The organism is Saccharopolyspora sp. NPDC045839 (genome assembly GCF_056431645.1).
Genome location: NZ_JBWKKH010000013.1, coordinates 67,666 through 181,542, shown reverse-complemented (window position 1 = coordinate 181,542; position 113,877 = coordinate 67,666). Strand labels below are relative to the sequence as shown.

Sequence of the window (113,877 nt, the reverse complement as noted above, 5' to 3'; positions counted from 1 at the left end):
CCTTCCACGAGGCCGCGGTCTCGTTGGCGTCCGCCGGGCGGACCAGCGAGAAGCCGGGGATCGCGCGCAGCGAGGCGACGTGCTCGATCGGCTGGTGCGTCGGGCCGTCCTCGCCGAGGCCGATCGAGTCGTGCGTCCACACGAAGATGACCGGGGTCTTCATCAGCGCGGCCAGCCGGACCGCCGGGCGCATGTAGTCGCTGAACACCAGGAAGGTGCCGCCGTAGGGGCGGGTTCCGCCGTGCAGCGCGATGCCGTTGAGGATCGCGCCCATGGCGTGCTCGCGGATGCCGAAGTGCAGCGTCCGGCCGTACGGGTTGGCGTTCCAGGTGCTGGTGGAGATCGACTCCGGGCCGAACGAGGCGGCGCCCTTCATCGTGGTGTTGTTGCTCTCCGCCAGGTCGGCCGAGCCGCCCCACAGCTCCGGCAGCACGTCGGCCAGCGCGTTGAGGACCTCACCGGAGGCCTTGCGGGTGGCGACGCCCTTGCCGTCGGCCTCCCAGGTCGGCAGCTTCTCCTGCCAGCCGGCGGGCAGCTCGCGGGTGCTCAGCCGGTCCAGCAGCGCCTTGCGCTCCGGGTTGGCCGAGGCCCACTTGTCGAACGCGACCTGCCACTCGGCGCGGGCGGCCTCGCCGCGGGCCACGACCTCGCGGGCGTGGGTCAGCACCTCGGCGTCGACCTGGAACGACTGCTCCGGGTCGAAGCCCAGCGCCTGCTTGACCCCGGCGACCTCGTCGGCACCCAGCGCGGCGCCGTGCGCCTTGCCGGTGTTCATCTTGGTCGGGGCCGGGTAGCCGATCACCGTGCGCAGCACGATCAGCGTCGGGCGGGAGGTCTCGGCCTTGGCCGACTCGATGGCCTCCAGCAGGCCCTTGACGTCCTCGCCGCCGTGCACCACCAGGACCTGCCAGCCGTAGGACTCGTACCGCTTGGCGGTGTCCTCGGACAGCGCGATGCGGGTGTCGTCCTCGATGGAGATCTCGTTGGCGTCGTAGATCACCGTGAGGTTGCCCAGCTGCTGGGTACCGGCCAGCGACGACGCCTCGGAGGTGATGCCTTCCTCGATGTCGCCGTCGGAGGCGATCACGTAGACGTGGTGGTCGAACGGGCTCTCACCCGCGGCGGCCTCCGGGTCGTACAGGCCGCGCTCGCGGCGGGCGGCCATCGCCATGCCGACCGCGGTGGCCAGGCCCTGGCCCAGCGGACCGGTGGTGGTCTCGACGCCGTCGGTGTGCCCGTACTCGGGGTGGCCCGGGGTCTTCGAACCCCACTTGCGCAGCGCCTTCAGGTCGTCCAGCTCCAGGCCGTAGCCGGCCAGGAACAGCTGCACGTACAGCGTCAGGCTCGAGTGTCCGGCCGACAGCACGAACCGGTCGCGGCCGATCCAGTTCGGGTCGGTGGGGTCGTGGCGCATGACGCGCTGGAACAGCGCGTAGGCGGCGGGCGCCAGGCTCATCGCGGTGCCCGGGTGGCCGCTGCCGCAGTTCTCCACCGCGTCGGCGGCCAGCACGCGGGCGGTGTCCACCGCGCGCTGGTCCAGCTCGGTCCAGTCTTCGGGCAGGTGCTTGGTGGTCAAGCGGGCAAGGTCGTCGGTGACGGACACGGACGCAGCTCCAAGTTTCCTTCGGCGGTTTTCGTATGTAACGGCGAATGCGGTGCTGGACCGATTCGAACCGCGGTTATCCCTCGTCCGACGGGCAGCCTAGTCGTGTCCGATCAGCCACGTGCCGACCCGTCTGGATTGATGTCAGCCGCTCGCGGGGAGCGGCGGCGGTCGGCGCCCGGCACTGCGCCTGGGAGACCACGGTTGCGCCATCCGGGTGATGTCGGAGACTCGGCTGCCGCCTGCCCGTGCCCTGCGGTTTTGCGCTGAGGGGCGACCCGTTCCCGATCGCGGCGGGAACACGGCCAGGATACCGGGGAAGGGGCGTGACCAGGGCCACCGGTCCGTTCGCGGCGCCTCGGGCGCGACCCGCGCGAGGGCGGCTTCAGTAGCGCGCCTACTATTCGTGGTCGGTCCATTTCCGGGGTGCCCGGGTTGGTCCAGGTCGTCCGAATCGCCTTAGGAGTGCCATGCCGTCGGTGAGCGCAGCGTCGTGACCACCGTCGTCGACGCCCCCCGGACGCAGCGCGCTCGGCGGCCCGCTGAGCTGCTGAAAGCCTATGCCGGGCTGATCAAGCCGCGGGTCATCGAGCTGCTGCTGGTGACCACCATCCCTGCGATGCTGCTGGCCGAGCGGGGCATCCCGTCGCCCTGGCTGGTGATCGCCACGCTGATCGGCGGCACCATGGCGGCGGGCAGCGCGAACGCGCTGAACTGCGTCGCCGACGCCGATATCGACCAGGTGATGAAGCGCACGCGGGCACGCCCGCTGGTGCGGCACACGGTGTCCAACCGGCACGCGCTGATCTTCGGGATCGTGCTCGGCGTCGCGTCCTTCGGCTGGCTGTGGGCGACGACGAACCTGCTGGCCGCGTCGCTGGCTGTCGGCACCATCCTGTTCTACGTCTTCGTCTACACGCTGGTGCTCAAGCGGCGCACCGCGCAGAACATCGTCTGGGGCGGCGCCGCGGGCTGCATGCCGGTGGTGATCGGCTGGGCCGGGGTGACCGGCCGGGTGGACTGGCCGGCGCTGGTGATGTTCGGCGTGATCTTCTTCTGGACGCCGCCGCACACCTGGTCGCTGGCGATGAAGTACAAGGACGACTACGAGCGCGCCGGCGTCCCGATGCTGCCGGTGGTGGCCGAGCCGACGTACGTGTCGCGGCAGATCGTGATCTACACCTGGCTGATGGTGGTCTGGACGCTGCTGCTGGTCCCGGCGACCGGCTGGCTCTACGCGGCGTTCGCGGCCCTGGCGGGCGCGTGGTTCATCTTCCTGGCGCACCGGCTGCACGCCGCGACCAAGCGCGGCGAGAAGACCAAGCCGATGACGCTGTTCCACATGTCGAACACGTACCTGATGATCGTGTGCGTGGCCCTCGCGGTGGACTCGGCGCTGAGCCTCCCGGTCCTCGGCTGGCCCTTCTGATCCCCTTGGTCCGCAATTTCAATGGAAATCAGACCTTCGATTTCCATTGAAATTGCGTGAGTTGTCCACAACCTCCGGCATGTCGGGGTGCGACACGCCGGAGGCGGGTCAGACGTGCGTCTGGATCCCGGAGTCGGGCAGGCCGCCGCAGCTCCCGCAGGGCGGCTGGCCGTGCTGCTGCTGGCCGTGCTGCTGGCCGCGCCGCTGTGCAGGGCGAGGCCGGAAGGCGCTCATCGGAATTGTGGACATTCGTGGTGGTCAGGGCAGGAGGAGGAGCTTTCCGGTGGTCCGGCGGCCTTCCAGGTCTTCGTGCGCCCGGCGGGCTTCCGGCAGCGGGTAGGTGCCGCCGATGCGGATCTTCAGGGTGCCGGCGGCGATCCAGGCGAACAGCTCCTCGGCCCGCCAGTCCAGCTCCTCGCGGGTCAGGATGTGGTGCGCCAGGCTCGGGCGGGTCAGGAACACCGAGCCCGCCGCGTTCAGCCGCTGCGGGTCCACCGGCGGCACCGGGCCGCTGGACGCGCCGAACAGCGCCAGCATGCCGCGCGGCCGCAGGCTGGCCAGGCTCGCGTCGAAGGTGGTCTTGCCGACGCCGTCGTAGACCACGTCCACGCCGCGCCCGTCGGTGAGGTCCGCGACCTCCTCGGCCACGTCCTCCTCGGTGTAGCGGATGATCTCGTCGGCGCCGGCGTCCCGCGCCAGCTCCTCCTTCTCCGCCGTGGACACGGTGCCGATCACGTTGGCGCCGCGCGACTTGATCAGCTGGGTCAGCAGCAGGCCCATGCCGCCTGCCGCGGCGTGCACCAGGGCGGTCTCACCGGTGCCCACCGGGTAGGTGGAGGTGATCAGGTAGTGCGCGGTCAGTCCCTGCAGGAGGGCCGCGGCCGCGGTCCGGTCGTCCACCCCGTCCGGCACCCGCACCGCCTTGTCGGCGGGCACCAGCGCCCGCTCGGCGTAGCTGCCCGGCGCCATCGCCCAGGCGACCCGGTCGCCGACGCCGAAGCCGGTCACGTCGGGGCCCACCGCGACGACCTTGCCCGCGCCCTCCGAGCCGGGCGTGAACGGCAGCTGCATCGAGTAGATCCCGCTGCGCTGGTAGGTGTCGATGAAGTTGACCCCGGCCGCGGCCACCTCGACCAGCAGCTGGCCGGACTGCGGGTCGGGCAGCTCGGTTTCGCTGTACTCCAGGACCTCCGGCCCGCCGTTGGCCGCCACCCGAATCGCACGCATGCTCGCTCCTTCGCCTGTTGTCGTTCGAGGGGTGCAACTCCGCACGCCGACCCGATCTTCCCCGCTGAGGATTTTCCATCCTGGTCGGCCCGCAACTGCGGGTCGCAAAGCCGCACGTCGATGGGGTGTCGCATGCGCCGCAGGCGCATAACCCACCTACGACACCGGCACCGCCGCGGGTTCACCGTGCCCACCCCTCCGGGGTTCTCCCGGCGAGGACGGCCCTGACGCCGTGTATTGGGCATACATAAGTCAGGGCACCCACAGTCCAGGGAGCCTCTGAGGTTCCGCCACCCGCACCGCCACGCAAAGCGAGATTGGGAAACCTCGCTGGAAGTTGTTTCCGAACTCATCTTGCACGGTGGTGCTGGCTGCGTAGGTGGGCGCCGGCAGTCGAAATCATCCCCGGTGGGCCCGTTGAACGCGCGGGTGTCGTGCGCAACGTGGCGGCCTCCAAGGGGTGAAACGTGTTTAGGATTCCCGGCATGACGGCTGCTGAGAAGGACACCGAACAGAGCACCGCACCGTCGCCGAAGGCGATCGCCGCGGCCAAGGCGTTCGTCGCCGCGCACGGCGGATCCGCGCGCGCGGTGGTGGAGAACCTCGGGCGGGCCGGTGCCCGGGTCGTGCTGGTCGGCGAAGACGGGCTGCTCGGCGACGTGATGGTGCCCGACGTGGCGGCGGGGGAGGCCCTCGTCGAAGCCGTCGACGGGCTGTCGCCGCACGAGTGGGACGGCGAGACGGTCGCGGCGCTGAAGATCGGCCCCGCGCACCGGCGGAAGATGGCCGGTCCGCGCGCCCGGTGATGTTCGCCCGGCGCTGACGTCCCGCGACACACCGGTGGTCGATGCTGGCCGAAATCTTCGCTGTGGTCTATTTTTTCAGCGATGACTAAAGTCGATCACTTGGAGTCGTCGTGTCCGACTACTTGCAGCGCACCGACCGGCCAGCCATGTCGGAGTGGATCGAGCAGATGGCCGCGCACTTCGAGGCCAGCGAGGGCATGCCGCTGATCGCCGGCCGCATCCTGGCGTTCCTGCTGGTCTGCGACCCGCCGGAGCGCACCGCCGCGGAGCTGTCCCACGCGCTGGCCGCGAGCACGGGTTCGATCAGCACCAACGTCCGGCTGCTGATGCGGCTCGGCGTGATCTCCAAGACCACGCGGCAGGGCCGCGAAGCGGCGCTGTACCAGGTGGAGGAGGACCGCTGGCCGGCGCTGGTGCGGCAGCGCATGGAGCGGGTGACCGCGCTCGAAGCGCTCACCGCGGAGGGGCTGCGGATGTTCAGCGGCCAGGGCGAGCGGGCCCGCCGCCTGCGCACGGTGAACGAGTTCTACCAGTGGCTGTCCGGCGAGATGCCGGAGCTCTGGCGCCGCTGGGAGCGCGAGGGCAAGCCCAGGCTGCGCTTCTGATCGCCGCTCCGCCGGGGCGCGGGGGATGCCGGCATCGGCCGATCGGCTGATGCCGGTTCGAGCGAGCCGGGCGATGTCCGGCGGAGCGCCGTCCCGCGAGACTCGTGGCATGGCGATCATCGAAGTCGACGGGCTGTGCAAGTCCTACGGCGGAAGACCCGTCGTGGACGGCGTGGACTTCACCGTCGAAGCGGGCGAGATCTTCGGGATCCTCGGCCCCAACGGCGCGGGCAAGACGACCACCGTCGAATGCATCGAAGGCCTGCGCACGCCCGATGCCGGGAAGGTGCGGGTCGCCGGTCTCGACCCGGCGGCCGACCGCGACCGGCTCACCCGGATCCTGGGCGCCCAGCTGCAGGAATCCCAGCTGCAACCCAAGATCACCGTGCGCGAGGCGCTGGAGCTCTACGCCGCTTTCTACCCGCGACCCGCGGACTGGCGGGGCCTCGCGGAGCGGCTCGGGATCGCCGCGCAGCTGAAGACCCGCTTCGGCGCGCTCTCCGGCGGCCAGCAGCAGCGGCTGTTCATCGCGCTGGCCCTGATCGGCAATCCCGAGATCGTGGTGCTCGACGAGCTCACCACCGGCCTGGACCCGCGGGCCCGCCGGGACACCTGGCGGCTGATCGAGGAGGTGCGCGCGGGCGGCGTGACGGTCGTGCTGGTCACCCACTTCATGGAGGAGGCCCAGCGGCTGTGCGACCGGGTCGCGGTGATCGACCGCGGCAGGGTGGTCGCCCTCGACGCCCCGGCCCGGCTCGTCGGCCGGGCCGCCGCGTCGACCGTCATCTCCTTCGCGCCCTCGGCGCGGCTCGACGAGACCGAGCTGGCTTCGCTGCCGGACGTGGCGTCGGTGCGGCGCGAGGGCGATCGGCTGGTCATCAGCGGCACCGACGAGACGGTCAACGCGGTGCTCACGCTGCTGGCCCGGCAGGGCGTCACCGCCCGCGAGCTGCGCGTCACCGACACGACGCTGGACGAGGCCTTCCTCGACCTGACCGGGAAGGAGGCCTGACATGGCGGCATCGGCATCCGTCGCGGTGCTCAAGGCCGAGGCCCGGTTGTTCGCCCGCGAGCCGGGGAACCTGTTCTGGATCGTGCTGTCGCCCACCGTGCTGCTGACGATCCTCGGCCTGATCCCGGCGTTCCGGGAGGCCGATCCCGACCTCGGCGGCCGGCGCATCATCGACCTCTACGTTCCGGTGGTGGTGCTGGCGGCCATGATCATGGCCGGTGTCCAGGCCATGCCGCCGGTGCTCTCCGGCTACCGGGAGCGCGGCATCCTCCGGCGCATGTCGACCACGCCGGTGCGGCCGAACGCGCTGCTGGCGGCGCAGATCGGCCTGCACGGTGCCGCCGTGCTGTGCTCGGTGGTGCTGGCGATCACCGTCGGCCGCGTCGCCTTCGGCGTCGCGCTGCCCGACCGGTTCGCCGCGTACGCGTTGACCTTGTTCCTCGCCATGCTCAGCGCGCTCGCGCTGGGTGCGGCGCTGTCCGCCGTGGCACGGAGTTCGAAGGCCGCGGCGGCGCTCGGTTCGGTAGCGTTCTTCTCGATGATGTTCACCGCTGGGGTGTGGATTCCGGTTCCGGTCATGCCGGATCTCCTGCAGCGGATCGTCTCGTTCACGCCGCTGGGGGCGGCGTCGCTGGCGCTCGGCGAGGCGGCCGGGGGCAGCTGGCCGAACTGGCTGCACCTGGTGGTCCTGGTGGTGTGGATCAGGGTTCTCGTCGGTGTCGCCGTGCGCTGGTTCCGCTGGGAACAGCCGGGGAGGTGAAGCCGGGCATGACGATGGCCGAGCAGCGGGACTGGTCCGTCCGCTGGGGTCCGCACGCGCTGTTGGGCGTCGCAACGCTGGTTTCGGCGTTCGCGGCGGATGCGGTGATGACGCGCGCGGAGATGGAGGTCGCGGCCGCGCTGGTCCTGGTGTCGCTCGTCTGGCAGCTGTGCTGGGAGCGCATCCGGCCGGGCGTGCCCGAGCACGGGGTGCAGGGGCAGGTCTACTTCGCCGTGCGGTGGGCGCTCGCGTTCGTGCTCACCTGGCTCAACCCGTTCTTCGCGCTCTACGCGCTGCAGGGCTACTTCGACGCCAAGCAGTTGCTGTCGCCACGCACGGCGAACGCCGGGTTCGTGGGCACCGCGATCACGATGGCGGGTTCGCAGTCCGGCGGGCTGCCGCCGCAGAGCCCGGTGAACTGGTTCGCATTCGTCGCGTTGTTCGCGATCAACGCCGGGTTGGTGCTCTTGTTCGTGCGGCTGGAGGTGCAGCGGGACGAGAGCGCCAGGGGCAGGGCGCTCACGATCGACGAGCTCCAGCGGGCCAACGCCCAGCTGCGGCAGGCGCACGAGGAGAACGCGGGCCTGCATGCGCAGCTCCTGGTGCAGGCGAGGGAGGCCGGTATCAGCGACGAACGCCGGCGGCTGGCGGCTGAGATCCACGACACCATCGCGCAGAGCCTGGCCGGGATCGTCACGCAGTTGCAGGCGGCTGCGGACAGCGAGGACCAGGCGGTGGCCCGCGGTCATGTCGAGCGGGCGGCGGTCCTGGCCCGGCTCGGCCTCGGCGAGGCTCGCCGGTCGGTGCAGGATCTGGGGCCCATCGCGCTGGAGCACGATGCGCTGCCCGTGGCGCTGCACAAGACGGTCGAGGAGTGGTCGGCCGCGGCCGGTGTGCGGGCCGAGTTCACCGTGACCGGCGACGTCGAGGCCCTGCACGAGGAGATCGAGGCGACCTTGCTGCGCATCGCCCAGGAGGCGCTGGCCAACGCGGGGCGGCACGCCCGCGCGACCCGGGTCGGCGTGACCCTGTCGTACATGGACGACGAGGTGAGCGTCGACGTGCGCGACGACGGCCGCGGCTTCGATCCGCATCGCGTCGATGCCCGGGAGCGCGCGGGCGGCTTCGGGCTGGGCGGGATGCGCGCCCGCGCGGAGCGGGTGGCGGGGACCTTCGAGATCGAGTCCGAGCCCGGGTTCGGGACGGCGGTTTCGGCGCGCGTACCTTTGGTGCGCCATGCCTGACCGCGCCATCACGCTGCTGATCGTCGACGACCATCCGGTCGTGCGCGACGGGTTGCGCGGGATGTTCGATTCGGTGGCCGGCATCGAGGTTCTCGGCGAGGCGTCGGACGGGCCGTCGGCCGTCGCGCTGGCCGCGGAGCTGGATCCCGACGTGGTCCTGATGGATCTGCGGATGCCCGGTGGCGGCGGGGTGGCGGCGATCGCCGAGCTGGTCCGGCGCGGTCAGCGGTGCAAGGTGCTCGTGCTGACCACTTACGACACCGATTCCGACACCCTCGCGGCGATCGAGGCCGGCGCCACCGGCTACCTGCTCAAGGATGCGATGCGCGACGAGCTGTTCGCCGCGGTCCGGGCGGCGGCCGCGGGCCGGACGGTGCTCTCGCCGGCCGTGGCCTCGCGGCTGGTGTCCCGGGTGCGGTCGCCCGGCGAGCAGCCGTTGAGCGCGCGCGAGCGCGAGGTCCTGGGGCTGGTGGCGAAGGGGAGGTCGAATCGCGAGATCGCGGCGGACCTGTTCGTCAGCGAGGCGACGGTCAAGACCCACCTCACCCACCTCTACGGCAAGCTGGGGGTCAACGACCGGGCCGCCGCGGTAGCCGCGGGTTACGACCGCGGCATCCTCGGCTGACCGAGCCTGCGCGGCCGCGGCATCGCCATCGCGTTCATCGTTCTGTACGTGCTCAACATGGGCAGGAGGCCGTGGTCAGGCGGTGACGGCTTCCTTGGCGGTGGCCTCGGTCGCCGGCTGCGGCAGCGGACCGCGGTAGCGGGCCTCGCACCAGAGCATGGCGGTCACGATGATCACCAGGGTCGCCGCCAGCATGTGCAGCACGACCATCGCCTCGGGCACGCCGAGGTAGTACTGCAGGGAGCCGATTCCGCCCTGCACCAGGACGAGCACGCACGCGGTGCCGTAGGTCTTCAGCAGGGCCTTGGTCGGACGGGCGTTGCGCAGCCACACGCCGAAGATCGCGAGCAGCAGCACGTAAGCCATCACCAGCAGGCCGTGGGCCTGGACCAGCGTCGGCACCGGGATGTCGAGCCGCGGGGTGTCCGGGTCGCCGGCGTGCGGGCCGGCGGCGGTGACCAGGGTGCCGAGGACCAGCACCGCCGCGGTGACCACCACGAGGGCGGCCAGCAGCTTGCGCATCGGTGGCGGCACCACGCCGACCGGCGGGCGGTCGCCCTCGGTGGTCGCCTTGACCAGGATCGTGGCCAGCCAGATGAGCACCGCCGAGGCCATGAAGTGGATCGACACGCTCCACCAGGCCAGGTTGACGCGCACCGTGATGCCGCCGATGATCGCCTGCGCGACCACGCCCAGCGGCATGATCAGCGCGAGCCCGACCAGCCGCTTCCGGTACGGCAGGCAGCGCCACGCGGCCAGCAGGCAGGCCAGCGCGATGAACCCGATCACGCCGGTCAGCAGCCGGTTGCCGAACTCGATCACCTGGTGCAGGGTCGCGACCTCGGGGTGCTCGACGGGCACCATGCTGCCGGGGAAGCACTGCGGCCAGGTGGGGCAGCCGAGCCCGGAGCCGGTCACCCGGACGATCACGCCGGTCACCGAGATCAGCGCCTGCGTCACCAGCACGGCGACGGCCAGCGCGCGCACGACGCGCGGTGACGGGCGGGAGATCCGGGAAGTCAGAGAGGCCGTTGGCACGACCTCGATGGTATGACGCCGCCGGGATCCGCCCGCCCGCAGGGGCTTGACAACGCGGTGCCGATGATTTTCAGCGCGTGCGGCGGAGTCCCTGCGGCATCGCGCCCGCCTCCACCAGCGCCTTGCTGAGCCTTCCGCCGCCGGCGATCAGCTCGGTCGTCCGGGCTTCGCCGAGTGCGGACCAGGGGGCCATCGACATCGCGTCGGTCGCGGCTTCGATCTCCTCGCGCAGCGCGTGACCGGCCGCGGTGATCTCGCGGTCGGCGCTGACCAGGCCGCGCTCGCGCAGCTGCTGGAAGGCGCGGTCCCACTGCTCGTCGGACCAGGCGCGGAGCTTCTTGGCCGCGTCCCCGTTGAAGCCGCCCGGCACGGTGCTGTGCAGCGCGAGCGCCTGGATGCCGCTCAGGTCGCCCTGCTGCAGTGCGGCGATGTGCGCGTCGCCGCGGAACTCGCGCAGCAGGGTGATCGCGTGCCAGAGCTCGAGGTGCGGCTCGTCGGGCCAGTCGAGGTCGGCGTGCGCGGCGTACAGCGGTTTGCCGTCCGGGGTGCAGGCTTGCGCGGCCTCGCGGGCCAGTCCGGCGGTTTCGGCGACGGCGTCGGAGGCGATGGTGTCGTCGCCGAGCAGCCTGCGCAGCGCCGCGTCGGCGGCCTTGAGCCGGGCGGTGAGGACGGCTTCCGGCGCGGCGATCGACCAGGCCCGTGGGATCACGGGGGAGATGGATTCGGGGTTGAAGTTGTAGAACGTCGCCGCGACGACGCCGGGGCCGACGGGGCCCATCGCGGCGGACCGGCCGGCGTAGTAGGACATCAGGCCGCGTTCGAGGCCGAGCCCGGCGAAGCCGTCGGCGGCCTCGGGGGCGAAGTAGATCATGGCGTGGATGAGTTCCAGGGATTGCTTTGCTCGCCGCGCGATCTCCGTCATGCGCGCATCGTAGAACGCCGTTCCAGTATTTGTCTGCGGCCGGTGCGCACCGGAGGTTCCGGTTGGAACGGGAACGGGTCAGGTCAGGCGAGTGGTGCGGATCGCCAGGGCGCCGCACACCGCGCCCCACGCCGCGAGCACCGCGACCGGCTGGACGCCCGGCAGGGCGCCGTTGACCAGGGCCGCGTCGAGCGCTTCCGCGAGGGCGCCGGAGGGCAGGAACCCGGCGACGGCGGCGACCGGGCCCGGCAGGTCGCTCGCGGGCAGCGCCAGGCCGCCGGCGAGCAGCAGCACGAACCAGATCGCGTTGGCCAGCGCCAGCACGATCTCGGCCCGCAGCGCACCGCCGACCAGCACCCCGGCCGCGCCGAAGGCCAGCGTCCCCAGCACCAGCAGCGGGATCGCCGGCAGCAGCCCGGAAAGCGCCGGTGACCAGCCCAGCAGCACTGCGGCGACGCTCAGCACGACCGCCTGCAGCGCGACGACCAGCAGGGTCGCCAGGACGCGCCCGGACACCAGCGTCCATCGCGGCAGCGCCGTCGCGGACAGCCGCTTGAGCACGCCGTAGCGGCGGTCGAAACCGAGCGCGATGGCCTGGCCGGTGAACGCCGTGGACATCACCGCCAGCGCCAGGATCCGCGGCATCACCGAGTTCACCCGCGGCTCCGGCAGCGTGCCGATGTGCAGCGTGCTCAGCCCGATCAGCAGCGCCAGCGGGATGATCAGCGTCAGCAGGGCCTGCTCGCCGTGCCGGATGATCAGCAGTGCCTCGATCTTGGTCTGCGCGGCCAGCATCCGGCCCGCGCGACCCCGGCCCGGCCTCGGCGCGAACGTGCCCGCCGGGAACTGGGCGCCGAGCTGGGCCGGCGCGTTGGTCTCGGCGTTCACGATCGCAGCTCCCGTCCGGTCAGTTCGAGGAACACGTCCTCCAGGCTGCGGCGGCTGACCCGGAGTTCCTGCGCGAGCACGCCGTGCTGCGCGCACCACGCGGTCACCGTCGACACCACCTGCGGGTCGACGACGCCGCGCACCACGTAATCGCCGGGGCGCAGCTCGGTGGCCTCGCAGCCCTCCGGCAGCGCCGCCAGCAGCAGCTTCAGGTCGAGCCCGGTCTGCGAGCGGAAGCGCAGTTCCTGCCTGCCGTCGGCGGGCTCGGTGAGCTCCTCGGCGGTGCCCTCGGCGACCGCGCGACCGTGGTCGACGATCAGCACCCGGTCGGCCAGCGCCTCCGCCTCGTCCATCAGGTGGGTCGTCAGCAGCACGCTGACGCCGTCCCTGCGCAGCGCGCCGACCAGGTCCCAGACCAGCCGCCGTGCCTGCGGGTCCAGACCGGCGGTGGGTTCGTCGAGGAACACCAGCTCGGGGCGGCCGACCAGGGCGCACGCCAGCGACAGGCGCTGCTGCTGGCCGCCGGAGAGCCGCTTGTAGGGCGTGCGGCGTGCGGCGTCGAGACCGAGCACGTCCAGCAGCCACGCCGGGTCCAGCGGGTCGGCGGCGCAGGCGGCGACCAGGTGCAGCATCTCGTCGGCGCGCACGCCCGGGTAGGCACCGCCGCCCTGCGGCATCACGCCGATCCGCGGCCGCAGGGCCTCGGACTGGGTGTGCGGGTCGAGCCCGAGCACGCGCACTTCGCCGTCGTCCGGGCGCTGGAAGCCCTCGCAGATCTCGACGGTGGTGGTCTTGCCCGCGCCGTTGGGGCCGAGCAGCGCCAGGACGCTGCCGCGCGGCAAGCACAGGTCGAGTCCGGCAACGGCGACGGTGTCGCCGAAGCGCTTCTTCAGCCCCCGCAACCGGACGGCCGGGCTGTCGGCGTTGCTCACGACATCCAAGCCTATTGCGTGACCGGCCGAACACCGCCGCGGGTCGGCAGCAGGCCCGGCACCTTGCCGCGCACCAGCCAGAGGGTGATCGCGAAGGCGATCGCCGCGGCGATCACGGCGAACGGGATCTGGTAGGCGCGCAGCACGAATCCCGCGCCGGTCGGCGGCACCAGCAGCGACACCGCGGCGCAGATCGCGGTCGCGGTGATCCGGAACCGGTTGCTGTTGGTGGACAGCGCCAGCGGCACCACCGACCACAGCAGGTACCAGGGCCACAGCACCGGCACGGCCAGCGCGAGGGTGAGGAACGTGATGCCCATCGCCGTCAGCGGTTCGATGCGGCCGCGGAAGGACAGCCACAGCATCCGCAGGCACATCGCGGCGACGATCAGATACCCGATGATCTTGGTGATGACCAGCATCGCGTCGGTCTGGTTGCCCAGCCCGAGCAGCGTGCTCAGGCCGCCGCCGGTCATCCCGAACGCGGTCAGCGGCGCCATGAACGTCTTGACCCGGTTGGGCACGTCGAAGGTGTCGATCCAGCCGAGGCCCCAGCCGCTGGCCACCGTGATCACCGTCATGGTGGCCAGGAACACCGCGCTCAGCAGCGCCGCGACCCGCACCAGGTCGCGGAACCGGCCGCCGCGCCGCAGCACCAGGTAGATGCCGAAGAAGCCGAGCGCGATCCACCCCGGCGGCTTGATCGCCCCGGCGACGCTCAGCAGCACGCCGGCGGCGATGGTGCCCGGCACGGTCTGGTAGCGCAGGCCCAGCTCGATGGCGGCGAGCATGATGCCGACCATCAGCGCCTCGTTGTGCATGCCGCTGACCACGTGGAACAGCACGATCGGGTTGGCCGCGCCGAGCCACAGCGCGGCGGCCGGGTGCACCCCGCAGCGGCGGGCCAGCCGCGGGATCGCCCAGATCGCCAGCGCCAGCCCGCACAGCATCACCACGCGCCACACGAGCACCCCGAACACCACGTTGTCGCCGACGATCCGGGAGATCACCTGGCCGAACATCAGGAACAGCGGCCCGTACGGCGACGGGGTGTCGCGCCAGATGTTGGGCACGTTGGCGGTGAACGGGTGGTCGACGCCCAGCGCGGCGGCGGAGCCCAGCACGTACGGGTTGAAGCCGCGCGCGGCCACCTCGCTCTGCGCCAGGTAGCTGTACATGTCGGTGCTGAACAGCGGCGGGGCCAGGGCCAGCGGCAGCGCCCACATCGCCAGCGTGCGGGCCAGCTGGGTGACCGACAGCATCCGGGCGCGGCTCGGCCAGCAGAGCTTGCCCAGCCACAGCCAGGCGATGACGATCATCAGCATGCCCAGCCAGCAGGAGGCCATCGCCACGGTCGGGATGCGGACGGGCAGGCCGATCAGGCGGGCCCCGGACAACGGGTTGTCCACCGGGGCGGCGCCGGCGCCGATCGCGCCGACCGCGAGCACCAGCGACCCGGTGGTGCCGAACCGGCGCACGACGTCGAGCTGACGCCGCTCGGTGCGGTCCAGGGGCTGTTGCGCCGCGGGATCGACCGCCGCTGCGCCTTGGGATTCGACTGCCGCCACGACGACGAAGCGTAACCGCGTGAGTCAGCTCACGCGGCGACCCCGCACCCTGGTGCCTCGCGACGAAATAGGTAACATTCGTGTTGTGAAAAACGTCGGGACGCCTCCGCCTGCCCCAGCTGTGGGCACCGCGGCCGCCGCTGAGGCCCAGTCGGCCCAGCAGGGTGCGGCTGCGCACGGCGACGGGCGCACCCGGCACACGGTCGCGCGGTTGTTGCTGGAACGGGGGCCGATCACCGCTGCCGCGGTGGCCGACGAACTCGGGCTCAGCCCCACCGCCGTGCGCCGGCACCTCGACGTGCTGGTCGCCGAGGGCGAGGCCTACACCCGGGAAGCCTCCTCGCGGGGCCGCCGGGGTCGCGGCCGGCCCGCGAAGCTGTTCCTGCTCACCGAGGTGGGCCGGGCGCGGTTCGGGCACGCCTACGACGACCTGGCGGTGGCCGCGCTGCGGTTCATCGCCGAACACGAGGGGGAGCAGGCGGTCCGCGAGTTCGCCGACCGGCGGATGGCCGCGCTGGTGGCCAACCACCGGGAGGTGCTGGCGGCCGCGGCCAGCCCGGCCGAGCGCGCGGAGGTCCTTGCCGACGCGCTCACCAGGGAGGGCTACGCTGCCTCGACGCGAAGCGTCGCCAGCGGCGAGCAGCTCTGCCAGCACCATTGCCCGGTCGCGCACGTCGCTGCGGACTTCCCGCAGCTGTGCGAGGCCGAGACGGCGGCGTTCGCCGAGGTGCTCGGCACCCATGTGCAGCGGCTGGCCACCATCGCGAACGGTGATGCGGCCTGCACCACGCACGTCCCAACCGCGCGGTTCGCGGATCCGGGTGGCGACACCCGGGGCTCCGCCCAGACACCTGCCGGCCCGCTCCCGAAGGGCCAGCAGATCACCGCCCCGATTCCTGATGGAGGGGAGTCCGTATGACTGCCGCTGCCGAGCAGCGCACACCCACCACGCCGTCCGAAGGCAATGGCCAGCTCAGCCAGGACGAGATCCTGGCCAGCGTGGGCAGCTACGAGTACGGCTGGGCCGACTCGGACGCCGCCGGTGCCAGTGCCCGCCGTGGTCTCGACGAGGGCGTCGTCCGCGACATCTCGGCCAAGAAGGACGAGGCCGACTGGATGCTGGAGACCCGGCTCAAGGCGCTGCGGTTGTTCGACCGCAAGCCGATGCCGAACTGGGGCGCCGACCTCTCCGGGATCGACTTCGACAACATCAAGTACTTCGTCCGCTCCACCGAGCAGCAGGCCCAGACCTGGGACGACCTGCCGGAGGACATCAAGAACACCTACGACAAGCTGGGCATCCCGGAGGCGGAGAAGCAGCGCCTCGTCGCGGGTGTGGCCGCCCAGTACGAGTCGGAGGTCGTCTACCACAAGATCCGCGAGGACCTTGAGGAGCAGGGCGTCATCTTCCTGGACACCGACACCGGTCTCAAGGAACACCCGGAGCTGTTCAAGGAGTACTTCGGCTCGGTCATCCCGGCCGGTGACAACAAGTTCTCCGCGCTGAACACCGCGGTGTGGTCGGGCGGTTCGTTCATCTACGTGCCGCCGGGCGTGCACGTCGACATCCCGCTGCAGGCCTACTTCCGGATCAACACCGAGAACATGGGCCAGTTCGAGCGGACCCTGATCATCGTCGACGAGGGTGCCTACGTGCACTACGTCGAGGGCTGCACGGCGCCGATCTACTCCAGCGACTCGCTGCACTCCGCGGTCGTGGAGATCATCGTCAAGAAGGGCGGCCGCTGCCGCTACACGACGATCCAGAACTGGTCGACCAACGTCTACAACCTGGTCACCAAGCGCGCCAAGGCCGAAGAGGGCGCCACCATGGAGTGGGTCGACGGCAACCTCGGCTCCAAGGTGACCATGAAGTACCCGTCGGTGTTCCTGATGGGCGAGCACGCCAAGGGCGAGGTGCTCTCGGTGGCGTTCGCCGGCGAGGGCCAGCACCAGGACGCGGGCGCGAAGATGGAGCACCTGGCGCCGCACACCTCCTCGACGATCGTGTCGAAGTCGATCGCCCGGGGCGGCGGCCGCACCTCCTACCGCGGCCTGGTCAAGGTCGCGAAGCGGGCGCACCACTCGTCGTCCAACGTCAAGTGCGACGCGCTGCTGGTGGACACCATCAGCCGCTCCGACACCTACCCGTACGTGGACGTCCGGGTCGACGACGTGTCGATGGGCCACGAGGCGACCGTGTCCAAGGTCAGCGACGACCAGCTGTTCTACCTGATGCAGCGGGGCCTGACCGAGGACGAGGCGATGGCGGTGATCGTGCGCGGCTTCGTCGAGCCGATCGCCCGCGAGCTGCCGATGGAATACGCGCTGGAACTGAACCGCCTGATCGAGCTGCAGATGGAAGGGGCCGTCGGCTGAGATGAGCACCACCAAGACCGACGCCCAGCACGGCCTCACCGAGCACTCCCACGGCGGCGGCTCGGGTATCCCCCAGTCGTCCCGCGGGGCGCGCTTCACGTCCTACGACGTCGAGGCCTTCGAGGTCCCCGGCGGCCGCGAGGAGGACTGGCGCTTCACGCCGATGAAGCGGCTCAAGGGCCTGCACGACGGCACCGCCACCGCCACCGGCAACATCAAGGTCGAGGTCACCGGTGACGGCGCGACCGTGGAGACCGTGGGCCGCGACGACGCTCGGATCGGCAACGGCGGCATCCCGTCCGACCGCATCGCCGCGCAGGCCTGGAGCTCCTTCACCGAGGCCACCATCGTGACGGTCCCGAAGGACACCAAGCCCGAGGGCCCGATCACCATCACGGTGCACGGCCCGGGCGAGGGCCAGGTCGCCTTCGGGCACCTGCAGGTCCGCGCCGAGCAGTTCGCCGAGGCCGTCGTGGTGGTCGACTACCGCGGCTCCGGCACGCTGGGCGACAACGTCGAGTTCGTCGCCGGCGACGGCGCGCAGCTGCGCGTGGTGTCGGTGCACGACTGGGCCGACGACGCCACCCAGGTCAGCTCCGAGCACGCCTACCTGGGCCGCGACGCGGTGTTCCGGCACCTCGCCGTCACCCTCGGCGGCGACCTGGTGCGGGTCAACACGACCATCACCTACGGCGACAAGGGCGGCGACGCCGAGCTGCTCGGCCTGTACTTCGCCGACGCCGGCCAGCACCTGGAGCACCGGATGCTGGTGGACCACGCGGTGCCGAACTGCCGCAGCAACGTGCTCTACAAGGGCGCGCTGCAGGGCGACGCGGCGCACTCGGTGTGGATCGGCGACGTGCTGATCCGGGCCGCGGCCGAGGGCACGGACACCTACGAGCTCAACCGCAACCTGGTGCTGACCGAGGGTGCGCGGGCCGACTCGGTGCCGAACCTGGAGATCGAGACGGGCGAGATCGAGGGCGCTGGGCACGCCAGCGCCACCGGCCGCTTCGACGACGAGCAGCTGTTCTACCTGCAGGCCCGGGGCATCCCGCAGGACCAGGCCCGGCGCCTGGTGGTGCGCGGCTTCTTCGGCGAGCTGCTGCAGAAGATCACCGTGCCCGAGGTCCGGGAGCGGCTGGAAGCGGCCATCGAGGCCGAGCTCGCCGTCGTCGGCGCCTGACCCGCAAGCTTTCCGAACACACCAGGAGAACGAAGAAGAAATGGCCACCCTGGAGATCAAGGACCTGCACGGCTCGGTCCTCACCGAGGACGGCGCCAAGCCGATCCTCAACGGCGTCAACCTGACCGTTCGCTCGGGCGAGATCCACGCGATCATGGGCCCGAACGGCTCCGGCAAGTCGACGCTGGCCTACGCCATCGCCGGGCACCCGAAGTACCGGATCGACTCCGGCACGGTGCTGCTGGACGGCGAGGACGTGCTGGAGATGAGCGTCGACGAGCGGGCCCGCGCCGGCCTGTTCCTCGCGATGCAGTACCCGGTCGAGGTGCCGGGCGTGTCGATGTCGAACTTCCTGCGCACCGCCGCGACCGCGGTCCGCGGCGAGGCGCCGCAGATCCGCAAGTGGGTCAAGGAAGTCAAGCAGGCCATGTCCGACCTGGACATCGACCCGTCGTTCGCCGAGCGCAGCGTCAACGAGGGCTTCTCCGGTGGTGAGAAGAAGCGCCACGAGATCCTGCAGCTGGACCTGCTGGACCCGAAGTTCGCGATCCTCGACGAGACCGACTCCGGCCTCGACGTCGACGCGCTGCGGGTGGTTTCCGAGGGCGTCAACAAGTACCACGGCAAGGGCGGCAAGGGTGTTCTGCTGATCACCCACTACACCCGGATCCTCAAGCACATCACCCCGGACTACGTGCACGTGTTCGCCGAGGGCAAGGTCGTCGAGTCCGGTGGTGCCGAGCTCGCCGACGAGCTGGAGGAGAACGGCTACGTGCGCTTCACCGGCAAGAAGGAGGCGGCAGCCCAGTCATGACCGTTCAGCCTCCTCGCACGAGCACGCCGCTGGACGTGGCGGCGATCCGCGCGGACTTCCCGATCCTGGGTCGCACGATCCGCGACGGGCAGCGCCTGGTGTACCTCGACTCCGGGGCGACCTCGCAACGGCCGCGCCAGGTGCTCGACGCGGAGCGTTCCTTCCTGGAGCACTCCAACGCGGCAGTGCACCGCGGCGCGCACCAGCTCGCCGAGGAGGCCACGGACGCGTACGAGGGCGCCCGGGAGCGGATCGCCCGCTTCGTCGGCGTCGACGCCGACGAGGTGGTGTTCGCCAAGAACGCCACCGAGGGCGTCAACCTCGTCGCCTACGCCATGAGCAACGCCGCCACGTCCGGGGCGGAGGCCGAGCGCTTCCGCCTCGGGCCGGGCGACGAGGTCGTGGTGACCGAGATGGAGCACCACGCGAACCTGGTGCCGTGGCAGCAGCTGTGCGAGCGCACCGGCGCCACGCTGCGCTGGTTCGGGGTCACCGACGAGGGCCGCCTCGATCTGTCCGATGTGGACGGTGTGATCACCGAGCGCGCCAAGGTGGTCGCCTTCGCCCACCAGTCCAACGTGCTGGGCACGGTGAACCCGACCGAGCAGATCGTCTCGCGGGCGCACCAGGTCGGCGCGCTGGTGGTGCTGGACGCCTGCCAGTCGGTGCCGCACAAGCCGGTGGACTTCAAGGCGCTGGGCGTGGACTTCGCGGTGTTCTCCGGGCACAAGATGCTCGGCCCCTCCGGGGTCGGCGTGCTCTACGGGCGCCGCGAGCTGCTGGCCGCGATGCCGCCGTTCATCAGCGGCGGCTCGATGATCGAGCTGGTGCACATGGAGCGCTCCACGTTCGCCGCGCCGCCGCAGCGGTTCGAGGCGGGCGTGCCGATGACCTCGCAGGCCGTCGGCCTGGGCGCGGCCGTCGACTACCTCACGGCCATCGGCATGGACCGCATCGCCGAGCACGAGCAGCAGCTCACCGAGGTCGCGCTGCGGGAGCTGTCGGCGATCGACGGCGTGCGCATCATCGGGCCTACCAACACCGAGCACCGCGGCGGTACCGTGTCGTTCGTGATCGACGGCGTGCACCCGCACGACGCCGGTCAGGTGCTGGACGACAAGGGCGTCGAGGTCCGCGTCGGACACCACTGCGCATGGCCGCTGCACCGCCGGATGGGAATTCCGGCGACCGTGCGGGCGTCCTTCTACCTGTACAACGAACTGGACGAGGTCAAGGCGTTGGTGGACGCGGTGCGCGAGGCGCAGCGCTTCTTCGGGGTGGCTTGATCGGGGACTGCCGGAGAACTCTTCATGCAGCTTGAGCAGATGTACCAGGAGATAATCCTGGACCACTACCGCAAACCGCACCGGCACGGCCTGCGGGAACCGTTCGACGCCGAGTCGTTCCAGGTGAACCCCACCTGCGGCGACGAGGTCACCCTCCGGGTCCGGTTGACGGGCACGGACACCGACGCGATCGTCGACGACGTGTCCTACGCGGGGCAGGGCTGTTCGATCAGCCAGGCGTCCGTGTCGGTGCTCACCGACCTGGTCGTCGGCAGGCCGCTGCGGGAGGCGCTGACCACCGAGGCCGCGTTCAGCGAGCTGATGCACGGCCGCGGCAAGGTCGAGCCGGACGAGGACGTGCTGGAGGACGGCGTCGCGTTCGCGGGAGTGGCGAAGTACCCGATGCGCGTGAAGTGCGCGCTGCTGGGTTGGATGGCTTTCAAGGACGCGGTTTCGCGTGTTGTCGTGGAGGCGTCATGAGCAGCCCTGTTTCGCCCCGAGTCCTCCTCAGCCGCACCTCAGGGGAACGTGACGTGAACCAGCCACGAGAAACTGCGAAACGTGAGATTGAGCCGGGCGCAACCACAACTGTGAAACGCGGAGAGGCGGAACTGGCATGAGCGAGCAAGCCCCGGTGCAGGAGGAAACCGACGTGGCCCGCAGCGCCGAGGCGTTGCCCGAGCAGGCTGCGCCGGCCGCCGAGGTGGCCGCGCTGGAAGACGTCGAGGAGGCCCTGCGCGACGTCGTCGACCCCGAGCTGGGGATCAACGTCGTCGACCTCGGCCTGGTCTACGACATCCGGGTGGACCAGGACAACACGGCGACCGTCGACATGACGCTGACCTCGGCGGCCTGCCCGCTGACCGACGTCATCGAGGACCAGGCGCGCGCCGCGCTGACCACCGGCCCGGGTGGCGGCCTGGTCGACGACTTCCGCATCAACTGGGTGTGGATGCCGCCGTGGGGTCCGGAGAAGATCACCGAGGAAGGCCGCGAGCAGCTGCGCGCCCTCGGATTCACCGTCTAGGAAGCAATTCCGGACTCGTTCACCGAAAAGAGCAAGCGGCTCGCGCCGCTTATAGAAGCCTCCGGAAACTCTGAGGGGGCCTGCCGCAATGAGCAATGGCAGGCCCCCTCAGCGTTGTGCTGGGGTTGTTCAGGGCGTGACGTCGAGGGTTTTGTTCGCGTACGCGGTTGCGGCGGGGCCGAACTGGAGGACCACGTGCCCAGCGGCGGAGTGGACGTCGCGCCAGAAGCGTTGCAGCGGGCTGTGCACGCTGTGGCCGCCGGTGCCCGAGGCGCGGAACAGCCGATCCACCGCGCCGACGAGGAGATCCGCCACGAACGCGCAGTCGCGCTGGTTGCGGGCGGTTTCCGCAGGCGTGATCTCCGGGCCTAGATCCGCGGCCGCGGCGACGCGCTCCAGCAGTAGTTGCGCGGCGTCGATCTCGCCGGACGAACGAGCCAGCGTCTCCTCGTAGAACGACCGGCCCGGGCCCGGGCCGGGTGCTTTCGCCGCGGCGCGGATCTTCTCCTCGGCGTACTCGGACCAATGCCGCAACGCGCCGCGCGCGGCCCCGAGGATGGGCAGGGTGAAGAAGAGCCCGTTCACCGCCGTCAGCGGCACCGCGTGGCAGCGGGAATCCAGGCCGGGCGCGAGACCTTCGTGCAGATTCCTGGCCGGCACGCTCAGCGCCTCCGGCACGAAGACGTCCTCGGCGATGAGGGTGTTGCTCCCGGTCGCCCGCATCCCGATGTCCGACCAGGTGTGCTCGATGCGGTACGCGGCGCGGGGGAGCGCGAACAGCCGCGGCTCCGGGCCGGCGTCGCCGGGCACCAGGCCGAGCACGAGCGCCCAGTCGGAGTGGTCGACGGCGCTGATGTAGGACCACGTGCCGGACAGCCGCCACCCGTCGCCTTCCGGTTTTGCCTTGCCCCGCGGCGAAATCGCGCCGACCACCAGCGCATCGGGCCCGTGCTGCCAGATCTCCTTGCGGCCTTCGGCCGGCAGGTAGGCGGCCATCCTCGCCAGGCTCGCGGCGATCGAGGCGCACCAGGCCGTGGCCGGGCACTGCTCGCCGATGGTGCGGACCGCGGCGCCCAACTCCGCGAAAGTGCCGCTGTTCCCGCCGTGTTCGGCCGGCACGAAATGGCGGGCGAATCCGGCGTTCACGACCGACCGCAGTACTTGCGGTTCCAGCACGCGGTCCTGTTCCGCGCGGTCGGCGTGCCGGGCCGCGAGCCCCGCGACTTCCTGTGCGGCGCGGGCCATCCCGGCGTTCGACGGGAATTGGTCGGGCATCGAGTCGCCTCCTTCGCTTGCCGCCGATATTGGGGCGACTCGATCGCGCTCGGCTGGAACACCGCTAGAGTCGATGCCGTCGGATTCAACCTCCAGAACTGCATTACATACGAAAGTAGTAGAAAGCTGCGCCGAACGGCCGTCAACGGTCGTCGCCGGACCCGCTGAACCTCCTCTGACCTGGTCTTCCTGGCCCGGTGTTGGCTTCCGCTAGAGCGGGCCTTGAGGATCGCTTTGTCGTCGTCGGTGCACTTGTGGTTTCCCCCTGTAGTGTGAATTGCGATGATAGATTCCTGGAGTGACGGGCGTAACGAGCGAAAGGTCCAAGAGTATGCCGACCGAGGCCTTTTGGAGTAAACGATGGGCCGTTTGGGGTATGCCACACCGCCGGATGACGGCTCGCACTTGGACCGGGGGGCCAGGCGTGCCGTCGCACATGATCCCGTGAAAGCCGGGTAAAGAACGGTTCGAGTGCCGCGCCAAATCCGTTGGCGACTTCTCGACTGGTTGAATGCGGGAAAGGGGGGCTTCGCGCTGCGCTCCTCCGGTGCGGATAACGCCCGGAAGCGACGCGCGCGGAGCGCGGTCGGACAGGTCCGATTTCCGCCGATCAATGCGTGATCGACGGTAATGTCAGCCATTGCTGGGACGATGTCCGTAAGTTAAGTACTTTATTCAGCTCTAGTCGGATAGGCGACTGAGAATGCAGTCATTAGAAATCAACGTGCTGGGGCCGTTAACGGTTCGGCTGCGGAGTGCGTCGATCGTGCCAACGGCGGGAAAACCGAGGCAAATCCTCGCGCTCCTGGCATTGCGCTGCGGCCGGGTGGTGCCGGTGTCCACCCTGATGGAAGAGGTCTGGGGCGATGCCATCCCGCGCAGCGGGGCGACCACGCTGCAGACCTACGTCCTCCAGCTGCGACGGCTGATCGCCGAATCGCTGCCGCCGGATTCGTCGTGGACGGCGAAGGATCTGCTCGCCACCAGCTACAACGGTTATCAGCTCACCACGACGCCGTGTTCATTCGACCTCGTCGAATTCAACCGGCTCGCGATCAGCGGTGACGCGGCGCTGGAGAAGTGCGACCCGGAGGCGGCTTCGAAATTCCTCGCGCAGGCGATGGACCTGTGGCGCGGTCAGGCGCTGATGGACGTGCCGATGGGCCGGATGCTCGCGATGGAGGTCATCGGCATCGAGGAGGCCCGCGCGCGGGTGCACCAGCAGCGCATCATCGCCGACCTCTACCTCGGCAAGCACGCGATGCTCATCCCCGAATTGCGCAAGCTGGTGGCGGAGAACCCCACCGACGAGAACATCTCCGCGCTGCTGATGATCGCCTTCCAGCGCTCGGGGTCGGCGCCGCGCGCGCTGCAGGTGTTCCGGGATCTGCGCCAGGCGCTGATCCGGGAGCTGGGCGTCGAACCGTCCGCCCGCCTGCAGAAGCTGCACCAGGCCCTGCTGTCCAACGCCGCCGACATCCCGCTGCGGTCGATCTTCGCGTCCGAGCAGCGCCTGGCCGAGACGGTCTGAGATACCTAGAGACACCTGGGAGTGTGCCTTGTCAGCTTCAGCGACAACGACGGCCCGGCCCGAGCTGGTGGAGGTGGCCGACGGCGTCCTCGCCTACGTCCAGCCTGCCGGCGGCTGGTGCGTGAACAACGCCGGGGTCCTCGTCTCCGGTGGTTCGGCCGCGCTGGTGGACACCGTGGCGACCGAGGCCCGCGCGCGCCGGCTGCGCGAACAGGTCCTCGCCGTCGCCGAGCGGCCCCCGTTCGCGGTCATCAACACGCATTCGCACGGCGACCACACCTTCGGCAACTTCGTCTTCCCGGAGGCCGTGGTGTTCGCGCACCGGGAGACCCGCCGCGAGATGCACCTGGCGGGCCTGCACCTCACCGAGCTGTGGCCGGACGTGGAGTGGGGTGACATCGAACTGGCCCTGCCGACCGCGACCTACCAGGACGGCCTGGCGCTGCAGGTCGGCGAGCTCACCGCGGAGCTCGTGCACGTCGGCCTGGCGCACAGCACCAACGACACCGTGGTGTGGGTGCCGGAGCGGCGCGTGCTGTTCACCGGCGACATCGTGATGTCCGGCGTGACCCCGTTCTGCCCGCTGGGCTCGGTTTCCGGTTCGCTGCGGGCGATCGAGCGGCTGCGCGCCTTCGAGCCGGCCACCGTGGTGGCCGGGCACGGCCCGGTCGGCGGCCCGGAGGTGCTGGACGGCACCGAGAAGTACCTGCGGTGGGTCCAGGAGCTGGCCCGGGACGGCGTGGCCGCCGGGGCGACGCCGGCCGAGGTCGCGCGCGAAGCGGATCTGGGGGAGTTCGCCGGGTTCCTGGAGCCGGAGCGGCTGATCCCCAACCTGCACCGGGCGTTCGCCGAGGAGCGGCTGGCGACCCACGGCGAGGCGCTGGACATGGCCGCGGCCATCAAGGAGATGGGCGTCGTCTTCCAGGAGATGGTCGACTACCACGGCGGACCGCTGGTCTGCCACGCCTGATCTCCCCTTCCTGCGGGGTGTTCAGCATGCGGTGTGGGGCTCAGCTCGCACCGCCGCGGGTTCTCAGGCTGTGTCCGCCCTTCAGGGCTACTGGGCGACGCCAGTCCCCAGCGCCGCGTATTGGTCATGCACAAGTCGGGGCTCCCGGAGTCCAGGCGGCGGCAGTAACTCCCGCAGGGGGCCGCTACCCGCACCGCCACGCAAAGCTCATTTCCGAAATCAACTTCGAGAACGAAGAAGTCTTCCGGAGGTTCCTTCGATGACCAGCACGACCACCGTCACCGAGCTCTACGCAGCCGTCCAGCTGCACTACGCGCGCCAGGTCCAGCTGCTCGACAGCTGCCGGTTCGAGGAGTACGCCGCGACGTTCACCGCCGACGGAGAATTCCAGCACACGCCCGGGCAGCCCGCCGCCCACGGCCACGACGGGATCACGGCCGAACTGACGCGGTTCAACGAACGGTTCGACAACGACCCGGTGCAACGCAGGCACTGGTTCAACATGATCGACGTGCGGCCGCGGGAGGACGGCTTATTGGACACGACCTTCTACGCGCTGGTGCTCACCACGCGCCCGGGCGTCAAAGAACCCGTGGTCGGCCCCAGCTGCCTGGTGCGCGACGTGCTCGCGTTCGAGGACGGCGAGCTGCGCAACCGCTCCCGCCAGGTGCACCACGACCAGATGAGCTGATCCGCCGGTTCGCTGATGAAGCCCCGGAAACCGTTGCAGCGAAACGGTTTCCGGGGCTTCGTGCGGTCCGGGGGAAAGTGGTTTGCGGGGTGCGCCGCCTTGCGGGCGTGGTCGGCTCCTGCTAATCTTTCCGTGCGCCCCGGATGGGCCTACGCATGGAGGTAGCGGCTTCTAAGCCACCTTTTGAGTTGCGACACGATTCTGCGTGTCTCGCACTTGGTCTCGTCTTATTGCGGTAATTCGCCCGTGGTACGACGTTTCCCTCCAGCGTTCCTGGCCTGCGGGGCTCTTTTCGTGTCCGCTCCTGGTGGTGCTCTTCCTCCGATCAACCGATCCATTGGGAAGGACTGCATGACCGACGGACAGACCGACGACTACGCCGACTTCGACGCAGGTGCGTTCAACCGGCAGGTCGTCGAGGAATTCAGGCAGCACAACGGCAAGCTCAGCGGCTGGATGGAAGGCTGGTCGCTGGTCGTGCTGACCACGATCGGCGCCAAGTCCGGCCGGCGCCGCGAGGGCCCGGTGGGCTACTTCGAGGTCGACGGGCAGCCGCTGGTCGTCGCGTCGGCGATGGGCGCCCCGAAGAACCCCGCCTGGTACCACAACATCGCGAAGAACCCGCAGGTGACGGTCGAGACCGGCACCGAGACCTACGAGGCGATCGCGACCATCACCACCGGCGCCGAGCGCGATGCGCTGTTCGCCGGGGTCGTCGCGCAGGACTCGGGCATGGGCGAGTACCAGGAGAAGACCACCCGCGTGCTGCCGGTGATCACCCTGCGCCGGATCGACGCCGAGCCGATCGCCGGGGCGGAACCGGCGGCGGAGTCCACATCGGATTCCGGCGCCGACCGGGTGCGCGGCTTGGGCGATTTCCTGGTGGAGGGCCACGATTGGCTCCGCGAGGAGCTCACCGGGCTCCGCGCCCAGGTGGACGAGATCATCGCCGGCGGTGCCGACGGAGCCGCGCTGGAGCGGGCGAAGCCCGGGCTGGCGGAGCAGATGCGCGCGCACTGCCTGGAGTTCTGCGCGGCCGTGAAGGAGCACCACACGGGCGAGGACATGGGTGCCTTCCCGATGCTGGCCCAGCAGTACCCCGAACTCGCCCCGGAGCTGGAGAAGCTGGGCGAGGAGCACAAGGTGGTGGCGCGGCTGCAGGACGAGATCCGGCAGCTCGTGGAGGGCTACGCGCCGGGCAAGAGCGACCCGGTGCAGCTGCGGGAGCGACTGGAAGTCCTGGCGTCCGAACTCGAGGAGCACTTCGCCTACGAGGAGCGGACGGTCGTCGACGCCCTCAACAAGATGGGGCCGGCGCCGAACATCCCGTGAGCGCAACAGATCGCGGGTGGTTCCTGGCCTGGAACCACCCGCGATCGCCGTTCGTCAGCCGGCGATCCCGGCGGCGATGCGGTCGATGATCGCGGCCGGGCTCGGCTGGGCGGCCATCTCGGCGCGCACCTCCGCCGCTTCCTGGCGGAAGGATTCCTCGGCGAGCAGTCGCCCGGCGAGCTCCCGGATGACGGAAGCGTCCAGTGTGGATGGATCGGCGGCCAGGCCGACCTTGCGGTCCACCACCCGCTGCGCGCACAGCTCGTTGTCCGCGCCGCCCGGCACGATCAGCTGCGGCACGCCGTAGTGCAGCGCGGAGGCCGTGGTGCCCGATCCGCCGTGGTGCACGATCAGCGAGCAATCCCGCAGGATCCCGGAAAGCGGCACGAACCCCGCCGGGTGCACGTTCTCCGGCAGCGGCTCGAACTGCGACAGATCCGTTTCCGCGTCGGCGAGCACGACGTCGGCGTCCAGCTCGGCCAGCGCCTGGATCAGCGTGCCGAGCCCGCCGCCGCCCGGCAGCAGCGGCGCGACCGTGCCCAGGGTCAGGCAGATCCGCGGCCGCTGCGGGCGGCGCATCGCCCAGGACGGCAGCAGCGCGCCGCCGTTGAACGGGACGTACCGCATCGGCAGCCACGGCACGCCGTCGACGGCGTCCGGTTCCTCGCCGGCCAGGCCGCCGAGGCTGGGCGCGCGCGGATCGATGCGCGCCAGCAGGTGCGGTTGCCGGTCGCCCAGGCCCAGCTCGTCGCGCAAGGCCCGCACCACCGGGGCGTCGTCGGGCACGATCCCCATGCGCGCGTTGAGGTTCTTCGCGTCTCGGAACCCCTCGTCGCGCATCGACCAGGACACCCGGTTGCCGACCTCCAGCGAGGGGACGCCCAGCGCCGTCGCGGCCAGCTTGCCCGCCGCGTGGTCGGAGCAGAAGACGACCAGGCCGGCGTCGAACTCGCGGCCGGCGGCGATGGTGCCGCCCGTCATGGCCAGCGAGAACAGCTCGAACGGCCGCATCCCGCGGACCAGGTCCCAGTAGCCAGGCGGGACGGAGTCGTCATCGGCGCTGGTCTCGCCCGCCGCGCCGGCCACGAGGTCCTCCCCGACGTCCCGGGCGGGGAACACGTCGGTGACCGGCAGACCCGACTCCGCCGCCACCTTGGTCATGTAGGCGGTGGTGGCCAGCAGGACCTCGTGGCCCGCCGCCCGCGCCGCCCACGCCAGCGGAACCAGCGGCAGCATCAGCCCGTAGCCGGGTGCCGCCGGGAACAGGATTCGCATGTCCGTTTCCTTTCCGAAAGAGTGTGCGGATTGGCTTGCGTTGCGGTGCGGGTAGCGGCCCCCCTGCGGGAATTGCAGACGCCGCCTCGACTCCGGGATCCCCGACTTATGTATGTCCAATACACGGCGCTGGGGCTGTCCTCGCCGAGAGCCCCTTCGGGCGGGCACAGTCTGAGAACCCGCAGCGGTGCGAGTTGCGTAGGTGGTTGAAAGCGGCTTCGCCGCTTGTCCGACGCCAACCCGCAGACAGCCAAATCCGCGCAAGCCCCGCCCGGTCCGCTCAGCGGACCTTCTGGATGCTGCGGTAGGTGGCCTCGATGAGCCGGCGAATCCGCGCGTCCATGCTGCCCATCACCTCGGAACCGGCGTTCGGGATGTAGGCGAACGCGAGATCGTTCGCCGGATCGGCGAACGCGAACACGCCGTTCGCGCCGCTGAATCCGAACGCGGTGCCCAGCCCCGCCGACGCCGGGAACACCGGGCTGTCGGCCACCTGCACGCCCAGGCCCCAGGTGCACGGCGAGAGCATGACGAGGCAGTCGCCGGTGGAGTGCACCTCGCGCATCTGCTCGGTGATCTCCGGGCTGGTCAGCCGGAAGCAGTCGACCTCGCCGATGAACGAGGCGAAGTACCTGGCCAGCGACTGCGCGCTGGCCAGCCCGCCGTAGGACGGTTCCTCCACCGTCGGGTCGGCGGGGTCCTGCGACATGCTGGCCATCGTCGCGCGGTAGGTCAGCGTGGCCGCGTCGCGCAGCTCCTCGATCTCGCCCGGATCGGCGCCGGCCATCAGCTCCTCGGCCTTGCACTCGATCATGGTCGCCAGGTGCGCCGTGTCCGGGTTGGGCAGGCCGATGTAGCAGTCCAGCCCGAGCGGGTTGGCGATCTCCTTGGCGAAGAACTGCCCGACGGTCAGCCCGGTGCGGCGCCGGACCAGCTCGCTGATCAGGTGCCCGTAGGTGGTGGCGTGGTACCCGTGCGCGGTGTCGGGTTCCCACTCCGGCCGGGCGGACTCCAGCGCCGCCACGATCGGCTCGTGCGCCCGCAGCTTGTCGTTGGTGATCGGGTCGTGGTCCAGGCACACGACGCCGGACCGCTGGCTGAGCACCATGCGCAGCGTGATCCCGCCCTTGCCGTTGGCGGCGAACTCCGGCCAGTGCTCGGCGATCGGGGCGTCCAGGTCGAGCGCCCCGCGGTCGACCAGCAGCAGCGCCGCGCCCGTGACCAACGACTTCGTCGGCGAGGCGAGCACGCCCAAGGTGTCCGCCCGCCACGGATCGCCGCGGTCCGCATCGGCGTACCCGCCCCACAGGTCCACCACCGGACGGCCGCGGTGGTACACGCACACCGCGGCGCCCACTTCCGCGCCGGTGGCGAAATTGGCCCGGAAGGCCAGGTTCACCTCGGCGAAGGGATGGGTGGCCACCCCTCCCCGCGGGAATTCGTTCACTGCGCCATACCCCCATGCCCGATCTTGCCCATGCTGCGATGATCCGGTTTCGACTCGGGACTCGCTCAAATCTGGGTACTGCCGCGCTCGCGACGAAAAGTTATGTGGCGCAAGAGGGTTAACCAACGGGCCGGTCGTCTGGCAGTCTCCTCGGCATGCGATTCTGCGGAAAACCCTTGTTTCGCGGAGGATACGCCGCGTCCCCGCGCGGGTGGTGGCCGAATGTTCGCTGACACGGCCGAATTCCACGCCTGGTTTCAGGACCGGTGCCGCGCGCAGGACTACCGGGCGACGAAGGTGCCGCTGGACGGGCTCGACGGCTGGCACACCGATCCGGACGCCGGGAACATCGTGCACCGCACCGGGAAGTTCTTCACCATCGAAGGGCTGGACGTGAGCCGGTCCGGCCGCGAGGTCGAGGCCTGGCGGCAGCCGATCATCGTGCAGGCGGAGCAGGGCGTGCTCGGCATCCTGGTCAAGGAGTTCGGCGGCGTCGCGCACTGCCTGCTGCAGATCAAGATGGAGCCGGGCAACATCAACGGCTACCAGCTCTCGCCGACCGTGCAGGCCACGCGGAGCAACTTCACCGGCGTGCACGGCGGCAAGGCGGTGCCGTACCTGGAGTACTTCACCGCGCCGCGCCCCGGCCGGATCGTGTCCGACGTGCTGCAGTCGGAGCAGGCGTCCTGGTTCCTCGCCAAGCGCAACCGGAACATGATCGTGCAGGTCGAGGACGACGTCCCGGTGCTGGACGACTTCTGCTGGCTGAGCTTCGCGCAGATCGCCGAGCTGCTGCGGGTGCCGGACCTGGTCAACATGGACACCCGCACCGTGCTCTCCGGCGCGGTGGTGCAGCGCTCCCGCGGCACCGATCCGGCCGCCGGCACCTTTCACGGCGCGCTGACCCGTTCCTGGGACCGGGACGGCGCCTCGCTGCACGGCACGGTGGAGCTGCTCAGCTGGTTCACCGAGGCGAAGGGCCGCTGCACGCTCGCCCGGCAGCTCATTCCGCTGTCCAAAGTGGATGGCTGGGCGTGGCGGGACGGGACGATCTGCCACGACCGGGACCAGCACTTCGCGGTCGTCGGCGTGGACGTGCACGCCAGCAACCGCGAGGTGACCGGCTGGCAGCAGCCGATGTTCGAGCCGCGCAGCCGCGGCGTGATCGCCTTCCTCACCAGGCGCATCGACGGCGTGCTGCACCTGCTGGTGCAGGCGCGGACCGAGACCGGCGCGTTCGACGGCGTCGAAATGGCCCCGACGGTGCAGTGCCAGCCGGAGAACTACCGGTTCGTGCCCGCCGGCCGCAAGCCGCTGTTCCTCGACGAGGTCCTCGGCGCGCGACCCGAGCAGATCCGCTGGGACAGCATCCACTCCGAGGAGGGCGGGCGCTTCTACCACGCGCAGAACCGCTACCTGCTCGTGGAGGTCGACGACGACTTCCCGCTGGATGTCCCGGAGAACTACACGTGGATCACGCTGCGCCAGCTCACCGAGTTCGTGCGCTACGGCAACCACCTCAACGTGGAGGCCCGGAGCCTGCTGACGTTTTTCCGCTTCTACCAGGAGGACGACCGATGACCACCTTTGTCTGGGACTACCTGCCCGAGTACGAGGCGGAACGAGCCGACATCCTGGACGCGGTGCAGAAGGTGTTCGCCAGCGGTCGCCTCGTGCTCGGCGACAGCGTCCGCGGCTTCGAGGCCGAGTACGCCGCCTACCACGGCGTCGAGCACTGCGTCGGCGTCGACAACGGCACCAACGCGGTGAAGCTCGCGCTGGAAGCGGTGGGTGGCGGCCGCGGCGACGAGGTGATCACGGTCTCCAACACCGCCGCGCCCACGGTCGTCGCCATCGACGAGATCGGCGCGACACCGGTGTTCGTCGACGTGCGCGCCGAGGACTACCTGATGGACACCGCCCTGGTCGAGGCGGCCATCACCTCGCGCACCAAGGCGATCGTGCCGGTGCACCTGTACGGGCAGTGCGTGGACATGGCGCCGCTGCGGCGCCTGGCCGACGAGCACGGCCTGAAGATCGTGGAGGACTGCGCGCAGGCGCACGGCGCGCGGCACAACGGCGAGCTCGCGGGCACGATGAGCGACGCCGCGGCCTTCTCCTTCTACCCGACCAAGGTGCTGGGCGCCTACGGCGACGGCGGCGCGGTCATCACCGCCGACGCCGAGGTGGATCGCGCGCTGCGCAGGTTGCGCTACTACGGCATGGAACAGACCTACTACGTCGTGGCCACGCCCGGGCACAACAGCCGGCTCGACGAGGTGCAGGCCGAGATCCTCCGCCGCAAGCTGACCCGCCTGGACGACTACGTCGAGGGGCGTCGCCGGATCGCCCGCCGCTACGCGGAGGAGCTCGGCGACCTCTGCGGGCCCGGCGGCCTGCAGCTGCCTTCGGTGACCGGGGGCAACGAGCACGTCTACTACGTCTACGTGGTCCGGCACCCGCGGCGCGACGAGATCATCCAGCGGCTCAAGGACCGGCACGACATCTCGCTGAACATCAGCTACCCGTGGCCGGTGCACACCATGACCGGATTCGCGCACCTCGGCGTCGCCAAGGGGGCGCTGCCGGTCACCGAGGCGCTCGCCGAGCAGATCTTCTCGCTGCCGATGTACCCGGCGATGCCGGAAGGCTTGCAGGACAAGGTGATCAGCGCGCTGCGCGAAGTGCTGCGCGAACTGTGAGGAAAGGGCCCGAGATGGCAACCGACACCGGAATCTACCAGCGCGCCGACATCTACCACGACTTCTACCACGGTCGCGGCAAGGACTACCGGGCCGAGGCCGCGCTGGTGCGCGACCTGGTGCGGGAGCGCACCCCGGGCGCGGCTTCGCTGCTGGACGTCGCCTGCGGCACCGGCGCGCACCTGCGGGAGCTCGCCGGCTCGTTCGGCGAGGTGGTCGGCGTCGACCTCGCCCCGGAGATGCTCGCCGTGGCCGAGCGGCACAACCCGGAGCTCCAGCTGCACCAGGGCGACATGCGCGACTTCCGGCTCGACCGCCGGTTCGACGCGGTGACCTGCATGTTCAGCTCCGCCGGCTACCTGCCCACCGCCGCCGACCTGGACCACGCGGTGCAGAACCTGGCCGACCACCTGGCGCCCGGCGGCGTGCTGCTGCTGGAACCCTGGTGGTTCCCGGAGAACTTCCTCCCCGGCTGGGTCGGCGCGGACGTGGTCACAGTGGACGGACGGACGGTCGCCCGGGTCTCGCACACGGTGCGCCAGGGCGGCTCGAGCCGGATGGAGGTGCACTACACCGTCGCCGCGCCGGACACCGGCATCGAGCACTTCACCGACACGCACGTGATGAGCCTGTTCGACCGGGCGACCTACGAGACCGCGTTCCGCCGGGCCGGGCTGACGCCCGAGTACGTGAAGCACGACCTCGTCGCCCCCGGCATCTTCGCGGGCACCGCGGAAGGCGGCCGGGCATGAAGGTGCGCGAGCTCGGCATCGGCGGCGCGTACGAGTTCACCCCGCAGGTCTTCGGCGACGACCGGGGCGCGTTCGCCTCGCCGTTCCAGGAGCAGGCGTTCGGGGAGGCGCTGGGCCGGCCGCTGTTCCCGGTCGCGCAGGCCAGCAGCAGTCGCTCCCGGCGCGGCGTGGTGCGCGGAGTGCACTTCACCGCGCTGCCCGGGTCGATGGCCAAGTACGTCTACTGCGCCGGCGGGCGGGCGCTGGACTTCGTCGTCGACGTCCGGGCCGGCTCGCCCACCTTCGGGCGTGCGGAGGCAGTGGAGCTGTCCGCGACCGAGTTCACCGCGCTGTACCTGCCGATCGGGGTGGGGCACCTGTTCGTCGCGCTGGAGGCCGACACGGTGATGGTGTACCTGCTGTCGGCGGGATACGTCGCGGAGAAGGAACGCGCCGTGCACCCGCTGGATCCGCAGCTGGGGCTGGCCATCCCGGACGGCCTCGACCTGGTGATGTCCGAACGGGACCGCAACGCGCCCACGCTGGCCGCCGCGGCGGCCGACGGGCTGCTCCCGGACTACGCCGCCTGCCTGGCGGCCGGGCTCGCGATGGAGAACACCGATGGCTGAACCCGACAAGCCGCTCGTCGTCGTGCTCGGCGCGTCGGGCTTCCTTGGCTCGGCCGTGACGGCGGCGTTGGCCGAGCGGCCGGTGCGGCTGCGGGCCGTCGCTCGCCGAGAGGTCGCCGCACCGGCCGGTTGCACGGCGGATTTCGAGTCCCGCCAAGCGGATCTGACCGAACCGGGCGCGCTCGCCGAGGCAGCCGAGGGCGCCGCCGCAGTTTTCCCCTTCTCCGCGCAGATCCGCGGGGCATCGGGCTGGCGGATCGCCGAGGACGACGTGGTGGCCGAACGCACCAACGTCGGCGTGATCCGGGAGCTCGCCGAAGTCCTGCACGGCGAGCCCGCGCCAGTGGTGGTCTTCCCGGGCAGCAACACCCAGGTCGGCAAGCACGTCGAAGGCCGCCTGGACGGCACCGAGGAGGACCGTCCCGAAGGGACGTACGACCGGCAGAAGCTCACCGCGGAGCGGATCCTCAAGGAAGCCACGGCGGCGGGGCGGCTGCGCGGCATCAGCCTGCGGCTGCCGCCGGTGTTCGGGCCGCCCGCGGCGACCGCGGACGACCGGGGAGTGGTGTCCACCATGATCCGCCGTGCACTGGCCGGTGAGCCGCTGACGATGTGGCACGACGGAACCATCCGGCGCGACCTGCTGAACGTCGCCGACGCGGCCCGCGCCTTCGTCGCCGCCATGGACCACGCCGACGCGCTGGCCGGACGGCACTACCTGATCGGCACGGGCAAGTCCGAACCGCTCGGCGGCGTCTTCCGGCTGATCGCCGGGGCCGTCGCCAGGCACACGGGCACCGATCCGGTGCCGGTGGTCTCGGTGCCCCCGCCGTCGCACGCGGACGGCACCGACTTCCGCAGCGTCGACGTCGACCCGTCGGCGTTCGCGGCGGCGACCGGATGGCAGTGCCAGACCCCGCTGGCGGCCGCGATCGAGCGGACCGCGGCCGCGCTGGCGGCCGGCTGAGCCTCGGACCGGGTTGATTTCGCGCGAAATCGCCGCCGCCACGCAGTACGAGCTTTCAGAGCTTTTCCAGTACGGCGACCACTTCGGCCGGGGTCGGTTGCGCGGCGATCTCGTCGCGCACCGACCCCGCCCGTTCCCGGAAGGACGGCGTGGCCAGGATCTCCGCCGCCGCAGCACCGAGCCGCTCCGGGGCCTGGTCTTCGCCCAGCAACGTGATCGCGGCCCCGCGATCCGACATGCGGGCGCACGGCGGAACCATCTTGGGGATGTTCGGGATCAGCAGCTGCGGAACCCCGGCGTGCAGCGCGTTGAGCGAGGTCTGCCCGCCGCCGTGGTGCAGGATCAGATCGCACGTGGTGAGCAGGGTGTCCAGCGGGAACCACCCGGCCCGCACGTGCTCGCCGGCGCGCAGCTCGTCGGCGACCGCTTCCGGTGCGGCGATGGCGATCTCGACGTCGAGTGCGCCGAGGCTGCCGACGAGCTCGTGCAGGAACTTCAGGTCGGCGTCGTGGGCGACTCGGCTGCCCGCGGTCACGCACACGCGCGGCCGGTCGCCGCGGCGATACATCCAGGGCCGCAGCGCGCGCTGCTGGTTGTACGGCACGAAGCGCATGTCCTGGCGCTCACCAAGCCCGGGAGCGCGCAGGCTGGGTGGGCAGATGTCCACCCACAGGTCGGCTTCCGGCAACTCGGTCAGCCCCAGCCCGGACAGCTCCGCGGCGAGTTCCGCGGCCGCCCCGGCATCGATCCCCGGCGGTTCGCCGAGATCCCACGTGTGCCGCACGAACGGCACGCCGAGCTGAGCGGCGAGCAGTCCCGCCGCATAGCAGAGCGAGCCGCCGACGATCAGGTCCGGACGCCAGTCCGCGACGAGTTCGCGGAGCGCGGGCAGGCTCGCGGCCGCCAACCGGCCGAAACCGCGCCCGTTGAAGAAGAGCCGCTCGCCCGGGTCCGCGGGCAATGGGAGCTTGCCGCCGTCGCGGTCGGTGAACATGAACTCCAGCATCTTCCGGTCGGTGACCGGAACCGAGGGCAGGCCCGCCGCCGCGACGAACGAGGTCATGTCCTCGGGCGAGGCCACGATCACCGTGTGACCGGCCAATCGGGCCGCGGTTGCCAACGGGGACAAGGCGAAGACCGTCGCGGGGCTGCCGCCGGTGAGGAAGAGGAACTTCACCGCGCCGAGAGTGGTTACCGCACCTAGAGAAACGCTGGATCGACTGTGGAGCGCAAGAGCGGTGTTCCAGGCTCGTTTTGCGTGCCGGTGCGGGTAGCGGAACCTCAGGGGGCGCCTGGCTGTGGAATCCCCGATTTGTGGACCAATACGCGGCATCGGGGCTGTCCTCGCCAGGCGACCCCTGAGAACCCGCGGCGGTGCGAGTTGCGCAGGTGGGCTGGGCGGCTGCGCCGCTTCACGAACCACGATCCCTGCGATGGCAGCTCGAACCGTTCCAATAGCCGGTGTTGAGCGCTCCTCGAGCGCGCGTTGGCAACGTGGGCCGCGAAGGCGCTGCGTCAAGGGAGGAACGGATATCCGATGTCCCGTCGTGTGGTGATAACCGGGATGGGGGTGCGTGCGCCCGGCGGAGCGGGCACCGAGGGCTTCTGGGACCTGCTGACCTCGGGGCGCACCGCGACCCGCCGCATCAGCTTCTTCGACCCCGCGCCGTTCCGCTCGCAGATCGCAGGCGAATGCGACTTCGACGCCGGGGCCGAAGGCCTGAGCGCACAGCAGATCCGGCGGATGGACCGGGCCACGCAGCTCGCCGCGGTGTGCGCGCGGGACGCGATCTCGGACAGCGGGCTGGACGTCCCCGGACTCGACCCGCACCGGGTCGGGGTGAGCCTCGGCAGCGCGATCGCCGCCTCCACCAGCCTGGAGACCGAGTACCGCGTGCTCTCCGACTCCGGCCGCGACTGGGAGGTGGACCACCGGTACCTGTCGCCGCACATGTTCGACTACCTGACGCCGGGCGTGATGCCCGCGGAGATCGCGTGGACGGTCGGCGCCGAGGGGCCGGTGACGATGGTGTCCAACGGTTGCACCTCCGGTCTGGACGCGGTCGGCAACGCCGTCCAGCTCATCCGCGAGGGCACCGTCGACGTCATGGTCACCGGGGCCACCGATGCCCCGGTCACGCCGATCGTGGTGGCCTGCTTCGACGCGATCAAGGCGACCTCGCCGCGCAACGACGACCCGGAGCACGCCTCGCGCCCGTTCGATCTGACCCGCAACGGGTTCGTGCTCGCCGAAGGCGCCGCGATGTTCGTGCTGGAGAGCTACGAGCGGGCGCGTGCCCGGGGCGCCCACATCTACGCCGAGGTGAGCGGATATGCCAACCGCACCAACGCCTACCACATGACCGGGCTGAAGAAGGACGGCCGCGAAATGGCCGACGCGATCCGCGACGCGCTCGACCAGTCGCGGCTGAACCCCGATGCCGTGGACTACGTCAACGCGCACGGTTCGGGCACCAAGCAGAACGACTGGCACGAGACTGCGGCGTTCAAGGACTCGCTGGGCGAGCACGCCTACCGGACGGCGGTCAGCTCGATCAAGTCGATGGTCGGGCACTCGCTGGGTGCGATCGGTTCGATCGAGATCGCGGCGTGTGCGTTGGCGATCGAGCGCGGTGTGGTGCCGCCGACGGCGAACCTGCACGAGAAGGACCCGGAGTGCGACCTCGACTACGTGCCGCTGACCGCCCGCGAGCAGCGGGTGGACGCGGTGCTGAGCGTCGGCAGCGGGTTCGGCGGATTCCAGAGCGCGATGGTGCTCAAGCGGCCGGGAGGAGCGCGATGACCGCGGCGGTGGTGACGGGTCTGGGGGTGGTGGCGCCCAACGGGCTCGGCGTCGAGGAGTTCTGGAAGGCCACGGTGGACGGGGTCAGCGGGATCGCTGAGATCACCCGCTTCGACGCCGCCCGGTACCCGGCGCGGCTGGCCGGCCAGGTGCAGGACTTCACGGCCAAGGAACACCTGCCCGCCCGGCTGCTGCCGCAGACCGACGTCTCCACGCAGATGGCGCTGGCCGCCGCGGACTGGGCGCTGACCGACGCCGCCGCCGACCCGGCCGCGCTGACCGACTTCGACATGGGCGTGGTGACCTCGAACGCCCTGGGCGGATTCGAGTTCACCCACAAGGAATTCCGCAAGCTGTGGGCCCAGGGGCCGCAGTACGTGAGCGTCTACGAATCGTTCGCCTGGTTCTACGCGGTGAACACCGGCCAGATCTCCATCCGGCACGGCATGCGCGGCCCCAGCAAGGCGCTGGTGGCGGAGCAGGCCGGCGGGCTGGACGCGATCGGCCACGCCCGCCGCACCATCTGCGGCGGCACCCGGCTGGTGATGACCGGGGGAGTGGACTCGGCCTTCGACCCGTGGGGCTGGGTGTCCCACCTGTCCAGCGGCCGGGTGAGCCCGACCGCCTACCGGCCCTTCGCCGCGGACGCGACCGGCTACCTGCCCGGCGAGGGCGGGGCGATCCTGGTCCTGGAGGACGCCGACGCGGCGCGGGAGCGGGGAGCGGCCGGGGCGTACGGCGAGATCGCCGGGTACGCGTCCACCTTCGACCCGCCGCCCGGATCGCCGCGCCCGCCGGGGCTGCGCCGCGCCGCCGAGCTGGCCCTGGCCGACGCCGGGCTCGAACCCGGGGAGATCGACGTGGTCTTCGCCGACGCGGTCGGCGTGCCGGAACTGGACCGGCAGGAAGCCGAGGCGATCGCCGGCGTGTTCGGGCCGGGCGGAGTGCCGGTGACCGCGCCGAAGGTGCTGACCGGGCGGCTGTTCGCCGGCGGCGGGCCGCTGGACGTGGTCGCGGCGCTGCTGGCCGTGCGGGACGGGGTCATCCCGGCCACGGCGGGCGTCGACGGGGTTCCGGCGGACTGCGAGATCGACCTGGTCTGCGGGCGACCGCGCTACCAGCCGGTGACCAACGCGCTCGTGCTGGCCAGGGGCAAATGGGGTTACAACGCGGCGATCGTCGTTCGCGCCGCGGCGCACTGAGAGGGAGAAGCACGATGAGCAACCCGATAACGCTCGACGACCTTCGCCGGATCCTGGCCGGCTGCGCCGGCGCCGCCGAAGACGTCGACCTGGGCGGCGACATCCTGGATCTGACCTTCGCCGACCTCGGCTACGACTCGCTGGCCCTGATGGAGACCGCCGCGGTCATCGGGCGCGAGTTCGGAGTGGTGATCCCGGACGACGAACTGGGCGGCCTCGAAACCCCGCGAGCGATGCTCGACCGGGTAGCGGCGGTCTGACAGGCGAACCGACCGGGACAGACCGGTCTGAAGTGGACGGACAGCGGAGGGAACATGGCTGAGGTTGACCAGGTGGCACTCGTGACGGGCGCCACCAGCGGGATCGGACTGGAGATCACCAGGCGGCTGGCGAGCAGCGGCCGGCGCGTCTACATCTGCGCGCGCAACGCGGACACGCTCGCGAGCACCGTCAAGTCCTTCCAGGACGAGGGCTTCGAGGTGGACGGGCAGACCTGCGACGTCACGTCGCAGGAGGACATCAAGGCCTTCGTGAAGTCGGGGACCGAACGGTTCGGCCCGGTCGACATCCTGGTCAACAACGCGGGCCGCTCCGGCGGCGGCGTCACCAAGGACGTGCCGGACGAGCTGTGGTTCGACGTGATCAACACGAACCTCAACAGCGTCTTCCTGATGACCAAGGAGGTCCTGAACAACGGCGGCATGCTGGAGAAGGGCTGGGGGCGCATCATCAACATCGCCTCCACCGGCGGCAAGCAGGGCGTGATCCACGGTGCGCCGTACTCGGCGTCCAAGCACGGCGTGGTGGGCCTCAGCAAGGCGCTCGGCCTGGAGCTGGCCAAGACCGGTGTCACCGTGAACGCCGTCTGCCCGGGCTTCGTCGAGACGCCGATGGCCGAGCGGGTTCGCGAGGTCTACTCCGGGATGTGGGACGTGTCCGTCGAGGAGGTTCGCGAGCGGGTCAACGCACGGGTGCCGATCGGCCGGTACGTCGTTCCCGAGGAGGTCGCCGCCATGGTCGAGTACCTCGTTGGGCCCGGGGCCAACTCCGTTACCGCTCAGGCCTTGAACGTGTGCGGGGGGTTGGGGAACTACTGATCTCTTGGCTTCTCACCCCGGCGGGGCTCCTTTTGGGGCTTCGTCGGGGTTTTTTGCTTTCGTGGTGGGAGGGGTTGGGACTTTTGCAGGTTCGGTTTTGGGTGGGGCCATCCCCGCGGTTCGGTGGATTGTGGGGGCTGTGGTCCGGATGTCAAGCCCGGCCTGGCGGCCGCCCCTTCGGGGGTGAACGGCTTGACATCCGGACCACAGCCCCGTTCGGCTTCGTATCGCGGGGATGGCCCGGTGTGGGATGGGCGTACGTCGCGGTCTTGGGCGGCGGATCTCGGGTGGCTGGGTCTGTTTCTGGTTGTGTGACGGCTTGTTCGGTGGGTGCCGGGGTTTTGTGTGGGGCTTGGTGGCGTTGCGGGCTGGCTGTTCTTGTTGGGGATTGGGCTCGTGGTTGGGTCTTCGTGTAGGTCGCCTGGCGGCGTGTGGTTTTCGTGTCGTTGGGGCGGCTTGGGGGGCGGCAGGGTGCCTTGGGTTGGCTTGTGGTTTCTGAAAAATCCTTGTGTGTAGCGGAGTTTCGTCGTGGTGATCACCCGATCTAGCTACCTTTATTTGCTCGAAAATGCGTTCGAGGCTTGGAATACTTGAGGCATGACACCGCTTACGAATGCCTCTGGTTTGGCCCTCGGCCTCTGTGCCGATGTGGCCGCGAGCTTGGCTGCCGCCGGCGCTCCGGTCGTGTCGGCAGCTGCGGCTGGCGGGTCCGTGGTGGGTGTTCGTTCGGCGGGGTCGTACAGCGATGCCGAACTTGTTGGCGGCATTGCCGAAATCGAGCAGGCGATTCGCGCGGCACGGATGGAGCAGCTGAGGTTGATCGCCGAGGCGGAGCGTCGTCGCTTGTTCGTCGAGCAGGGCGCTCGGTCTATGAGTGTGTGGTTGCAAAGCCTGCTCAACGTCGATTCCCACGACGCCAAGACCCGGATCAGGGTCGCTGGCGACGTGCGGGAAGCGGACTCGGAGGGCGGGCCGCAGCTGCCGGATCTGCCCGCCACTGCGGCGGCTCTCGCCGAGGGAGCCATCGGCCTGGAGCATGCCAAGGTCATCTCGAAGTGCAAGCAAAACCTGCTCGAAAGCTCTCGTGATCACGACCTGGCGAAGGTCGAGGCGATCCTTGCCGACCACGCCACGCGAATGTGCCCACGCGATCTGGCGAAGCTCGCCGACCGCATCCGCTACCTGCTCGACCAGGACGGTGCCCACCGAGACGAAGAAGCCCAGCACGAGGCACGGGAACTGCACTACGCCACGGCCCGCGACGGAATGCTGGTGATCAAGGCGCGTCTGGACAGGGAAACGGGAGCGAAGTTCGTCGAGGCGATCCGCCCGCTCTCCGCGCCTCGTCCGGAGGTGGACGGGGAGAAGGACCCGCGCACGGCGGGGCAGCGAAACGCGGACGGATTCGCGGCGATGGTCGACATCGTGCTCGACTCCGACCAGATGCCCCGCACGGGAGGCCAGCGGCCCCACCTGAACGTCACGATCGACTTCGAAGACCTCAAGCGCACCCTGCTGAAGGCGGCCGACGAAGGAATGCCCGGCACACTGGGAGCCACCGAGCAGTCCATCACGGCGGAGAACATCCGCCGCATCGCCTGCGACTGCGAGGTGCTGCCCACGGTGCTCGGCGGAGAAAGCCTCCCGTTGGACGTGGGAATGTCCCAGCGAACGGCGCCGACTCACATCCGAGCGGCCCTGCTGCACCGCGACGGCGCGTGCGCCTTCCCGGGCTGCGACCGGCCGCCGGGAACGCCCCAAGCGCATCACATCGTGCACTGGGTGGACGGAGGCCCCACCGAGGTCAACAACATGGTCATGGCGTGCGCCCATCACCACAGGATGATCCACAACCAGCACTGGACGATCGAAATGCAAGACAGCAGGCCGGTCTTCATCCCACCAACAAGCGTGGACAGAACCAGAACTCCCAGACCAGGAGGCAAAGCCCTGCCTGCTGCGTACCGGGACAACCTCCGAGACCTGATCCCCAAACCACGGGACCCGGAGGGCGTCCCATGATGCCCACTCGCAGGCGGCACGACCCGACCACGCCGCCTGCGAGCAACTGAACCACTACACGCCGCCAGGCGACTCCTAGCAAGGCCGAAAAACGGGCCCAGGCCACGGCAAGAACTGGCGGTCCGCAACGAAACCAAACCTCACAAGCAAGGCCCCCGGAAACACCGATCGATCCGCCGCATTACCAGGAAAGGCAGGTGCCCCGATGAATCCGCCGCCCAGGACTCCGACGTACGTCCATTCCACACCGGGCCATCCCCGCGATACGAAGCCGAACGGGGCTGTGGGCCGGATGTCAAGCCGTTCACCCCCGAAGGGGCGGCCGCAAGGCCGGGCTTGACATCCGGGTCACAGCCCTCACAATCCACCGAACCGCGGGGATGGCCCCACCCAAAACCAAACCAGAAAAAGTCCCAGCACCTTGAAAACTCAAGAGAGAGAACAAGAACAGGTCACCAGGAGACGAGAAGCTCCCGAGGCCCCCGGATCAGAGTGTCCTTCCCCCGCCAAGGAATCTCGAATTCGGGCAAAGCAAGGCGCAAACCGGGAAACGCGCGAAGAAGAGCCGTGAGAGCAACACGGAGCTCCATCCGAGCGAGCTGAGCGCCAAGGCAGTAGTGCGGCCCGAAACCGAAGGCGAGATGAGGGTTGTGAGGCCGATCCAGATCGAGGACGTCAGGAAAGGAGAAGAAGTCCTCGTCGAAGTTGGCCGAGATCATCGCGGGAAAGCAGGTGTCACCCTTGCGGATCAGGGTGCCACCGACCTCGACGTCCTCGGTCGCAACCCGGGGCATCGCCTCACTGCCGCCGAGCGGCACGAACCGCAGCAGCTCGTCCAGGGCGGTGTCGACGCGCTCCGGGTGCGCCACCAGCCCGGCCCACAGGTCGTTGACCAGCAGGGTGTGGACGATGTTGGCGATCTCGTTGGCGGTGGTCTCGTGCCCCGCCACCAGGATCGTCACGCCCAGGGTGACCAGCTCCTCCTCGGTGAGCCGGTCCTCGTCCTCGTCCCGCGCGGCGATCAGCTGGGAGAGCAGGTCGTCCTGGGGTTCGGCCCGGTGCCTGGCGACGTGCTCCGCGAGGTAGGTCGCCAGGCTGGTGGAGGCGTTCTCGACGTCCTCGGCCGACACACCGGCGCCGCCGAATACCAGCTCGGAGAACCGCTGGAAGAAGTGCCGGTCTGCCACCGGAACCCCGAGCAGTTCGCAGATCACCGTGATCGGCAACGGCATCGAGAACAGCTCGACGAGGTCGGCCGGCGCCCCTGCCGCGCGCACGTCGCCGATCAGGCCGTCGACGATCTGCTCGGTGCGGGGACGCCAGCGTTCCACGTTCTTGCGGGAGAACGCCGCCGCGACCAGCCTCCTGAGCCGGGCGTGCTCTGGCGGGTCCATCGCCAGCAGATCGCCGCCGCCCTCGGTCTTCCACGGCGTGGTGCGGGGAATGTCGGCGTCCACTGTGGCCGCGCGGGAGAACCGCGGGTCACCCAGGACCGTCTTGACGTCCGCGTGCTTGGTCATCAGCCAGCCGTCGCCGCCGTAGGGCAGCGTGATGCGCCGCACCGGGCACTTGGCCCGCAGTTCCGCGAACTCGGCCGGGACCGTCAGGCGGTGATCGTCCTCGAACGGGTACTTCATCGGCTCGTCCTGGGGCGTCGTCACGCCGGCTCCTGGATCTTCGAGTTCTGCGGCGGGACCGGCCCGGGCTTGCGCGGCGATCCGAACCGCCGCATCAGCGGACGTTCGATGTACTGGAACATCAGGATGCCGAGCAGCTGCGTGACGACGAACAGCGCGAGCACGATCAGCAGGCCGGTGCCGAGGTCGAACATCTCGTTCTCACCCACCAGGTAGCGGGTCAGGCCGAGCGCCGGGAAGTGCACCAGGTACGCGGCGTAGGACGCGTTGCCGAGCAGCACCATCGGCTTGTTGTTCAGCCAGCACGGCTTGCCCTGCAGGTCCCGCATCGCGATCACCGGCACGAACAGGCAGATCCCGATCGTCAGGATGCCGCTGATCCGGTACGTCGGCGGCAGCACGTACATCACCGCGCACAGGGGGATAGAGATCAGCGCCACCCACCACGAGTTCAGCCGCGGCCACCTCCCGGTCTGCACGATGCGGGCCAGGAACACCCCGAGCAGGAACTCCGTCATCCGGCTCAGCGGGAAGAAGTTCGTCAGGTACACCTGCGCGAAGGACATCTCGCCCCCGCCCCACAGCTCCCCGCCGACGAAGAAGTGCGTCACCGTGGGAATCGCGATGATCAGGGCCGCGATGCCGGCGAACCACGCCCACAGCCGGTCGTCCCGGATCCGCAGGATCGGCCGGATCAGCAGCGGCAGCGCCAGGTAGAACAGGATCTCGCACGAGACCGACCAGTTCACCCCGTACACGCTGAACAGGTACTGCTCGTCCGGGATCCAGGTCTGCACCAGGAAGAGGTTCGCCAGGATCGGCCCCGGCCCCACGCCCTCCAGCGTGCCCATCATCGACATCGGCCCGATCACCAACAGCATCAGCAGCGTGGCGGCCCAGATGATGACGTGCCCGGGGTAGATCTTCACCACGCGCCGGCGCCAGAACCGGCCGATCGACGTCCGCCACGGCTCGCCCCAGGTCAGCACGAAACCGCTGAGCACGAAGAACGTCGCCAGCGCCGCCGTGCCGTAGGGGAGGATGGTGCCCAGTTCGTTGATCGACTGGTCGGCGAAGAAGTACCCCGCCCCCAACGCGTGCGTCAGGAACACGGCGATGAAGAGGATCGCGCGATAGCCGGTCAGCGACGGCAGCTGCCGGACCGGCGGTGATTCAGCGGTCATTTACCTACTCCTGAAGTGTGTGAAAACCTCTGTTCGCCGCGAAATCAGGCGAGGGACTCCCGGGCCCGCTCCAGCGTCGTCAGGCTGTTTCGCCGCAGCAGCTCGCGCACCTTCGTGCGGGCCTGCAGGATCGTGGTGCCCGCGCCGAAGTAGTCCTCGATCTCGTCCGGGGCGAGCGCGACCTGGTGGCGGGCCACCACGCGGACACCGCTCTCGATCGGGCTGATCAGCCACTCCCCGCAGTGCGCCTGCAGCGGGCGCGGCACGGCGGTCTGCTTGTACAGGATGCGTTCGTGCGGGAAGCACAGCCGGATCGAGCGCGTGGTGTGGGTGCTGCCGTCGTGCCCCTTGGTGGTCATCGCCATCGTCTGCACCTCCGCGCCGCCGGTGAGCTCGGAGGCCTCGACGGTCTCCAGGTCGAGCTCGGTGACGTGCGGCAGCCTGCTCGGCCACAGGTCCGACCGGTGCAGGAAGTCGTAGACCGTCGAAGCCGACGCGGGGATGGCGACCTCGTCGCTGAACGCGAACACCAGGCCGTCGAAGTCCGCGCCGTACTCCGCCCAGGCCCGCACCGCGGCGGTCTCGGCGTTGCTGTTCTGGTCCAGCGCATCGGCGGCCCAGCGCTCGGCTTCCGGCGTGGGGTCGCTGAGCGACCAGTGGTGGGCGAGCACCAGCCGGCCGTCGTTCACCTGCCAGCTGCCGCCCATCGACGCCAGCGGCGGCTTGCTGTTCTCCTGCTCGAAGTCGATCCGCGGCGCGGCCGGATCCAGTCGGCGGCGGGAGGTCCAGCTGCGCACCGAGTCCCCGGTCCGGGCCCACAACCGGATGCGGTCGAAGTCGGGTCCGTGGTCGAGGACCTCGGCGTGCACGCAGGGCGCGAACATCAGCGGCCAGCGCGTCACGTCCGCGATCAGGTCGTACACCCGGGCAGGCGGCGCGTCGAGCGGGGTCTCGTGCTCGACGTGGTTGACGGAGATCTCGGTGTCGGTCATGGTCACCGAGACTTCCGCAGCCCGCTTGAGCTGACCTCAAGGTGCCGTCGAATCATCCGGCCACACCGGACATTTCGAGCGCCTCCGCGGCCTTCCGGAGGATGTGCAGCCGTCCGTCGAGCGTGGTGTCGTTGGCCGACACCATGATGCTGAGCACCGTCACGCCGGCGTCGGCGAAGGCCTGCATCCGCTCGGCGATGCGGCCGAGCGGGCCGATCAGCGCGGTGCGGTCGATGAACTCCAGCGGGATCGCCGCCGCGGCGCCCCGCCGGTCGCCGCTCATCAGGCGCTCCCGGAACTCGGCGATCTCCTGCTCGAACCCCATGGTCCGCGCGAGCCCGCAGTAGAAGTTGTCCGCCGGGTCGCCGACGCCGAGCAGGAACAGGTAGTGCCCGCGCAGCGCGTCGGCCGCCGACGCGAGGCCGGCGTCGTTCTCGGCCACCTGCATCGCGACGAACGGCACGACCTCGAAGCCGGCCAAGTCCAGCCCCGCCCGGTCGCGGCTGATGCGGATCTCGCCGATCGACTTCGCGACGTGCTCCGGCGTGGTGAAACCGCTCAGCCAGCCGTCGGCGAGCTCCCCGGCCAGCTGCAGGCTCTTCGGGCCGACCCCGGCCAGGTACAGCGGTATCCGGGTGTTCGGCCGTTCGGTGAACAGGTGCAGCGGCGCGTCTTCCTTGCCCCACGCGGGAAGCGCGAAGTGCTCGCCCGCGTAGCGCACCGGCCCGCCCTGCATGGCCTGGCGCACGATCTCCACGTACTCGCGGGTGCGGGCGAGCGGGTTGTCGAACCGGACCCCGTACCAGCCGTCGGAGACGTGCGGGTTGGACACGCCGAGGCCGAGCCGGAACCGGCCGCCGCTGAGCGAGTCGAGCGTGGCCGCGGTGAGCGCGGCGGTGCCCGGCGGCCGGGCCGGGATCTGCATGATCCCGGAGGCCAGGCCGATGCGTTCGGTCTGGCCGGCGACCAGCCCGAGCACGCTGGGCGCGTCGGCCCGGTAGCCCTCGGCGGCGAGCACGAGGTCGTAGCCGAGCCGTTCGGCTTCCCGCGCCAGTTCTCCGGCGCCCTGGTAGACGAGATTCGCGCCGAGGCGCATGGCTTTCCCCTTCCGTCGTCGGTGGGTCAGAGCAGGTGCGCGCCGCCGTCGACGAGCAGCACCTGTCCGGTGGTGTAGGTCGAGTTGATGAGGGAGTGCACGGCTTCGGCGACGTCGTCGGGCCGGCCGACGCGGCGCAGCGGCGTGGTGTCCCGGACCTGTTCGATGATGGGCTTGAAGAAGTCCTTGCCCTGGATCCACGGCGTCTCGATCAGGCCGGGGGCGACGGCGTTGACCCGGACGTCCGGGCCGACGGCCTTGGCCAGCAGCCGGGTCATGTGCTCGATCGCGGCCTTGCTGACCGCGTAGGGGATCGAGCTGCCCGCGGGGCGGCTGCCCGCGATGGAGGAGATGTTGACGACCACGCCGCCGCCGTCCCGCAGCGCCGGCATCGCGGCGACCGTGGTCTGCCAGGTGCCGAACACGTTGACGCCGAAGATCTCCTGCCACACCGCGAGATCCGCGGCCTCCAGGTCGTGGTGCGGGATCGGGCGCGACGTCCCGGCGTTGTTGACCAGGACGTCCAGCCGGCCGAAGCGCTCGACGGTCGCGTCCACCAGCTGCCGGGCCTCGTCCTGCTGCGCGATGTCGGCACGCAGGTACACGGCGCCGGGCAGTGCGGCGGCCAGTTCCTCGCCGGCCTCGACCGACCGCGCCGAGTTGATCACGACCCGCATGCCGTCGGCCGCGAGCCTCCTGGCCACCTCGGCGCCGATGCCGGACGACGACCCGGTCACCAGCGCGACTCGTTCCTCGCTCACCACGATCCTCCAATGTGGGCTCCGCTTGCCTGGGCGAGGCTGGCGCGCGCTGTTCGAGATCTGCTAGAGCGGGGCTCCAGCCGGGTTCCACAGTGTGCGGTCAGGCTTCGCGGATGCGTTGGGACGACATCTATTTGCGCGCCTGCGCGAGCTGGCTGCCGCCCGCGATGCCCGCGGCGGAGGCGGTTTCGCGCGGGCTGGTGGAGGCCGAGGCGGTGCGGCGGGCGCAGGTAACCGGGGTCACCGTGGCCGAGGAATCCCCACCGGACATGGCGGTGGCCGCCGCAGAGGAAGCATTGGCGCGCTCCGGTTGCGCTCCCGATGAGATCGCGCTGGTCCTGCACGCTTGCTCGTACCACCAGGGCCACGACATGTGGGCGCCCGCGTCCTACGTGCAGCACAGGGCGATCGGCAACCGGTGCCCGGCGATCGAGCTGCGGCAGACCTCCAACGGCGGCTTGGCCTCGCTCGAACTCGCCGCCGCGCACCTCACCGCGACGGGCGGTCGCGCGGCGCTGCTGACCACGGCGGACCGGTTCTGCGCGCCGGGCATCGACCGGTGGCGGTCGGACCCGGGCACCGTGTTCGCCGACGGCGCGACCGCGACGGTGCTGGCGCGGGGTTCCGGTTTCGCCCGGCTGCGTTCGCTGGTGTCGGTGGGAGAACCGGAACTGGAGCGGATGCACCGCGGCGACGACCCGTTCGGCCCGGCGCCGCTGTCGGCCCGGACCCCGGTCAGCATCGACGAGACCACGCGGGCTTTCCTGCACAGCCCGGCCGGGCAGCGCTCGGTCGTGCTGATGGCCGAGCGGCACACCGAATCGGTGCGGCGCGCGCTCGACGAGGCCGGGGCGGCGCTGGCCGACGTCGACTGGTTCGTGCTCCCGCACTTCGGGCGGCGGCGGCTGGACGTCAACTACTTCCGCCGCTTCGGCATCGACCCGGACCGGTCGCTGTGGTCGTGGAGCCGCGGCGTGGGGCACCTCGGTGCGGGCGACCAGTTCGCCGGCGTCGCGCACCTGGTGGAGAGCGGCCGGGCGTGGCCGGGGCAGTTGGTGGCGCTGCTCGGCGTCGGCGGCGGGTTCACCTGGTCCGCGGCGGTCCTGGAGATCGTCGAGGCACCGCAATGGAAAACGCCGGAGCACCACCGGAGCTCGAGCGGGTCTGTAGCGCAGGAACGCAAAGTCGATCGTGCACAGCGCACGGAACTGGAGGGCTGAGCCACATGACCATCGACGATCTCCGGAGAATTCTCACGGAATGCGCCGGTGCGGACGAGAACGTCGATCTGCACGGCGACATTCGTGACACGCCGTTCGCCGACCTCGGCTACGACTCGCTGGCGCTGATGGAGACCGCGAGCCGGATCAAGCAGGAGTTCGGCATCGAGATCTCCGACGAGGAGATCGCGGTCGTCGAGACGCCCCGGCTACTGCTCGATCTGGTTGCCAAGCCGGCATGAGCGCACGAGGCGAACGACGCGCGGTGATCACCGGGATCGGGGTGGTGGCCCCGGGCGGGGGCAACACCAAGGAGTTCTGGGACCTGCTCACCGCCGGCCGCACCGCGACCCGGCGAATCACCGCATTCGACGCGAGTTCCTTCCGGTCCCAGGTCGCGGGCGAATGCGACTTCGACCCGGCCGAGCACGGCCTGACCCACCGGCAGCTGCGCCGGATGGACCGGGTCACCCAGTTCGCGATCGTGTGCGCGCGCGAGGCCGTCGACGACAGCGGGCTGGAGCTCGGCGCGGTGGATCCGGGCGGCCTCGGGGTGAGCGTCGGCAGCGCGGTCGGCGCGGCCACCAGCCTGGAGCAGGAGTACCTGGTGCTCTCCGACACCGGGCGGAACTGGTTGGTGGACCACGAGTACGCGTCGCCGCATCTGTTCAACCACCTCACGCCGACGACCATCGCGACCGAGCTCGCCTGGGAGGTCGGGGCGGAAGGCCCGGTCGGGTTGTTGTCCACCGGCTGCACGTCGGGCATCGACGCGGTCGGCTACGCCCACCAGCTCATCGCCGAGGGCAGCGCGGACGTGATGCTGACCGGGGCGACCGAGGCCGCGGTGTCCCCGCTGGCCGCGGCGTGCTTCGACGCGATCAAGGCGACGACGCCGCGCAACGACGATCCGGAGCACGCGGCGCGGCCGTTCGACCGCACCCGCAACGGGTTCGTGCTCGCCGAAGGCGCCGCCATGTTCGTCGTCGAGGAGTACGAGCACGCGCGCAAGCGCGGCGCGCGGATCTACGCCGAGATCGGCGGTTACGCGACGCGCTGCAACGCCTACCACATGACCGGGTTGCGGGTGGACGGCCGGGAGATGGCCGAGGCGATCGGCGCGGCGCTGGACGAGGCGCGGATGCCGGCCACGGACATCGACTACGTCAACGCGCACGGCTCGGGTACCAAGCAGAACGACCGGCACGAGACGGCGGCCTTCAAGCACGCGCTCGGCGAGCACGCCTACCGGACCCCGGTCAGCTCCATCAAGTCGATGATCGGGCACTCGCTCGGCGCGATCGGCTCGATCGAGATCGCGGCCTGCGCATTGGCGATCGAGCACGGTGTGGTGCCGCCGACGGCGAACCTGCACGAGAAGGACCCGGAGTGCGACCTCGACTACGTGCCGCTGGTCGCCCGGGACCACGAGGTCGGCGCCGCGCTCACGGTGGGCAGCGGCTTCGGCGGCTACCAGAGCGCGATGGTGCTGCGGAAGTGGCGAGGAGTCCAGTCATGACAGCGGTTTTCACCGGACTGGGCGTGGTGGCGCCCAACGGGATGAGCGCGGCGGAGTTCTGGTCGGCGACGCTGGAGCAGCGCAGCGGCATCGCCGAGCTGGAGCGGTTCGACGCGACGCGCTATCCGTCCCGGCTCGCCGGGCAGGTCCGGGGTTTCAATCCCGAGCAGTTCCTGTCCAGCCGGCTGTTGCCGCAGACCGACCGGGTCACCCGGCTGGCGCTGGTCGCGGCGGATCAGGCGCTGGCCGACGCCGAGGCGGATCCGAAGTCCTTTGTGGACACGGAGCTGAGCGTGATCAGCTCCAACGCCACGGGCGGCTTCGAGTTCACCCACCGGGAGATCCAGAAGCTGTGGACCAAGGGGCCCGAGCACGTCAGCGTGTACGAGTCCTTCGCCTGGTTCAACGCGGCCAACACCGGGCAGATCTCCATCCGGCACGGGATGCGCGGCCCGGGCAGCGTGGTGGTCGCCGAGCAGGCCGGCGGGCTGGACGCGGTGGCGCACGCGCGACGGGTCGTCCGCGACGGCGTGCGGCTTTCGGTGACGGGCGGCGTCGAATCGTCCTACGACCCGTGGGGCTGGGTCTCCCACCTGGCCACCGGCCGGATCAGCACCACGCCCGATCCGCGCCGGGCCTTCCTGCCGTTCGACGCTGCGGCGTCCGGCTACGTGCCGGGCGAGGGCGGGGCGTACCTGGTCCTGGAGGACGAGCGGTCGGCCCGCGAACGCGGGGCGCCCCGGGTGTACGGGCGTCTGGCCGGCCACGCGGCGACGTTCGACCCGAGGCCGGATTCCGGGCGGCCGCCGGTCCTGACGCGGGCCATCCGCCGCGCCCTGGCGGACGCGGGCCTGGTACCCGGCGAGGTCGACGTGGTCTTCGCCGACGCCGCCGGGACCCGTGAGCTCGACCGGGCCGAGGCCGCCGCCATCACCGAGGTGTTCGGCCCGCACGCGGTCCCGGTCAGCGCACCCAAGGCGCTGGTCGGCAGGCTTTACGCGGGCGGCGGCCCGCTCGACCTGGCGTGCGCCCTGCTGGCGCTGCGGGACGGCGTCATCCCGGCCACCGCGCACACCGCGGAAGTGCCGCCGGAGTACCGGATCGACCTCGTGCTCGGCGAGCCGCGGGCGGTCCCGCTGCGGACCGCGCTCGTGCTCGCGCGGGGCAACGGCGGCTACAACTCGGCCATCGTCATTCGCAAGTGAAGGAGAGGGAAGTGCCCGTTTCGCTGGATGCAGCCACCATTCGGGACGAGCTGCGCTCGCACCTGGCGGAGGTGCTCTACGTGGAGGTCGCCGAGGTCGAGGACGACGCGACGTTCCAGGACCTCGGCCTGGACTCGGTGCTGGGCGTCGAGCTGGTCTCGGTCATCAACGCCAAGTACGGGCTCAGCGAGGTCGTCGACGCGGTCTTCGACCACCCGACGCTGAACGAGCTCGCCGGCTACGTCCGCGAACGCGCGGCCGAGGCGGCATGATCCGCCAGGTGACGATCACGCCGCACATGTGCGGTGGCAGCTCGTCGATCTTCGCGCAGCTCGGGGACTGGACCTGGGAGGCCGTCGCGGCCGACTGCGGGACCAACGTCTACGACGCGCGCACCGCCGACGGCGATCCGGCCTACCTGTCGTTCTACTACTTCCACGTGCGGGGCAGCGCGGAGCGGCACCCGCACGGCCTCACCTTCGGCGACGAGCTGACGGTGTCCTCGCGGGTGTTCGGCTTCGGCGGCGAGTCGGTGCTGACGCTGCACCGGCTGTCCACATCGGACGACGAGATCGATCCGGTCGAGTTCTACGAGAACCCCCGGCCGGACGGCATCTACGTGCAGAACTTCAACCGCTGGATATCGCGTTCGCGGCCGGACAGCAACGAGGAGCTCGTGCGCTCCGCGCCGCCGGACTTCCGGCACGAGCACCTGCCCCGGCTGCCGTCGCAGTACTCGCCGCGCGGGATCGCCTCCCGGGCGCGGAAGAACGGCACGTTCCACCCGTCGGGCGTGCCCGGCCACACCCTGGCCGAAACGTCCGACACGATCTACGAACTCGACGTCGTGCACGACTTCAACGGCGTCGGGCTCGTGTACTTCGCGTCGTACTTCTCCATCATCGACACCGCGCTGCTGCGGCTGTGGCGGCGGCTGGGCCGCAGCGACCGGCAGTTCCTCGCCCGCCGGGTGCTGGACCACAAGCTCGGCTACTTCGGCAACGCCGACCTCGATTCCCGGCTGCGCATCGCGATCCGGTTGTGGCGGGACGACTCCGGCAGCGGCGCCGAGGTCGCCGACGTCGCGGTCCGGGAGATCGGGTCCGGCCGGCTGCTCGCGGTGTCCGCGATCAGCCTTCTCGTGGAGGAAGCATGAACCAAGTCGAGCAGGCCGTGCGGGCGGCGATCGTCGAGATCCTGCCCGACCTGCCCACCGCCGAGATCACCCGGGACAAGAGCCTCCGCGACCTCGGCGCGGACTCGGTGGACCGGGTGGAGATCATCAGCCTGCTGCTGCACCGGCTGGAGCGGGCGGAGCCGATCTCGAACTTCGCGCACATCCCGGACATCGGGGCCCTGATCGAGCACCTGAGCGGGGTGAAGGGCTGATGGCGCGCGTCGGCATCGACGGCCTCAACGCCTACTGCGGGTTCGCGCGGCTCCCGGTGCGGGAGTTGTTCGAAGGCCGCGGCCTGGACACCGACCGGATCGGCAACCTCGGGCTCGAACACCGCTCGGTGCTGCTGCCGTGGGAGGACCCGGTCACCAACGCGGTCAACGCGGCCAAGCCGCTGGTGGACGCGCTCGGCGACGCGGCGGAGGACATCGAGCTGCTGGTCACCTCCACCGAGTCCGGTGTGGACCTCAGCAAGTCGATCGCCTCCTACGCGCACCGCTACCTCGGCCTGTCCCGGCGCTGCCGGATCATGGAGGTCAAGCAGGCCTGCTACGGCGCGACGGGAATGCTGCAGCTGGCGGCCGGATACCTCGCCGGGGCGGCGAATCCGCGGGCCCGGGCGCTGGTCGTCGCCACCGACATCAGCCCCATGGACGAGCGCGCGAGGTACGCCGAGCCGACGATGGGCAACGGCGCCGTCGCGGTGCTGCTGTCGGCCGAGCCGCAGGTGCTGGCGCTGGACGAGGGCCGCAACGGGCTGCACAGCTTCGAGACGATGGACACCGCGCGGCCCGCGCCGGACTTCGACTACGTCGACGCCGACCTCTCCCTGCTGAGCTACCTGGAGTGCCTCTCGGGCAGCTACGCCGACTACCGCAGGCTCGCGCCCGACACCGACTTCGCCACCACCTTCGACCACCTGGTGATGCACACGCCGTTCCCGGGAATGGTGAAGGCGGCGCACCGCAAGCTGATGCGCGAGGCGGCCCCGGGCTCGCCGAAGGCGATCGAGGCGGATTTCGCCCGCCGCATCGGCCCGTCGCTGGTCTACCCGCGCATGGTGGGCAACCTGTGCTCGGGCTCGATCTACCTGGCGCTGGCGAGCCTGATCGACAACGCCAAGGCGGAGGGCGCCAAAATCGGGCTGTACTCCTACGGTTCCGGCTGCGCCAGCGAGTTCTTCAGCGGCGTCGTCCAGCCCGGTGCGGGCCGGGAGCTGGCGGCCGTGGGCATCGCGGGCCGCGTGCGCAGCCGGCGGGAGATCTCGTTCGCGGAGTACGAGAAGCTGCTGCCGTGGGCCCGCGAATGCCTGCTGCCGCGGCAGCACCTGCGCACCGATCTGTCCTCATGGGACCAGTACGCCGAACCGTCGCGGGCGCACGGCCCGGTGCTGGTGCTGGCCGGCATCGAGACCTACCACCGGAGCTACGAGTGGCGGTGAACGCGGTGTCCGTGGACGCCTCGCGGCCGCCTGTCGTCCGCGTGACGCTTTCCAGCCCTGGCACCGGAAACCGCCTCGACGAGCCGCTGCTCGCGGGGCTTTCGGTCGCGCTGACCGAGGCAGAGGCCACGTCGGGCGCGCAGGTGCTCGTGCTGGACGCCACCGGGCACGCGTTCTGCGCCGGGATGGCGCTGGACGGGCTGGAGAGCGCCTGGCGCCCGCGGATCGCGGCGGTCGGCGAACTCCTGACCAGGCTCACCGCGTCGCCCCTGGTGACGGTCGCGCTCGTGGACGGGGCGGCGCTGGGCGGCGGGGTGGGTTTGGCGGCGGCCTGCGACCAGGTCATCGCCGGGCCGCGAGCGGAGTTCCGGATGACCGAGGTGCTGCTGGGGCTGCTTCCGGCGACGATCCTGCCGGTGGTGGCCAGGCGGATCGGCGCGCACCGCGCCTACGGGCTGGCGTTGACCGCGCGCGAGGTGCCCGGCGCGGAAGCGGTCGGGCTCGGGCTGGCCGACGCGACCGGCGGCGAGGACGAGCTGCGCCGCGTCCTGCGGCGGCTGCGCGCGGCGGACCCGGGGGCGCTGGCGGCGCTCAAGGGCTACTACGCGGAACTCTTCCCCCCGCTGCCGCGCGAAGAACTCGTCGTGGAAGTCCTCGGCCGACGGATGGCGGATGCCCAGGTCCACCAGCGGATCGCCGGATTGCGGAACCAGGGGTTGATCCCGTGAACACGGCAGTCGTGGTGGACGTGGTGGCGCCGGTGGCGACGATCCGCCTGGCCGACTCGGCCGGGCGCAACCGGCTCTCGGTCGAGCTGCGCGCCGAGGTCGTCGCCGCGCTGCGGGAGGTGGCCGCGGATCCGGCGGTGCGGGCCGTCGTGCTGGCCGGGCTGCCCGACATCTTCTGCGCGGGCGCGTCCGCGGAGCAGATGCTCGGCACGCGCGAGCAGCGGATCGTCGCGATGTGGGAGTTCCTGAGCGCGGTGATCGACTGCCCGGTCCCGGTGGTCGCCGCCGCGCGGGGCCACGCGCTGGGCGGCGGTTTCCTGCTCGCCCTCTACTGCGATGTCACCGTGCTCAGCGAGCGTTCCCGGTATGCGGCGAACTTCCTGACCTTCGGGTTCACCCCGGTGCTGGGCGCAACCCACCTGCTGCCGGCCAAGCTGGGCCAGGCGCTGGGCACGGAGATGCTGTACGCGGGCCAGAGCTACCGGGGCGGCGAGCTCGCCGCGCGCGGTGCCGGCGTGCGGGTGACGGCGCACGACGAAGTCGACGCCGAGGCGCAGCGGCTCGCGCTGCGGATCGCCCAGGCGCCGCGCGATGCCGTCGAGCGGCTCAAGGCGCAGCTGCGCGAGCAGGCCCGCGCAGCGGCGGAAACCGCGCTGGCGCGGGAGATCCCGGACCACGAGGCGACGATCGGCAGCGCCGAGGCGCGCCGCCGGATCCAGGGCCTGCACGGCGAGCGGCTCGCGGCCCGCGGCGGCCGCACCAGGTTCACGGACGAGAGCTGAGGTTGTTCCCGATGACCAACGATCCGATCGCGATCATCGGCATGTCCGCGCGCGCGGCAGGCGTCGATTCCCTCGCCGAGCTGTGGGACATGCTCAGCCGGGGCCGGCGACGCTTCGCCCCGGTGCCGGAGGGCCGCTGGCACGGCCTCGAACCCGGCGTGGACCTGCCGAATCCGCCGACCGCGTCGCTGTTGGAGCGCATCGACACCTTCGACGCGCGCTTCTTCGGCATCGCGCCGCGGATGGCGGCCTGGATGGACCCGCAGCACCGGATGATGCTGGAACTGGCCTGGCACGCCGTGGAGAACGCGGGGCTCGCCCCGGACCGGCTCGACGGGGAGCCGATCGGCGTGTTCGTCGGCACGTTCCTGTCCGACTACCGGGAGCGGATCAACGCGCACGGCCTCGCCGACGGCGCAGCGTTCCCGGGCGGCATGACGGCGTTCAGCGCCAACCGGGTCTCCTACCAGTTCGGCTGGACCGGCCCGAGCATGGTGATCGACTCGGCGTGCTCGTCGAGCCTCTCGGCGCTCGGCATCGCGGCGCAGGGGCTCCAGCGGGGCGAGTACCCGATGGCGCTGGTCGGCACGGCGAGCGTGATCAGCAACGGGTTCTACGCCAACACCGCCTACCGCGGCGGAGCGTTGTCGCCGACCGGTGACTCGGTGCCCTTCGGCCCCGACCGCGACGGCTACGTGCGCGGCGAGGGCGGCGCCTGCGTGCTGCTCAAGCGCCTGGACGAGGCGCTGGCCGACGGCGACCCGGTGCACGCGGTCATCCGCGCGGTCGGCACCGCGCACAACGGCCGGGGCGGCGGGCTGACCGGCACCGACGTCGAATCGCAGGTGCGGCTGCTGAGCCGGACCGCGGCGGGCGCCGGTCGTTCGGTGGGCGAGCTGGGCTACCTCGAAGCGCACGGCTCGGGAACGCCCAGCGGGGACGCGGTCGAGGTCGCGGCGCTCGCCCGGGCCCTGGCCGATTCCGGCGCGACCGCGGGAGCGGGCCCGGACGGCAAGGTGTGGGTCGGTTCGATCAAGGCCAGCATCGGCCACCTCGAAGCGGCCGCGGGCCTGATGGGCGTGGTCAAGGCCGCGCTCGTGCTGCGGCACGGCCGGATTCCGCGGATCGCGGGCCTGACCGAGGCGGACCCGCGGCTGCCGATCGAGGGCACGAACGTGGCGATCGCGGTGGACGACGTGCCGTGGCCCGCCGGGCAAGCGCCTCGCCTGGCCGGGATCAACTCCTTCGGCCTCGGCGGCGCCGTTTCCCACGTGCTGCTGGAAGAGCCGACGACACCGCCGCACCAGGCGGAGCCGGAACCCGGGCCGCACCTGTTCCCGCTGTCCGGCCAGGACGAGGACTGCCTGGCGGAGTTCGCGCGCAGCCTGCTCGCCGAGCTCGACGCGCCGACGGCACCGGGTCTGCCGAGCCTCGCCTGGACGTTGCAGACGGGTCGCCACGACCACCGGACCCGCGCGGTGATCGCGGCCGCGGAGCCCGGCGAACTGCGCTCGGCACTGTCCGAAGTGGCCGCCGGAAGGCCCGCCGGGATCCCGGAATCCGCGCTCGCACAGGCCTGGCTGCGCGGCGAGGCGGTGGACTGGGCGAGCCGCTGGGGCGGCGCCCGGCCGCCCAGGAGTCACCTCCCGGGCTCGCCGCTGCGCCGCCGCTCCCATTGGTACGACAGGAGGCCACCGGCCCCGGTGGCCTGGTGACGGGTCACGAGGCGCCGAGGCTCCGGTAGGTGGCCTCGGTGAGCCGCCGTGCGCGGTCGTCCATGTCGCCGATCTCGCGGGCCCCGCCGTTCTGCACGTAGGCGAACGCCAGCTCGTGCTCCGGGTCGGCGAAGGTGAAGTTGCCGTTCGCCCCGGCCAGGCCGAAGGCCGTGCCGAGCCCGGCCGACGCGGGGAAGATCGGGCCGCCCGCCAGCTGGAAGCCCAGGCCCCAGGCGCTCGGCAGCAGGGTGACCAGGCAGGTGCCGGTGGAGTGCACCCGTCGGGTTTCGGCGAGCGTCGCCGGGCGGATCAGGCGGTAGCCGTCCACCTCGCCGATGAACGCGGCGTACAGGCGGGCCAGCGACTGCGCGCTGGCCAATCCGTCGTAGGAGGGGTTCTCCAGCACCGGGTCGGGCGCAGTGTCCAGCGACATGCTGCCGATCACCGCGCGGAAGGTCAGCGATCCGGGGTCGCCGAGCGCGACCAGCATGGCCAGCTCGTCGCCCGGGTCGACGCCCGCCATCAGCTCCTCGGCCTTGGACTCCACCATGGTCGCCAGGTGCGCGGAACCCGGGTCGGGCAGGCCGATGTGGCAGTCCAGGCCGAGCCGCGCCGCGATCTCCGCGGCGAAGAACCGGCCGACGGTGCGGCCGGTGCGCCGGCGCACCAGCTCGCTGACCAGGTGCCCGAAGGTGGTCGCGTGGTAGCCGTGCGCGGTGTCCGGTTCCCATTCCGGCCGCGCCGCCGCGAGCGCATCGGCGATGGGCGAGTGCGTGCGCAGGTGGTCGGCGGTGATCGGGTCGTGGTCGAGGCACACCACGCCGGAGCGCTGGGCGAGCACCATGCGGAGCGTGATCCCACCCTTGCCCTCGGCGGCGAATTCGGGCCAGTGCTCGGCGATCGGCGCGTCGAGCTCCAGCAGCCCGCGCTCGACCAGCACCAGCGCCGCGGCGGCGACCATGGCCTTGGTCGGCGACGCCAGCACGCCCAAGGTGTCCGGCCGCCACGGGTCGGTGCGCTCCGCATCGGCGTAGCCGCCCCACAGATCCACCACCGGCCGGCCGCGGTGGTAGACGCAGACCCCGGCGCCCACCTCCGCGCCGATCGCGAAGTTCTCCCGGAAAGCTCGCGCCACCCCGGCGAAAGCGTCCTCGGTCCACCCGCCGTGCGGGAACTCGATCACTGACCCGACCTCCAGTGCGCAGGCTGCGCCGGCCCTTCCGGCACCGCACCCCAGCCTGCGCGGGAGGGCTACACCACGGCTCGAGGACCGCTGTGGTGGAACCGGATCACGGTGCCGCGCAAGGAGAAGCGGGCGCGGCGTCCGGCCCGGTGGCCCAGTCCGTGGGCCGGTCGGCGAGGCGGTGCTCGATGGTGCCGCCCGACCGCAGCCGCTCCAGGTCCACCGACACCCGTTCCTGCGGGGCACCGGAGATCCGCACCTCGTCGATGTACTGCAGCTTCGAACCGTCGGCCCCGGGCGCCTCGATCTTCAGCGGCGGACCGCCCGGCAGTTCCACGACGGCGCTGGCGAACCGCGGCGCGTTCAGCACGAACTGGCCGGTGCCCGGCGTCGTCGGGTACAGGCCCAGGGCGCTGAAGACGTACCAGGCCGACATGGTGCCCAGGTCGTCGTTGCCGGTCACGCCGTCGGCGGCGTTGGTGAACAGGGTCTGCTGCGCCCGCACCACCGCGGAGGTCTTCGCGGGCTGCCCGACCAGCGAGTACATCCACGGCGAATGCAGGTCGGGCTCGTTGTTCGGGTTTTGACGTCCTCTCCCGCTTGAAGGCGGGTGATTCCTCGATGTCATGCTGCGGTGACGTTCGAGGATGGTTCACGCAACCGGCTACCCGTGCGGGTGCCTTGCCCATGTGGACTGCGCGTGCTCTGTGAACTGCCGCGACCGCTTGCGGCAGTTCCCGCCTCCCACGCGGTGGTGGGTTTCCGTCCGGCGGTGCTGAATGCTCGAGCAAGGATGATCATGGCGGCGTTGCGGTCGGCGTGGTCGGTGTGCCCGCAATGCACGCACGTAAACAACCGGCCGCAACCCTCACGCGACTCGGGGTCGCGGGTATGGCACTTCGAGCATGTCTGCGACGAACCCGATGCCGGAACCGCGACCAGTTCACCGCCGTACCGCTTGGTCTTGTACCCAAGCTGGCGGCGGATCTCGAACCATCCTTGATCGGCGACACTTCGGTTCAACCCTGCCTTCTGGCGTACACCTCGGCCGGGCTGCTCGGAAGTGCCTTTGGCGGAGCGGAGCATGTTGCGGACCTTCAAGTCCTCGACCGCGATCAAGCCGTGGTTTTTGGCCAGGTCGGTGGTGAGCTTGTGGTTCCAGTCCGCGCGCCTGCGGGCCTGCCGAGCCTTCACCGCAGCTATCGCCACGATGGTCTTGCGGAGTCTATTGGAGTACTTTCCTCCGTTGTGTTTTTTGGCGTACTTGATCTGCCGGGCTTTGCGTTGCTCCAAGCCCCGCAGTCGCTCCTGTTCGCCGGGAGTCAGTGTGTTGGGGCGTTGACGCTCGGTATCTTCGTCTGAGACGAACACCGAGCAGGCGATTCCTACGTCCAGCCCGACCGCAGCGCCGGTGTTGACCGGCTGCTGGGCTGGTTCAGGCTGGTGGATGCCGAACGCGATGTGCCATCCCAGGCCGTCGCGGGACACTGTGGCGTTGCGGACGGCGCCGCCCAGTGGGCGAGACAGCCGGAACCGTACCCACCCCAGCTTGGGGACCTTCACGTGCGCCATGCGGCGCGACACTTTACGGACCTGCACCGCCTGACCGGGGAACGTCACACCCTGCCGGTGATGCTTGCGCTTGAATTGCGGAAACCCCGCCGGCTGGGCGGGGTTCCAGAAGTTGTCATAGGCGGCATCGAGCTGCCGGAGAACTTGCTGGGCGCACTGCGCGGGAAGGTCTCGAAGCCAGGCGTGGTCCTTGCGTGCCTCGGTGAGTCCGGAGCACTGCTCCATGGAGCGCACGGTGGCTCGCTGCGCGGACTTGTATGCCCAGATGCGCTGCGCGAGCGCAGTGTTCCACACCGCCCGGCAGGTATGCGACCACGCCGTGAGCCGTTCTGCCTGTACCTGGCTGGGGTACAGACGGAACCTCGCCGCCGCGTTCGCCTTCACTCTGATCACATTACGGATGGGGTGTGACAGTGCGGTTCACGGAAAGTCCGGCCTGAAGGTCAGCGGCCAGACTCCACCCTGTCCTAAAAGGACGGAGGGTTCGGCAATCCGCCGTGCGTGTTACGCGCCGCGGAGCACTTCGATGCGATCCGAGCCGGGCCGCGACATGACCCAGCTCGAACCGGACAGCGACTTGGCGTGCTGCTTCAGCGGCGCGAGCCGGCTGGAGGCCTCGTCGTAGCCGTGGACCGTGGTCGGCGTGCACACCAGCGTCGCCAGCGAGAGGGTCACGTCGAGATCGCCCGCCGAGCGCGACGGGTCGAGCACCAGGCTCGCCAGCTGCACCAGGTCGTCGAGGTCGCTGACCAGTAAGAAGTCGTCGCCGCCGACGTGGCCGACCTGCACCGACCGCAGCGCCGTCGCCGCGTCGGTGAGGCCGCGGCCGATCGCGCGGATCAGGTCGTCGCCCGCGGAGAACCCGGCCGTGTCGTTGACCTTCTTGAAGCTGTCGATGTCCAGCCAGCTCACCGCGAAGATCTCGCCGGCGGCGATCCGGCGCGCCACGTCGCGGGCGATCGCGTCGCTGCCCGGCAGCCGCGTCAGCGGGTTGAGCGCCGCCGCTTCCTCCACCTTCAGCTCCGCCATGCCGCGGATCAGGTCGCCGGCCCGCACCGCGCCCAGGCAGCGGCCCGACTCGTCGACCACGATCGCGTCGTCGTACATCCGGTACTGGTCCGAGCGGGTCACCAGGCTCAGCGCTTCCATCGCCGTCGTCGCCGTGTTGACCACCCGCGGCTCGTCGGCCAGCCGCGATGCCGCGCGCTTGGCGTGCAGCGCGTGCCCGTAGGGGCCGGTCACCGCGAGCAGGAACCGGTTGCGGTCGATGGTCCACTGCGGCCGGTTCTGCTCGTCGACCAGCACCACGCCGCTGATCTCGGGGTGGTCGGCCAGCACGCCGCGCACCTTGTCGGCGGTCGCGTCGATCGGCAGCATCGTCGCGGGCGACAGGAACTCCGTCACCCGGGGCCCGGTCGCGAGGGTGCTGATCGGCGGGCCGTGCGGGTCGGTCACCTCCGCCGCCACGCCGGGCACGCTGCTCGCAGTCGGGGGCCGCCGGGCCGCCGGGGCGAGCAGGTTCCCCTGCACCAGGCGAATGCCGTTGCGGCGCAGCGCGGTCAGCTGGCGCTCGTTCTCCACGCCCTCGGCGACCAGCTGGCTCTCGGTCGATTCGCACAGGTGGCGGACCGCCTCCACCACCGCGACCCGGGCGGAGCTGTCCGGCAGCCCGGCGACCACGCCGCGGTCCAGCTTGACCATGGCGGGCCCGATGTCGGCGATCAGGGTCAGCGGCACGTCGCCCTCGCCCACGCCGTCCAGGGCGACCTGGAAGCCGTCGGCGCGCAGCTTCTCCACCCCGCTGAGCAGCTCGGCGGAGTCCAGCCGGGCGAACGGCGGGCCGATCTCCAGCGTCACCTCCTGCTCGCGGCGGCCGATCTCGCGGAGCTTCTCGCGCAGCAGGTCGAGCCGGGGCAGGTCGTGGGTGACGGTGCCGCCGAAGATGTTCAGGTGTAGGGGGAGCAGGGACTCGTGCTCCGCCGCCGAGACCAGCGCGGCCGTCGCGAGCTCCACGTCCAGCTCGGTCAGCCGCCGCTGCCGGGCGGCCTCCCGGAAGAGGTCCTGGACGTGCGCGCCCGCCGGCCGGGCCAACGCCTCGATCGCGACGATGGCACCGGTCTTGATGTTGATCAACGGCTGGAACGCGAAGCGCACTTCGTCAACCAGCGCAAGCACGGAGTCGATGCTGCCCGGACTCATGCCGCTCCATCGACGGTGTTCACGACCTGTTCACCGACATCTCAGTTCCTCATCCCCGGCGGAGGACACCGCCTCTCCCCGCGGCCCAACCTAGCCTGTTTTGCCAGCGTGAAGCATCGGCCAGTCGGCGACCCTGTGGCCATCGACACAACGAAACGGAGCGGTTTCGCTACAGGCGGTGTGCGGGTTCAGCTGCCGCCGAGTCCGTGCCGGGCGGGCGGGTGTCCCACCGTGAGGCCGCCGAGCACCAGTCTGCGCCGGATCCGCCACGGCGCGCTGCGGAAGAGGGCCGACATCGCGGCCGTCGTCCCGGCGGCGCTGCCCTCGGCCGCCAGGAACGCCGTCCGGTGCGGCTCGTCCAGCCGGAAGAACACCTCGAAGAACTCCGGCACCAGGTCCGGGGGGAGCGACAGCAGGGCCTGCAGGGCCCGGTGTCGCAGCGAGTGCGCGGCCACCGCGCGCGGCGGCCACAAGATCGACCAGCTCGCCCGGGCGGCGGGGGCCGGGCCGGAGGGGAGCGCGGCGCTGATCGCCGCCGCCAGCCACGGCGCGCGTTGCAGGGAGCCGGCCACGCTGAACCCGGTCGCCGGGTGCACGAAGCCCGCCGCCGCGCCGAAGGGGATCACCCGCCCGGGCCGGGGCAGCGGATCGTCCACCGGGAACCGGACCCGCTCTTCGCCGATCCGTTCCTGCTCGGTCACCCCGGCGGCGGCGAGCCGTCCGGCGAGCCGCCTGCGCAGCAGGGCCAGCGGCAGCGCCGGGCGGCGCGCGAGCGAGGTCTCCTCGAGCAGCACCCGGTCCGGGCCGAGGCGGACCGCGTAGAGGAACGTGGGCCAGCCGCCGCGGGTCTGCGGAGCGGGGTGCCAGTCCATGAACACGCCGGCGTCCGGATCGCAGAACGGTTCCGCGGCCGCGGCGTCGACCACCCAGCCCACCGCGGACTGCTGGGCCGCGGGGTGCGCCGGGCGTCCGCCGGAGAGAGCCCGCGCGGCGCCGGTCGCGTCGACCACGACGGCCGCCGCGATCCGCCGGCCGTCCTTGAGCACCACCGTCGAGCCCGTCGGCCCGTGCTCGGCGGCCGTCGCGCGCCCGGTCACCTCGACGATGTCGGGACGCCAGAGGTGCTTCCACAGCGCCGTGTTGTCCAGCACCGCGTACGGCCGCTGCCATTCGTGCCGCTCGGTGCCGCGCACCGCCATCCACGGCAGCACCGACGCCATCGCCGCTGGTGGCACCGACGGCGGCAGCTCGTCGCGCCAGGTCCCGTAGGTGTGCGGCCAGACGCGTCGCGGCGCGGGATCGACGAGCGTCACCTGCAGGCCGGTATCGCTGCAGGCAGCCGCCGCCGCACGGCCCGCCGGGCCGCCGCCCACGACAACGACATCCACCGGAGCATCAGATCACGTCGGCCACCAATCGCGCCGCCAGGGCCGCTAACGTGAGCCCATGCAGGATGTGCAGCCAACCCGGACCGCCCGGCGCAGCAGCCGCTCCGGATCCGTCCACGGCCCAGGTGACCTAGCCGCCAGCCCGTTCCGCGCGGACCGCGACCGGGTGTCCAGCTCCGCGTTCTTCGCCCGCCTCGGCGGCGTGACGCAGGTCGTCAGTCCCAGCGGCTCCGGGCTGCTCCTGCACAACCGGCTCACCCACAGCCTGAAGGTCGCGCAGGTCGCCCGGGCGATCGCCGAGCGGCTGATGGCCAACCGGGAGAACGTGGCGCGCTTGGACCGCCTCGGCGGCTGCGACCTGGACGTGGTCGAGGCCGCCGGGCTCGGCCACGACCTCGGGCACCCGCCGTTCGGGCACCTCGGCGAGAGCGTGCTGGACAGGCTGGCGAGGCAGCGCTTCTCGCTGCCGGACGGTTTCGAGGGCAACGCCCAGACCTACCGCGTGGTCACCCGCATCGACGTGCGCGGCGTCGGCGGCGAGGGCCTCGACCTGACCGCGGCGGTGCGGGCCGCGCTGCTGAAGTACCCGTGGACCCGGCTGTCCCGCCCGCAACCGCACCCCCGGCACCTGGCCTCGCCGCCGCGCGGCGCATCCGAGCCGGAGGAGCAGCCGGGCACCGGATCGGCGAAGTTCTCCTGCTACAGCAGCGAAATCGATGATCTGATCGACGCCCGTGCGGCGTTCGGCGGCCGGATCGAGGACTGGCAGCAGACCGTCGAGGCGTCGATCATGGACACCGCCGACGACATCGCCTACGCGATCCACGACCTGGAGGACTTCCACCGCGTCGGGGTCCTGCAGCACACCAGCGTCTCGCACGAGCTGACCGAGTGGCTCGGGCACGCCGCGGAGTTCGCCGCCCGCTCCGACGCCGAGCTCGCCGGCGACGGCATGCGACCCGGCTGCTCGCTGGAGCGGCTGCGCCGCCGGCTGCACGCCAAGGACGGCTGGATCGCCGACGACGAGGCGTTCGTCAGCGCGGTGAAGAAGGTCGTCGCGAACCTCGTCAACAAGCTGCTGGAGGTGCCTTTCGACCGGTCCCAGCTCGCCGAGCGGTCCATCGCGGCCTTCTCCGGGGAGTGGACGCAGCGCCTGGTCGAGGGCATCCAGGTCGACGAGCACCCGAACACGCGGTCCGGGCACGTGGCGCTGGCGGTGGAGCAGTGGCACGAGGTGCAGGTGCTGAAGTTCGTGCACCGCCGGTTCGTGCTGCAGCGCCCCGACCTCGCGCTGCACCAGCGCGGCCAGGACCGGCTGCTGAGCAAGCTCGTCGAGGCCCTGGACAACTGGCTGATCGACCGCAGCGAGGCCGCCCGGCTGCCGCACCGCCTGCGCGACCTGTTCGACCGGGCCCGCGCCGAGTTCTCGCAGCTGCGCAGCGACGACCCGGAGCTGCTGCTGGCGCCCGGTGACGCGGAGCCGGTCGACGCGGAGCGCCTGGAGCGGATGGCGCGCGGCCGAGCGGTGATCGACTTCGTCGCCTCGCTGACCGACGACCAGGCCGCCGCGCTGCTGGAGGCCCTGTCGGGCCGCACCACGCAGCTGTGGAGCGACACGTTCGTGCTGTGAGCAGGAGCACCGGCGGTTGTGACCGACGTGATGAGGTCTGCGATCAAATCGGTGGACAACGCCCGATACACTGGGTTCGTGGTTAGCAAGCGTTACGTGGTTCGCGTTCCCCGCGCCACTCCATCGCTGATTCGCCCGGTCGTCGTTTAGCGACCGAGCCGCTCAGCAGTGCCCACGCCCACTCGGCCTGCCGGTGGGCGCGCTCATGGAATCGCTTGACCACCGACTTTCGGAGTTCCCCTTGATTTCTGCCACCGGCCTGGAACTGCGCGCCGGCTCCCGCATCCTGCTCTCCGACGCGACCCTGCGCGTCCAGCCCGGCGACCGGATCGGCCTGGTCGGCCGCAACGGCGCGGGCAAGACGACGACGCTGCGCGTGCTCGCCGGCGAGGGCCAGCCCTACGCCGGTGACGTGATCCGCCGCGGCGAGATCGGCTACCTGCCGCAGGACCCCCGCGAAGGTGACCTCACCGTCACGGCGAAGGACCGGGTGCTCTCCGCGCGCGGGCTGGACCAGCTGATCCGCGACATGGAGAAGGCCCAGACCGCCATGGCCGAGCTGGTCGACGACCGGGAGCGGGACAAGGCGATCGCCCGCTACGGCCGGCTGGAGGAGCGCTTCGCCGCGCGCGGCGGCTACGCCGCGGAGAGCGAGGCCGGGCGCATCTGCAGCAACCTCGGCCTGCCCGACCGGGTGCTCAACCAGCCGTTGCGCACGCTCTCCGGTGGTCAGCGCCGCCGCGTCGAGCTCGCCCGGATCCTGTTCGCCGCGTCGGAGGCCGGGCCCGGCGGCGGTTCGGCCAGCACGCTGCTGCTCGACGAGCCGACCAACCACCTCGACGCCGACTCGATCAACTGGCTGCGCGACTTCCTGAAGAACCACGACGGCGGCCTGGTGGTCATCAGCCACGACGTGGAGCTGCTGGCGGCCGTGGTCAACAAGGTGTGGTTCCTGGACGCCATCCGCGGCGAGGCGGATGTGTACAACATGGACTGGGACCGCTACCAGGACGCCCGCGCCGCGGACGAGAAGCGCCGCCGCCGCGAGCGCGCCAACGCCGAGAAGAAGGCGTCGGCCCTGATGGCGCAGGCCGACAAGATGCGGGCCAAGGCGACCAAGGCGGTCGCGGCCCAGAACATGGCCCGCCGGGCGGAGAAGCTGCTGGCGGAGGCCGAGACTGAGCAGGCCCAGGAGAAGGTCGCCAGGATCCGCTTCCCGGAGCCGGCCGCGTGCGGGCGGACCCCGCTGACCGCCGACGGGCTGTCCAAGTCCTACGGTTCGCTGGAGATCTTCAGCGGCGTCGACCTGGCGGTGGACCGCGGCGCCAAGGTCGTCATCCTCGGCCTCAACGGCGCGGGCAAGACCACCCTGCTGCGCCTGCTCGGCGGCATGGAGAAGCCCGATTCGGGTGAGATCGTGCCTGGTCACGGGCTGCGCGTCGGGTACTTCGCGCAGGAACACGAAACGCTGGACCACGACGCGACGGTGTGGGAGAACGTCCGCAGTGCCGCGCCGGACACCCCTGAACAGCAGCTTCGCACCCTGCTCGGCGCGTTCCTGTTCCAGGGCGAGCAGTTGAAGCAGCCCGCCGGCACCCTCTCCGGCGGCGAGAAGACCCGGCTGGCGCTCGCGGGTCTGGTCTCCAGCGCGGCGAACGTGCTGCTGCTGGACGAGCCGACCAACAACCTCGACCCGGCGAGCCGCGAGCAGGTGCTCGACGCGCTGCGCAGCTTCGCCGGCGCCGTCGTGCTGGTAACGCACGATCCCGGCGCGGTTCAGGCACTCGAACCGGAACGGGTCATCCTGCTGCCGGATGGGACCGAAGACCACTGGTCGGACGACTACTTGGACCTCGTCCAGTTGGCCTAGCAGAGGTTGCGCTCGCAACGTCCGCTACTACGGATGGATTAGTGCATTCCGGTGATCGCCGCGCGGTCATCTCGACCGTTGGCCGATCTTTTTTCCATGATCGCCTGGCGTTCCCGCGTTTCCTGTTCGATCATTGCGCTGACAGGGGTCGCGAGGCCCGACCTGCTCAGAGGGAAGGCGGGGACACCGTGGCTGAGCTGAAGAAAGGCGCGCGCATCACGGGTAGCGCGCGGGACAAGCTTGCCAGTGACCTGAGAAAGAAGTACGAGAAGGGGGCGAGCATCCGCGCTCTGGCCGAGTCGACCGGCCGGTCCTACGGGTTCGTGCACCGCGTCCTGAGCGAATCAGGCGTGCAGTTGCGGGGCCGCGGGGGCGCGACGCGCTCGAAGAAGAAGTGAGCACGACGGCCACCGGCCGTCTGCACCGACGACATAGTACGACTCCAGAGATCTGCTCAGATCTGCAATGGAGGTCCGCTTGGCGGATTCGATAGTGGACGCCGGCCTGTTGGATCGTGGCGGTGTGGGGTTCACGATCCACGGGCGGCGGGCCACGATCACCTTGGACCGCCCGGACAAGCTGAATGCGCAGACACCGCACACCTGGCAGGCGCTGCGGGAGATCGGACGATCCCTGGGCCCGGAGGTCCGGGTAGTGGTGGTGCGCGGCGCGGGCCGGTCGTTCTCGGCCGGCCTGGATCGCCGGCTCTTCGGTTTCGCCGACGTCGACGGGGCGCCCGGGCTGGCGGCGCTGGCCCAGCGCCCCACCGAGCAGGCCGATGCCGAGATCGCCGGTTTTCAACAGGGGTTCAGCTGGCTGCGCGAACCCGATCGGGTGACCATCGCGGCCGTGCAGGGGCACGCCATCGGCGCTGGGTTCCAGCTCGCCCTGGCGTGCGACCTGCGCGTGCTCGCCACCGATGCCAGGCTGCGCATGGCGGAGACCGGCCTGGGGCTCGTGCCGGATCTTGGCGGCACGTTGCCCCTGGTCAGAACCGTTGGTTACGCAAAGGCAGTGGAAATCTGCCTGACCGGGCGGGAAATTCAGGCGGACGAGGCACTGCGGCTCGGTCTGGCCAATTCCGTCGTCGAACCCGACCGGCTCGACGACGCCGTGGACCAGCTCGCCGATGCCGTCGCCCAGCCGCCGGACGGCGCGGTCCGCGAGACCCTGGCGCTGCTGGTCCAGGCCGACGAGGCCGTCGACCCGGAGCAGCAGCTCGCCGCCGAGCGCGCCGCCCAGCTGCGCCGCATCGCGGAGCTGGCCGAGCAGTTCGGCTCGGACTAGTTCAGGCCGGGTACCCGCGCTCCGTAGTGCGCGAGGTTGGCGGCGTTGGCTTCGTCACCGCCGATCGTGTTCGAGCTGCGCCAGACCGGCAGGTCGACGCCGGCCGCGCCTGCCAGGTCGTACATCTGCACCAGCAGCATGTTCCACAGGAACGCGTTCGCCATCGAGGACAGCGGTGCCGTCACCGGCTCCGCCGGCGGATAGCTCGCGTCGCCGCCCGGGACCAGGGTGTCCAGCACGATCTCGGCTTCTTCGGTCAGCGTCGTGCCCGCGCGCTTCGGGGCCTCGGCGCTGGCCGTCGGCGAGGTGATCGCCACGACCGTCGAGCCCGCCGCGCGGGCGAGCCTGGCCAGTTCCACCGGGTAGGGGTTCACCCCGGAGTTGGAGAACACCACCAGCACGTCCGCGCCGCCCCGGAAACCGGCCGCGGTGAGCACCTCCTCGGCGAGGCCGGTGCGGCGTTCGGTCCTGGTGCTGGCCACCGCGCCGTGCAGGGGCAGCAGGTCCGGGTGGTACAGCGGCCGCACCGCGGCCAGGCCGCCCGCCCGGTAGTACGACTCCATCACGCCGGCCAGCGAGTGGCCCGCGCCCGCGGTGAACACGAGGCCGTCCGCCCGGACCGCGGCGAAGAGGCGGTCGGCGGCGGCCCGCAGGGCCTCGGCGTTGTGGGTGCCGATCTTTCGCAGGTGTTCCAGCGTTTGCTCGGCGTGAACCGGGCCTGTTTCCGACATCTTGCGCTCCCGTGGCGAGGTGATCGCGGACATGAGGTCTATACCAATCGTGGGGATGCCGGTCAAGGTGCGCGGCGTGCCCCTGCCCACCACTGGTGTGGTGCGCGGGCTACGCTGTTGATCAGCCTGCAAGACCGAACAGCCAGGGGATGCATGCCGCAACGAGGCAACCGCCGGGAACTGCTCGCCGACGCCGCCATCGAGGTGCTGGCGCGCGATGGCGGCCGCGGGCTGACGCACCGCGCCATCGATCGCGAGGCCGAGGTTCCAGAAGGCACGACCAAGAACTACTACCCGACGCGCAGCGCGGTGTTCCTGGCCGTTGCGCGCTACCTCGCCGCTCAGCACACCGAGGCGCTGCGCGGCCTGCGCAGCCAGGTTCCCGCCGATGTCACCGGCGAGGACATCACCGCGCTGTACGCGGCGATGCTGCGGCGGATGTCGACGAGTGCGCGATCCCAGTTCCTGGCGCTGTTCGAGCTGCACCTGGAGGCGGTGCGCAACCCCGAGGTGCGCGAGGAGCTCGGGGACATCACCGAGGCCAATGTGGACACCGCGGTGCAGCTGCAGGCCGCGGTGGGGCGCCGGATGAGCCGCCGCGGCGCGGGATTGCTGGACGCGGGCATGCTCGGCGTCGCGCTGTCGATGCTCAGTCTGCCCGACGATCTGGTCGAGGAGCTCGGGTTCGACGACCCGGACGGGCTCGCGCGGGCGTTATTGTCCCTCGCCTCGGTGCGGGACGAACCGGCGATCAGCGTGCTGCGCGACCACGCCAGCTGATCGCCGGGCGACCGTGCGATGGCGCTGCGGGACCGCCGGATGACGCGCGGTAGCCTTTGGGGAACGAGATCTGGGCAGGGCGTCCTGGGGGTCGCCCACGATCGAAGTGGATGCAGGGAACGCATGTCGAATCCAGCACCGGACGAGACCGGCCCGCTCGAACCGCCTGCGGTCGTGTTCGCCCGCCTCACGGACGTCCCGGTGGACGCCTTGGACAAGCTGATCGAGGCGACGCACGAGGTCTACGCCGACCTCAACAGGGTGCTCGGCCACCCGTACTGGGGAGACCTGGTGTTCCACCAGGGCGCGGCGATCAAGGCGCTGAAGGAGGCGCGGATCTGCCTGGAAGGCCTGCGTTCCGAGGCGATCGGGGCCCGCAACACCGAACTCGGGATCACGGTCGCGACCGCGGTGGCCGACGGCGAGCGGTACTACGCGCAGACCGAGGACGACAAGGCCGAGCTGGTGGACCGGGTGCTCCGGCCGAAGGGGCCGGGCGCCAGCCACCTCTACGTCTGGGACCGTCCGCACGAGGATCCGGACGCGGCCGGGCCGTACCAGCAGATCCGGATCGTCACCGACGCGGAGGCCGAGGTCGGCGTCCTGAACTTCACCGAGGAGTCCGAGGAAGGCGACCTCGACTCCTGGCACACGCTCAACCCGGAGCCGTCGGCGGACGCGCCCGCACTGCCGTTCGACGCGGGTAGCACGCTGAAGTTCCCGCGCAACGCGGTGCTGCCGTTCCGGGAACTCCGGGCGGCGCTGGACGAATTCACCCGAACCGGGCAGCGGCCGTCGGCCGTGCAGTGGCAGGCTGCGCGCTGGGGCGATCTGTAATCAGCCGTAGATGCCCTGGACGGCGCGCGCGGCGATGGTCGTCACGATCTTGAACGCCTTCATCGCCTCGGTCATGTCCGGCGCGTCGAACCCGACCCGCCGCACGCCCAGCTGCTCGACGGTCGGGATCACCGCGGCGGCCGCGGCGAGGTGCGCGGCGTCGAACTCCACCTCGATGCGGTGCGGGCGGGCCACGCCTTCGGTCCGCCCGGCCAGGCGCAGGCTTTCGGTTGCCGCGGCGCGGATGTCGGCCGCGGTGCGGGCCGGCGGGCGGCAGATCGCCGCGTAGCGGCTGACGCATTCCTTCACCACGACGGTCTTCGCCGCGGGCGCGTACCCGGCGGCCTCGGCGCAGGCCCGGTCGTCGCCGGTGACCAGCAGGACCGGCACCCCGTACTCGGCGGCGAGCGCCGCGTTGAGGCCGCCCTCCCCGGCGGGCGCGCCGTCGAGCCACACCCCGGTGATGGAGTTCTCCAGGTAGGTGTGGGAAAGGACGCCTTCCTCGCCCGCGCCCGCGTGGTAGCCGACGAACGCCACACCGTCCACATCGGACTCGATGCCCTGCATCATCGACAGCGGCTTGTGCCGCCCGGTCAGCAGCACCGCCCGCTCGTCGAGGTCCTCCAGCAGCAGGTTCCGCTGGGACGAATGCGCTTCGTTCACCAGCACGCCGGTGGCGCCGGCCGCGCAGAGCCCTTCGACGCACGCGTTGACATCGCCGGTGAACAGGCGCCGGAAGCGCTGCCACTGCTCGGTTCCGGGCACCACGTCGTCGGTCCAGGTGACGCCGGTGACGCCTTCCATGTCCGCTGAGAGCAAGATCCGCACGCCCCCCAATCTATGCCCCACGACCAGACATTCGAGGTGCGGCTCGCCGATCGGGTAACGGTTCGGTACCTGTGCGTGATGCCGCTCGGAGACAACCGCCGGTTAACCATTGACGAACAGCGCCTGAAGGTGGTTCCTTCTTCTCACTCGCCACGAAGGAGGGGTCGCCGTGGGCAGACGATTCGCAGTGCTCTGGACTGCGCTGCTGGTCGCCTTGTTGGTGCCGATGCCGGCAATCGCGCAGCAGGACGGCGCGCGCCAGGAGGGCGCGACGCTGCGGATCGGGCTGCAGCAGCAGATCGACTCGCTGAACCCCTTCCTGGGGTACACGTTGGCCTCCACCGACATCTTCCGATCCATCTACCCGACGCTGACCACCTACAGCCCGGACGACTTCTCGGTGATGCCGGAGCTCGCCGAGAGCTGGGAACCCTCCCCGGACAAGCTCGTCTGGACCTTCCGGATCCGGGCCGGCGTCAAGTGGTCCGACGGGCAGCCGGTGACCGCCCGCGACGCCGCCTACACGTTCAACCGGATGATGACCGATCCGGCCGCGAGCACCGCCAACGGCAACTTCGTGGAGAACTTCGAGACCGTCACCGCGCCGGACGACACCACGCTGGTCATCCGCACCAAGACGCCACAGGCCACGATGCTGGCGATCGACGCGCCGATCGTGCCGGAGCACGTGTGGTCGAAGGTCGCCGACGTCGCGGGCTTCGCCAACGACCAGCTGCCGGTGGTCGGCAGCGGGCCGTTCACGCTCACGGGCTACCGCGCGGAGCAGGACGTCACGCTGACCGCCAACCCCGATTTCTGGCGCGGCGCGCCGAAGGTCGCGGGGCTGCAGTTCGTCCAGTTCAAGAACAGCGACGCCGCGGTGCAGGCGCTGCGCAAGGGCGACATCGACGTCGTCCAGAAGCTCACCCCGGCGCAGTTCGACGCGCTGGCGGGTGAGGCCGACATCGAGCAGGTCAAGGGCCAGGGCCGGCGGTTCTTCGAGCTGTCGCTCAACCCGGGCGCGACCAACAGCGAGAACGAGCCGATCGGCAACGGTCACCCGGCGCTGAAGGACGTGCGGGTGCGGCAGGCCATCGACCAGGCGATCGACCGGAAGGTCCTGGTGGACCGGGTGCTCGGCGGCTACGGCCAGGAGGGCGGCGGGTACCTGCCGCCGATCTTCTCCGATTACCAGTGGACGCCGCCGCAGCCGCGGACCTTCGACCCGGCCGCCGCCAACCGCAAGCTCGACGAGGCGGGCTACGCCCGCGGCGCGGACGGCATCCGCCGCACCCCGCAGGGCGAGCCGCTGGAATTCAACCTCGTGCTGCACGGGTCCCGGTCGGAGGACACCCAGGTCGGCGAGTTCGTCAAGCGGTGGCTGGCCGATCTCGGCATCAACGTCGAACTCCAGCCCGTGTCGGACAACCAGCTCAACGACCGCACCACCAGCGCCGACTACGACATGGTGATCAGCGGCTGGTCGGCCAACCCGGACCCGGACTACGTGCTGCGGCTGCAGACCTGCGCGTCCCGGCCGACGCCCAGCGGCGGCGGCAACCCGGACACGTTCCTGTGCGACCAGCAGTACGACGACCTGTACAACCGGCAGCTCGGCGAGTTCGACAAGGACAAGCGCGTCGACCTGGTCCAGCAGGCGCAGGCCCGGTTCTACGACCAGGCCGCCGGGCTGATCCTGTGGTACCAGAACTCGCTGGAGGCCTACCGGGCCGACCGCTACAGCGGGTTCACCCTGCAACCGAAGGCCGATGGCGTGATCGTGGGGCAGCAGGGCTACTGGGGCTACTACGGCGCCCAGCCCACGGACAAGGCGCTGAGCGGCTCGGGCACCGACTACACCGGCGTCGCCTGGGTGCTCGGCGGGGTCGTGGTGCTGGTCGGCGTCGTCGTGGCGCTGGTGGTGGTCCGCCGCCGGGCGACCGCCGACACCCGGGAGTGAACCGTGTCCCAAGCACTCGCGACAGTCGCAGAACCGGCGCCGCCCACCGGCGGCGGACGCCGGGCCGTCCGCTACGTGGCGGGCAAGCTGGGCGGCGGCCTGGTGAGCCTGTTCCTGGTGGCGGTGCTGGGCTTCTTCCTGTTCCGGGTGATGCCCGGCGATCCGGTGCGCACCATGACCCACGGCGCGCCGGTCACCGAGCAGCAGATCGCCGTGCTGCGCGAGCGGTTCGGCCTGGACCAGCCGCTGTGGAAGCAGTTCCTGGACTTCCTCGGCAACCTGCTGCGCGGTGACCTCGGCACCTCCTACACCTACAGCCGCCCGGTGGGCGAGCTGATCCTCGACCGCATCGGCCCGACCGTGCTGCTGGTGGGCACGGCGACCCTGATCGCCGTGCTGCTGGGGCTGTGGATGGGTTCGCGCGCGGCGTGGCAGCACGGCGGCGCCTTCGACAAGACCTCGACGTCGATCGCGCTGACGCTGTGGTCGGTGCCGACGTTCTGGCTCGGGTTGATCGTGCTGATGGCCTTCGGCGTCGGCGTCGGGCCGATCCCGGGCATGTTCCCGGTCGGCGGGATCTCCTCGCCGGACACGCCGCCGGAGCTGCTGCCGCAGGTCCTGGACATCGCCCACCACCTGGTGCTGCCCGCGCTGACGATGGTCGCGGTGATCTACGCCGAGTACCTGATGGTGATGCGCTCGTCGCTGCTGGAGGAGATGGGCGAGGACTACCTGACCACCGCGCGCGCCAAGGGGCTGCGCGAGGACCTGGTGCGGCGGCGGCATGCGGTGCCCAACGCGCTGCTGCCCACCGTCACGCTGATCTTCCTGCGGCTCGGTCTGGTGGTCGGGGGCGCGATCACGGTGGAGACGGTGTTCTCCTGGCCGGGTCTCGGATTGCTCACCTACGAGGCGCTGCGGGTGCCGGACCTTCCGTTGCTGCAGGGCATTTTCATCGTGCTTGCGGGGAGCGTGGTGGTGATGAACGTGCTGGCCGATGTGCTCTACCGGGTGCTCGATCCGAGGGTGCGGGAATCATGACGGCCACCGCAGGGCAGATCATCCGGGCCCGCCGCCGGGCCAGGGCGGCCGAGGCGTGGCGAGTCTTCCGCGCGGACCGAGCCGGTTCGGTGGGCCTCGTGGTGCTGGTCGTGGTCGGCTTGCTGGCGTTGTTCGCGCCGCTGCTCACCGATGCCGGCGGCCTGGACGTCACGCGGGCGCCGGGCCGCCCGCTGCAGGCGCCGAGCGGCGAATTCTGGCTCGGCACCGACGAATCCGGGCGTTCGGTGCTGCTGCTGACCTGGTGGGGCGCGCGGGTGTCGCTGGTCGTCGGCCTGTCGGCGGCCGTGCTGTCGGTGCTGATCGGGACCGTGGTGGGGGTGCTCGCCGCGCACTTCGGCGGCTGGACCTCCCGGGTGCTGCTGCGCTTCACCGATTTCTTCCTGGTCCTGCCGTCGCTGGTGCTGGCCATCGCGCTGTCCACGGTGCTCGCCCGCGGGCTGTGGACGATCGTGCTGGCCATCGGGGTGACGGCGTGGCCGCCGACGGCGCGGATGGTGCGCGCGCAGACCCTGACGATCGAGGCCCGCCCCTACATCGAGCGGGCCCGGGCGCTGGGCGCGGGGCACGGCCACGTCATCGGCCGTCACGTGCTGCCCGCCGTGCTGCCGCTGGTGTTCGCCAACACGACGTTGTCGGTGGCCAGCGCCATCATCGCCGAGTCGACGCTGTCGTTCCTGGGCCTGGGCGATCCCAGCATGGTTTCGTGGGGTTCGATGCTGAAGTCCGCGATGGACACCGGCGCGGTCACCGGCGGCGCGTGGTGGTACCTGCTGCCGCCGGGCCTGGGAATCGTGGTGGTGGTGCTCGGCTTCACGCTCTGCGGGCGGGCGCTGGAGGCCGTGTTCAATCCGAGGCTGCGGGGGCGGCGGTGACTCCGATTCTGCAATTCCGGGACGTGTCGGTGACCTATCGGGGCGCCGAGGAGACCGCGGTTCGCGGCGTGAGCCTGAGCCTCGCCGAGGGCGAAACCCTCGGCCTGGCAGGGGAATCCGGCTGCGGCAAGACGACGCTGGCGATGTCCGTGCTGCGGCTGCTGCCGAGTTCGGCGCGCATCGACGGCGAGGTCCTGCTGGACGGTCAGGACGTGCGCGAGATGACGTTCGGGCAGCTGCGCGCGGTGCGCTGGGCGAGCGCGTCGGTGGTGTTCCAGGGCGCCATGCACGCGTTGAACCCGGTGCGCACCATCGGCGATCAGATCGCCGAGCCGATCAAGCTGCACGGCCGGGCGAACGGCGACCCGCGCAAGCGGGTCGCGGAGCTGCTCGCGCAGGTGGAGCTGCCCGCGGAGCGGGCCGACGCCTATCCGCACGAGCTGTCCGGCGGGCAGAAGCAGCGGGTGATGATCGCGATGGCGCTGGCCTGCGAGCCGCGCCTGGTCATCGCCGACGAGCCCACCACGGCGCTGGACGTGGTGGTGCAGGCCCAGATCCTGGATCTGATGGGCCGGCTGGTCGCCGAGCGCGGCATCGCGCTGCTGATGATCAGCCACGACCTGTCGGTGCTGTCGGCCAGCTGCGAGCGGCTGGCGGTGATGTACCAGGGGCAGGTCGTCGAGCACGGTCTGTCGGGGCAGGTCATGACCGAGCCGCAGCACGCCCACAGCCAGGCGCTGGCCAGCGCCTTCCCGACCGTCGGCGACCCGCGGTTCCGGCTCACCGAAGGGGCGCCGAGCGGGCCCGCGCTGCTGTCGGCGGGGGCGGTGTCGGTCGACTTCACCAGCCGCTCCGGGCAGACCGTGCGCGCCGTGCGCGGGGTGGACTTGGAGGTGGGCGAGAACGAGATCGTCGCGCTGGTCGGCCAGTCCGGCTCCGGCAAGACGACGCTGGCCCGGACGATGCTGGGGCTGCAGCAGCCGACCGGTGGTGCGGTGCGCTTCGACGGCGTGCCGCTGCCGACCGGCAGCGCCGGGCTGCGCGAGTACCGCAAGCAGGTGCAGCTGGTGCTGCAGGACCCGACCGGCGCGCTCAACCCCCGGCACACGGTTTACGAAGCGGTGGCGGAAGGTCTGCGGATTCACGGCATCGCCGATGACGAGCGCGGTCGCGTCGCGGCGGCGCTGGAGGCGGCGGAGCTGCGGCCGGCGGAGAAGTTCTTCGGCCGCCTGCCGCAGGAGCTCTCGGGCGGCCAGCGGCAGCGCGTGGTGATCGCAGGCGCGCTGGTGCTGGAGCCGCGGGTGCTGATCGCGGACGAGCCGGTGGCGTCGCTGGACGCGACGGTGCGCGGCGAGATCCTGGCGCTGCTGCTGCGCCTGCGGGTCGAACGCGGCCTGTCGACGCTGGTGATCACCCACGACCTCGGCCTGGCCTGGAACATCGCGGACCGGGTGGCGGTGATGTACCAGGGCGATCTGGTGGAGGTCGGCCCGGTGGAGCAGGTCCTGCTCGACCCCGAGCACGACTACACGAAGACGCTCCTGGCCGCCGTCCCGTCCGTCGAACGCCGCGCGGTGTAGTTACTCAGTGGTGTTCCGCAGCCAAAACAGGCTCATCCATCTGCAAACCGTGCCACGTGTTCGTTCGGTGGCTCAGTCCAGGCTGTCGACGACGGCGGGGCGGCCCGGGCGGTCGACCCGGATCACGCAGTCGGCGAGGCGTTCCGGGATGACTTCTTCGGCGTAGCGCCGGAACGCGGGCAGCGTCCAGCGGTCCGGGTCCGGGGTTCGCCGCTGCAGGGCCGCTTCCGGGAGCCACAGGTGGATCGCGAAGTCGAAGTCCAGGCCCGCCCCGAGCAGCAGCGGTCCGTCCACAATGGCCACTCCACGGGGCGGGAGGGCGATGCGGGCGAGTCGGGGCGAGCGGTCCGCCTCGGCGTCCCAGAAGGCGGGTAGCACCTGGCCGTTTCCGCTCGCGGACAGCGGGGTCAGCACCTCGCGGGTCAGGGCTTTCAGGTCGAACCAGCTCGCGTAGAACGAGTCCGGGTCGTGGTGGCCGTGTTCCAGTCGCAGCGAGGCCGGGCGCAGGTAGTCCGCGGTGCGCACCCGGACCACCTCGCGCCCCCGCGCCCGCAGCGGTTCCACCAGCGCGTCGGCGAATTCGCCGGTGCCGGCGGCGGGTGCGCCGTCCACCGCCACCCGCGCCCAGCGCCCCTGCAGGGCGTCGATGCGTTCCACCACCTCCGCGGCCAGCAGGCCGGGGGAGATGGGGCGGACGCGCATGGGCCCGAAGGTATCAAGCGGCCTTCAGGAACTCCCGCAGGTGCGTCAGCACCGCTTCCGGGCGTTCCTCGGGCAGGAAGTGGCCGCATTCCGGGATTTCGGCGCTGGTGAGGTCATCGGCGTAGTCGAGCCAGATCTCGCGCATCGGCAGCCGGGCGGGCAGGCCGGCCGAGCCCCACAGCGCCAGCACCGGCATGGTCAGCTTCCGGCCCGCCGCCGCGTCGACGTCGTCGTGCTCGCTGTCGTGCGGGAACGACGCCCGGTAGTCGTCGAAACCGGCGCGCAGCGCGCCGGGCGCGGAGAAGGCGCGCACGTACTCGTCGATCGCCGCCGCTTCCAGGCCGTGCCGGTTGACCGTCCAGCGCTCGAAGAAGTACCCGAGGTAGCCCGCGACGTCGGCGCCGGCCAGGCGTTCCGGCAGGTCCGGCTGCATGTGGAACAGCCAGTGCCAGTAGGCCATGCCGGCTTCGGTGTTCAGCCGCTTCCACATCTCGCGGGTCGGCACGACGTCCAGCAGCGCCAGCCGGTCGACCTGCGCCGGGCGGTCCAGGCCCCAGCGGTGCGCCACCCGCGCGCCCCGGTCGTGGCCGACGACGCTGACCGACTCGAAGCCCAGCGATTCGGCCAGCGCGGCCACGTCGGAGGCCATCGTGCGCTTGTCGTAGCCGGTGCGGGGCTTGTCGGTCCGGCCGTAGCCGCGCAGGTCCGGCGCGATCACGGTGTGGGTGCGGGCCAGCTCCGGGATCAGCTTCCGCCAGCAGTGGCTGGTCTGCGGCCAGCCGTGCAGCAGCACCAGGCCCGGGCCGCTGCCCGCCCGCGTGTAGTGCACGCGCAAACCGTTGATCAGGGCGACTTCTTCGGTCGGCATCCGGCGAACTCCACTTCTAACCGTCTTGGGGGGTTAGAACTTAGAATGCCATATCTACGGCCGGCGGAGGGGGCGAGAATGGGTGATTGGATCTGGGACGGCGGTCGTCCCAGCCTCGATCTGGTCAACACGCTGCGCGACCGCTACTGCGGCGGCCGCGAGCTGCTGGTGACGCCGGATCGCCTGGCCGAATGGCTGCGCGAAGCCGGGCTCCGCGCCGACGGCGCGGCCGCGGACGCGCACGTCGGGTTCGCGCGCGAGCTGCGCGAGGCGATCGACCGGTCGCTGCAGGCCCGGGTCCGGGGGCTCGGCATCGCGGAGTCCGATGTGGACCTGATCAACGAAGCCGCCCGCGCGGAGAACCGCGCCGCGGCTCAGCTGCTGGTGCGCCCGGACGGGTCGGTGGAAGCCCGGCGACCGGCGCCGGACGACCCGGTGCGGGCCGCGCTGGCGGCGGTCGCGGCCGACGCGATCGACCTGCTCGCCACCGAGCCGTTCCCGCGCGTCGCCGTCTGCGCCTTCCACCTCTGCGGGATCCGGTTCGTCGACGTCTCCCCGGCGCGAAACCGGCAGTGGTGCTCGATGGCTCGGTGCGGCAACCGCGCGAAGGCCCGCCAGCACTACGCCCGGAAGAAAGCGAACTAGCGAGGTTGTTTCCAGGCTCGTTTTGCGTGGCGGTGCGGGTGGCGGCCCCCTGCGGGAGTTACTAGAGCAGCGCGGGCTGCAGGATCGAGAGGCGCTGCGCGTCGGTGTCGAGTTCGGCGGCCACCCCGAGCGGGATGGTGCGCTGGGCCGTGCAGTGGCCGAAGCCCAGCTCCCACAGGATCGGCACGCCCAGGCCGCCCAGGCGGTCCGACATCACCGTGCGCACCTGCTCCAGCGGCCCGCACTCCGTCCAGGAACCGAGCGCGATCCCGGCGGCGTGGTCGAACCAGCCCGCGCGCAGCAGCTGCGTGACGAACCGGTCCAGCTGGTACGGGTCCTCCGTGACGTCCTCGAGCATGGCGATGCCGCGCTCCGGCGGCGTCGGTGCGTCCGGTGCGCCGAAGGAACCCGCGACGATGCTCAGGTTGCCGCCGTAGGTGATGCCCCGCGCCCGCCCGGGCACGAGCGCGTCCGCGGTGGAGCGCGTCAGGATGGTGACCGACTCGGGCTGGAACAGGGTGCGGCGCAGGTGTTCCCGCGCGGCCGCGTCTTCGGTGAACGCCTTCGTCGCGGCCATCGGTCCGAACACCGTGACCAGGCCGAGCTGGGTGGCGAACGCGTCGTGCAGGGCCGTGATGTCGCTGGAGCCGGTGAACAGCTTCGGCCCGGCCGCGGCCATCTCGGTCCAGTCCAGGAGGTCGAGGATCCGCATGCTGCCGTAGCCGCCGCGCACGCAGAACACCGCGCTGACGTCCGGATCGCACCACGCCTCCTGCAGGTCGGCGGCGCGGTCGGCGTCGGTGCCCGCGAGGTAGTCCAGGCGCGGGTGGCGATCCCGGACGTGTTTGCCGACCCTGGTGTTCAGGCCCCAGGAGCGCAGGTGCTCCAGCCCGGTTTCGAGCAGGTCCTCCGGCACCGGTCCGGCGGGCGCGACGAGCGCCACGGTGTCCCCGCTGCGCAGCCGGTGCGGGCGACGTAGTTCGCGCATGGTCATGGCGTGCTCCATCCCCGCGATCTTGACCACCGTCGGTGAGGATATCGGCACCGGAGGGGACGCGCCGCAGTTCGCCATCGGCGAACAACGCTGAAACAGGTGGTCGACGAGCCCGTTCAGCGAGTAAACCGGCGGGTGACCCGGCGGAAGCCGGGCCGGTTCGCAACGGTGATGAAGGAAACGGGGGCCAGCCGCGCACGCACGGCGCGCGGTGGCCTAGGGTCGGAGGAGTCATGGCTCGTGTCATCCACGTCTTCCGTCAACCCGACCGATTCGTCGCCGGAACGGTCGGGGAACCCGGCGATCGCACCTTCTACCTGCAGGCGTCCGAGGACGTGCGCACGGTCAGCGTGCAGCTCGAGAAGCAGCAGGTGTCGGTGCTGGCCGAACGCATCGGCGCGCTGCTGGAAGAAGTGCAGCGCCGGTTCAACACCGACCTGCCCAGCCAGACCCCCGACGACCTCGTCGACACCGACCCGCTGGCGGTGCCGGTCGACGAGGAGTTCCGGGTCGGCACCATGGGGCTGGGCTGGGACGCCGAAACCGAGGCGGTGGTCGTCGAGCTCCTCGCGGTCACCGAGGAGGAGATCGACGAGTCGGTGGTGCTCGACGACACCGAGGAAGGCCCCGACGCGCTGCGGGTGTTCCTCAGCCCTGCGCACGCGCGGGCGTTCGCCGAGCGCGCCGAGCGCGTCATCAACGCGGGCCGCAAGCCGTGCCCGCTGTGCGCCGAACCGCTGGACCCCGCCGGGCACATCTGCCCCCGGCAGAACGGCTACCGCCGCTCGGAAGAGGTCTGACGGTCGTGCACGCGGGCGATCCCGCGGTCGCGGAGCTGCTCCGGCACGGCCGGCTGGACGTGCAGGGCCGGCTGGTGGAGGCGTCCAACGCGACGCTGTTCTGCGGGATCGAGGCCGACGGCGTGTCCGCCGAGTGTGTGTACAAGCCGGTGCGCGGCGAGCGGCCGTTATGGGACTTCCCGGACGGCACGCTGGCCGGCCGCGAGGTCGCGTCCTACCTGCTGTCCGAGGCCACCGGCTGGGGGCTGATCCCGCCGACGCTGCTGCGCGACGGCCCGTTCGGGCCGGGCATGGTGCAGCTGTGGGTGGATGTCGAGGAGGACTCGCAGCTGGTCGACATCGTCGCCCCCGGCGAGGTCCCGGACGGCTGGCTGGCGGTGCTGCGCGCCCAGGACCACCGCGGCGACCCGGTCGTGCTCGCGCACGCCGACCATGAACGGCTGCGGCTGCTGGCGGTGCTCGACATCGTGATCAACAACGCCGACCGCAAGGGCGGGCACGTCCTGCACGCCCCGGACGGCCGGGTGCTCGGCGTCGACCACGGCGTGAGCCTCAACACCGACGACAAGCTGCGCACCGTGCTGTGGGGCTGGATCGGGCAGCCGCTGCCGGGCGACGTCGTCGACCGGCTGGGCGAGCTGCGCGCCCTGATGGAGGGCGAGCTGGCCGCTGAGCTGGCCGAACACGTCACCCCGAAAGAAGTCCAGGCGGTCAACGCGCGCATCGAGCGGCTGCTGGTGGACGGCGTGTTCCCCGCGCCGTCCGGGGACTGGCCGGCCATCCCCTGGCCCGCCTTCTGACGCTGCGGGTGCGGACCAGCGGCCGCGCAGGGCAATCTGGTCGGGTGCGACCCGAGTACCAGCAGCCGACGATCCAGTCCTCCTACGCGGACCGCTTGCACGAGCCGCTGCCCAGCTTCCGAGCCGTGATGCGGCTGATGTGGACCGGCGGGTTCCGCGGCCGGGTGGAGGACGCCGACCGGATCCCGGTGCTGCGCACCGGACTGCCGCCGGTGACGGCGCGGGACACCTCGGTCACCTGGGTCGGGCACTCGACGTACGTGGTGCGGATGGCCGGGGCGACGGTGCTCACCGATCCGGTGTGGTCGTCGCGGATCCCCGGCGTGCCGCGACGGCTCACGCCGCCGGGCGTCGCCTTCGGCGAGCTGCCGCCCATCGACGCGGTCGTGATCAGCCACAACCACTACGACCACCTGGACGCGCCCACCGTGCAACGGCTGCCCCGCGCCACCCCGGTGCTGGTGCCCGCGGGGCTGGGCCGCTGGTTCCGGCGCCGCGGCTTCACCGAGGTCGTCGAGCTGGACTGGTGGCAGTCGGCGGAGGTCGCCGGGCTGACGTTCGACTTCGCGCCCGCGCGGCACTGGAGCCGCCGCGGCCCGCGGGACACCTGCCGCAGCCTGTGGGGCAGCTGGGTGATCACCGGGCCGGAGCACCGGGTCTACTTCGCCGGGGACAGCGGTTACGGGCCGCACTTCGCGGAGATCGCGCAGCGCTACCCGGGCATCGACGTGGCGATGGTGCCGATCGGCGCGTACGACCCGCGCTGGTTCATGAAGCCGGTGCACATGGACCCGGAGGAGGCCGCGCAGGCGGTGGCCGACCTGGGCGCGGAGTACGCGGCGACCATGCACTGGGGAACGTTCGTGCTGACCCGCGAGCCGGTCACGGAGCCGCTGACCCGGATCCGCAAGGCCTGGCGCGACGCGGGCCGCGACCCGGAGCGGCTGTGGGACCTGGCGGTCGGCGAGTCCCGCGTCCTGGAGTCGTGAGCCGGATCTCGGCCCGTAGAGGGTGGCTTTGTCCTTGAAGCGGCGCAGCCGCTCAGCCCACCTGCGCAACTGGCACCGCCGCGGGTTCTCAGGCGCCGCCTGGCGAGGACAGCCCCGATGCCGCTGGTCATACGCAAATCGGGGATCCCACAGCCAGGCGGCGGCCGCAACTCCCGCAGGGGGGCCGCTACCCGCACCGCCACGCAGAACGAGCCTGGAAAAGGTTTCTAGTCCACCAGGGCCTGATAGACGAGTTGGTGCAGCTGGGAGCGGATGGGGTGGGTGCTCGACGGCATCAGCTGGGTCAGGAACAGCACCGTCAGGTCCTCCGCCGGGTCCACCCAGAACGCCGTGCTGGCCAGGCCGCCCCAGGAGAACTCGCCCGGCGAGCTGATCACCTTCGCCGCCATCGGGTCGTCGATCACCGCGAAGCCCAGGCCGAAGCCCTTGCCCGCGTTGGCCACCTCCGAGAACGCGCCGAGCGCCAGGGTTTCCAGGTCCGCGCCGCCGGGCAGGTGGTTGCGGGTCATGTACTGCACCGTGCGGCTGCCGAGCAGGCGGACCCCGTCGAGTTCGCCCTCGCGCAGCAGCATCTGCGTGAACCGGTGGTAGTCGTGCGCCGCGGAGAACAGCCCGCCGCCGCCGGAGAGGGCCTTGGGCAGCTCGAACGCCGCCGCGCCCAGCTCCGCCTGCTTCGGGTGCGGGCGGGCCTTGCCCTGCGGGTCGGCGACGTAGAGGGTGGCGAGCCGGTCGGCGTCGGCGCGGTCCACCGCGAAGCCGGTGTCGGTCATGCCCAGCGGCTCGAAGATGCGGGTGCGGAAGAACTCGTCCAGCGTCTGCCCGGACGCCACCTCCACGATCCGGCCCAGCACGTCGGTGGCCACCGAGTAGTTCCAGGCCGTACCGGGGTCGAACAGCAGCGGCATGCTCGCCCACTCGTCGCAGCAGCCCGCCAGGTCGAGGTCGTCGGCCATGCCGTACTCGAAGCCGGCGCGGCGGTAGAGCTCGTCGACCGGGTTCAGGTAGTGGAAGGCGTAGGTGAGGCCCGAGGTGTGGGTCAGCAGGTGCCAGATCCGCATGTCCTCGCCCGCCGGGCGGGTCTGCGGGGCGCGGGCGGTGCCGCCGTTGTAGACGCGCAGCTCGGCGAACGACGGGATGAAGTCGCTGACCGGGTCGGTGAGCTCGAACGCGCCCTCCTCGTGCAGCATCATGATCGCCACCGACGTGACCGGTTTGGTCATGGAGTAGATCCGGAACAGGGTGTCGGTCTGCACCGGGGCGCCGGCGGCGATGTCGCGCATGCCGTGCGTCGACAGGTGCGCGATCTTGCCCTGCCGGGACACCAGCGCCAGCCAGCCGGGCAGCTTGCCCGCCTCGACGTACTTGGCGAAGTGCTGGTCGATTCGGTTCAGCCGGGCGGCGTCGAACCCGGCCTCGGCGGGGTCCACCTCGATCTCCAGGGCCACTTGATCCTCCTGCGCGTGCCGTCGCGGGTTACCTGGTTTTTCTACTCTCGCTCGCCCGCATGCGAAATCCTTTCTGCTATGGCAGCGCGTGTCGGTGCGTGCCGGTAGCGTCGAGGGGGTGACAACCCCGACTTCACCCGAAGGGCTGCCCCGCACGGCGGGCGAGCTGCGGTCCAGCGGCCACGCACCGCGCAGCGTCAAGGCGGAGCTGCGCGCCAACCTGCTGACCGCGCTGCGCTCCGGCCGCTCGCTGTGGCCCGGCATCGTCGGTTTCGACCAGACCGTGCTGCCGCAGCTGGAGCGCGCCCTGATCGCCGGGCACGACGTGGTGCTGCTCGGGGAGCGCGGGCAGGGCAAGACGCGGCTGTTGCGCAGCCTCACCGAACTGCTGGACGAGTGGACGCCGGTCATCGAGGGTTCGGAGCTCGGCGAGCACCCGCTGCAGCCGATCACCCCGGCCTCCCGCCGCCGCGCCGCCGAACTCGGCGACGACCTGCCGGTGGCCTGGCGGCACCGCAGCGAGCGGTACGTGGAGAAGCTGGCGACCCCGGACACCTCGGTCGGCGACCTGGTCGGCGACGTGGACCCGGTGAAGGTCGCCGAGGGGCGCTCGCTGGGCGACCCGGAGACGATCCACTTCGGACTGGTGCCCCGCGCGCACCGCGGCATCGTGACCGTCAACGAGCTGCCCGACCTGGCCGAGCGGATCCAGGTGGCGCTGCTGAACGTGATGGAGGAGCGGGACATCCAGATCCGCGGCTACAGCCTGCGGCTGCCGCTGGACGTGCTGCTGGTCGCCACCGCAAACCCGGAGGACTACACCAACCGGGGCCGGATCATCACGCCGCTGAAGGACCGCTTCGGCGCGGAGATCCGCACCCACTACCCGCTGGACGTCGACGACGAGATCTCGCTGGTGCGCCAGGAGGCGGACCTGCCCGCGGAGGTCGGCGACCACCTGCTGGAGGTGCTGGCGCGCTTCGTCGGCCACCTGCGCGAGTCCAACGCCGTCGACCAGCGCTCCGGCGTGTCGGCCCGGTTCGCGATCGCCGCCGCCGAGACGGTCTCGGCCGCCGCGCTGCACCGCTCCGCGGTGACCGGCGAGCACCCGGCGGTGGCGCGGCCGGTCGACCTGGCGGCGGTGCCCGCCGTGCTGCGCGGCAAGATCGAGTTCGAGGCCGGCGAGGAGGGCCGCGAGGACGAGCTGCTCGGCTACCTGCTGCGCCGCTCGGTGGCCGACACCGCCCGCGGCCTGTTCGCCGGGCTGGACCTGCAGTCGCTGGCCCAGGCCGTCGTCGACGGCCACCCGGTGGCCACCGGCGAGCGCATCGCCGGGCACGACGTGCTCACGGCGCTGCCGGAACTGCCGGTGCTGCACCAGGTCGCGGAGCGGCTCGGCGTGCGGGCCGGGGATCCGCCGGGGCGGATCGCCAGCGCCGTCGAGCTCGCGCTGGAGTCGCTGTACCTGGCGAAGCGGCTCGGCAAGGACGCCGAGGACGACCGGTCGGTGTACAGCTGATGAGCCGCCGGTTCCGGTACGACGCGTGGCACGGCGGGACGGACCCCTTGGCCCCGCCGGTGGACCTGCGCGCCGCGCTGGACCAGATCGGCCGCGACGTCATGGAAGGCGCGTCGCCGCGCTCCGCGCTGGAGGAGATGCTGCGCACCGGAACCAGCGACACCGCCGGGCTCGACGAGCTCACCCGGCGGCTGTGGCAGCGGCGCAGCGAGCTGCAGCGACGGCACCGGCTGGACGGGACGCTCTCCGAGGTCCGCCGGCTGCTGGACCGCGCGCTGCAGCAGGAGCGGCTGGCGCTCGCGGCCGACACGAGTGAGGACGCTCGGTTCCGCGAACTGCAGCTCGACGCGCTGCCGCCGGACGTCGCCGGCCAGGTCGCCGAGCTGGCGAACTACGACTGGCGTTCGCCGGACGCGCGGGAGACCTTCGAGGAGATCCGGCAGATGCTGGGCACCGAGTTCCTCGAACAGCGCTTCCAGGGCATGAAGCAGGCGATGCAGCACGTCTCGCCCGAGGACGTCGAGCGGGTCCGGCAGATGCTCGACGACCTGTCGGCGCTGCTGGCCGCGCACGCCCGTGGCGACGCCGACGTCCAGCAGAAGTTCGAGCAGTTCATGGCCCAGCACGGCGAGTTCTTCCCGGAGAACCCGCGCAACGTCGACGAGCTCATCGACGCGCTGGCGGCCCGCTCGGCCGCCGCGCAGCGGCTGCTGAACTCCATGAGCGAGCAGCAGCGCGCCGAGCTGATGTCGTTGTCGCAGCAGGCATTCGGCGATCCGCGGATCGCGCAGGCGTTGCAGCGGCTCGATCAGCAGCTGCAAGGGCTGCGGCCGGGCGAGGACTGGACGGGCCAGGCGCGGTTCCGCGGCGACCAGCCGATGGGCCTGGCCGAGGCGACTGCGGCGATGGCCGAGCTCGGGGAGCTGGACCGGCTGGCGGAGCAGCTGGGGCAGGCGTATCCGGGCGCGAGCCTGGAGGACATCGACCTGGAGGCACTGGAGCGGCAGCTCGGCCCGCAGGCGGTCGTCGATGCGCAGCGGCTTTCGGAGATCGAGCAGCAGTTGCGGCAGCAGGGCCTGTTGCAGCGCGCGCCCGATGGCAGCCTCCGGCTGTCGCCGCGAGCGATGCGGCGGCTCGGGGAGACCGCGCTGCGGTCGGTGATCTCGCAGCTGCGGTCGCGGCGCGGCGAGCGCGACACCGATCGCGCGGGCGCGGCGGGGGAGCTGACCGGCACCACGCGGCCGTGGAGCTACGGCGACGCGGAGCCGTGGGACGCCGTGCGCACGGTGCGCAACGCGGTGCTGCGGCGCGCGGGGGAGGGACCGGATTCGGCGCTGCTGGACATCTCGGACCTGGAGGTGGCGGAGACCGAGCAGCGTTCGCGCGCGGCTGTGGTGCTGTGCGTGGACACGTCGTGGTCGATGGTGCAGGACGGCCGCTGGGTGCCGATGAAGCGCACCGCGCTCGCGCTGCACCACCTGGTCGCGACCCGGTTCCGGTCGGACGCGCTGCAGCTGGTCACCTTCGGCCGCTACGCGTCCACTGTGGACGTGGGTGAGCTCGCCGCGCTGGAAGGGGTTTGGGAGCAGGGCACGAACCTGCACCACGCCCTGCTGCTCGCGGGCCGCCACCTGCGCCGCCACCCGGACGCCCAGCCGGTGGTGCTCGTCGTGACCGACGGCGAACCGACCGCGCACCTCGAACCCGACGGCGAAGCGGTATTCCAGTACCCGCCGACGCCGCACACCCTCGGCGTGACGCTGTCCGAAGTGGACGCATTGCACCGGTTGGGGACCACGCTGAGCGTCTTCATGCTCGGCGAGGACCCGCGCCTGAAGGCGTTCGTGGACATCGTCGCCCGCCGCGGCGGCGGCCGGGTCCTGTCGCCCACCGCGGACGGCCTCGGCGCGGCGGTCGTCGGCGACTACCTGCGGACCAAGCGCCGCCGATGAAGCTCGTGAGTGGTCGTGGCCGTTGGAGCGACCAATACCACTCACGAGCACTATGGCGCGGCTAGGGGTAGATGAGGCGGACTTCGGCGGTGCGGGCGAAGATCTCGGCGGCGCGTGTGGGAGAACAGAAGGAGCCACGGCCACGACCATCGGTGCTGACGACCTCGGCGCGGTCGCCGAAGGCGAGCCCCCAGGCGAACACCCGGCCTTCGGTCAGTTCCCACTCGTCGTCGTGATCGAGCTCACGCAGCGCGAAAAGCTTGGGAGCGCGCCGGATTTCCTCGCGCACGAGCTCGTACTCATCAGGCTCCGGCGTCCAGATTTCGGTTTCGGTGTCGTTCATCAGGCCTCCCTCGGGATCGTGAAATCGATCACTTATAACGGTAGCTAGAAATCTAGACTCGTCTATAACCGAACTGAGTGGTGTCGATGTTGTCGCTGGCCGAGCAGGGCAGACTGTGCGGTGGTTCCGAGAGTTGTGGAGGTACGAGTGGCTGGACGAGGTGACCCGTCGGCGCTGCGCTGGTTGATCGGTGTCGAGCTCGCGGGATACCGGAAACGTGCTGGGCAAACCCTCGCCGCAGCGGCGAAGGCGATCGGGTGCTCGACAAGCCTGGTCGGTCACTTCGAGAAGGGCATGTACTTCCCGCAACCAGAACAGATCGCGGGCCTGCTGGAGTTCTACGGCGCTCCCGCCTGGGATGTCGACCGTCTGACGTCATTGTGCGGCCGGGCGGATCAACGCTCGTGGCTGGCGCCATGGATCGACGTGATCCCGGATTGGCTGCGGACCTTCGTCGGGCTGGAAGGTTTGGCCGAGTCGGAATTTGCGTACCAGCCAATGGCACTGCCAGGTTTGATGCAGACGGAGGAGTATGCGCAGGCGTTGACAGCTGCATCCGGCTTCGTTCGGCAAAACCACAACGAGCGGTTTGTGTCGTTCCGGTTGGCTCGTGCCCAGCGGCTTACCGGCCCGGAGCCGCTGCGGCTGCACGCAGTGATCGGCGAAAGTGCTTTGCGGTTGGCTGTGGGGTCGCCGGAGACGCGTGTGAATCAGTACAAGCGCTTGATCGAACTGGCTGACAGCGGAAACGTCGAGTTCCAGGTCCTTCGTCCCGAGTGCGGGCCGCACGATGCTGGCGGCACGGGGGAGTTCGTTCTTCTGGACTTCGCTGAAGCTCGTCCTGTCGCGTATCTCGAACATCTGGATGGAGCCATATACATGCAGGACCCGGATGTGGTGCAGACGTATACACTCGTCGCGGAAAACTTGCAACGCGTAGCGCTGGAACCAGCCGATTCAGTGAACTTCGTGAAAGCGCTGATTTCGGAGACCTAGTCGGAGGACGTCATGTCTGCCTCAGCCTGGAGGAAGTCGAGCTACAGCGCGGCTAATGGAGCCTGTGTCGAGATCGCGTTTGCGGCCGCCAGCGCGTCAGCCTGGAGGAAGTCCAGCTACAGCGCCAACAACGGCGCCTGTGTCGAGATCGCTGTCGCTGACGAGGTCGTCGGGGCTCGTGACTCGAAGAATCCTGATGGGCCGGAGCTTTGGTTCCAGGGTGCCGGATGGGGGCGCTTCGTCGCTGGTGTCAAGGCCGGGCGGTTCGACCTCGCGTGAGTGATGATCCGCTCCGTGCGCTGGCTTCGCTGCGCGCTACGCGGTGGTTCACCGGCGAGGACGTGAGCGATGCTGAGCTGCGGCGGATCTTGGACGCTGCGCGGTGGACCGGGTCGGCCCGGAATCGGCAGCCCTGGCGGTTCCACACCGTCCGCGACGCCGCGACTCGGGAAGAGCTGAGCCGCTGCGGTGCCTACGCGGTGCACCTGCGGTCCGCGCCCGTGGTGTTGCTGCTGGCGCTCGATCACGGCTGGGCGGATTCGGAGTTCGACGGTGGGCGGGTTGCGCAGAACATCATGCTCGCCGCGCACCTGCTCGGGCTCGGGTCGTGCCCGGTGACGTTCTTCCCGGCGGACAACGCCGAACGCGTCACCGCCATCGCCGGGTACTCGCATCCCTGGCAGGTGCGCACCGGAATCGCGCTGGGGCATCCTGCGCCCCGGCCGCCGGGAACCTCGGCGATCCCCGCCGGCCGCCGCCCGCTCGACGTCCTCTGGACCTCGGACCAGCGTCCCCGCGCTGGGTTTTCCGATTTTGCCTAAAATTGGCAGCTCCACGCGTACCGGCAGGGCCTCCAATTTTAGGCAAAATTGGGCGTCCCGAACCGTGCGCTCAACCGCTGGCGAGGGTGTCGACGTCGGTGAGCGGCACTGCGGATCCGCCGGCGTACTCGGCGTCGAATGCCTCGTCGCCCAGGGACTTCCGGGCGGCGGACTCGATCCGGTCGACGTCCAGGCGTTCCGCGGGCGGGAGCGGCGTGCGGACGGAGTCGCGCGCTGCCGCGGCGGCACCGAGGAGGCGGGCCGCCCGCGCCGCGCGACCGGCGAGCGCTTCGGCGCCTGCCAGGCCTTCCAGCGTCAGGGCGATCGCCCGGGGGTCGGTGCCGCGGCCGGCGATCCGGTAGGCCGACAGGTGCAGTTCGCGGGCCTGCTCGGCGTTTCCGCGTTCTTCGGCGGCGAAGCCGAGTTCGGCCAGGATCAGGGCGTTGCCCGGCTCGAACGCCACGCGGCGGTGCCATTCGAGCACCCTGCGCAGGTGCCGCTCCGCCTCGTCGAACCGGCCCTCGCGGCGCGCGCCCAGCGCCAGGCCGGTTTCCGCGTACATCTCCGCCGGGGTGAAGCCGCGCTCGGCGGCCACGCGCATCGCGCGGGTGTGCAGCTCGCGCGCCCGCGCGTAGTCGTGCCTGAGCAGCGCGACGCGGCCCAGCCAGGACGTCTGGTAGGCCACCTCCGCCCACAGGCCGAGGGCTTCCGCGCCGCGCAGCGCCTCGGCGTGATGGCGCTCGGCGCTCGCGTAGTCGCCGGTGATCCCGGCGACCGTGCCGAGCCCGTACGACGCTTGCGCCAGGCCCCAGCTGTCGCCCAGCTCCTGGAAGAGTCCGGCGCTGCGCTCGGCATCCCGCTTCGCCGCAGCCAGGTCGCCGCGCGTCATCTGGTGCGTAGTCCGGTCGCTGAGCGCGACGCCGAGGCCCCAGCGGTCGTCCAGCCCGGCGAACTCCGCCACCAGCTCGTCCACGTCGCGTTCGGTGCTGGAGAGGTCGGCGACGGTGGTCCTCGCGTGGATGAGGAACCACCGCGCGCGGGCGCGGTCCGTGGGATCGGTGATGTTCCGCCACGCGTCGACCTCCTCGACGGGCTCCCCGGTCAGCAGTCCGATCCCGGCGTACCAGGCCGCCGTCTTCGCCCGCGTTTCTCCGCCGCCGCCCGTCGCGAGGGCCGCGGCCAGCGAGCGCTTGGCCTCGCTGAGCCTGCCGCGCAGGAACCAGTACCAGAACAACGCGTTGACCAGCCGCAACGCCATCTCGGTGGAGTGCTGGACGGCGTCGTCCAGGGTCGCCCGCAGGTTCGCCGCCTCCGCGTCGAGCCGCTCCAGCCAGTGCCGTTGTTCGCGGCCGCGCAAGTTCGGGTCTGCTCGCTCCGCCAGCGCGAGGTAGTGCTCGTTGTGCCGTTGGCGGAGGGTTTCATGCTCGTCGGCCTCTTCCAGCCGCTCCAGGCAGTACGCCGCAACCGACTCCAGCAGGCGATACCGACGACCTCCGGCGGGTGTTTCCGTCGCGACCACCAGCGACCGGTCCACGAGCCGCGCCAGCAGGTCCAGCACCTCGGTGGGCCGGACGCCGTCGCCGGAGCACACCGCTTCGGCACTGTCCAAAGTGCATCCATCGCGGTGGATGGCCAGGCGGCGCAACACTGTTCGCTCGGCCGTCGGCAGCAGGCGCCAGCTCCAGTCGATCACCGCCTGCAACGTCCGTTGCCGCTCGGGGGCATCGCGGTGGCCGGACGTGAGCAGTGCGAATCGGTCGTCCAATCTGGACAAGAGGGTCTTCGCGCCGAGCGCGCGAACCCGGGTGGCGGCCAGCTCCAGGGCCAGCGGGATGCCGTCCAGCCGGCGGCAGATCGCGGCCACCGGTGCGGCGTTGTCGCCGTCGACGTCGAAGCCCGGAGACGCCGCGGCGGCGCGGGCGGCGAACAGCCGCACCGCGCCCGACGCCCGCACGTCGTCGAGGCCGGATCCGGGCGGCGGAACGTCCAGCGGCGGCACCGGGAGCAGCGTCTCGCCCGAGATGCCGAGCGCCTCCCGGCTCGTGGCGAGGATCCGCAACCCGGGCAGCGCCCGCAGCAGGCGCGCGGCCATCCCGGCGGCGCCGATGATCAGGTGCTCGCAGTTGTCGAGGACGAGCAGGATCTCCTTGCCGCGCAACGCATCGACCAGCGGATCGGCCGGTGCGACGGGCGCCGCTCCGGTTTCCTGCACGTCCAGCTCCGCCAGCACGGCGTGCTCCAGCGAGCACGTCGCGTCCCCATCGGCCCGGATGCCGGCCAGCTCGACGAGCCGCACGCCGTCTCTGAACGCCGCGCTGCGGGCCGCTTCGATGGCCAGCCGCGTCTTGCCCACCCCGCCGGGCCCGGTCAACGTCACCAGCCGCGACGTGCTCAGCAACGCCTTGACCTGGGCGAACTCCCGGTCCCGGCCGACCAGGTCGGTGACCGGCACCGGCAGGTCGTGCACCGGCGCGGCGGGGGCGGCGAGCGCGGCGTCCTGCGTCAGGACGGCCTGCTGCAGCTCGGCCAGTTCCGGGCTCGGGTCGACGCCCAGCTCGTCGGCCAGCCGCTCCCGCAGGTCCGCCAGGCTCGCCAGCGCCTCGCCCTGCCGCCCGGCGCGGTACAGCGCCCGCACGTGCACCGCGCGCAGCCGCTCGCGCAGCGGATGCGCGCTCACCAGCTCGCCGAGCTCGCCCGCGAGCGCGGCGTGCTCGCCCAGCTCCAGCCGGGTTTCGGCGAACTCCTCCTGCGCGGCGAGGCGTTCTTCGGCCAGCCGCTGGATGGGGGCCTGCGCGAACGGCTCGTCGGCGAACTCGGCGAACGCGGAACCCCGCCACAGCGCCAGCGCGTCGGCCAGCAGCGCCCGGCGGGCCTCCGGGGCGGCGGCCTCGCGGGCCTGCGCGAGAAGACGGCGGAAGCGGTGCGCATCCACCGCGTCCGGCTCGATGTCCAGCGCGTAGCCGGGGGAGCGGTAGGTCACCAGCCCCCTGCCGATGGCCTTGCGCAGCTGCGAGACCTTCGTCTGCAGCGTGTTCGTCGGGTTGCCGGGCGGCTCGACGCCCCACAGGTCGTCGATCAACCGGTCCGCCGACACCGGCCCGTCGTGCGCGAGCAGCGCCGCGAGCAGGGCACGGACCTTCGCCTCGGGAACCGCGACGGCCTCGCCGTCGGCGGTCCGCACCTCCAGCGGGCCCAGCACTCCGAAACGCACGTCCGCAACGTTAGTCCGCGCCCGTGACAGCACCCGCAGCCGACCGTGCGCGGTTCGTGCGCGGCCCCCAGCAGGGTTGATGTCGACGAAAGGGAGTGAGATGACCGACCAGAAAGCAGTGAGCGTCCTCGGGCTCGGCGACATGGGCGCGGCGCTGGCCGAGGCGCTGCTCGCCGCCGGCCACCAGGTGACGGTCTGGAACCGCACCGCCGCGAAGGCCGATCCGCTGGTGGCCAAGGGCGCCGCCCGCGCGGACACGGCCGCCGATGCGATCCTCGCGAGCCGGCTGGTGATCGTCTGCCTGCTGGACTACGACTCGGTCGGCCAGGTGCTGGCCCCGCACACCGACGTGCTGGCCGGGCGGACGCTGGTCAACCTGACCAACGGCACCCCGGGGCAGGCCCGCGAGATGGCGACCTGGGCGGCCGACCACGGCGCCGACTACCTCGACGGCGGCATCATGGCCGTCCCGCCGATGATCGCCACGCCGGCGGCGTTCGTGCTCTACAGCGGGCCGAGCGGAACCTTCGACGCCGCGCGGCCGGTGCTGGACGCCTTCGGCGAGAGCAACTACCTCGGCGACGATCCGGGTTCCGCCGCGCTGCAGGACCTCGCCCTGCTCAGCGGCATGTACGGGATGATCAGCGGTGCCCTGCACGCCTTCGCCCTGGTGCGTTCGGCAGGCGCGTCGGCGCGCGAGTTCGCGCCGCTGCTCAACCGGTGGCTGCAGGCCATGAGCGGTTGGCCGCTCGGCGCGGCCGAGCAGATCGACTCGGGCGACTACGGCAAGGACGTCGTCTCCAACCTCGGCATGCAGGAAGCCGCGTACGTCAACCACTTCACGGCCGCCGACGAGGCGGGCATCAGCGCCGAACTCCTCGCGCCGCTGCACTCCCTGATGCAGCGCCGCGTCGCCGGCGGTCACGCCCGCGAAGACCTCACCGGCGTCATCGAACTCCTCAAGAAGTGACGATCTCCTCGGAGAACGACATGAATCAGCACGTCACCCTGATCGGCCTGGGGCCGATGGGGCAGGCGATGGCCGGGGCCCTGCTCGATGGCGGGCATCCGGTGACGGTGTGGAACCGGACGGCGAGCCGTGCGGACGACGTGGTCGCGCGCGGTGCCGTGCGCGCCGCAACCCCTGCCGAGGCAGTCGCGGCCGGTGAGCTGGTGATCCTGAGCTTGACCGATTACCAGGCGATGTACGACATCCTGGGGCCGGTCGAGGACCTGGGCGGCAAGGTGGTCGTCAACCTCAGCTCGGACACCCCGGACAAGTCCCGCGAGGCGGCGCAGTGGGTGCGGCAGCGCGGCGGCGCCTTCCTCACCGGCGGCGTGCTGGCCTCCGCGGAGATCGTCGGCACCGAGGCGGCCAAGGTGTTCTACAGCGGGCCGGCGGAACTCCTGGAGGCCCACGAGCAGACGTTGCGGCTGATCGGGAAACCGCACCACGTGGGCGAGGACCCCGGCCTGGCGCAGCTGTTCTACCTGGCGCACATCGATCTCTTCCTGGTGAGCCTGGCGGCCTACCTGCACGCCACCGCGCTGGTCGGCTCGGCCGGCGTGTCCGCGCTGGACTTCCTGCCCTGGGCGGTGGAGAACCTGAACACCAACTCGTTCCTGCTGCCGTCCGCCGCCGAGCAGATCGACCGCGGCGAGCACCCCGGAGACCTGGGGACCGCCCGGATGATGGGGGCGAGCGCCGATCACCTGCTGGCCGCCAGCGAGGCCGCGGGCATCGACCTCGACCTGCCGCGCGCCATCAAGGCGCACTACGACCGGGCCATCGCCGCCGGGCAGGGCGGCGACAGCTGGACCCGGCTCATCGACGGGATCCGCGAACCCGCGTGAATCCCGCACAACCGAAATCCCCTTGGAGAACGACATGAATCAGCACGTCACCCTGATCGGCCTGGGCCCGATGGGGCAGGCGATGGTCCGGGCACTGCTCGACGGCGGCCACCCGGTGACGGTGTGGAACCGGACCGCGAGCCGCGCCGACGACGTGGTCGCCCACGGCGCCGTGCGCGCCGGCACCCCCGCCGAAGCCGTTGGGGCCAGCGACATCGTGATCCTGAGCCTCACGGATTACCAGGCGATGTACGACATCCTGGGGCCGGTCGAGGACCTGGGTGGCAAGGTGATCGTCAACCTCAGCTCGGACACCCCGGAGAAGACCCGCGAGGCGGCCGAGTGGGCCGGGCAGCGCGGCGCCCGGTTTCTCACCGGCGGCGTCATGGTGCCCGCCCCGGTGGTCGGCACCGAAGCGTCCTACGTGTACTACAGCGGTCCGAAGGACGTCTACGACGCGCACGAGAAGACGTTGCGGCGCATCGGGGAAACCCACTACATGGGCGATGATCCCGGCCTGGCACAGCTGTTCTACCAGGCCAACCTCGACGTCTTCCTGACCGTGCTGTCGGCCTTCCTGCACGGCGCGGCGCTGCTCGGTTCGGCCGGCGTGCCGGCGAAGGAGTTCGCGCCCTGGGCGGTGCAGGTCATCCAGCTCGCCGCCCACTTCCTGCCGCAGGCCGCCGAGCAGATCGACAACGACGACCACCCCGGCCACCTGAGCTCCGCCAAGATGATGGGCGCGACCGCCGACCACATCCTGGCCACCAGCGAGGCCGCGGGCATCGACCTCGACCTGCCGCGCACGATCAAGGCGCACTACGACCGCGCCATCGCCGCCGGGAAGGGCGGCGACAACTGGACCCGCCTCATCGACGGCATCCGGAATCCCCGGTAGCGGCAACGCGAAACGGCCGGTGGGGCACGCCCCGCCGGCCGTTCGGGGTTCAGGTCACTGCCCCGGTGCGAAGGAGTTGATCACCTCCGGATGCGCGTCGGCCCACTTCCTGGCGGCCTGCTGCTCCTGACCCCGCTGCGCGCTGTTGATCTCGTTCTCCAGCGACGCGAGCTGCTCGTCGGTCAGCCTGAACTTCTTGATCATCTCGGTGACCTCGGGGAAGTCCTGGCTGAAGCCCGCGCGGCCGATGGCGTGCAGCTCCTCGGCCTTGCCCATCGCACCAAGCGGATCCTGCAGGTCCTTGAGCGGGTACTTCGCGTACGCCCAGTGCGGGTGCCACAGCGTCACCACGATCGGCTTCTGCTCGCCGATCGCCTTCTCCAGGGAGGCGAGCATCGCGGTGGTCGACGAGGTCTGCAGGGTGTACTCGCCGCTGAGCCCGTAGGCCGGGATGGCCTTGTCCTTGGTGGTCCGGCTCAACCCCGCCCCCGGGTCGATGCCGGTGATCACGCCGTTGAACTCGCCGCCCCTGCCCTTGAGGTCGGCGATCGAGTTCACGTCGGTCAGGTACTTGGGCACCGCGATGTTCAAGGTGCCCTGGTTGTACCAAACGCCGAGGTCTTCCAGCTGCGGGCCGTACTGCTTCCAGTAGTCGCCGTGGGTTTCCGGCAGCCAGCCGTCCAGGAACAGGTCCGGGTTGCCCTGGGCGAGACCGGCGTAGATCGGGCCGACCTCCAGCTCGGTGACGTTGACCTTGTAGCCCCGCCGCTCCAGCAGTTCCTTGTAGAGGTAGGTGACGGCGATGTCCTCGTCCCAGGCGATGTAGCCGATGTTGATCGCCTTGGCCTCCTGACCGGTCCCGGCTTCCCGGCCACCGCAGCCCGCGGCGACCAGCACCAAGGCGAACAACGCGGCGAGGAGCGCGACAAGTCTGCGTGGTCTTCTGCTCAACATTCCTACCTGCCTTTCCAAGACGACCGCCGAGCGGACTCAGCCGGTCTTGGCCGCTTTGCGCTCCGCCCGCGCCACCGGCGAGCGGTCCGACAGCACGGCGGTGATCCGGTCCAGGTAGACCGCGAGGATCACCACCGACAGCCCGGCCTCGAAGCCCTGGCCGAGCCGGACCCGGGTGACCGCCTCGTAGATGTCGGTGCCCAACCCCTCCGCGCCGACCATGCCCGCGATGACCACCATCGACAGGGCCAGCATGATCACCTGGTTGATGCCGGCCATGATCGACGGCATGGCCAGCGGCAGCTGGATGCCGGTGAGGATCTTGCGGGCCGGCGCCCCGAACGCCTCGCCCGCCTCGACCACCTCGGCGTCCACCTGCCGGATGCCCAGCTCGGTGAGCCGGACCCCGGGCGGCAGCGCGAAGATCACGGTGGCCACCACGCCGGGCACTTCACCGATGTTGAAGAAGAAGATGACCGGGATCAGGTACACGAACGCGGGCATGGTCTGCATCAGGTCCAGCACCGGCCGCACCACCCCGCTCACCTTGCGGCTGCGGGCGGCCAGGATGCCCACCGGGATGCCGATGGCCACCGCGATGACGCTGGCCACCAGGACCAGCGACAGGGTTTGCATGGCCGACTCGAACATCCGCATGCTGGCGATCAGCCCGAAGCCGATCAGGCTGAACAGCCCGAACCGCCAGCTGCGCAGCCACAGCGCCAACGCGGTGAACACCAGCACCATGACCAGGTCGGGCAGCCAGTTCAGCAGGTAGCTCAGGCCGTCCACCGACGACCGGAGCACGAGATCGATGAAGTCGAACACCGGGCCGATGTTGTTGTTCAGCCAGGTGACCAGGGCCGCGAACCAGTCGCCGACGGGGATGCGCGGCAGCTCGAACTGGGCGGCGAGCAGGAGGGCCTCAGACATCGGACGCCTCCTCGATCGCGGGCGCGGCGCCGGGCACCCGGGCCTCGCGGCAGAGAGCCTCGAACACCGCGGCCGGGGTGACCACGCCGATCACCCGTTGCTGCTCGTCGACCACCGGGACCGGTGCCGCGCGGGCGCTCATCCGCACGAACAGGTCCTTCATCGGGGTGTCGGCGGGCACCGGTTCCCCACCGGGCGGCGTGGTGCCCGGGGACTCGGCGATGGATGCCGCGGTGAGCACCCGGCTGCGGTCGACGTCCTTGACGAACGTGGCGACGTAGTCGTCCGCGGGCTCGTTGAGGATCTGCTCGGCGGTGCCGATCTGCACGATCCGGCCCGCCCGCATCATCGCGATGCGGTCGCCGAGGCGCATCGCCTCGTTCAGGTCGTGGGTGATGAAGATGATGGTCTTGCCGAGCTTGGCCTGGAGGTTCAGCAGCTGGTCCTGCATCTCGCGCTTGATCAGCGGGTCCAGCGCGCTGAACGCCTCGTCCATCAGCAGCACGTCCGTGTGCGCGGCCAGGGCGCGGGCGAGCCCGACGCGTTGCCGCATGCCGCCGGAGAGCTGCTGGGGGTAGCGGTCCTCCCAGCCCTCCAGGCCGACCAGGCTGAGCGCCTCGCGCGCCTTCTCCTCGGTCTCGGGCTTGCTCGCGCCCCGGATCTGCAGCCCGTAGCCGGCGTTGTCCAGCACCGTGCGGTGCGGGAACAGGGCGAAGTGCTGGAAGACCATGCTCATCTTCTGCTGCCGCAGCGCGCGCAGCGCCGCGGCGGACATCCCGGTGATGTCCTCGTCGTCGACGAGGACGCTGCCCGAGGTGGGCGTGAGCAGCCCGTTGAGCATCCGGATCAGCGTCGACTTGCCGGAGCCGGACAGCCCCATGACGACGAAGGTCTCGCCCTCCTTGACGTCGAACGACGCGTCCACCACCGCGGCGGTGGCGCCCGCCGCCGTGATCTCCTCCTGGTCGGTTCCCGCCTCCAGGCGGCGAACGAGCTCCGTCGGTTGCGGCCCGAAGATCTTGTAGAGCCGTTCCACGCGTACCGATGTCACCGATCGCCTCCACTGCTTCGCCGGTGCCGGGAGCTTCGCCCGGGCGCCGGGGGCCGCGTGAATCGCCGGATCCGGCCGATCAATTCAGGCGGGCCGCGGATTCGCGTTCGAGTCCTTTCGTGCGGGCATTGATCATGCGTAGCGAGTTGGGCTTGTCCAGTCATCCGGGCGCGGAACTGATCGCGGTACGGGCGTTCTATTTCGAGTTCAAGGCCGGATGGCTGGGTTATTGTCAGTCCTATGACGTGCGGATATTCAATTTTTCCAACTGAATGATCCCACCTCGGCGCCAGCGTTGCGAAGCGGCGGTTTCAAATGATCACGGCGGGTGGATATGCGTTGTTTCGGCCGATTTTCCCGGCCGGTCAATTGATCTTTTTCGAGGCTGGATTTGGTAAGTTCCTGACTGGAATCCGAATAGTTCCGACAAGATCTGGTTTCCGGTGGCCGCGTCGGCGAGCGGCCGATCGTCCCACGATGTGATACTGCCGATGACCCGGGTGGGGGCGTCCACCGGCCCCGGGCGTTTAAGGTCGGATGCATGCAACCCTGGTCATCGGTTCCCGTGCCTCAGGTGCCGGGCACGCCAAGCCCCCTGCGCCTCTTCGACACCGCCGCCGGTGAGATCAGGCCCACCGAACCCGGGCCCGTCGCGCGGATGTACGTCTGCGGCATCACGCCGTACGACGCGACCCATCTCGGCCACGCCGCGACCTACCTGGCGTTCGACCTGGTCCACCGGGTTTGGCTGGACAACGGTCACCAGGTGCACTACGTGCAGAACGTCACCGACATCGACGATCCCCTGCTGGAGCGCGCCGAGCGCGACAGCGAGGACTGGATCGTGCTCGCGATGCGCGAGACGGCGCTGTTCCGCGAGGACATGGCGGCGCTGCGGGTGGTGCCGCCGGCGGACTTCGTCGGCGCGGTCGAGTCGATCCCGGAGATCGTCGAGGCCGTCGGCAAGCTGCTGTCCTCCGGCGCGGCCTACCGGGTCGACGACGAGTACCCCGACATCTACTTCCGGCACCAGGCCTCCGGCCGCTTCGGCTACGAGTCCAACTACGACGACGCGACCATGCGCGCCTTCTTCGCCGAGCGCGGCGGCGACCCGGACCGCGGCGGCAAGGAGCACCCGCTGGACGCGCTGGTGTGGCGGGCCGCCCGCGACGGCGAGCCGTCCTGGGAGTCCGAGCTCGGCGCCGGCCGGCCCGGCTGGCACCTGGAATGCTCGGTGATCGCGCTGAACCGGCTCGGGCTCGGCTTCGACGTGCAGGGCGGCGGCTCGGACCTGATCTTCCCGCACCACGAGTTCAGCGCCGCGCACGCCGAATCGCTCACCGGCGAGTTCCCGTTCGCCAAGCACTACGTGCACGCCGGGATGGTCGGCCTGGACGGCGAGAAGATGTCGAAGTCCAAGGGCAACCTGGTGTTCGTGTCGCGGCTGCGCGGCGACCGGGTGGATCCGATGGCCATCCGGCTGGCGCTGCTGGACGGCCACTACCGCGCCGACCGCGAGTGGACGGCGGACGCGCTGACCGGCGGCGCCGCGCGCCTGGCGCGCTGGCGGGAGGCCGTCGCGCTGGAGTCGGCTCCGGCGGCGGAGCAGGCGGTCGCGCGGCTGCGCGAGCGGCTGTCCGACGACCTGGACACCCAGCAGGCGCTGCGCGCGATCGACGCCTGGGTCGACGAGGCGCTGACCGCCGGTGGCTCCGACCGCGGCGCTCCGGGGCTGATCCGCGCCGCCGTCGACGCGCTGCTCGGCGTCGAGCTCTAGAACCGGCGATCAACACGGAGAGTGAGCGGAAGCCGAATGTTCGGCTTCCGTTCACTTGTCCGGTGGACTTGTTCGATCCGGTTCCAGATCTGCGTTAAATCCGGCAAAAATAGCCGGTCAGCGCCTGGTACGCACCACTCGTGGAACGAGTCCGCATGCCGCATGGACTTCGCAAACCCCGTCTGGTTGGATCTTCCTCGGTTACTGGGAGCAATGGACCAATCTGCTGCGACGAATGGCGGATTGGGCCTGCTGCGCCCGGAAGTTCGGGGAGACCAACGGGAAGGTGGTCGGGGAGATGCGGAAGGTCCTGATCGTCGGGGCGGGACAGTCCGGGTTGCAACTGGGACTCAGCCTGCAGGCGCTGCGCTACGAGGTGACGTTGATCTCGGCGCGGACGCCGGCGGAGATCCGGGGCGGCCGGGTGATGTCCACGCAGGTCATGTTCCGGACCGCGCTCGGGTACGAACGGGAGCACGGCCTGAACCTGTGGGAGGAGCAGGCGCCGAAGATCACCGGGCTGCGGCTGTCGGTGAGCGGCCCGGACGGCTCCCGGGTGCTGGACTGGCGGGGCGAGCTGACGGGCTTCGCGCAGTCGGTGGACCAGCGGTTGAAGATGGCCGGATGGCTGGAGCTCTTCGCCGAGCGCGGCGGCGCCGTCGAGTACCGCGAAATCGAGGCGTCCGACCTGGACGAGCTGAGCCGCGGCTACGACCTGGTGCTGGTCGCGGCGGGTGCCGGGAAGCTCGGCGGGATCTTCGAACGCGACCCGGGGTGGTCCCCGTTCGCCGAGCCGCAGCGGGCGCTCGCGGTGTCCTACCTGCGCGGCGCCGCACCATCGTCCGATGTGGACGATTCGGGGCTGGTCCGGTTCAACTCGGTGCCGGGCGTGGGCGAGGTCTTCGTCATTCCCGGCTACACCGAGGGCGGGCCGTGCGGCATCCTGTTCTTCGAGGGTGTCCCGGGCGGGCCGCTGGACTGCTGGGCCGATCGCCCGGGTCCCGCGGAGCACCGGGCGCGGATGCTGGAGCTGCTCCGCGCCCACCTGCCGTGGGAGCACGAGCGGTTCGCCGGCGCGGAGCTGACCGACGACCGGGCGGTCCTGACCGGCGGGGTGACCCCGGTGGTGCGCAAGCCGGTCGCGCGGCTGCCCTCCGGGGCGGCGGTGCTGGGCATGGCGGACGCGGTGGTCGTCACCGACCCGGTCACCGGGCAGGGCGTCAACAACGCGAGCAAGGCGGCGGAGTCCTATTTGGACAGCATCGTGCGGCGGGCGGACCGGCCGTTCCACGCCGAGTGGATGCAGGAGACCTTCGACCGGTTCTGGGACTACGCCCGGCACGTGACGGTGTGGAGCAACGCGATGCTGCAACCGTCGCCGCCGCACGTGCAGCGGCTGCTCGGCGCGGCGGTGGAGATCCCGGCGATCCGGAACCGCTTCGCGAACGGCTTCGACGACCCGGCGGACTTCGAGTCCTGGTTCCTCGACCCGGCCGGGGCCGAGGAGTACCTCAGCCGCCTCAGTTGAGAATGTTCGCCCGTTTGGGCTAAAAAGGCGCGACTGATCATCTCAATGCAGGAGGTTGTCGTGTCGCGGCTCCGACATCGGTGCGGTGCGTTCGGATTGGCAGTGACGGTGGCGGTGCTCGCCGCGCCGGTCGCCGTCGCCGATCCGGCCACCCCGCCGCCGCAGCAGGTCCGGCCGATGCCGGACAAGAGCATCGCCTTCTACGTTGGCAAGAACCGGACGGAGAGCGGGGGCGACGCTGCTCGGCGGGTTCGGGCACGAGCCCTCCAGCCACTGGCTGGAGATCGTGCCCCGGCAGCAGCACGAACCCGGCTCGACGATCACGGTGGGCGCCACCGAGGAGGCCGACCTGCCGGGGCGGCTGACGCAGATCCCGCAGGTGCCGGAGACCGCGAAGTACATCACCTCGAACTACTCGGAGTTCGCCGGGTTCCCGGCCCCGCTCACCAACGGCGGGCTGAACGAGTACCAGGTGGCGGCGCGCGACGTGTGGTCGGACTCGCGGCCCGAGCTGGTCGAGATGACCCCGCCCGGCCAGACCGGGCCGAACTACAGCGACCTGTCGCGGATCGCGATGGAGCGGGCGCACACCGCGCGCGAGGCCGTGCAGATCCTCGGCGATCTGATCGACCGGCACGGCTACACCACCTACGGTGGGAACTCGCACCTGTTCGCCGATGCCAACGAGGGCTGGGTGTTCATCGAGTTCGCCGGCGGCAAGGGGTTGTGGGCGGCCGAGCGGCTCGGGCCCGACGACGTGCGGGTGTCCTATCCGGGTTACATCGGCGACTTCCCGGTGGACTACCGGAACGACCCGGACCACATGGGCTCGCCGAACCTGGTCGATTTCGCGGTCCAGCAGGGCTGGTGGAACCCGGCGGACGGCAGGCCGTTCAACGTCCAGCAGGTCTACGGCACGCCGTTCCCGGGGCATCCCGGCAAGTCCACCCCGGACGACGAGGCGCCGTGGCGGCATCCGCCGACGCTGGAGGAGGAGCTGCGGCGGCTGGGCGAGGTGTCGCTGGTGGACATGCAGCGCATGGTCCGCGACCCGCGCTGGTCCGACGACCGCTCCGGCTACGGGCAGGTCGTCGAGCTGAAGGCGGATCTGGCGCATCCGGAGCTCGCGACGCTGTGGGTGGCCAACACCGCCGCGATCACCGCGCCGTACATCCCGTTCCACATCGGTGCCGAAACCGTGCCGCCGGAGTACGGCCAGCACCGCTACCTGACGTCCGGGGCGGCGGCGAACTACCTGAGCCCGGAGTACGCGGCGCAGGAGGCGACCCGCTCGGCCACCTACGTGTCGAAGCGGCTCATGTACTACACCTGCGACCGGCCGGAGGTGTTCCTCGGCGACGTCACGAAGGCGTTCGAGGGCTTCGAGGCCCAGATGCTCGGCGAGATCGGCGGCGTCGAGCGGCAGGCGGCCGAGGCGTACCGGGCCGGCGACGCCCCGCGGGCCCGCGCGTTGCTCACCGACTGGAGCAACAGGTGGGCGATGGACGGCCTGGACCTCACCGAGTACCTGGTGGCGGACGTCGAGGCGCGCACCAAGGAGCAGTTCGGCATCCGCGAGCCGGCGGTCGAGCCGCCGCCGGGGGTGACGGCCAGGGCGGAGAGCCTGGACATGTCGCTGCCGGAGGGTTCGGTCTCGGCGCGCGACCGGGTCAACTGCGACCTGGGCAACGGCTGGGCGGACGGCACCACGGTCGATCGCAAGGGCCAGGTCGGCGACCCGAACGCGGTCCCCGACTTCCGCGCGGCCACCCGCGCCGATCGGCCCTTCCCCTGGCTCCCGGTGACCATCGCGGCGGTCGTGGGCCTCGCCCTCGGAGCGGCGGCGATGTTCTTCGCCCGCCGCCGAGCCACCTGATCCGCCGGATCCACCGGATGCGGTGATCTGGGGTGCCTGCCGCCGAGCGGTTCGGCGGCAGGCACCCGGTCAGTAGGCGTCGTGGGCCTTGGCGAACTCGTTGCCGTGGTAGGCGTCCCAGTTGATCGACCACGCCATCAGGCCCCGCAGGGCCGGGTAGGTGCCGTGCGGTTGGTACGGGCCGCAGCCGGTGCCCGCGCGCAGGCAGTCGAGCGCCTTGTGGACCTCCGGGACCGGGGTGAAGCCGTTGCCCGCCGGGTTGGCCGCGGGCAGGCCGATGGCGACCTGTTCCGGCGCCAGCGGCGCGAAGGCGTTGTCCGGGTTCTTCGCCAGCGGGAAGCCGGTCAGCAGCATGTCGATCATCGCCACGTGGAAGTCCGCGGTGCCCATCGTGTGGTACTGGTCGTCCAGGCCCATGATCGGGCCCGAGTTGTAGTTCTGGACGTGCAGCAGGTCCAGGTCCGCCCGCAGCGCGTCGATCACCGGCAGGTACGAGCCGGCGCGCGGGTCGGCGCCGGAGCCGCCGCCGTAGTGCTGGTAGCCGAGCTGGACGAAGAACGTCTCCGGCGCCATGGTCAGCACGAAGTCCGGGCCGTAGCGCTCGTTCAGCGCCCGGAGCGCGGCGATCAGGTTGACCACGACCGGCGTGGTCGGGTTCTTCAGGTCGGTGTCGCCGGGGGCGAGTTCCAGCGAGTGGCCCTCGAAGTCGATGTCGATGCCGTCGAGGCCGTAGCGGTCGATGATCGCGGCGGCGGATTCGACGAAGGCGTCGCGCGCGCCCCCGGTCTCCAGCCGCACCTGCCCGTTGGCGCCGCCGACCGACAGCAGCACCTTCTTGCCCTCGGCCTGCTTGGCCTTGATGCCGGCGATGAACTCCTCGTCGGTCTCGACGTTCGGGCATTCGGCGGCCGGGCAGCGGTTGAACTCCAGCCGGCCGGAGGTGGGGGAGGTGGGCTCGGCGAAGGCGAGGTCGATGACGTCCCATTCGGCGGGCACGTCGGCGATGCGCACGTAGCCGGAGCCGTTGGCGAAGCTGGCGTGCAGGTAGCCGACCAGGGCGTGGGACGGGATGTCCGGCGCGGCGGGGCCGGGGGCGGCAGCGGCGGTGGCGGGCAGCGTCAGCCCGACCAGGCCGACCAGGGCGGCGAGTGCGGTGCGCATCCGTGGCATGGGAGTGCTCCGATCCGTTGGGAGTGATCTGGGGCACAACAAAAAATGGACTAGACCATTGCGCGCGTCAAGGTCCAGTCCATTTGTCGCCAACGGCCGCGAAAGCGCCGGTCAGCCCGGGCCGGGGCCCAGCGGTCCCTTGCCGCCGGGGCCGCCCGGACCGCGGCGGCGCAGGTAGCGCTCGAACTCCGCGGCGATCGCGTCCCCGCTGGCCTCGGTCAGCTTGACCTCGGCGTCCCCGCGCTCCTCCAGCGCGCGGACGTAGTTGCGGACGTCCTCGTCCTCCTCCGCCATCTCGCTGACGGTCTGCTCCCACTCCTCGGCCTGCTCGGGCAGGTTGCCCAGCGGCACCTCCACGTCGAGCGCCTCCTCGACCCGGTGCAGCAGCGCCAGCGTGGCCTTCGGCGACGGCGGCTGCGACACGTAGTGCGGCACCGCCGCCCAGAACGAGATCGCCGGGATCCCGGCCTGCACGCAGGCGTCCTGGAATACCCCGACGATCCCGGTCGGGCCCTCGTAGCGGGAGCGCTCCAGCCCGTAGCGGGCCGCCGACTCGGTGTCGTAGGCCGCGCCGCTGACCGGCACCGGCCGGGTGTGCGGCGCGTCCGCGAGCAGAGCGCCGAGGGTGACCACGGTGCGGGCGCCGATCCGCTCGATCTGCTCGACGAGTTCGGCGCAGAACGCCCGCCAGCGCATGTTCGGCTCGATGCCGTGCACCAGCACCACGTCGTGATCGCAGCCGGGCGGGCGGCAGACCGTCAGCCGCGTGGTCGGCCAGGAGACCTGGCGGGTGATGCCGTCGACCAGCTTGACCGTCGGGCGGGTGACCTGGAAGTCGTAGTACGGATCCGGGTCCACCTCGCTGAGCGGCTCCGCGTCCCAGATGAGCTGCAGGTGCTCGATCGCGGAACTGGCGGCGTCGCCTGCATCGTTCCAGCCCTCGAAGGCGCTGACGACGATCGGGTCGGTCAGCGGGGGCAGTTCGGCGCGCTGTTGTCCGGTGATGTGTGCGTCGCGATCGGTCACGGCGCCAGCCTACGACGCCACGCCGACGCGAGCGCCCGACGTCCCCGCCGAACATCATCCGCCGCGCGCGAACATCCAGGAGCCGCCGTTGCTCCCAGCGGCGGTGGCCGCTTGCAGCGCGGTGCCGTCGTGGCACGAACCGCATCCCGGTTTGACGGGAGAGAGCCGGGGCCAGACCCTTTACCCGAGTCACCGTGGGTGTAGCGGCCGAGGGAATCCGATCCAGCCAGTGGACAGCACCGGAGCGTCACCGAGCGAGGGGACCGGGATATCCCCGAGGTCCCGGCTGCGGCTGTCGATCGGCCGCCGCCCGGAGGACCTGGGCCAGCTGGCCCTCGTCGGCGGGCTGCTCACGCTGAGCGTGCTGCTGGTCCTGGTGCCCGCCAACCCCGTCGAGCTCGCCATCTACCAGCAGCTGGAGCGGATCCCGGCGGCCACCGACCCGCTGTGGGTGGTGCTCACCTGGGTCGGCGGCTGGGCCGGGATCGCCGGGGCCACCGCGGTGGCGATGTACTTCGGCTGGATCCGGGTGGCGCTGCTGTGCGCGGCGTCGGGCGCGGCGACCTGGGCCCTGGCCGGGCTCATGCAGCACGTGCTGGGCGTTCGCCCGGTGCCCGTGCCGTTCCCCGGGCCGCCGGGCGGTTTCCCGTTCCCGGCGGGCGAAGTGGCCATCGTGACCGTGCTGGCGGTGGTCGCCGCGCCCTACCTGGGCCGCGCCGCGCGGTACCTCGGGTGGGCGCTCGCGGTGCTGGTCGGGGTGGCGGTGGTGCACCTCGGCGGGCACCTGCCGCTGGACGCCGTGGGCGGCGCGCTGCTGGGCTGGGCCGTCGGCATGCTCTGCCACGTCGTCTGGGGCGCGCCGGGGCGGAAGATCTCCGGCCAGGTGATCCTGGACGAGCTGGAGCTGGCCGGGCTGGAACCGACCTGGATCGTCGCGCTGCGCCACCGGCTGCTGGAGCCGCGGGAGTTCGCCGTGGGCACCGCGGCGGGGTGGACGCTGCGGGCCAAGGTGGTGCGGCGGATGAGCCGCCGCGCCGGGCCCTGGTACAAGATCAAGCGCCTGCTCACGCTGCTCGACGTCCAGGACGAGCCGCGCCTGTCGACGCCGCACCACGAGGTGGAGCACGAGGCCTACGTGACGCTGCTCGCCGAACGGGCCGGGGTGCGCACCCCGCAGGTCGTGCTGGCCTGCGACGTCAAGCACGCGCCCGCGCTGCTGGTGGTCCGCCAGGTGACCGGGCGCCGGCTGTCGGAGCTGCGCGGTGACGAGATCGACGACGAGCTGCTCGCGGCGATCTGGACGCAGCTCGCGGCCCTGTCCGCGGCCCGCATCGCCCATCACGACCTTCGTGCGAAGAACGTCCTGGTGGACGACGAGAACCGGCCGTGGCTGCTCAGCTTCACGTTCAGCCACGCGGGCGCGGACGCGGCGCGCCTCGCCCAGGACCTGGCCGAGGCGCTGGTGTCGATGGCGGCGGTGGCCGGCACCGAGCGCGCGGTGCGCAGCGCGATCAGCGCGCTGCCGGCCGAGCAGCTGGCGGCGGCGCTGCGGAACCTGGTGCCGCTGGCGCTGCCGCGGCGCATCAGGAGCCAGGCGGAGCGCGGGCGCTTCCTGCTGGCCGAGCTGCGCGAAACCCTGGCGGATGGGCTGGGCCTGCCGATCCCGGGCTTCCGCTCGCCGGTCCGCCCGATCACCGTGATCGGCCTGCTGCTCATCGCCGCTGCGGTGTACCTGCTGCTCCCGGAGCTGTCCAGCATGGGCGAGGTGCTCATGGCGGTGCGGCACGCCAACTGGGGCTGGCTGGCGGTGGCGGTCGTGACCGGGTTCGTCGCGATCCTGCTGTCGTCGATCTCCGTGCAGGGCTCCAGCCGGATCCCGCTGCCGTTCTGGCGGACGTTGCTGGTGCAGATGGCGGCCGCGTTCACCGGGCGCACCACGCCCGGCGGCGCCGGGTTCTTCGGCATCAACGTGGTCTACATGGAACGCCTCGGGTTGCGGCGGCCGCTGGCGGTCGGGGTGACGCTGCTGAACCAGGCGGGCACCGGGGCGGTGGCGTTCGTCGTGGCCGTGATCGGCGTGTTCGCGGTCGGCCTGTCCGGCACGTTCACCAACCTGTCGATCCCGACCGGCTGGCCGGTGCTGGTCGGCACCGCCGCGGTCGTGGTGGTCGCGGCGGCCGTGATCGTCTCGCCGTTCGGCCGCCGCCGGATCGTCGCGCCGTCGCTGGAGGTCGGCCGGGAGCTGCTGGAGACGTTGCGCCACCCGGTCCGCGCGCTCCAGCTCTTCGGCGGCGCGCTGGGTTACCTCGTGGTGTCGGGGCTGGGCCTGGCCGCGTCGCTGGCCGCGCTGCACCCGGACTTCTCCTGGACGGCCGTGACGGTCGTGTTCATCATCGGCAACACCCTCGGTCACCTGGTGCCCTCGCCCGGCGGGCTGGGCGCGGTCGAGGCGGTGCTGCTCGCGGGCCTCGGAGCGATGGGCGTGCCGGCGACGGCGGCGATCACCGGAGTGCTGATCTCCCGCCTGCTGACGTACTGGCTGCCGGTCCTCCCCGGCATAGCGGTGTTCCGCTACCTCCAACACCGAGGCCTCATCTAGACAATCCCCCGAACCCCCGGCCAGAACCCGGTGGTCCCAGTGGTCCCAATGGTCCCGGTGGTCCGTGTGGTCCGTGTGGACCCGGTGGTCCGTGTGTTCCGGGTGGTCCGCAATTTCCATTGAAATCGAACCTTCGATTTCAATGGAAATTGCGGGAAGAAGACGGGGTCCCGTGCGGTTGGGAGCCTCGTACCACAGTGTGGGAATTCGGTTGGGATGTGCTCGTAGGCTGGTCGGTATGCCGCATTCCCCCTGGTCACCGCTGTTGGAGGCGCTGGAGCGCCGGGTTCTCGTCGCCGACGGCGCGATGGGCACCATGCTGCAGGAGGTGCCGCTGGGCCTCGATGACTTCGCGGGCCTGGAGGGCTGCAACGAGATCCTCAACGCCACCCGCCCGGACGTGGTGCGCGGCGTGCACCGCGGCTACCTGGCGGCCGGGGCGGACGCGATCGAGACGAACACCTTCGGCGCGAACCTGGCCAACCTCGGCGAGTACGGCATCGCCGACCGCATCCGCGAGCTCTCCGAGCGCGGCGCGCGGCTGGCCAGGGAATGCGCCGACGAGTTCGCCACCGCCGAGCAGCCGCGGTTCGTGCTGGGCGCGATGGGGCCGGGCACCAAGCTGCCGACGCTGGGGCACGTGACCTTCGAGGCGCTGCGTGACGCCTACGCGGAGCAGACCGTCGGCATGCTCGACGGCGGGATCGACGCCGTGCTGGTGGAGACCTCGCAGGACCTGTTGCAGACCAAGGCTTCGGTGCTGGCCGCCAAGCGCGGCATGGCGCGGGCCGGGCGGCGGGTGCCGATCATCGCGCAGGTGACCGTGGAGACCACCGGCACGATGCTGCTGGGCACCGAGATCACCGCCGCGCTGACCGCGCTGGAGCCGCTGGGCATCGACCTGATCGGGATGAACTGCGCGACCGGTCCGGCCGAGATGAGCGAGCACCTGCGGCAGCTGGCCAAGCAATCGCGGGTGCCGCTGTCGGTGATGCCCAACGCCGGGCTGCCGCAGCTCGGCCCCGACGGCGCGGTGTACCCGCTGACGCCGGAGGAGCTGGCCGAGGCGCTCGCCGAGTTCGTCACGCAGTACGGCGCCCGGCTGGTCGGCGGCTGCTGCGGCACGACCGGCGAGCACATCCGCCAGGTCGTCGAGGCGGTGCGCGACCTGGCGCCGCCGCGGCGCGAGCCGCAGCCCGAGCCGGGCGTCAGCTCGCTGTACCAGGCCGTGCCGTTCGCCCAGGACGCGTCGGTGCTGGTGGTCGGCGAGCGCACGAATGCCAACGGCTCCAAGGCGTTCCGCGAGGCGATGCTGGAGGGCGACTACGACTCCTGCGTCGAGATCGCCAAGTCCCAGACCCGCGACGGGGCGCACCTGATCGACCTCTGCGTGGACTACGTGGGCCGCGACGGGGCCGCAGACATGGCCGAGCTGGCCGCGCGGCTGGCCACCGCCTCGACGCTGCCGGTGATGCTGGACTCGACCGAGCCGCCGGTGCTGCGCGCCGGGCTCGAACGCCTCGGCGGCCGGTGCGTGGTCAACTCGGTCAACTACGAGGACGGCGACGGCCCGGATTCCCGCTACCGCCGCGTCATGGAGCTCGTCCGCGAGCACGGCGCAGCGGTGGTGGTGATGTGCATCGACGAGGACGGGCAGGCCCGCACCAAGGACTGGAAGCTGCGGGTCGCCGACCGGATGATCGACGACCTGACCTCGAACTGGGGGATGGCGGAGTCGGACATCATCATCGACACCCTGACGTTCCCGGTCTCCACCGGCCAGGAGGAGGTCCGCCGGGACGGCGTCGAGACCATCGAGGCGATCCGCGAGCTCAAGCGCACGCACCCGGAAGTCCGCACCACGCTGGGCATTTCGAACGTCTCCTTCGGACTGAACGCGGCGGCGCGGCAGGTGCTGAACTCGGTGTTCCTCAACGAGTGCCGGGAGGCGGGGCTGGACACGGCGATCGTGCACGCCTCGAAGATCCTGCCGATGAACAAGATCCCGGACGAGCAGCGGGAGGTCGCGCTCGACCTGGTCTACGACCGGCGCCGCGAGGGCTACGACCCGCTGCAGAAGCTGATGGAGCTCTTCGAGGGGCAGACCGCGAAGTCCAGCCGGGCGTCGCGGGCCGAGGAACTCGCGGCGCTGCCGCTGTTCGAGCGCCTGGAGCGGCGGATCGTCGACGGCGAGCGCAACGGGCTGGAAGCCGACCTGGACACGGCGATGGCCGAGAAGCCGCCGCTGGGGATCATCAACGAGAACCTGCTGGCCGGCATGAAGGTCGTCGGCGAGCTGTTCGGCTCCGGTCAGATGCAGCTGCCGTTCGTGCTGCAGTCCGCCGAGGTGATGAAGGCCGCCGTCGCCTACCTCGAACCGCACCTGGAGCGGGAATCCGCCGCCGGCAAGGGCACTCTCGTGCTGGCCACCGTCAAGGGCGACGTGCACGACATCGGCAAGAACCTCGTCGACATCATCGTGTCCAACAACGGCTACAACGTGGTCAACCTCGGCATCAAGCAGTCGATCGGCACGATCCTGGACAGCGCGCAGCAGCACCGCGCGGACGCCATCGGCATGTCCGGGCTGCTGGTGAAGTCGACGGTGATCATGAAGGAGAACCTGGCGGAGCTCAACGCCAGGGGAGTGGCCGAGAAGTACCCGGTGCTGCTCGGTGGCGCCGCGCTCACTCGGTCCTATGTGGAGGGTGATCTCGACGAGCTCTACCGCGGCGAGGTGCGCTATGCCCGGGACGCCTTCGAGGGCCTGCGGCTGATGGATTCCATCATGGCCCGCAAGCGCGGCGGCGTGATCGTCCCGGACCAGGCCGAGGAGGCGAAGAAGGCGGAGCGCAAGGCCCGCCGGGAGCGGTCGCTGCGGATCGCCGAGAAGCGCAAGGCGGCCACCGTTCCCGCGCCGGTGACCCGCTCGGACGTGGCCGCCGGCGTTCCGGTGCCCACGCCGCCGTTCTGGGGCGGGCGCGAGGTGCGCGGCGTGCCGGTCGGCGAGTACTCCGCCTACCTGGACGAACGGGCCACGTTCTTCGGTCAGTGGGGGCTGCGCGGCGCGAAGGGCGGCCCGGCCTACGAGGAACTCGTCGAATCGGAGGGGCGGCCGCGGCTGCGGTACTGGATGGACCAGCTCGCCACCGAGGGGATCCTGCAGCACGCGGCGGTGGTCTACGGCTACTTCCCGTGCGTGTCCGAGGGCGACGACCTGGTCGTGCTGGCCGGGCCCGCGGCGGACGCGCCGGAGCGCTGCCGCTTCGCGTTCCCGCGCCAGGCCCGCGACCGGCACCTTTGCCTCGCGGACTTCTTCCGCTCGCGGGAACGCGCCGAGGCGTCCGGGCAGGTGGACGTGCTGCCGCTGCAACTGGTCACGATGGGCCAGCCCATCGCCGACTTCGCCAACGAGCTGTTCGCCCGCAACGCCTACCGCGATTACCTGGAGATCCACGGCCTCGGCGTGCAGCTCACCGAGGCGCTGGCGGAGTACTGGCACCGCCGCGTCCGCCAGGAACTGCTGTTCGCCCCGGGCGTTCCGGTGGCGGCCGAAGATCCGTCCACTGTGGAGGAATTCTTCCGGCTGGGCTACCGCGGTGCCCGCTTCTCCCTCGGCTACGGCGCCTGCCCGAACCTGGCGGACCGTGCCAAGATCGTCGAGCTGCTGCGGCCGGAACGCATCGGCGTGACGCTGTCCGAGGAGTTCCAGCTGCACCCGGAGCAGTCCACCGACGCGATCGTCGCCCACCATCCGGAGGCCAAGTACTTCAACACCTGAGCTACCACTTGCCGTTCTGGTTCACCGCCTCGTAGGCGGTCTTGACCGGGGCCCAGCCGTTGCCGGTGTCGTGCGGGACGCCTTCGCTGGAATGCCAGTAGCGGAGGTCGTGCTTGCCGCCGGTGATCTCGCGGATGCCGGAGTGCGTCACCTTCGGGCTGTTCCCGTTGAGGTACCGGAACTTGTGGTCGGCGTGGTAGCCCTTGTCGATCGCGGACGTGCCGCTGACCGTTTCGTCCTCGTTGGCGCCCGCGAACGTCCAGTCCGTCCCGGCCGCCCAGGACCGGCTCAGGCGGTTCTCCGGCGCGTGCAGGACGCGCATGAACTCCGAGTCCGGGTCCATCGACTTCCACTGCGTGGTGTCCGAGGCGTCCGGGTTGCGCACGCCGCGGTGCGGGGTGCCGAGCGTGACGACGTCGCCGACCTTCAGCGGCCCCTTGGGGAAGCCCGACCAGCCCTTGGCCGAACCCAGCAGCGCGACGCGGGTGACCAGCCCGCCCATCGAGTGCGCCACGATGTCGACCGATTCGCCCTTCTTCGTGTGGTGCTCGTAGATGTAGTTGGCGAAGTCGGCGGCCACGTGCTTGATCCGCGTGCCGGTGGTGTTGTCGTCGCTGATCGAGACGTCGCAGCCGGTGTCGCCCCGGTAGTAGGCGACGGTCTTCAGCTGCTCGCCGGGCCAGCCGCGCTTCTCGAAGTAGTCGACGGCGTTGCCCCAGATGGTCTTGCAGTTCGCGTCGCTGCCCGGGTTGTAGCCGTGCACGAAGTAGACCGGGTTGTTCCCCGCCGCCGAGGTTTCCGGGTTTTCCGGTTGCGCCGCAGCCGTTCCGCTGAGCGCCAGCAACGCGACCGCGAGCAACGCCGCCGCGGCCCGGCCCGTCCTGCTGAACACCATGCGCGTCCTCCTCCCAACGGGAATGCGGCCTCCCAAGGTAGGTGAAGCCGATCTCGGCTTCCGGCCGAACGATCACGCGTCGCTCGTTCGGGCTGCGGCGTTGGGCCGACCGGGTCCGGGCCGCGCGTCGATTGCTCCGATCGTGGCCGGTGGGGCGGGGCGACGAGG

102 protein-coding genes and 1 pseudogene (1 of these 103 only partly in view) are annotated in these 113,877 nt (G+C 70.9%); 67 read left to right on the top strand and 36 right to left on the bottom strand.

Annotated elements, in window-relative coordinates; genetic code table 11:
* On the bottom strand, positions 1-1,603 hold the 5' portion of the coding sequence (gene tkt, locus AC07EQ_RS20470) for a transketolase (RefSeq protein WP_478389503.1). Its footprint begins 494 nt before the window's first position; only the first 1,603 of its 2,097 coding nucleotides appear in the window; the start codon lies at positions 1,601-1,603; its stop codon lies off the left edge, out of view.
* A gap of 493 nt (positions 1,604-2,096) precedes the next feature.
* Between tkt and AC07EQ_RS20465 the strand changes: the two genes are divergently transcribed.
* Complete coding sequence (locus AC07EQ_RS20465) at positions 2,097-3,032, top strand: heme o synthase (protein ID WP_478389502.1); 936 nt, start codon at positions 2,097-2,099, stop codon at positions 3,030-3,032.
* A 108-nt stretch (positions 3,033-3,140) separates the two neighbouring features.
* Here AC07EQ_RS20465 and AC07EQ_RS20460 read toward each other — a convergent pair whose 3' ends face one another.
* The gene (locus tag AC07EQ_RS20460; protein ID WP_478389501.1) at positions 3,141-3,266 is read right to left on the bottom strand and encodes a hypothetical protein; all 126 of its coding nucleotides are present in this window, start codon (positions 3,264-3,266) and stop codon (positions 3,141-3,143) included.
* Between the two features lie 24 nt (positions 3,267-3,290).
* A complete protein-coding gene (locus AC07EQ_RS20455; protein ID WP_478389500.1) occupies positions 3,291-4,259 on the bottom strand; it encodes a quinone oxidoreductase family protein in 969 nt (322 codons plus the stop codon).
* Between the two features lie 485 nt (positions 4,260-4,744).
* Here AC07EQ_RS20455 and AC07EQ_RS20450 point away from each other — a divergent pair, with 485 nt between their 5' ends.
* From AC07EQ_RS20450 to AC07EQ_RS20425, 6 genes are all read left to right on the top strand, one after another.
* The gene (locus tag AC07EQ_RS20450; RefSeq protein ID WP_478389499.1) at positions 4,745-5,065 is read left to right on the top strand and encodes a hypothetical protein; all 321 of its coding nucleotides are present in this window, start codon (positions 4,745-4,747) and stop codon (positions 5,063-5,065) included.
* A gap of 110 nt (positions 5,066-5,175) precedes the next feature.
* A complete protein-coding gene (locus AC07EQ_RS20445) occupies positions 5,176-5,670 on the top strand; it encodes a GbsR/MarR family transcriptional regulator (protein ID WP_452612724.1) in 495 nt (164 codons plus the stop codon).
* Positions 5,671-5,779: 109 nt separating this feature from the next.
* Positions 5,780-6,682: an ABC transporter ATP-binding protein gene (locus AC07EQ_RS20440; RefSeq protein ID WP_478389498.1), complete on the top strand. Its 903-nt coding sequence runs from the start codon at positions 5,780-5,782 to the stop codon at positions 6,680-6,682.
* Between the two features lies 1 nt (position 6,683).
* A complete protein-coding gene (locus AC07EQ_RS20435) occupies positions 6,684-7,442 on the top strand; it encodes an ABC transporter permease (RefSeq protein ID WP_478389497.1) in 759 nt (252 codons plus the stop codon).
* An 8-nt stretch (positions 7,443-7,450) separates the two neighbouring features.
* Entirely contained in the window at positions 7,451-8,686 is a 1,236-nt protein-coding gene (locus AC07EQ_RS20430) for a sensor histidine kinase (protein ID WP_478389496.1), read from the top strand.
* Positions 8,679-9,311 (top strand): response regulator, encoded by a 633-nt coding sequence (locus AC07EQ_RS20425; RefSeq protein WP_478389495.1) that lies wholly within the window; start codon positions 8,679-8,681, stop codon positions 9,309-9,311. The genes AC07EQ_RS20430 and AC07EQ_RS20425 overlap by 8 nt, the downstream gene beginning before the upstream one ends.
* A 75-nt stretch (positions 9,312-9,386) precedes the next feature.
* Here the strand turns inward: AC07EQ_RS20425 and AC07EQ_RS20420 are convergent, their stop codons facing one another.
* The 5 genes from AC07EQ_RS20420 to mptB all read right to left on the bottom strand — a co-directional run bounded on the left by AC07EQ_RS20420 (position 9,387) and on the right by mptB (position 14,659).
* Positions 9,387-10,349 carry a COX15/CtaA family protein gene (locus AC07EQ_RS20420; RefSeq protein ID WP_478389494.1) on the bottom strand — a complete coding sequence of 321 codons (963 nt, stop codon included), beginning with the start codon at positions 10,347-10,349 and terminating at the stop codon, positions 9,387-9,389.
* A gap of 70 nt (positions 10,350-10,419) precedes the next feature.
* Positions 10,420-11,271 (bottom strand): SCO6745 family protein, encoded by an 852-nt coding sequence (locus AC07EQ_RS20415; RefSeq protein ID WP_478389493.1) that lies wholly within the window; start codon positions 11,269-11,271, stop codon positions 10,420-10,422.
* A 78-nt stretch (positions 11,272-11,349) separates the two neighbouring features.
* Complete coding sequence (locus AC07EQ_RS20410) at positions 11,350-12,066, bottom strand: ABC transporter permease (protein WP_478389524.1); 717 nt, start codon at positions 12,064-12,066, stop codon at positions 11,350-11,352.
* 89 nt (positions 12,067-12,155) lie between these two features.
* Positions 12,156-13,091: an ABC transporter ATP-binding protein gene (locus AC07EQ_RS20405; protein ID WP_478389492.1), complete on the bottom strand. Its 936-nt coding sequence runs from the start codon at positions 13,089-13,091 to the stop codon at positions 12,156-12,158.
* Positions 13,092-13,102: 11 nt separating this feature from the next.
* On the bottom strand, positions 13,103-14,659 hold the full coding sequence (gene mptB / locus AC07EQ_RS20400) for a polyprenol phosphomannose-dependent alpha 1,6 mannosyltransferase MptB (RefSeq protein WP_478389491.1): 1,557 nt from the start codon (positions 14,657-14,659) through the stop codon (positions 13,103-13,105).
* Positions 14,660-14,744: 85 nt separating this feature from the next.
* Here mptB and AC07EQ_RS20395 point away from each other — a divergent pair, with 85 nt between their 5' ends.
* The 7 genes from AC07EQ_RS20395 (at position 14,745) to AC07EQ_RS20365 (ending at position 21,351) form a co-directional block, all read left to right on the top strand.
* Positions 14,745-15,578 carry a helix-turn-helix transcriptional regulator gene (locus AC07EQ_RS20395; protein ID WP_397527142.1) on the top strand — a complete coding sequence of 278 codons (834 nt, stop codon included), beginning with the start codon at positions 14,745-14,747 and terminating at the stop codon, positions 15,576-15,578.
* The gene (gene sufB, locus AC07EQ_RS20390; protein ID WP_478389490.1) at positions 15,575-17,038 is read left to right on the top strand and encodes a Fe-S cluster assembly protein SufB; all 1,464 of its coding nucleotides are present in this window, start codon (positions 15,575-15,577) and stop codon (positions 17,036-17,038) included. Before AC07EQ_RS20395 ends, sufB begins: the two co-directional genes overlap by 4 nt.
* 1 nt (position 17,039) lies before the next feature.
* Positions 17,040-18,224, top strand: a complete 1,185-nt coding sequence (gene sufD / locus AC07EQ_RS20385; RefSeq protein WP_358570823.1) for a Fe-S cluster assembly protein SufD — start codon at positions 17,040-17,042, stop codon at positions 18,222-18,224.
* Between the two features lie 40 nt (positions 18,225-18,264).
* Positions 18,265-19,038: a Fe-S cluster assembly ATPase SufC gene (gene sufC, locus AC07EQ_RS20380; RefSeq protein WP_452612738.1), complete on the top strand. Its 774-nt coding sequence runs from the start codon at positions 18,265-18,267 to the stop codon at positions 19,036-19,038.
* Positions 19,035-20,324: a cysteine desulfurase gene (locus AC07EQ_RS20375; RefSeq protein WP_478389489.1), complete on the top strand. Its 1,290-nt coding sequence runs from the start codon at positions 19,035-19,037 to the stop codon at positions 20,322-20,324. Before sufC ends, AC07EQ_RS20375 begins: the two co-directional genes overlap by 4 nt.
* A 24-nt stretch (positions 20,325-20,348) precedes the next feature.
* Positions 20,349-20,804 (top strand): Fe-S cluster assembly sulfur transfer protein SufU, encoded by a 456-nt coding sequence (sufU, locus tag AC07EQ_RS20370; RefSeq protein ID WP_132491500.1) that lies wholly within the window; start codon positions 20,349-20,351, stop codon positions 20,802-20,804.
* Positions 20,805-20,940: 136 nt separating this feature from the next.
* A complete protein-coding gene (locus AC07EQ_RS20365) occupies positions 20,941-21,351 on the top strand; it encodes a metal-sulfur cluster assembly factor (protein ID WP_093260343.1) in 411 nt (136 codons plus the stop codon).
* Between the two features lie 129 nt (positions 21,352-21,480).
* On the opposite strand, the gene AC07EQ_RS20360 is transcribed toward AC07EQ_RS20365, so the two are convergent.
* Positions 21,481-22,626, bottom strand: coding sequence for an acyl-CoA dehydrogenase family protein (locus AC07EQ_RS20360; protein WP_478389488.1), 1,146 nt, complete (start codon positions 22,624-22,626; stop codon positions 21,481-21,483).
* Positions 22,627-23,329: 703 nt separating this feature from the next.
* On the opposite strand from AC07EQ_RS20360, the gene AC07EQ_RS20355 reads away from it, so the two are divergent.
* From AC07EQ_RS20355 to AC07EQ_RS20340, 4 genes are all read left to right on the top strand, one after another.
* Positions 23,330-24,157 carry an AfsR/SARP family transcriptional regulator gene (locus AC07EQ_RS20355; protein WP_478389487.1) on the top strand — a complete coding sequence of 276 codons (828 nt, stop codon included), beginning with the start codon at positions 23,330-23,332 and terminating at the stop codon, positions 24,155-24,157.
* 28 nt (positions 24,158-24,185) lie between these two features.
* Positions 24,186-25,127: an MBL fold metallo-hydrolase gene (locus AC07EQ_RS20350; RefSeq protein ID WP_478389486.1), complete on the top strand. Its 942-nt coding sequence runs from the start codon at positions 24,186-24,188 to the stop codon at positions 25,125-25,127.
* Between the two features lie 259 nt (positions 25,128-25,386).
* Complete coding sequence (locus AC07EQ_RS20345) at positions 25,387-25,818, top strand: nuclear transport factor 2 family protein (RefSeq protein WP_358570841.1); 432 nt, start codon at positions 25,387-25,389, stop codon at positions 25,816-25,818.
* A 351-nt stretch (positions 25,819-26,169) separates the two neighbouring features.
* Entirely contained in the window at positions 26,170-27,150 is a 981-nt protein-coding gene (locus AC07EQ_RS20340) for a nitroreductase/quinone reductase family protein (protein ID WP_478389485.1), read from the top strand.
* A gap of 54 nt (positions 27,151-27,204) precedes the next feature.
* On the opposite strand, the gene AC07EQ_RS20335 is transcribed toward AC07EQ_RS20340, so the two are convergent.
* A complete protein-coding gene (locus AC07EQ_RS20335) occupies positions 27,205-28,425 on the bottom strand; it encodes a nucleotide disphospho-sugar-binding domain-containing protein (RefSeq protein ID WP_478389484.1) in 1,221 nt (406 codons plus the stop codon).
* A 280-nt stretch (positions 28,426-28,705) separates the two neighbouring features.
* Positions 28,706-29,848, bottom strand: coding sequence for a serine hydrolase domain-containing protein (locus tag AC07EQ_RS20330; RefSeq protein ID WP_478389483.1), 1,143 nt, complete (start codon positions 29,846-29,848; stop codon positions 28,706-28,708).
* Positions 29,849-30,094: 246 nt separating this feature from the next.
* On the opposite strand from AC07EQ_RS20330, the gene AC07EQ_RS20325 reads away from it, so the two are divergent.
* The 5 genes from AC07EQ_RS20325 to AC07EQ_RS20305 are packed head-to-tail and all read left to right on the top strand — an operon-like array spanning position 30,095 to position 34,901.
* A complete protein-coding gene (locus AC07EQ_RS20325) occupies positions 30,095-31,453 on the top strand; it encodes an NDP-hexose 2,3-dehydratase family protein (protein WP_478389482.1) in 1,359 nt (452 codons plus the stop codon).
* The gene (locus AC07EQ_RS20320) at positions 31,450-32,574 is read left to right on the top strand and encodes a DegT/DnrJ/EryC1/StrS family aminotransferase (RefSeq protein ID WP_478389481.1); all 1,125 of its coding nucleotides are present in this window, start codon (positions 31,450-31,452) and stop codon (positions 32,572-32,574) included. The genes AC07EQ_RS20325 and AC07EQ_RS20320 overlap by 4 nt, the downstream gene beginning before the upstream one ends.
* Positions 32,575-32,588: 14 nt before the next feature.
* Positions 32,589-33,326, top strand: coding sequence for a class I SAM-dependent DNA methyltransferase (locus tag AC07EQ_RS20315; protein ID WP_478389480.1), 738 nt, complete (start codon positions 32,589-32,591; stop codon positions 33,324-33,326).
* Positions 33,323-33,934 carry a dTDP-4-dehydrorhamnose 3,5-epimerase family protein gene (locus AC07EQ_RS20310; RefSeq protein WP_478389479.1) on the top strand — a complete coding sequence of 204 codons (612 nt, stop codon included), beginning with the start codon at positions 33,323-33,325 and terminating at the stop codon, positions 33,932-33,934. Before AC07EQ_RS20315 ends, AC07EQ_RS20310 begins: the two co-directional genes overlap by 4 nt.
* The gene (locus AC07EQ_RS20305; protein ID WP_478389478.1) at positions 33,927-34,901 is read left to right on the top strand and encodes an NAD-dependent epimerase/dehydratase family protein; all 975 of its coding nucleotides are present in this window, start codon (positions 33,927-33,929) and stop codon (positions 34,899-34,901) included. The genes AC07EQ_RS20310 and AC07EQ_RS20305 overlap by 8 nt, the downstream gene beginning before the upstream one ends.
* A gap of 55 nt (positions 34,902-34,956) precedes the next feature.
* Here AC07EQ_RS20305 and AC07EQ_RS20300 read toward each other — a convergent pair whose 3' ends face one another.
* Entirely contained in the window at positions 34,957-36,078 is a 1,122-nt protein-coding gene (locus AC07EQ_RS20300; RefSeq protein WP_478389477.1) for a nucleotide disphospho-sugar-binding domain-containing protein, read from the bottom strand.
* A 360-nt stretch (positions 36,079-36,438) separates the two neighbouring features.
* On the opposite strand from AC07EQ_RS20300, the gene AC07EQ_RS20295 reads away from it, so the two are divergent.
* The 5 genes from AC07EQ_RS20295 to AC07EQ_RS20275 all read left to right on the top strand — a co-directional run bounded on the left by AC07EQ_RS20295 (position 36,439) and on the right by AC07EQ_RS20275 (position 42,025).
* Entirely contained in the window at positions 36,439-37,704 is a 1,266-nt protein-coding gene (locus AC07EQ_RS20295) for a beta-ketoacyl-[acyl-carrier-protein] synthase family protein (protein ID WP_478389476.1), read from the top strand.
* Complete coding sequence (locus AC07EQ_RS20290; protein WP_478389475.1) at positions 37,701-38,906, top strand: ketosynthase chain-length factor; 1,206 nt, start codon at positions 37,701-37,703, stop codon at positions 38,904-38,906. Before AC07EQ_RS20295 ends, AC07EQ_RS20290 begins: the two co-directional genes overlap by 4 nt.
* Positions 38,907-38,920: 14 nt before the next feature.
* On the top strand, positions 38,921-39,166 hold the full coding sequence (locus AC07EQ_RS20285; protein ID WP_358570874.1) for an acyl carrier protein: 246 nt from the start codon (positions 38,921-38,923) through the stop codon (positions 39,164-39,166).
* A gap of 54 nt (positions 39,167-39,220) precedes the next feature.
* The gene (gene fabG, locus AC07EQ_RS20280; protein WP_478389474.1) at positions 39,221-40,003 is read left to right on the top strand and encodes a 3-oxoacyl-ACP reductase FabG; all 783 of its coding nucleotides are present in this window, start codon (positions 39,221-39,223) and stop codon (positions 40,001-40,003) included.
* 648 nt (positions 40,004-40,651) lie between these two features.
* Entirely contained in the window at positions 40,652-42,025 is a 1,374-nt protein-coding gene (locus AC07EQ_RS20275) for an HNH endonuclease signature motif containing protein (RefSeq protein ID WP_478389473.1), read from the top strand.
* Positions 42,026-42,477: 452 nt separating this feature from the next.
* On the opposite strand, the gene AC07EQ_RS20270 is transcribed toward AC07EQ_RS20275, so the two are convergent.
* From AC07EQ_RS20270 to AC07EQ_RS20250, 5 genes are read right to left on the bottom strand one after another with little or no spacing between them, the layout of a single operon-like run.
* Positions 42,478-43,686 carry a cytochrome P450 gene (locus tag AC07EQ_RS20270; RefSeq protein WP_478389472.1) on the bottom strand — a complete coding sequence of 403 codons (1,209 nt, stop codon included), beginning with the start codon at positions 43,684-43,686 and terminating at the stop codon, positions 42,478-42,480.
* Positions 43,683-44,846, bottom strand: coding sequence for an acyltransferase family protein (locus tag AC07EQ_RS20265; RefSeq protein WP_478389471.1), 1,164 nt, complete (start codon positions 44,844-44,846; stop codon positions 43,683-43,685). Before AC07EQ_RS20265 ends, AC07EQ_RS20270 begins: the two co-directional genes overlap by 4 nt.
* 44 nt (positions 44,847-44,890) lie before the next feature.
* Positions 44,891-45,838: an aromatase/cyclase gene (locus AC07EQ_RS20260; RefSeq protein ID WP_478389523.1), complete on the bottom strand. Its 948-nt coding sequence runs from the start codon at positions 45,836-45,838 to the stop codon at positions 44,891-44,893.
* 52 nt (positions 45,839-45,890) lie between these two features.
* On the bottom strand, positions 45,891-46,934 hold the full coding sequence (locus AC07EQ_RS20255) for an LLM class flavin-dependent oxidoreductase (RefSeq protein WP_478389470.1): 1,044 nt from the start codon (positions 46,932-46,934) through the stop codon (positions 45,891-45,893).
* A gap of 26 nt (positions 46,935-46,960) precedes the next feature.
* Positions 46,961-47,695, bottom strand: coding sequence for an SDR family NAD(P)-dependent oxidoreductase (locus AC07EQ_RS20250; protein WP_478389469.1), 735 nt, complete (start codon positions 47,693-47,695; stop codon positions 46,961-46,963).
* Positions 47,696-47,808: 113 nt separating this feature from the next.
* On the opposite strand from AC07EQ_RS20250, the gene AC07EQ_RS20245 reads away from it, so the two are divergent.
* Genes AC07EQ_RS20245 through AC07EQ_RS20195 form a run of 11 tightly spaced genes read left to right on the top strand, consistent with a single transcriptional unit; the run spans position 47,809 to position 57,482 of the window.
* Positions 47,809-48,915, top strand: coding sequence for a ketoacyl-ACP synthase III family protein (locus AC07EQ_RS20245; protein WP_478389468.1), 1,107 nt, complete (start codon positions 47,809-47,811; stop codon positions 48,913-48,915).
* A 5-nt stretch (positions 48,916-48,920) separates the two neighbouring features.
* Positions 48,921-49,157: an acyl carrier protein gene (locus tag AC07EQ_RS20240; RefSeq protein WP_478389467.1), complete on the top strand. Its 237-nt coding sequence runs from the start codon at positions 48,921-48,923 to the stop codon at positions 49,155-49,157.
* Positions 49,154-50,434, top strand: coding sequence for a beta-ketoacyl-[acyl-carrier-protein] synthase family protein (locus AC07EQ_RS20235; RefSeq protein WP_478389466.1), 1,281 nt, complete (start codon positions 49,154-49,156; stop codon positions 50,432-50,434). Before AC07EQ_RS20240 ends, AC07EQ_RS20235 begins: the two co-directional genes overlap by 4 nt.
* On the top strand, positions 50,431-51,639 hold the full coding sequence (locus tag AC07EQ_RS20230; RefSeq protein WP_478389465.1) for a ketosynthase chain-length factor: 1,209 nt from the start codon (positions 50,431-50,433) through the stop codon (positions 51,637-51,639). The genes AC07EQ_RS20235 and AC07EQ_RS20230 overlap by 4 nt, the downstream gene beginning before the upstream one ends.
* An 11-nt stretch (positions 51,640-51,650) precedes the next feature.
* The gene (locus tag AC07EQ_RS20225; RefSeq protein WP_478389464.1) at positions 51,651-51,911 is read left to right on the top strand and encodes an acyl carrier protein; all 261 of its coding nucleotides are present in this window, start codon (positions 51,651-51,653) and stop codon (positions 51,909-51,911) included.
* Positions 51,912-51,919: 8 nt separating this feature from the next.
* Positions 51,920-52,795, top strand: coding sequence for an LnmK family bifunctional acyltransferase/decarboxylase (locus AC07EQ_RS20220; RefSeq protein WP_478389463.1), 876 nt, complete (start codon positions 51,920-51,922; stop codon positions 52,793-52,795).
* Complete coding sequence (locus tag AC07EQ_RS20215) at positions 52,792-53,028, top strand: phosphopantetheine-binding protein (RefSeq protein WP_478389462.1); 237 nt, start codon at positions 52,792-52,794, stop codon at positions 53,026-53,028. Before AC07EQ_RS20220 ends, AC07EQ_RS20215 begins: the two co-directional genes overlap by 4 nt.
* On the top strand, positions 53,028-54,257 hold the full coding sequence (locus tag AC07EQ_RS20210; protein WP_478389461.1) for a hydroxymethylglutaryl-CoA synthase family protein: 1,230 nt from the start codon (positions 53,028-53,030) through the stop codon (positions 54,255-54,257). Before AC07EQ_RS20215 ends, AC07EQ_RS20210 begins: the two co-directional genes overlap by 1 nt.
* Positions 54,254-54,985 carry an enoyl-CoA hydratase-related protein gene (locus tag AC07EQ_RS20205; protein WP_478389460.1) on the top strand — a complete coding sequence of 244 codons (732 nt, stop codon included), beginning with the start codon at positions 54,254-54,256 and terminating at the stop codon, positions 54,983-54,985. Before AC07EQ_RS20210 ends, AC07EQ_RS20205 begins: the two co-directional genes overlap by 4 nt.
* Positions 54,982-55,767, top strand: coding sequence for a polyketide synthase (locus AC07EQ_RS20200; RefSeq protein ID WP_478389459.1), 786 nt, complete (start codon positions 54,982-54,984; stop codon positions 55,765-55,767). Before AC07EQ_RS20205 ends, AC07EQ_RS20200 begins: the two co-directional genes overlap by 4 nt.
* Positions 55,768-55,778: 11 nt before the next feature.
* Positions 55,779-57,482 carry a polyketide synthase gene (locus AC07EQ_RS20195; RefSeq protein WP_478389458.1) on the top strand — a complete coding sequence of 568 codons (1,704 nt, stop codon included), beginning with the start codon at positions 55,779-55,781 and terminating at the stop codon, positions 57,480-57,482.
* Positions 57,483-57,486: 4 nt separating this feature from the next.
* Here AC07EQ_RS20195 and AC07EQ_RS20190 read toward each other — a convergent pair whose 3' ends face one another.
* The 5 genes and pseudogenes from AC07EQ_RS20190 to AC07EQ_RS20170 form a co-directional block, all read right to left on the bottom strand.
* Positions 57,487-58,665, bottom strand: coding sequence for a serine hydrolase domain-containing protein (locus AC07EQ_RS20190; RefSeq protein WP_478389457.1), 1,179 nt, complete (start codon positions 58,663-58,665; stop codon positions 57,487-57,489).
* Positions 58,666-58,771: 106 nt separating this feature from the next.
* A pseudogene (locus tag AC07EQ_RS20185) lies at positions 58,772-59,263 on the bottom strand (glycoside hydrolase domain-containing protein); the annotation flags it as partial.
* Positions 59,264-59,289: 26 nt separating this feature from the next.
* Positions 59,290-60,621: an RNA-guided endonuclease InsQ/TnpB family protein gene (locus AC07EQ_RS20180; protein WP_478389456.1), complete on the bottom strand. Its 1,332-nt coding sequence runs from the start codon at positions 60,619-60,621 to the stop codon at positions 59,290-59,292.
* 120 nt (positions 60,622-60,741) lie between these two features.
* Positions 60,742-62,436 carry an EAL domain-containing protein gene (locus tag AC07EQ_RS20175; protein ID WP_478389455.1) on the bottom strand — a complete coding sequence of 565 codons (1,695 nt, stop codon included), beginning with the start codon at positions 62,434-62,436 and terminating at the stop codon, positions 60,742-60,744.
* A 188-nt stretch (positions 62,437-62,624) separates the two neighbouring features.
* On the bottom strand, positions 62,625-63,824 hold the full coding sequence (locus tag AC07EQ_RS20170) for a lycopene cyclase family protein (RefSeq protein WP_478389454.1): 1,200 nt from the start codon (positions 63,822-63,824) through the stop codon (positions 62,625-62,627).
* Positions 63,825-63,882: 58 nt separating this feature from the next.
* Here AC07EQ_RS20170 and AC07EQ_RS20165 point away from each other — a divergent pair, with 58 nt between their 5' ends.
* The 4 genes from AC07EQ_RS20165 (at position 63,883) to AC07EQ_RS20150 (ending at position 68,611) form a co-directional block, all read left to right on the top strand.
* Entirely contained in the window at positions 63,883-65,454 is a 1,572-nt protein-coding gene (locus tag AC07EQ_RS20165) for a deoxyguanosinetriphosphate triphosphohydrolase family protein (protein WP_478389453.1), read from the top strand.
* 241 nt (positions 65,455-65,695) lie between these two features.
* Positions 65,696-67,324: an ABC-F family ATP-binding cassette domain-containing protein gene (locus tag AC07EQ_RS20160; RefSeq protein WP_478389452.1), complete on the top strand. Its 1,629-nt coding sequence runs from the start codon at positions 65,696-65,698 to the stop codon at positions 67,322-67,324.
* A 188-nt stretch (positions 67,325-67,512) separates the two neighbouring features.
* Positions 67,513-67,722, top strand: coding sequence for a helix-turn-helix domain-containing protein (locus AC07EQ_RS20155; protein WP_093260265.1), 210 nt, complete (start codon positions 67,513-67,515; stop codon positions 67,720-67,722).
* 67 nt (positions 67,723-67,789) lie between these two features.
* A complete protein-coding gene (locus AC07EQ_RS20150; protein WP_478389451.1) occupies positions 67,790-68,611 on the top strand; it encodes an enoyl-CoA hydratase/isomerase family protein in 822 nt (273 codons plus the stop codon).
* On the opposite strand, the gene AC07EQ_RS20145 is transcribed toward AC07EQ_RS20150, so the two are convergent.
* Positions 68,608-69,342, bottom strand: coding sequence for a sugar isomerase domain-containing protein (locus AC07EQ_RS20145; protein WP_478389450.1), 735 nt, complete (start codon positions 69,340-69,342; stop codon positions 68,608-68,610). The genes AC07EQ_RS20150 and AC07EQ_RS20145 overlap by 4 nt on opposite strands.
* 153 nt (positions 69,343-69,495) lie before the next feature.
* Here AC07EQ_RS20145 and AC07EQ_RS20140 point away from each other — a divergent pair, with 153 nt between their 5' ends.
* Together AC07EQ_RS20140 and AC07EQ_RS20135 are read left to right on the top strand one after the other, a co-directional pair.
* The gene (locus tag AC07EQ_RS20140) at positions 69,496-70,122 is read left to right on the top strand and encodes a TetR/AcrR family transcriptional regulator (protein WP_358570947.1); all 627 of its coding nucleotides are present in this window, start codon (positions 69,496-69,498) and stop codon (positions 70,120-70,122) included.
* A gap of 123 nt (positions 70,123-70,245) precedes the next feature.
* Positions 70,246-70,959 (top strand): Imm1 family immunity protein, encoded by a 714-nt coding sequence (locus AC07EQ_RS20135; RefSeq protein WP_478389449.1) that lies wholly within the window; start codon positions 70,246-70,248, stop codon positions 70,957-70,959.
* On the opposite strand, the gene AC07EQ_RS20130 is transcribed toward AC07EQ_RS20135, so the two are convergent.
* Complete coding sequence (locus tag AC07EQ_RS20130; protein ID WP_478389448.1) at positions 70,960-71,787, bottom strand: M55 family metallopeptidase; 828 nt, start codon at positions 71,785-71,787, stop codon at positions 70,960-70,962. It abuts the gene before it with no gap.
* Between the two features lie 169 nt (positions 71,788-71,956).
* On the opposite strand from AC07EQ_RS20130, the gene AC07EQ_RS20125 reads away from it, so the two are divergent.
* Genes AC07EQ_RS20125 through AC07EQ_RS20110 form a run of 4 tightly spaced genes read left to right on the top strand, consistent with a single transcriptional unit; the run spans position 71,957 to position 77,261 of the window.
* On the top strand, positions 71,957-73,747 hold the full coding sequence (locus AC07EQ_RS20125) for an ABC transporter substrate-binding protein (protein ID WP_478389447.1): 1,791 nt from the start codon (positions 71,957-71,959) through the stop codon (positions 73,745-73,747).
* 3 nt (positions 73,748-73,750) lie between these two features.
* Positions 73,751-74,788, top strand: coding sequence for an ABC transporter permease (locus AC07EQ_RS20120; RefSeq protein WP_132480418.1), 1,038 nt, complete (start codon positions 73,751-73,753; stop codon positions 74,786-74,788).
* Complete coding sequence (locus AC07EQ_RS20115; RefSeq protein ID WP_478389446.1) at positions 74,785-75,681, top strand: ABC transporter permease; 897 nt, start codon at positions 74,785-74,787, stop codon at positions 75,679-75,681. Before AC07EQ_RS20120 ends, AC07EQ_RS20115 begins: the two co-directional genes overlap by 4 nt.
* A complete protein-coding gene (locus tag AC07EQ_RS20110; RefSeq protein WP_478389445.1) occupies positions 75,678-77,261 on the top strand; it encodes a dipeptide ABC transporter ATP-binding protein in 1,584 nt (527 codons plus the stop codon). The genes AC07EQ_RS20115 and AC07EQ_RS20110 overlap by 4 nt, the downstream gene beginning before the upstream one ends.
* A 72-nt stretch (positions 77,262-77,333) precedes the next feature.
* Here the strand turns inward: AC07EQ_RS20110 and AC07EQ_RS20105 are convergent, their stop codons facing one another.
* Both AC07EQ_RS20105 and AC07EQ_RS20100 read right to left on the bottom strand, forming a co-directional pair.
* On the bottom strand, positions 77,334-77,963 hold the full coding sequence (locus AC07EQ_RS20105; RefSeq protein WP_478389444.1) for a nucleoside/nucleotide kinase family protein: 630 nt from the start codon (positions 77,961-77,963) through the stop codon (positions 77,334-77,336).
* 13 nt (positions 77,964-77,976) lie between these two features.
* Positions 77,977-78,831, bottom strand: coding sequence for an alpha/beta fold hydrolase (locus AC07EQ_RS20100; protein ID WP_478389443.1), 855 nt, complete (start codon positions 78,829-78,831; stop codon positions 77,977-77,979).
* Between the two features lie 78 nt (positions 78,832-78,909).
* On the opposite strand from AC07EQ_RS20100, the gene AC07EQ_RS20095 reads away from it, so the two are divergent.
* Positions 78,910-79,476 carry a CGNR zinc finger domain-containing protein gene (locus AC07EQ_RS20095; RefSeq protein WP_478389442.1) on the top strand — a complete coding sequence of 189 codons (567 nt, stop codon included), beginning with the start codon at positions 78,910-78,912 and terminating at the stop codon, positions 79,474-79,476.
* 61 nt (positions 79,477-79,537) lie between these two features.
* On the opposite strand, the gene AC07EQ_RS20090 is transcribed toward AC07EQ_RS20095, so the two are convergent.
* Positions 79,538-80,482 (bottom strand): S66 peptidase family protein, encoded by a 945-nt coding sequence (locus AC07EQ_RS20090; RefSeq protein WP_478389522.1) that lies wholly within the window; start codon positions 80,480-80,482, stop codon positions 79,538-79,540.
* 221 nt (positions 80,483-80,703) lie between these two features.
* Between AC07EQ_RS20090 and AC07EQ_RS20085 the strand changes: the two genes are divergently transcribed.
* The 3 genes from AC07EQ_RS20085 to AC07EQ_RS20075 are packed head-to-tail and all read left to right on the top strand — an operon-like array spanning position 80,704 to position 83,059.
* Positions 80,704-81,270, top strand: coding sequence for a DUF3090 domain-containing protein (locus tag AC07EQ_RS20085; RefSeq protein WP_132480436.1), 567 nt, complete (start codon positions 80,704-80,706; stop codon positions 81,268-81,270).
* 5 nt (positions 81,271-81,275) lie between these two features.
* Complete coding sequence (locus AC07EQ_RS20080) at positions 81,276-82,070, top strand: SCO1664 family protein (protein ID WP_478389441.1); 795 nt, start codon at positions 81,276-81,278, stop codon at positions 82,068-82,070.
* Between the two features lie 44 nt (positions 82,071-82,114).
* Entirely contained in the window at positions 82,115-83,059 is a 945-nt protein-coding gene (locus AC07EQ_RS20075; protein WP_478389440.1) for an MBL fold metallo-hydrolase, read from the top strand.
* 227 nt (positions 83,060-83,286) lie between these two features.
* On the opposite strand, the gene AC07EQ_RS20070 is transcribed toward AC07EQ_RS20075, so the two are convergent.
* On the bottom strand, positions 83,287-84,525 hold the full coding sequence (locus AC07EQ_RS20070; RefSeq protein ID WP_478389439.1) for a serine hydrolase domain-containing protein: 1,239 nt from the start codon (positions 84,523-84,525) through the stop codon (positions 83,287-83,289).
* 118 nt (positions 84,526-84,643) lie between these two features.
* Between AC07EQ_RS20070 and AC07EQ_RS20065 the strand changes: the two genes are divergently transcribed.
* Together AC07EQ_RS20065 and AC07EQ_RS20060 are read left to right on the top strand one after the other, a co-directional pair.
* Entirely contained in the window at positions 84,644-86,044 is a 1,401-nt protein-coding gene (locus AC07EQ_RS20065) for an ATP-binding protein (protein ID WP_358307473.1), read from the top strand.
* Positions 86,044-87,996, top strand: coding sequence for a vWA domain-containing protein (locus AC07EQ_RS20060; RefSeq protein ID WP_478389438.1), 1,953 nt, complete (start codon positions 86,044-86,046; stop codon positions 87,994-87,996). The genes AC07EQ_RS20065 and AC07EQ_RS20060 overlap by 1 nt, the downstream gene beginning before the upstream one ends.
* A 61-nt stretch (positions 87,997-88,057) precedes the next feature.
* Here AC07EQ_RS20060 and AC07EQ_RS20055 read toward each other — a convergent pair whose 3' ends face one another.
* Entirely contained in the window at positions 88,058-88,339 is a 282-nt protein-coding gene (locus AC07EQ_RS20055) for a hypothetical protein (protein ID WP_478389437.1), read from the bottom strand.
* Positions 88,340-88,486: 147 nt separating this feature from the next.
* On the opposite strand from AC07EQ_RS20055, the gene AC07EQ_RS20050 reads away from it, so the two are divergent.
* Genes AC07EQ_RS20050 through AC07EQ_RS20040 form a run of 3 tightly spaced genes read left to right on the top strand, consistent with a single transcriptional unit; the run spans position 88,487 to position 90,156 of the window.
* Positions 88,487-89,335, top strand: coding sequence for a helix-turn-helix domain-containing protein (locus AC07EQ_RS20050; RefSeq protein WP_478389436.1), 849 nt, complete (start codon positions 88,487-88,489; stop codon positions 89,333-89,335).
* A 12-nt stretch (positions 89,336-89,347) separates the two neighbouring features.
* A complete protein-coding gene (locus AC07EQ_RS20045; RefSeq protein WP_478389435.1) occupies positions 89,348-89,614 on the top strand; it encodes a DUF397 domain-containing protein in 267 nt (88 codons plus the stop codon).
* Positions 89,611-90,156 carry a nitroreductase family protein gene (locus tag AC07EQ_RS20040; protein WP_478389434.1) on the top strand — a complete coding sequence of 182 codons (546 nt, stop codon included), beginning with the start codon at positions 89,611-89,613 and terminating at the stop codon, positions 90,154-90,156. The genes AC07EQ_RS20045 and AC07EQ_RS20040 overlap by 4 nt, the downstream gene beginning before the upstream one ends.
* Positions 90,157-90,226: 70 nt before the next feature.
* Here the strand turns inward: AC07EQ_RS20040 and AC07EQ_RS20035 are convergent, their stop codons facing one another.
* Positions 90,227-93,367, bottom strand: coding sequence for a BTAD domain-containing putative transcriptional regulator (locus AC07EQ_RS20035; protein WP_478389433.1), 3,141 nt, complete (start codon positions 93,365-93,367; stop codon positions 90,227-90,229).
* Between the two features lie 100 nt (positions 93,368-93,467).
* Between AC07EQ_RS20035 and AC07EQ_RS20030 the strand changes: the two genes are divergently transcribed.
* The 3 genes from AC07EQ_RS20030 to AC07EQ_RS20020 are packed head-to-tail and all read left to right on the top strand — an operon-like array spanning position 93,468 to position 96,119.
* Complete coding sequence (locus AC07EQ_RS20030) at positions 93,468-94,337, top strand: NAD(P)-dependent oxidoreductase (RefSeq protein WP_478389432.1); 870 nt, start codon at positions 93,468-93,470, stop codon at positions 94,335-94,337.
* 20 nt (positions 94,338-94,357) lie between these two features.
* Positions 94,358-95,221, top strand: a complete 864-nt coding sequence (locus tag AC07EQ_RS20025) for an NAD(P)-dependent oxidoreductase (RefSeq protein WP_478389431.1) — start codon at positions 94,358-94,360, stop codon at positions 95,219-95,221.
* A 34-nt stretch (positions 95,222-95,255) separates the two neighbouring features.
* Positions 95,256-96,119 (top strand): NAD(P)-dependent oxidoreductase, encoded by an 864-nt coding sequence (locus tag AC07EQ_RS20020; RefSeq protein ID WP_478389430.1) that lies wholly within the window; start codon positions 95,256-95,258, stop codon positions 96,117-96,119.
* 54 nt (positions 96,120-96,173) lie between these two features.
* Here the strand turns inward: AC07EQ_RS20020 and AC07EQ_RS20015 are convergent, their stop codons facing one another.
* From AC07EQ_RS20015 to AC07EQ_RS20005, 3 genes are read right to left on the bottom strand one after another with little or no spacing between them, the layout of a single operon-like run.
* Positions 96,174-97,073 carry a glycine betaine ABC transporter substrate-binding protein gene (locus AC07EQ_RS20015; RefSeq protein ID WP_478389429.1) on the bottom strand — a complete coding sequence of 300 codons (900 nt, stop codon included), beginning with the start codon at positions 97,071-97,073 and terminating at the stop codon, positions 96,174-96,176.
* 36 nt (positions 97,074-97,109) lie between these two features.
* On the bottom strand, positions 97,110-98,006 hold the full coding sequence (locus AC07EQ_RS20010; protein ID WP_478389428.1) for an ABC transporter permease: 897 nt from the start codon (positions 98,004-98,006) through the stop codon (positions 97,110-97,112).
* Complete coding sequence (locus tag AC07EQ_RS20005; RefSeq protein WP_478389427.1) at positions 97,999-99,057, bottom strand: quaternary amine ABC transporter ATP-binding protein; 1,059 nt, start codon at positions 99,055-99,057, stop codon at positions 97,999-98,001. The genes AC07EQ_RS20010 and AC07EQ_RS20005 overlap by 8 nt, the downstream gene beginning before the upstream one ends.
* Between AC07EQ_RS20005 and AC07EQ_RS20000 the strand changes: the two genes are divergently transcribed.
* The 4 genes from AC07EQ_RS20000 (at position 99,051) to AC07EQ_RS19985 (ending at position 104,238) form a co-directional block, all read left to right on the top strand.
* A complete protein-coding gene (locus tag AC07EQ_RS20000) occupies positions 99,051-99,329 on the top strand; it encodes a hypothetical protein (protein WP_478389426.1) in 279 nt (92 codons plus the stop codon). The genes AC07EQ_RS20005 and AC07EQ_RS20000 overlap by 7 nt on opposite strands.
* Positions 99,330-99,598: 269 nt before the next feature.
* Positions 99,599-100,834, top strand: coding sequence for a cysteine--1-D-myo-inosityl 2-amino-2-deoxy-alpha-D-glucopyranoside ligase (gene mshC / locus AC07EQ_RS19995; RefSeq protein WP_478389425.1), 1,236 nt, complete (start codon positions 99,599-99,601; stop codon positions 100,832-100,834).
* A gap of 298 nt (positions 100,835-101,132) precedes the next feature.
* A complete protein-coding gene (locus AC07EQ_RS19990; RefSeq protein ID WP_478389521.1) occupies positions 101,133-102,362 on the top strand; it encodes a styrene monooxygenase/indole monooxygenase family protein in 1,230 nt (409 codons plus the stop codon).
* 205 nt (positions 102,363-102,567) lie between these two features.
* Complete coding sequence (locus tag AC07EQ_RS19985) at positions 102,568-104,238, top strand: C69 family dipeptidase (RefSeq protein ID WP_478389424.1); 1,671 nt, start codon at positions 102,568-102,570, stop codon at positions 104,236-104,238.
* Between the two features lie 69 nt (positions 104,239-104,307).
* On the opposite strand, the gene AC07EQ_RS19980 is transcribed toward AC07EQ_RS19985, so the two are convergent.
* Complete coding sequence (locus tag AC07EQ_RS19980; RefSeq protein ID WP_478389423.1) at positions 104,308-105,399, bottom strand: chitinase; 1,092 nt, start codon at positions 105,397-105,399, stop codon at positions 104,308-104,310.
* Between the two features lie 120 nt (positions 105,400-105,519).
* Positions 105,520-106,413 carry a PAC2 family protein gene (locus AC07EQ_RS19975; protein WP_132481062.1) on the bottom strand — a complete coding sequence of 298 codons (894 nt, stop codon included), beginning with the start codon at positions 106,411-106,413 and terminating at the stop codon, positions 105,520-105,522.
* A 250-nt stretch (positions 106,414-106,663) separates the two neighbouring features.
* Between AC07EQ_RS19975 and AC07EQ_RS19970 the strand changes: the two genes are divergently transcribed.
* Both AC07EQ_RS19970 and metH read left to right on the top strand, forming a co-directional pair.
* A complete protein-coding gene (locus AC07EQ_RS19970) occupies positions 106,664-109,033 on the top strand; it encodes a lysylphosphatidylglycerol synthase domain-containing protein (RefSeq protein WP_478389422.1) in 2,370 nt (789 codons plus the stop codon).
* A 238-nt stretch (positions 109,034-109,271) separates the two neighbouring features.
* Positions 109,272-112,814 (top strand): methionine synthase, encoded by a 3,543-nt coding sequence (gene metH, locus AC07EQ_RS19965; protein WP_478389421.1) that lies wholly within the window; start codon positions 109,272-109,274, stop codon positions 112,812-112,814.
* 1 nt (position 112,815) lies between these two features.
* Here metH and AC07EQ_RS19960 read toward each other — a convergent pair whose 3' ends face one another.
* Positions 112,816-113,709 (bottom strand): esterase/lipase family protein, encoded by an 894-nt coding sequence (locus AC07EQ_RS19960; protein WP_478389420.1) that lies wholly within the window; start codon positions 113,707-113,709, stop codon positions 112,816-112,818.
* Positions 113,710-113,877: the final 168 nt, after the last annotated feature.

Excerpts from the sequence above, each read along its gene's own strand:
- AC07EQ_RS20460 (WP_478389501.1), bottom strand. The coding sequence starts at position 3,266 with ATGAGCGCCTTCCGGCCTCGCCCTGCACAGCGGCGCGGCCAGCAGCAC.
- AC07EQ_RS20455 (WP_478389500.1), bottom strand. The coding sequence starts at position 4,259 with ATGCGTGCGATTCGGGTGGCGGCCAACGGCGGGCCGGAGGTCCTGGAG.
- AC07EQ_RS20450 (WP_478389499.1), top strand. The coding sequence starts at position 4,745 with ATGACGGCTGCTGAGAAGGACACCGAACAGAGCACCGCACCGTCGCCG.
- AC07EQ_RS20440 (WP_478389498.1), top strand. The coding sequence starts at position 5,780 with ATGGCGATCATCGAAGTCGACGGGCTGTGCAAGTCCTACGGCGGAAGA.
- AC07EQ_RS20435 (WP_478389497.1), top strand. The coding sequence starts at position 6,684 with ATGGCGGCATCGGCATCCGTCGCGGTGCTCAAGGCCGAGGCCCGGTTG.
- AC07EQ_RS20430 (WP_478389496.1), top strand. The coding sequence starts at position 7,451 with ATGACGATGGCCGAGCAGCGGGACTGGTCCGTCCGCTGGGGTCCGCAC.
- AC07EQ_RS20425 (WP_478389495.1), top strand. The coding sequence starts at position 8,679 with ATGCCTGACCGCGCCATCACGCTGCTGATCGTCGACGACCATCCGGTC.
- AC07EQ_RS20415 (WP_478389493.1), bottom strand. The coding sequence starts at position 11,271 with ATGACGGAGATCGCGCGGCGAGCAAAGCAATCCCTGGAACTCATCCAC.
- AC07EQ_RS20410 (WP_478389524.1), bottom strand. The coding sequence starts at position 12,066 with ATGCTGGCCGCGCAGACCAAGATCGAGGCACTGCTGATCATCCGGCAC.
- sufB (WP_478389490.1), top strand. The coding sequence starts at position 15,575 with ATGACTGCCGCTGCCGAGCAGCGCACACCCACCACGCCGTCCGAAGGC.
- sufD (WP_358570823.1), top strand. The coding sequence starts at position 17,040 with ATGAGCACCACCAAGACCGACGCCCAGCACGGCCTCACCGAGCACTCC.
- sufC (WP_452612738.1), top strand. The coding sequence starts at position 18,265 with ATGGCCACCCTGGAGATCAAGGACCTGCACGGCTCGGTCCTCACCGAG.
- AC07EQ_RS20375 (WP_478389489.1), top strand. The coding sequence starts at position 19,035 with ATGACCGTTCAGCCTCCTCGCACGAGCACGCCGCTGGACGTGGCGGCG.
- sufU (WP_132491500.1), top strand. The coding sequence starts at position 20,349 with ATGCAGCTTGAGCAGATGTACCAGGAGATAATCCTGGACCACTACCGC.
- AC07EQ_RS20365 (WP_093260343.1), top strand. The coding sequence starts at position 20,941 with ATGAGCGAGCAAGCCCCGGTGCAGGAGGAAACCGACGTGGCCCGCAGC.
- AC07EQ_RS20360 (WP_478389488.1), bottom strand. The coding sequence starts at position 22,626 with ATGCCCGACCAATTCCCGTCGAACGCCGGGATGGCCCGCGCCGCACAG.
- AC07EQ_RS20355 (WP_478389487.1), top strand. The coding sequence starts at position 23,330 with ATGCAGTCATTAGAAATCAACGTGCTGGGGCCGTTAACGGTTCGGCTG.
- AC07EQ_RS20345 (WP_358570841.1), top strand. The coding sequence starts at position 25,387 with ATGACCAGCACGACCACCGTCACCGAGCTCTACGCAGCCGTCCAGCTG.
- AC07EQ_RS20340 (WP_478389485.1), top strand. The coding sequence starts at position 26,170 with ATGACCGACGGACAGACCGACGACTACGCCGACTTCGACGCAGGTGCG.
- AC07EQ_RS20335 (WP_478389484.1), bottom strand. The coding sequence starts at position 28,425 with ATGCGAATCCTGTTCCCGGCGGCACCCGGCTACGGGCTGATGCTGCCG.
- AC07EQ_RS20325 (WP_478389482.1), top strand. The coding sequence starts at position 30,095 with ATGTTCGCTGACACGGCCGAATTCCACGCCTGGTTTCAGGACCGGTGC.
- AC07EQ_RS20320 (WP_478389481.1), top strand. The coding sequence starts at position 31,450 with ATGACCACCTTTGTCTGGGACTACCTGCCCGAGTACGAGGCGGAACGA.
- AC07EQ_RS20315 (WP_478389480.1), top strand. The coding sequence starts at position 32,589 with ATGGCAACCGACACCGGAATCTACCAGCGCGCCGACATCTACCACGAC.
- AC07EQ_RS20310 (WP_478389479.1), top strand. The coding sequence starts at position 33,323 with ATGAAGGTGCGCGAGCTCGGCATCGGCGGCGCGTACGAGTTCACCCCG.
- AC07EQ_RS20305 (WP_478389478.1), top strand. The coding sequence starts at position 33,927 with ATGGCTGAACCCGACAAGCCGCTCGTCGTCGTGCTCGGCGCGTCGGGC.
- AC07EQ_RS20295 (WP_478389476.1), top strand. The coding sequence starts at position 36,439 with ATGTCCCGTCGTGTGGTGATAACCGGGATGGGGGTGCGTGCGCCCGGC.
- AC07EQ_RS20290 (WP_478389475.1), top strand. The coding sequence starts at position 37,701 with ATGACCGCGGCGGTGGTGACGGGTCTGGGGGTGGTGGCGCCCAACGGG.
- AC07EQ_RS20285 (WP_358570874.1), top strand. The coding sequence starts at position 38,921 with ATGAGCAACCCGATAACGCTCGACGACCTTCGCCGGATCCTGGCCGGC.
- fabG (WP_478389474.1), top strand. The coding sequence starts at position 39,221 with ATGGCTGAGGTTGACCAGGTGGCACTCGTGACGGGCGCCACCAGCGGG.
- AC07EQ_RS20265 (WP_478389471.1), bottom strand. The coding sequence starts at position 44,846 with ATGACCGCTGAATCACCGCCGGTCCGGCAGCTGCCGTCGCTGACCGGC.
- AC07EQ_RS20260 (WP_478389523.1), bottom strand. The coding sequence starts at position 45,838 with ATGACCGACACCGAGATCTCCGTCAACCACGTCGAGCACGAGACCCCG.
- AC07EQ_RS20255 (WP_478389470.1), bottom strand. The coding sequence starts at position 46,934 with ATGCGCCTCGGCGCGAATCTCGTCTACCAGGGCGCCGGAGAACTGGCG.
- AC07EQ_RS20245 (WP_478389468.1), top strand. The coding sequence starts at position 47,809 with ATGCGTTGGGACGACATCTATTTGCGCGCCTGCGCGAGCTGGCTGCCG.
- AC07EQ_RS20240 (WP_478389467.1), top strand. The coding sequence starts at position 48,921 with ATGACCATCGACGATCTCCGGAGAATTCTCACGGAATGCGCCGGTGCG.
- AC07EQ_RS20235 (WP_478389466.1), top strand. The coding sequence starts at position 49,154 with ATGAGCGCACGAGGCGAACGACGCGCGGTGATCACCGGGATCGGGGTG.
- AC07EQ_RS20230 (WP_478389465.1), top strand. The coding sequence starts at position 50,431 with ATGACAGCGGTTTTCACCGGACTGGGCGTGGTGGCGCCCAACGGGATG.
- AC07EQ_RS20215 (WP_478389462.1), top strand. The coding sequence starts at position 52,792 with ATGAACCAAGTCGAGCAGGCCGTGCGGGCGGCGATCGTCGAGATCCTG.
- AC07EQ_RS20210 (WP_478389461.1), top strand. The coding sequence starts at position 53,028 with ATGGCGCGCGTCGGCATCGACGGCCTCAACGCCTACTGCGGGTTCGCG.
- AC07EQ_RS20195 (WP_478389458.1), top strand. The coding sequence starts at position 55,779 with ATGACCAACGATCCGATCGCGATCATCGGCATGTCCGCGCGCGCGGCA.
- AC07EQ_RS20175 (WP_478389455.1), bottom strand. The coding sequence starts at position 62,436 with ATGAGTCCGGGCAGCATCGACTCCGTGCTTGCGCTGGTTGACGAAGTG.
- AC07EQ_RS20165 (WP_478389453.1), top strand. The coding sequence starts at position 63,883 with ATGCAGGATGTGCAGCCAACCCGGACCGCCCGGCGCAGCAGCCGCTCC.
- AC07EQ_RS20150 (WP_478389451.1), top strand. The coding sequence starts at position 67,790 with ATGGAGGTCCGCTTGGCGGATTCGATAGTGGACGCCGGCCTGTTGGAT.
- AC07EQ_RS20145 (WP_478389450.1), bottom strand. The coding sequence starts at position 69,342 with ATGTCGGAAACAGGCCCGGTTCACGCCGAGCAAACGCTGGAACACCTG.
- AC07EQ_RS20140 (WP_358570947.1), top strand. The coding sequence starts at position 69,496 with ATGCCGCAACGAGGCAACCGCCGGGAACTGCTCGCCGACGCCGCCATC.
- AC07EQ_RS20135 (WP_478389449.1), top strand. The coding sequence starts at position 70,246 with ATGTCGAATCCAGCACCGGACGAGACCGGCCCGCTCGAACCGCCTGCG.
- AC07EQ_RS20115 (WP_478389446.1), top strand. The coding sequence starts at position 74,785 with ATGACGGCCACCGCAGGGCAGATCATCCGGGCCCGCCGCCGGGCCAGG.
- AC07EQ_RS20105 (WP_478389444.1), bottom strand. The coding sequence starts at position 77,963 with ATGCGCGTCCGCCCCATCTCCCCCGGCCTGCTGGCCGCGGAGGTGGTG.
- AC07EQ_RS20100 (WP_478389443.1), bottom strand. The coding sequence starts at position 78,831 with ATGCCGACCGAAGAAGTCGCCCTGATCAACGGTTTGCGCGTGCACTAC.
- AC07EQ_RS20095 (WP_478389442.1), top strand. The coding sequence starts at position 78,910 with ATGGGTGATTGGATCTGGGACGGCGGTCGTCCCAGCCTCGATCTGGTC.
- AC07EQ_RS20090 (WP_478389522.1), bottom strand. The coding sequence starts at position 80,482 with ATGGAGCACGCCATGACCATGCGCGAACTACGTCGCCCGCACCGGCTG.
- AC07EQ_RS20085 (WP_132480436.1), top strand. The coding sequence starts at position 80,704 with ATGGCTCGTGTCATCCACGTCTTCCGTCAACCCGACCGATTCGTCGCC.
- AC07EQ_RS20060 (WP_478389438.1), top strand. The coding sequence starts at position 86,044 with ATGAGCCGCCGGTTCCGGTACGACGCGTGGCACGGCGGGACGGACCCC.
- AC07EQ_RS20055 (WP_478389437.1), bottom strand. The coding sequence starts at position 88,339 with ATGAACGACACCGAAACCGAAATCTGGACGCCGGAGCCTGATGAGTAC.
- AC07EQ_RS20045 (WP_478389435.1), top strand. The coding sequence starts at position 89,348 with ATGTCTGCCTCAGCCTGGAGGAAGTCGAGCTACAGCGCGGCTAATGGA.
- AC07EQ_RS20030 (WP_478389432.1), top strand. The coding sequence starts at position 93,468 with ATGACCGACCAGAAAGCAGTGAGCGTCCTCGGGCTCGGCGACATGGGC.
- AC07EQ_RS20025 (WP_478389431.1), top strand. The coding sequence starts at position 94,358 with ATGAATCAGCACGTCACCCTGATCGGCCTGGGGCCGATGGGGCAGGCG.
- AC07EQ_RS20020 (WP_478389430.1), top strand. The coding sequence starts at position 95,256 with ATGAATCAGCACGTCACCCTGATCGGCCTGGGCCCGATGGGGCAGGCG.
- AC07EQ_RS20015 (WP_478389429.1), bottom strand. The coding sequence starts at position 97,073 with ATGTTGAGCAGAAGACCACGCAGACTTGTCGCGCTCCTCGCCGCGTTG.
- AC07EQ_RS20010 (WP_478389428.1), bottom strand. The coding sequence starts at position 98,006 with ATGTCTGAGGCCCTCCTGCTCGCCGCCCAGTTCGAGCTGCCGCGCATC.
- AC07EQ_RS20000 (WP_478389426.1), top strand. The coding sequence starts at position 99,051 with ATGTCACCGATCGCCTCCACTGCTTCGCCGGTGCCGGGAGCTTCGCCC.
- mshC (WP_478389425.1), top strand. The coding sequence starts at position 99,599 with ATGCAACCCTGGTCATCGGTTCCCGTGCCTCAGGTGCCGGGCACGCCA.
- AC07EQ_RS19990 (WP_478389521.1), top strand. The coding sequence starts at position 101,133 with ATGCGGAAGGTCCTGATCGTCGGGGCGGGACAGTCCGGGTTGCAACTG.
- AC07EQ_RS19980 (WP_478389423.1), bottom strand. The coding sequence starts at position 105,399 with ATGCGCACCGCACTCGCCGCCCTGGTCGGCCTGGTCGGGCTGACGCTG.
- metH (WP_478389421.1), top strand. The coding sequence starts at position 109,272 with ATGCCGCATTCCCCCTGGTCACCGCTGTTGGAGGCGCTGGAGCGCCGG.
- AC07EQ_RS19960 (WP_478389420.1), bottom strand. The coding sequence starts at position 113,709 with ATGGTGTTCAGCAGGACGGGCCGGGCCGCGGCGGCGTTGCTCGCGGTC.